Source organism: Actinosynnema sp. NPDC002837 (assembly GCF_040295345.1).
In the GTDB taxonomy this organism is placed as follows: domain Bacteria; phylum Actinomycetota; class Actinomycetes; order Mycobacteriales; family Pseudonocardiaceae; genus Actinosynnema.
This window is the reverse complement of record NZ_JBEOVG010000020.1, coordinates 1-111870: the sequence shown is the minus strand read 5'-3', so window position 1 is coordinate 111870 and position 111870 is coordinate 1. Positions and strand designations below refer to the sequence as shown.

Annotated in this window: 103 protein-coding genes and 1 pseudogene; 48 read left to right on the top strand and 56 right to left on the bottom strand. The window is 72.3% G+C overall.

Translation table 11 applies throughout. The features are described from left to right. Positions 1–104: 104 nt before the first annotated feature. From ABTZ99_RS17330 to ABTZ99_RS17305, 6 genes are all read right to left on the bottom strand, one after another. Positions 105–1094, bottom strand: a complete 990-nt coding sequence (locus ABTZ99_RS17330) for a zinc-dependent alcohol dehydrogenase family protein (protein WP_498777027.1) — start codon at positions 1092–1094, stop codon at positions 105–107. Beyond that, entirely contained in the window at positions 1091–1891 is an 801-nt protein-coding gene (locus tag ABTZ99_RS17325; RefSeq protein WP_498777025.1) for a carbohydrate ABC transporter permease, read from the bottom strand. The genes ABTZ99_RS17330 and ABTZ99_RS17325 overlap by 4 nt, the downstream gene beginning before the upstream one ends. Continuing rightward, positions 1888–2862, bottom strand: coding sequence for a carbohydrate ABC transporter permease (locus ABTZ99_RS17320; RefSeq protein ID WP_498777023.1), 975 nt, complete (start codon positions 2860–2862; stop codon positions 1888–1890). The genes ABTZ99_RS17325 and ABTZ99_RS17320 overlap by 4 nt, the downstream gene beginning before the upstream one ends. A gap of 31 nt (positions 2863–2893) precedes the next feature. Beyond that, on the bottom strand, positions 2894–4237 hold the full coding sequence (locus ABTZ99_RS17315; protein ID WP_499612210.1) for an ABC transporter substrate-binding protein: 1344 nt from the start codon (positions 4235–4237) through the stop codon (positions 2894–2896). A 73-nt stretch (positions 4238–4310) separates the two neighbouring features. Further along, the gene (locus ABTZ99_RS17310) at positions 4311–5072 is read right to left on the bottom strand and encodes a DeoR/GlpR family DNA-binding transcription regulator (RefSeq protein ID WP_498777019.1); all 762 of its coding nucleotides are present in this window, start codon (positions 5070–5072) and stop codon (positions 4311–4313) included. 269 nt (positions 5073–5341) lie between these two features. Further along, positions 5342–6415 (bottom strand): alkene reductase, encoded by a 1074-nt coding sequence (locus ABTZ99_RS17305; RefSeq protein ID WP_499612207.1) that lies wholly within the window; start codon positions 6413–6415, stop codon positions 5342–5344. A gap of 140 nt (positions 6416–6555) precedes the next feature. Between ABTZ99_RS17305 and ABTZ99_RS17300 the strand changes: the two genes are divergently transcribed. Further along, the gene (locus ABTZ99_RS17300; protein WP_499612206.1) at positions 6556–7020 is read left to right on the top strand and encodes a MarR family winged helix-turn-helix transcriptional regulator; all 465 of its coding nucleotides are present in this window, start codon (positions 6556–6558) and stop codon (positions 7018–7020) included. On the opposite strand, the gene ABTZ99_RS17295 is transcribed toward ABTZ99_RS17300, so the two are convergent. The 6 genes from ABTZ99_RS17295 to ABTZ99_RS17270 form a co-directional block, all read right to left on the bottom strand. Next, a complete protein-coding gene (locus tag ABTZ99_RS17295) occupies positions 7004–8524 on the bottom strand; it encodes a glycoside hydrolase family 13 protein (RefSeq protein ID WP_498777013.1) in 1521 nt (506 codons plus the stop codon). The genes ABTZ99_RS17300 and ABTZ99_RS17295 overlap by 17 nt on opposite strands. 25 nt (positions 8525–8549) lie before the next feature. Continuing rightward, positions 8550–9389: a carbohydrate ABC transporter permease gene (locus ABTZ99_RS17290; protein WP_498777011.1), complete on the bottom strand. Its 840-nt coding sequence runs from the start codon at positions 9387–9389 to the stop codon at positions 8550–8552. Then, positions 9386–10255, bottom strand: coding sequence for a carbohydrate ABC transporter permease (locus ABTZ99_RS17285; protein WP_498777009.1), 870 nt, complete (start codon positions 10253–10255; stop codon positions 9386–9388). Before ABTZ99_RS17285 ends, ABTZ99_RS17290 begins: the two co-directional genes overlap by 4 nt. After that, complete coding sequence (locus ABTZ99_RS17280; RefSeq protein WP_499612203.1) at positions 10255–11610, bottom strand: ABC transporter substrate-binding protein; 1356 nt, start codon at positions 11608–11610, stop codon at positions 10255–10257. Before ABTZ99_RS17280 ends, ABTZ99_RS17285 begins: the two co-directional genes overlap by 1 nt. 242 nt (positions 11611–11852) lie before the next feature. After that, a complete protein-coding gene (locus tag ABTZ99_RS17275) occupies positions 11853–12854 on the bottom strand; it encodes a LacI family DNA-binding transcriptional regulator (protein ID WP_230569298.1) in 1002 nt (333 codons plus the stop codon). Next, entirely contained in the window at positions 12851–13393 is a 543-nt protein-coding gene (locus ABTZ99_RS17270) for an enoyl-CoA hydratase/isomerase family protein (RefSeq protein WP_498777005.1), read from the bottom strand. The genes ABTZ99_RS17275 and ABTZ99_RS17270 overlap by 4 nt, the downstream gene beginning before the upstream one ends. A gap of 80 nt (positions 13394–13473) precedes the next feature. Between ABTZ99_RS17270 and ABTZ99_RS17265 the strand changes: the two genes are divergently transcribed. The 5 genes from ABTZ99_RS17265 (at position 13474) to ABTZ99_RS17245 (ending at position 21052) form a co-directional block, all read left to right on the top strand. After that, positions 13474–14022 carry a hypothetical protein gene (locus ABTZ99_RS17265; RefSeq protein WP_498777003.1) on the top strand — a complete coding sequence of 183 codons (549 nt, stop codon included), beginning with the start codon at positions 13474–13476 and terminating at the stop codon, positions 14020–14022. Positions 14023–14228: 206 nt separating this feature from the next. Then, complete coding sequence (locus tag ABTZ99_RS17260) at positions 14229–17066, top strand: type 2 lanthipeptide synthetase LanM family protein (RefSeq protein WP_499612200.1); 2838 nt, start codon at positions 14229–14231, stop codon at positions 17064–17066. Continuing rightward, entirely contained in the window at positions 17063–17275 is a 213-nt protein-coding gene (locus ABTZ99_RS17255; protein ID WP_498776999.1) for a hypothetical protein, read from the top strand. Before ABTZ99_RS17260 ends, ABTZ99_RS17255 begins: the two co-directional genes overlap by 4 nt. 90 nt (positions 17276–17365) lie before the next feature. Next, positions 17366–20305 carry a helix-turn-helix transcriptional regulator gene (locus ABTZ99_RS17250; protein ID WP_498776997.1) on the top strand — a complete coding sequence of 980 codons (2940 nt, stop codon included), beginning with the start codon at positions 17366–17368 and terminating at the stop codon, positions 20303–20305. A 63-nt stretch (positions 20306–20368) separates the two neighbouring features. Continuing rightward, complete coding sequence (locus ABTZ99_RS17245) at positions 20369–21052, top strand: peptidylprolyl isomerase (protein WP_499612217.1); 684 nt, start codon at positions 20369–20371, stop codon at positions 21050–21052. Positions 21053–21056: 4 nt separating this feature from the next. On the opposite strand, the gene ABTZ99_RS17240 is transcribed toward ABTZ99_RS17245, so the two are convergent. Beyond that, positions 21057–21782: an SCO4651 family lipoprotein gene (locus ABTZ99_RS17240; protein WP_499612198.1), complete on the bottom strand. Its 726-nt coding sequence runs from the start codon at positions 21780–21782 to the stop codon at positions 21057–21059. A gap of 95 nt (positions 21783–21877) precedes the next feature. Between ABTZ99_RS17240 and ABTZ99_RS17235 the strand changes: the two genes are divergently transcribed. After that, positions 21878–22531: an MOSC domain-containing protein gene (locus ABTZ99_RS17235; protein ID WP_498776993.1), complete on the top strand. Its 654-nt coding sequence runs from the start codon at positions 21878–21880 to the stop codon at positions 22529–22531. A gap of 7 nt (positions 22532–22538) precedes the next feature. Here the strand turns inward: ABTZ99_RS17235 and ABTZ99_RS17230 are convergent, their stop codons facing one another. Then, complete coding sequence (locus ABTZ99_RS17230) at positions 22539–23378, bottom strand: aldo/keto reductase (protein ID WP_498776991.1); 840 nt, start codon at positions 23376–23378, stop codon at positions 22539–22541. A gap of 122 nt (positions 23379–23500) precedes the next feature. After that, positions 23501–25525: a phenylacetic acid degradation bifunctional protein PaaZ gene (paaZ, locus tag ABTZ99_RS17225; protein ID WP_499612195.1), complete on the bottom strand. Its 2025-nt coding sequence runs from the start codon at positions 25523–25525 to the stop codon at positions 23501–23503. A 137-nt stretch (positions 25526–25662) separates the two neighbouring features. On the opposite strand from paaZ, the gene ABTZ99_RS17220 reads away from it, so the two are divergent. Together ABTZ99_RS17220 and ABTZ99_RS17215 are read left to right on the top strand one after the other, a co-directional pair. Next, positions 25663–26904, top strand: a complete 1242-nt coding sequence (locus tag ABTZ99_RS17220) for a family 16 glycosylhydrolase (RefSeq protein WP_499612193.1) — start codon at positions 25663–25665, stop codon at positions 26902–26904. Positions 26905–27206: 302 nt separating this feature from the next. After that, entirely contained in the window at positions 27207–28175 is a 969-nt protein-coding gene (locus ABTZ99_RS17215; protein ID WP_498776985.1) for an LLM class flavin-dependent oxidoreductase, read from the top strand. 42 nt (positions 28176–28217) lie between these two features. Here the strand turns inward: ABTZ99_RS17215 and ABTZ99_RS17210 are convergent, their stop codons facing one another. From ABTZ99_RS17210 to ABTZ99_RS17200, 3 genes are all read right to left on the bottom strand, one after another. Beyond that, the gene (locus ABTZ99_RS17210; protein ID WP_499612191.1) at positions 28218–28631 is read right to left on the bottom strand and encodes a chorismate mutase; all 414 of its coding nucleotides are present in this window, start codon (positions 28629–28631) and stop codon (positions 28218–28220) included. A gap of 1163 nt (positions 28632–29794) precedes the next feature. Further along, positions 29795–30694, bottom strand: a complete 900-nt coding sequence (locus tag ABTZ99_RS17205) for a proteasome assembly chaperone family protein (protein WP_498777200.1) — start codon at positions 30692–30694, stop codon at positions 29795–29797. A gap of 19 nt (positions 30695–30713) precedes the next feature. Continuing rightward, positions 30714–31646, bottom strand: coding sequence for a TetR/AcrR family transcriptional regulator C-terminal domain-containing protein (locus ABTZ99_RS17200; RefSeq protein WP_498776981.1), 933 nt, complete (start codon positions 31644–31646; stop codon positions 30714–30716). A gap of 93 nt (positions 31647–31739) precedes the next feature. On the opposite strand from ABTZ99_RS17200, the gene ABTZ99_RS17195 reads away from it, so the two are divergent. Beyond that, positions 31740–32945, top strand: a complete 1206-nt coding sequence (locus ABTZ99_RS17195) for an FAD-dependent monooxygenase (RefSeq protein WP_499612189.1) — start codon at positions 31740–31742, stop codon at positions 32943–32945. Positions 32946–32991: 46 nt separating this feature from the next. Continuing rightward, positions 32992–34842, top strand: coding sequence for an ABC transporter ATP-binding protein (locus tag ABTZ99_RS17190; RefSeq protein ID WP_499612215.1), 1851 nt, complete (start codon positions 32992–32994; stop codon positions 34840–34842). 8 nt (positions 34843–34850) lie between these two features. Here the strand turns inward: ABTZ99_RS17190 and ABTZ99_RS17185 are convergent, their stop codons facing one another. Beyond that, on the bottom strand, positions 34851–36473 hold the full coding sequence (locus ABTZ99_RS17185) for an AMP-binding protein (protein WP_498776977.1): 1623 nt from the start codon (positions 36471–36473) through the stop codon (positions 34851–34853). A gap of 90 nt (positions 36474–36563) precedes the next feature. Here ABTZ99_RS17185 and ABTZ99_RS17180 point away from each other — a divergent pair, with 90 nt between their 5' ends. Further along, positions 36564–37247, top strand: a complete 684-nt coding sequence (locus tag ABTZ99_RS17180; protein ID WP_499612187.1) for an aspartate/glutamate racemase family protein — start codon at positions 36564–36566, stop codon at positions 37245–37247. Here ABTZ99_RS17180 and ABTZ99_RS17175 read toward each other — a convergent pair. Continuing rightward, positions 37244–37912, bottom strand: coding sequence for a fibronectin type III domain-containing protein (locus ABTZ99_RS17175; RefSeq protein WP_499612185.1), 669 nt, complete (start codon positions 37910–37912; stop codon positions 37244–37246). The two genes, ABTZ99_RS17180 and ABTZ99_RS17175, sit on opposite strands and share 4 nt — an antisense overlap. After that, positions 37909–38508, bottom strand: coding sequence for a polysaccharide lyase family protein (locus ABTZ99_RS17170; RefSeq protein WP_499612183.1), 600 nt, complete (start codon positions 38506–38508; stop codon positions 37909–37911). Before ABTZ99_RS17170 ends, ABTZ99_RS17175 begins: the two co-directional genes overlap by 4 nt. Before the next feature lie 147 nt (positions 38509–38655). Between ABTZ99_RS17170 and ABTZ99_RS17165 the strand changes: the two genes are divergently transcribed. Further along, complete coding sequence (locus ABTZ99_RS17165; protein ID WP_498776969.1) at positions 38656–39198, top strand: hypothetical protein; 543 nt, start codon at positions 38656–38658, stop codon at positions 39196–39198. Between the two features lie 200 nt (positions 39199–39398). Continuing rightward, a complete protein-coding gene (locus ABTZ99_RS17160; protein ID WP_498776967.1) occupies positions 39399–40604 on the top strand; it encodes a DUF6801 domain-containing protein in 1206 nt (401 codons plus the stop codon). Between the two features lie 76 nt (positions 40605–40680). Here the strand turns inward: ABTZ99_RS17160 and ABTZ99_RS17155 are convergent, their stop codons facing one another. Next, positions 40681–41895, bottom strand: coding sequence for a lipase family protein (locus ABTZ99_RS17155; protein ID WP_499612181.1), 1215 nt, complete (start codon positions 41893–41895; stop codon positions 40681–40683). 215 nt (positions 41896–42110) lie between these two features. Between ABTZ99_RS17155 and ABTZ99_RS17150 the strand changes: the two genes are divergently transcribed. Beyond that, entirely contained in the window at positions 42111–43400 is a 1290-nt protein-coding gene (locus ABTZ99_RS17150) for a PucR family transcriptional regulator (protein ID WP_498776962.1), read from the top strand. Here the strand turns inward: ABTZ99_RS17150 and ABTZ99_RS17145 are convergent. Continuing rightward, entirely contained in the window at positions 43334–44524 is a 1191-nt protein-coding gene (locus ABTZ99_RS17145; RefSeq protein ID WP_498776960.1) for a lipase family protein, read from the bottom strand. The two genes, ABTZ99_RS17150 and ABTZ99_RS17145, sit on opposite strands and share 67 nt — an antisense overlap. Before the next feature lie 369 nt (positions 44525–44893). On the opposite strand from ABTZ99_RS17145, the gene ABTZ99_RS17140 reads away from it, so the two are divergent. After that, on the top strand, positions 44894–45214 hold the full coding sequence (locus ABTZ99_RS17140) for a YciI family protein (protein WP_498776958.1): 321 nt from the start codon (positions 44894–44896) through the stop codon (positions 45212–45214). Beyond that, complete coding sequence (locus ABTZ99_RS17135) at positions 45211–46431, top strand: RNA polymerase sigma factor (protein WP_499612178.1); 1221 nt, start codon at positions 45211–45213, stop codon at positions 46429–46431. Before ABTZ99_RS17140 ends, ABTZ99_RS17135 begins: the two co-directional genes overlap by 4 nt. Here the strand turns inward: ABTZ99_RS17135 and ABTZ99_RS17130 are convergent. The 3 genes from ABTZ99_RS17130 to ABTZ99_RS17120 form a co-directional block, all read right to left on the bottom strand. Continuing rightward, positions 46412–47308, bottom strand: a complete 897-nt coding sequence (locus tag ABTZ99_RS17130) for an RICIN domain-containing protein (RefSeq protein WP_499612176.1) — start codon at positions 47306–47308, stop codon at positions 46412–46414. The two genes, ABTZ99_RS17135 and ABTZ99_RS17130, sit on opposite strands and share 20 nt — an antisense overlap. Before the next feature lie 46 nt (positions 47309–47354). Next, positions 47355–48173, bottom strand: a complete 819-nt coding sequence (locus ABTZ99_RS17125; RefSeq protein ID WP_499612174.1) for a TIM barrel protein — start codon at positions 48171–48173, stop codon at positions 47355–47357. Between the two features lie 64 nt (positions 48174–48237). Continuing rightward, positions 48238–52692, bottom strand: coding sequence for a carbohydrate-binding protein (locus ABTZ99_RS17120; protein WP_499612213.1), 4455 nt, complete (start codon positions 52690–52692; stop codon positions 48238–48240). Between the two features lie 306 nt (positions 52693–52998). Between ABTZ99_RS17120 and ABTZ99_RS17115 the strand changes: the two genes are divergently transcribed. Together ABTZ99_RS17115 and ABTZ99_RS17110 are read left to right on the top strand one after the other, a co-directional pair. Further along, positions 52999–54249, top strand: a complete 1251-nt coding sequence (locus tag ABTZ99_RS17115; RefSeq protein WP_499612172.1) for a YncE family protein — start codon at positions 52999–53001, stop codon at positions 54247–54249. A 109-nt stretch (positions 54250–54358) separates the two neighbouring features. Beyond that, complete coding sequence (locus tag ABTZ99_RS17110; RefSeq protein WP_498776948.1) at positions 54359–54949, top strand: TetR/AcrR family transcriptional regulator; 591 nt, start codon at positions 54359–54361, stop codon at positions 54947–54949. On the opposite strand, the gene ABTZ99_RS17105 is transcribed toward ABTZ99_RS17110, so the two are convergent. Then, complete coding sequence (locus tag ABTZ99_RS17105; protein WP_499612169.1) at positions 54930–56039, bottom strand: Gfo/Idh/MocA family protein; 1110 nt, start codon at positions 56037–56039, stop codon at positions 54930–54932. The genes ABTZ99_RS17110 and ABTZ99_RS17105 overlap by 20 nt on opposite strands. After that, positions 56036–56770 carry a sugar phosphate isomerase/epimerase family protein gene (locus tag ABTZ99_RS17100; RefSeq protein WP_499612167.1) on the bottom strand — a complete coding sequence of 245 codons (735 nt, stop codon included), beginning with the start codon at positions 56768–56770 and terminating at the stop codon, positions 56036–56038. The genes ABTZ99_RS17105 and ABTZ99_RS17100 overlap by 4 nt, the downstream gene beginning before the upstream one ends. A gap of 150 nt (positions 56771–56920) precedes the next feature. Here ABTZ99_RS17100 and ABTZ99_RS17095 point away from each other — a divergent pair, with 150 nt between their 5' ends. Together ABTZ99_RS17095 and ABTZ99_RS17090 are read left to right on the top strand one after the other, a co-directional pair. Next, the gene (locus tag ABTZ99_RS17095) at positions 56921–57703 is read left to right on the top strand and encodes a MerR family transcriptional regulator (RefSeq protein ID WP_498776940.1); all 783 of its coding nucleotides are present in this window, start codon (positions 56921–56923) and stop codon (positions 57701–57703) included. A gap of 13 nt (positions 57704–57716) precedes the next feature. Continuing rightward, entirely contained in the window at positions 57717–58889 is a 1173-nt protein-coding gene (locus tag ABTZ99_RS17090; RefSeq protein ID WP_499612164.1) for an alpha/beta hydrolase, read from the top strand. 25 nt (positions 58890–58914) lie between these two features. On the opposite strand, the gene ABTZ99_RS17085 is transcribed toward ABTZ99_RS17090, so the two are convergent. Further along, the gene (locus tag ABTZ99_RS17085; protein WP_499612162.1) at positions 58915–59409 is read right to left on the bottom strand and encodes an HAD domain-containing protein; all 495 of its coding nucleotides are present in this window, start codon (positions 59407–59409) and stop codon (positions 58915–58917) included. A 556-nt stretch (positions 59410–59965) separates the two neighbouring features. Here ABTZ99_RS17085 and ABTZ99_RS17080 point away from each other — a divergent pair. Next, positions 59966–61726 (top strand): 1-deoxy-D-xylulose-5-phosphate synthase, encoded by a 1761-nt coding sequence (locus ABTZ99_RS17080; RefSeq protein WP_499612160.1) that lies wholly within the window; start codon positions 59966–59968, stop codon positions 61724–61726. Positions 61727–61764: 38 nt separating this feature from the next. Here the strand turns inward: ABTZ99_RS17080 and lipB are convergent, their stop codons facing one another. The 6 genes from lipB to ABTZ99_RS17050 are packed head-to-tail and all read right to left on the bottom strand — an operon-like array spanning position 61765 to position 65709. After that, positions 61765–62445 carry a lipoyl(octanoyl) transferase LipB gene (gene lipB, locus ABTZ99_RS17075; RefSeq protein ID WP_498776932.1) on the bottom strand — a complete coding sequence of 227 codons (681 nt, stop codon included), beginning with the start codon at positions 62443–62445 and terminating at the stop codon, positions 61765–61767. A gap of 11 nt (positions 62446–62456) precedes the next feature. Beyond that, positions 62457–62900 carry a 3-hydroxyacyl-ACP dehydratase FabZ family protein gene (locus tag ABTZ99_RS17070; protein ID WP_499612158.1) on the bottom strand — a complete coding sequence of 148 codons (444 nt, stop codon included), beginning with the start codon at positions 62898–62900 and terminating at the stop codon, positions 62457–62459. Further along, the gene (locus ABTZ99_RS17065; protein WP_499612156.1) at positions 62897–63241 is read right to left on the bottom strand and encodes a 3-hydroxyacyl-ACP dehydratase FabZ family protein; all 345 of its coding nucleotides are present in this window, start codon (positions 63239–63241) and stop codon (positions 62897–62899) included. Before ABTZ99_RS17065 ends, ABTZ99_RS17070 begins: the two co-directional genes overlap by 4 nt. Before the next feature lie 3 nt (positions 63242–63244). Beyond that, on the bottom strand, positions 63245–64216 hold the full coding sequence (locus tag ABTZ99_RS17060; RefSeq protein ID WP_499612154.1) for a beta-ketoacyl-ACP synthase III: 972 nt from the start codon (positions 64214–64216) through the stop codon (positions 63245–63247). Between the two features lie 13 nt (positions 64217–64229). Continuing rightward, positions 64230–65441, bottom strand: a complete 1212-nt coding sequence (locus tag ABTZ99_RS17055) for a beta-ketoacyl-[acyl-carrier-protein] synthase family protein (protein ID WP_499612152.1) — start codon at positions 65439–65441, stop codon at positions 64230–64232. Further along, positions 65428–65709: an acyl carrier protein gene (locus ABTZ99_RS17050; RefSeq protein WP_498776923.1), complete on the bottom strand. Its 282-nt coding sequence runs from the start codon at positions 65707–65709 to the stop codon at positions 65428–65430. Before ABTZ99_RS17050 ends, ABTZ99_RS17055 begins: the two co-directional genes overlap by 14 nt. A gap of 61 nt (positions 65710–65770) precedes the next feature. Here ABTZ99_RS17050 and ABTZ99_RS17045 point away from each other — a divergent pair, with 61 nt between their 5' ends. Both ABTZ99_RS17045 and ABTZ99_RS17040 read left to right on the top strand, forming a co-directional pair. Further along, complete coding sequence (locus ABTZ99_RS17045) at positions 65771–66451, top strand: SDR family NAD(P)-dependent oxidoreductase (protein WP_499612150.1); 681 nt, start codon at positions 65771–65773, stop codon at positions 66449–66451. Positions 66452–66473: 22 nt separating this feature from the next. Next, the gene (locus ABTZ99_RS17040) at positions 66474–67097 is read left to right on the top strand and encodes a DUF4230 domain-containing protein (RefSeq protein ID WP_498776919.1); all 624 of its coding nucleotides are present in this window, start codon (positions 66474–66476) and stop codon (positions 67095–67097) included. On the opposite strand, the gene ABTZ99_RS17035 is transcribed toward ABTZ99_RS17040, so the two are convergent. Further along, positions 67081–67749, bottom strand: coding sequence for a TetR/AcrR family transcriptional regulator (locus ABTZ99_RS17035; protein ID WP_498776918.1), 669 nt, complete (start codon positions 67747–67749; stop codon positions 67081–67083). The two genes, ABTZ99_RS17040 and ABTZ99_RS17035, sit on opposite strands and share 17 nt — an antisense overlap. Positions 67750–67838: 89 nt before the next feature. On the opposite strand from ABTZ99_RS17035, the gene ABTZ99_RS17030 reads away from it, so the two are divergent. Both ABTZ99_RS17030 and ABTZ99_RS17025 read left to right on the top strand, forming a co-directional pair. Next, a complete protein-coding gene (locus ABTZ99_RS17030; protein WP_499612148.1) occupies positions 67839–68435 on the top strand; it encodes a DUF4386 domain-containing protein in 597 nt (198 codons plus the stop codon). Between the two features lie 2 nt (positions 68436–68437). After that, entirely contained in the window at positions 68438–69340 is a 903-nt protein-coding gene (locus ABTZ99_RS17025) for an RluA family pseudouridine synthase (protein WP_499612146.1), read from the top strand. A gap of 60 nt (positions 69341–69400) precedes the next feature. Here ABTZ99_RS17025 and ABTZ99_RS17020 read toward each other — a convergent pair whose 3' ends face one another. Both ABTZ99_RS17020 and ABTZ99_RS17015 read right to left on the bottom strand, forming a co-directional pair. After that, positions 69401–69967, bottom strand: coding sequence for a DUF305 domain-containing protein (locus ABTZ99_RS17020; RefSeq protein ID WP_499612144.1), 567 nt, complete (start codon positions 69965–69967; stop codon positions 69401–69403). A gap of 87 nt (positions 69968–70054) precedes the next feature. After that, the gene (locus ABTZ99_RS17015) at positions 70055–70795 is read right to left on the bottom strand and encodes a lytic polysaccharide monooxygenase (protein ID WP_498776910.1); all 741 of its coding nucleotides are present in this window, start codon (positions 70793–70795) and stop codon (positions 70055–70057) included. Between the two features lie 193 nt (positions 70796–70988). Between ABTZ99_RS17015 and ABTZ99_RS17010 the strand changes: the two genes are divergently transcribed. Beyond that, complete coding sequence (locus tag ABTZ99_RS17010) at positions 70989–72005, top strand: C40 family peptidase (protein WP_498776908.1); 1017 nt, start codon at positions 70989–70991, stop codon at positions 72003–72005. Positions 72006–72016: 11 nt separating this feature from the next. Next, positions 72017–72847 (top strand): alpha/beta fold hydrolase, encoded by an 831-nt coding sequence (locus ABTZ99_RS17005; protein ID WP_499612142.1) that lies wholly within the window; start codon positions 72017–72019, stop codon positions 72845–72847. Positions 72848–72885: 38 nt separating this feature from the next. On the opposite strand, the gene ABTZ99_RS17000 is transcribed toward ABTZ99_RS17005, so the two are convergent. Further along, entirely contained in the window at positions 72886–73953 is a 1068-nt protein-coding gene (locus tag ABTZ99_RS17000) for a glycoside hydrolase family 19 protein (RefSeq protein WP_499612140.1), read from the bottom strand. 458 nt (positions 73954–74411) lie between these two features. Here ABTZ99_RS17000 and ABTZ99_RS16995 point away from each other — a divergent pair, with 458 nt between their 5' ends. Next, a complete protein-coding gene (locus ABTZ99_RS16995; protein ID WP_498776902.1) occupies positions 74412–74921 on the top strand; it encodes a carboxymuconolactone decarboxylase family protein in 510 nt (169 codons plus the stop codon). Between the two features lie 7 nt (positions 74922–74928). Here the strand turns inward: ABTZ99_RS16995 and ABTZ99_RS16990 are convergent, their stop codons facing one another. Next, positions 74929–75825: an alpha/beta fold hydrolase gene (locus tag ABTZ99_RS16990; protein WP_498776900.1), complete on the bottom strand. Its 897-nt coding sequence runs from the start codon at positions 75823–75825 to the stop codon at positions 74929–74931. Continuing rightward, entirely contained in the window at positions 75825–76691 is an 867-nt protein-coding gene (locus ABTZ99_RS16985; protein WP_499612138.1) for an LLM class flavin-dependent oxidoreductase, read from the bottom strand. The genes ABTZ99_RS16990 and ABTZ99_RS16985 overlap by 1 nt, the downstream gene beginning before the upstream one ends. 300 nt (positions 76692–76991) lie before the next feature. Here ABTZ99_RS16985 and ABTZ99_RS16980 point away from each other — a divergent pair, with 300 nt between their 5' ends. Further along, positions 76992–79817 (top strand): glycoside hydrolase family 9 protein, encoded by a 2826-nt coding sequence (locus ABTZ99_RS16980; protein WP_499612136.1) that lies wholly within the window; start codon positions 76992–76994, stop codon positions 79815–79817. 96 nt (positions 79818–79913) lie between these two features. On the opposite strand, the gene ABTZ99_RS16975 is transcribed toward ABTZ99_RS16980, so the two are convergent. Both ABTZ99_RS16975 and ABTZ99_RS16970 read right to left on the bottom strand, forming a co-directional pair. Beyond that, positions 79914–80645, bottom strand: coding sequence for a maleylpyruvate isomerase family mycothiol-dependent enzyme (locus tag ABTZ99_RS16975; RefSeq protein ID WP_498776894.1), 732 nt, complete (start codon positions 80643–80645; stop codon positions 79914–79916). Between the two features lie 33 nt (positions 80646–80678). Then, a complete protein-coding gene (locus ABTZ99_RS16970) occupies positions 80679–81323 on the bottom strand; it encodes an alpha/beta fold hydrolase (protein ID WP_499612134.1) in 645 nt (214 codons plus the stop codon). Between the two features lie 42 nt (positions 81324–81365). Between ABTZ99_RS16970 and ABTZ99_RS16965 the strand changes: the two genes are divergently transcribed. Next, positions 81366–82322, top strand: coding sequence for a helix-turn-helix transcriptional regulator (locus ABTZ99_RS16965; RefSeq protein WP_498776889.1), 957 nt, complete (start codon positions 81366–81368; stop codon positions 82320–82322). Here ABTZ99_RS16965 and ABTZ99_RS16960 read toward each other — a convergent pair. Beyond that, positions 82276–82983 carry an SDR family oxidoreductase gene (locus ABTZ99_RS16960; protein WP_498776887.1) on the bottom strand — a complete coding sequence of 236 codons (708 nt, stop codon included), beginning with the start codon at positions 82981–82983 and terminating at the stop codon, positions 82276–82278. The two genes, ABTZ99_RS16965 and ABTZ99_RS16960, sit on opposite strands and share 47 nt — an antisense overlap. Positions 82984–83082: 99 nt before the next feature. Between ABTZ99_RS16960 and ABTZ99_RS16955 the strand changes: the two genes are divergently transcribed. Both ABTZ99_RS16955 and ABTZ99_RS16950 read left to right on the top strand, forming a co-directional pair. Beyond that, the gene (locus ABTZ99_RS16955) at positions 83083–84123 is read left to right on the top strand and encodes a serine hydrolase (protein ID WP_499612131.1); all 1041 of its coding nucleotides are present in this window, start codon (positions 83083–83085) and stop codon (positions 84121–84123) included. A gap of 153 nt (positions 84124–84276) precedes the next feature. Continuing rightward, positions 84277–87432: an NACHT domain-containing protein gene (locus tag ABTZ99_RS16950; RefSeq protein WP_499612130.1), complete on the top strand. Its 3156-nt coding sequence runs from the start codon at positions 84277–84279 to the stop codon at positions 87430–87432. A 78-nt stretch (positions 87433–87510) separates the two neighbouring features. Here the strand turns inward: ABTZ99_RS16950 and ABTZ99_RS16945 are convergent. Then, a pseudogene (locus ABTZ99_RS16945) lies at positions 87511–87645 on the bottom strand (DUF397 domain-containing protein); the annotation flags it as partial. 266 nt (positions 87646–87911) lie between these two features. Then, positions 87912–88301, bottom strand: coding sequence for a tautomerase family protein (locus ABTZ99_RS16940; RefSeq protein ID WP_499612129.1), 390 nt, complete (start codon positions 88299–88301; stop codon positions 87912–87914). A gap of 222 nt (positions 88302–88523) precedes the next feature. Here ABTZ99_RS16940 and ABTZ99_RS16935 point away from each other — a divergent pair, with 222 nt between their 5' ends. Next, positions 88524–89132, top strand: coding sequence for a helix-turn-helix transcriptional regulator (locus ABTZ99_RS16935; RefSeq protein ID WP_499612127.1), 609 nt, complete (start codon positions 88524–88526; stop codon positions 89130–89132). Positions 89133–89141: 9 nt separating this feature from the next. Here the strand turns inward: ABTZ99_RS16935 and ABTZ99_RS16930 are convergent, their stop codons facing one another. Together ABTZ99_RS16930 and ABTZ99_RS16925 are read right to left on the bottom strand one after the other, a co-directional pair. Then, positions 89142–89315, bottom strand: coding sequence for a DUF397 domain-containing protein (locus tag ABTZ99_RS16930; protein WP_499612125.1), 174 nt, complete (start codon positions 89313–89315; stop codon positions 89142–89144). Continuing rightward, a complete protein-coding gene (locus ABTZ99_RS16925) occupies positions 89312–90187 on the bottom strand; it encodes a helix-turn-helix domain-containing protein (RefSeq protein WP_499612123.1) in 876 nt (291 codons plus the stop codon). The genes ABTZ99_RS16930 and ABTZ99_RS16925 overlap by 4 nt, the downstream gene beginning before the upstream one ends. A gap of 168 nt (positions 90188–90355) precedes the next feature. Here ABTZ99_RS16925 and ABTZ99_RS16920 point away from each other — a divergent pair, with 168 nt between their 5' ends. Beyond that, positions 90356–90622 (top strand): hypothetical protein, encoded by a 267-nt coding sequence (locus ABTZ99_RS16920; RefSeq protein WP_498776876.1) that lies wholly within the window; start codon positions 90356–90358, stop codon positions 90620–90622. Between the two features lie 35 nt (positions 90623–90657). Here ABTZ99_RS16920 and ABTZ99_RS16915 read toward each other — a convergent pair whose 3' ends face one another. Next, a complete protein-coding gene (locus tag ABTZ99_RS16915; RefSeq protein ID WP_499612121.1) occupies positions 90658–91497 on the bottom strand; it encodes a PP2C family protein-serine/threonine phosphatase in 840 nt (279 codons plus the stop codon). 124 nt (positions 91498–91621) lie between these two features. Here ABTZ99_RS16915 and ABTZ99_RS16910 point away from each other — a divergent pair, with 124 nt between their 5' ends. Further along, complete coding sequence (locus ABTZ99_RS16910; RefSeq protein ID WP_499612120.1) at positions 91622–92944, top strand: Dyp-type peroxidase; 1323 nt, start codon at positions 91622–91624, stop codon at positions 92942–92944. On the opposite strand, the gene ABTZ99_RS16905 is transcribed toward ABTZ99_RS16910, so the two are convergent. The 4 genes from ABTZ99_RS16905 to ABTZ99_RS16890 form a co-directional block, all read right to left on the bottom strand. Continuing rightward, entirely contained in the window at positions 92941–93774 is an 834-nt protein-coding gene (locus ABTZ99_RS16905; RefSeq protein ID WP_499612118.1) for a sugar phosphate isomerase/epimerase family protein, read from the bottom strand. The two genes, ABTZ99_RS16910 and ABTZ99_RS16905, sit on opposite strands and share 4 nt — an antisense overlap. After that, positions 93771–94889 (bottom strand): dihydrodipicolinate synthase family protein, encoded by a 1119-nt coding sequence (locus ABTZ99_RS16900; protein WP_499612116.1) that lies wholly within the window; start codon positions 94887–94889, stop codon positions 93771–93773. Before ABTZ99_RS16900 ends, ABTZ99_RS16905 begins: the two co-directional genes overlap by 4 nt. Further along, positions 94886–96025 (bottom strand): Gfo/Idh/MocA family protein, encoded by a 1140-nt coding sequence (locus ABTZ99_RS16895; protein WP_498776866.1) that lies wholly within the window; start codon positions 96023–96025, stop codon positions 94886–94888. The genes ABTZ99_RS16900 and ABTZ99_RS16895 overlap by 4 nt, the downstream gene beginning before the upstream one ends. A 126-nt stretch (positions 96026–96151) precedes the next feature. Further along, positions 96152–96916 (bottom strand): SDR family oxidoreductase, encoded by a 765-nt coding sequence (locus ABTZ99_RS16890; protein WP_499612114.1) that lies wholly within the window; start codon positions 96914–96916, stop codon positions 96152–96154. 65 nt (positions 96917–96981) lie between these two features. Between ABTZ99_RS16890 and ABTZ99_RS16885 the strand changes: the two genes are divergently transcribed. The 5 genes from ABTZ99_RS16885 (at position 96982) to ABTZ99_RS16865 (ending at position 101784) form a co-directional block, all read left to right on the top strand. Then, positions 96982–97590: a TetR/AcrR family transcriptional regulator gene (locus tag ABTZ99_RS16885; RefSeq protein WP_499612112.1), complete on the top strand. Its 609-nt coding sequence runs from the start codon at positions 96982–96984 to the stop codon at positions 97588–97590. 114 nt (positions 97591–97704) lie between these two features. After that, positions 97705–98745: a LacI family DNA-binding transcriptional regulator gene (locus ABTZ99_RS16880; protein WP_498776860.1), complete on the top strand. Its 1041-nt coding sequence runs from the start codon at positions 97705–97707 to the stop codon at positions 98743–98745. A gap of 151 nt (positions 98746–98896) precedes the next feature. Beyond that, positions 98897–100237 (top strand): hemolysin family protein, encoded by a 1341-nt coding sequence (locus ABTZ99_RS16875; protein WP_499612110.1) that lies wholly within the window; start codon positions 98897–98899, stop codon positions 100235–100237. Then, positions 100234–101268, top strand: a complete 1035-nt coding sequence (locus ABTZ99_RS16870) for a hemolysin family protein (protein WP_498776856.1) — start codon at positions 100234–100236, stop codon at positions 101266–101268. The genes ABTZ99_RS16875 and ABTZ99_RS16870 overlap by 4 nt, the downstream gene beginning before the upstream one ends. A gap of 63 nt (positions 101269–101331) precedes the next feature. Beyond that, the gene (locus ABTZ99_RS16865) at positions 101332–101784 is read left to right on the top strand and encodes a nuclear transport factor 2 family protein (RefSeq protein ID WP_499612108.1); all 453 of its coding nucleotides are present in this window, start codon (positions 101332–101334) and stop codon (positions 101782–101784) included. Here ABTZ99_RS16865 and ABTZ99_RS16860 read toward each other — a convergent pair. Beyond that, positions 101753–102415, bottom strand: a complete 663-nt coding sequence (locus ABTZ99_RS16860; RefSeq protein WP_498776852.1) for an LmbU family transcriptional regulator — start codon at positions 102413–102415, stop codon at positions 101753–101755. The two genes, ABTZ99_RS16865 and ABTZ99_RS16860, sit on opposite strands and share 32 nt — an antisense overlap. A gap of 158 nt (positions 102416–102573) precedes the next feature. On the opposite strand from ABTZ99_RS16860, the gene ABTZ99_RS16855 reads away from it, so the two are divergent. The 3 genes from ABTZ99_RS16855 to ABTZ99_RS16845 all read left to right on the top strand — a co-directional run bounded on the left by ABTZ99_RS16855 (position 102574) and on the right by ABTZ99_RS16845 (position 104399). After that, entirely contained in the window at positions 102574–103143 is a 570-nt protein-coding gene (locus ABTZ99_RS16855; RefSeq protein ID WP_499612106.1) for an RNA polymerase sigma factor, read from the top strand. Further along, complete coding sequence (locus ABTZ99_RS16850; RefSeq protein WP_498776848.1) at positions 103136–104068, top strand: CU044_5270 family protein; 933 nt, start codon at positions 103136–103138, stop codon at positions 104066–104068. The genes ABTZ99_RS16855 and ABTZ99_RS16850 overlap by 8 nt, the downstream gene beginning before the upstream one ends. A 61-nt stretch (positions 104069–104129) precedes the next feature. Then, positions 104130–104399, top strand: coding sequence for a hypothetical protein (locus ABTZ99_RS16845; RefSeq protein WP_498776846.1), 270 nt, complete (start codon positions 104130–104132; stop codon positions 104397–104399). A gap of 435 nt (positions 104400–104834) precedes the next feature. Here the strand turns inward: ABTZ99_RS16845 and ABTZ99_RS16840 are convergent, their stop codons facing one another. Further along, the gene (locus ABTZ99_RS16840) at positions 104835–106175 is read right to left on the bottom strand and encodes an MFS transporter (RefSeq protein ID WP_499612104.1); all 1341 of its coding nucleotides are present in this window, start codon (positions 106173–106175) and stop codon (positions 104835–104837) included. Positions 106176–106472: 297 nt separating this feature from the next. Between ABTZ99_RS16840 and ABTZ99_RS16835 the strand changes: the two genes are divergently transcribed. From ABTZ99_RS16835 to ABTZ99_RS16825, 3 genes are all read left to right on the top strand, one after another. Next, positions 106473–107297 (top strand): 3-methyladenine DNA glycosylase, encoded by an 825-nt coding sequence (locus ABTZ99_RS16835; RefSeq protein ID WP_498783927.1) that lies wholly within the window; start codon positions 106473–106475, stop codon positions 107295–107297. 98 nt (positions 107298–107395) lie between these two features. Further along, positions 107396–109177, top strand: a complete 1782-nt coding sequence (locus tag ABTZ99_RS16830; RefSeq protein WP_498783923.1) for a substrate-binding domain-containing protein — start codon at positions 107396–107398, stop codon at positions 109175–109177. Positions 109178–109599: 422 nt separating this feature from the next. Next, positions 109600–110133: a hypothetical protein gene (locus tag ABTZ99_RS16825; RefSeq protein WP_498783921.1), complete on the top strand. Its 534-nt coding sequence runs from the start codon at positions 109600–109602 to the stop codon at positions 110131–110133. A gap of 141 nt (positions 110134–110274) precedes the next feature. Here ABTZ99_RS16825 and ABTZ99_RS16820 read toward each other — a convergent pair whose 3' ends face one another. Further along, on the bottom strand, positions 110275–111234 hold the full coding sequence (locus ABTZ99_RS16820) for a helix-turn-helix transcriptional regulator (RefSeq protein ID WP_498783920.1): 960 nt from the start codon (positions 111232–111234) through the stop codon (positions 110275–110277). Between the two features lie 49 nt (positions 111235–111283). On the opposite strand from ABTZ99_RS16820, the gene ABTZ99_RS16815 reads away from it, so the two are divergent. Next, on the top strand, positions 111284–111688 hold the full coding sequence (locus ABTZ99_RS16815; protein ID WP_499612101.1) for a DUF3224 domain-containing protein: 405 nt from the start codon (positions 111284–111286) through the stop codon (positions 111686–111688). Positions 111689–111870: the final 182 nt, after the last annotated feature.

Here is a 111870-nt window from a genome sequence, read left to right as displayed (position 1 = left end):
GCGGGGGGGCGCCCCTGTTCATGGGCGCCCCCACCCGCGCGGCTAACAAGAGCCCCCCCCCGCCACGCCCCGGGCCCCGGGCGCGGCCCCGGGGCCGAGCCGCGTCACGGCAGCACTTGGATCTTGCGACCCCGCCCGGCCTGGAACCGCGCCAGCGCCGGGGCGTAGTCCGCCAGCGGCAGGCGGTCGCTGATGAACACCTCCGGGTCGAGCACCCCGGTGGCGAACAGGTCCGCCGCCCGTTCGAACGAGTGCAGCACCGCCATCGAGCCGGTGATCGTGATCTCCTGGTTGTAGATGCGGTACGGGTCGATGGTCACCCGCGCCGCGTAGTCGGAGACGCCGAACTGCAGGAACGTGCCGCCCTTCGCGACCCGGCCGAGCCCGTCCTGGATCGCCTTCTCGTTGCCGGTGGCGTCGATGACCACGTCCCACCCCTGTGGCCGGTCCAGCTCGTCGGGCGACGTCGCGGTGGCCGTGACGCCGAGCAGCTCGGCCGTGGCCAGGCGGTCCGGGTTGAGGTCCACCACCTCGATGGACGACGCGCCGGTGAGCTTGCCGAGCTGGAGCATCATCAGGCCCATCGTGCCCGAGCCGTAGATCAGCACCCGGCTGGCCAGCTGCGACCGCAGCACGTCGTAACCGCGCACGGCGCACGACAGCGGCTCGATCAGCGCGGCGTCCTCGGTGCGCACGTGGTCGGGCAGCTTCACGCAGTTCGCGACGGGCGCCAGCGCGTACTCGGCCGCGCCGCCGCCGGTCGTGACGCCGATCGCGGCCCACCGCTCGCACAGGTTGCTCCGCCCGGACCGGCACATCCGGCACTCGTGGCAGTACAGCGAGGGGTCCACCGCGACCCGGTCGCCGACCGCGAGCTCCGCCACCTCCGACCCGACCTCGACGACCACGCCCGCGAACTCGTGGCCCGGCACGACCGGCAGCGTCGGCGCGAACTCGCCCTGCAGGATGTGCAGGTCGGTGCCGCACAGCCCGCACGCCGCGACGTCCACGACGACCTGGCGCGGGCCGGGCCTCGGGTCCGGCACCTCGGCGACCTCCACCGCGCCGACCCCGGTGATCACGGCTGCTTTCACTTCACGGCTCCCAGAGAAAGGCCCTGGACCAGCTTGTCCTGGGCGGCGAACCCGGCGACGAGCACCGGCAGCGACACCACCACGGCGGCGGCGCACACCTTGGCCAGGAACAAGCCCTGGCTGGTGACGAACCCGGTGAGGTAGACCGGCGCGGTGCCCGCGACCACACCGGTCAGCACGCGGGCGAACAGCAGCTCGTTCCAGCTGAAGATGAAGCAGATCAACGAGGTCGCGGCGATACCGGGCATGGCGACCGGCGCGACGACCCGGCGCAGCGTGGTGACCAGGCCCGCGCCGTCCAGCGCGGCGGCCTCCAGGATCTCGCCCGGCACCTCGGCCAGGAACGACCGCATCAGCCACACCGCGATCGGCAGGTTCATCGAGGTGTAGAGCACGACCAGGAACGAGATGTTGTCGAGCATCCCGGTGTACTGGGCGACCAGGTAGATCGGCAGCAGCCCGGCCACGACCGGCAGCATCTTGGTGGACAGGAAGAAGAACAGCACGTCCGACCACTTGTCGACCTTCTTGATCGAGAGCGCGTACGCCGCCGGGACCGCCAGCAGCAGCACGAGCAGGGTCGAGCCGACCGACGCGCTCAGCGAGTTGATCAGCGGCGGCCACGGTTCCGAGTCGAAGAACTCGGCGTAGCCGTCGAACGTGAGGGGCGCGGTCAGCGACGGCGGGTTGGTCGCCGCGTCCTGCTCGCTGTGCAGGGAGGTGAGGACCATCCACGCCACCGGCGCGAAGAACAGCAGGCCCGCGGCCCACGCGGCCAAGCCGAGCAACCTGCTCATGCCCGTGCCTCCGTCCGGTTCGCGGCTCGGCCGCCGTCCTCGCGCAGCAACGACGACACCACCCGCAACGCGAACGTGGCGATGACGATCGAGCCGACGACCACGACCACGCCCGCGGCGGACGCCTGGCCGTAGTCGTGCGCCTGGTAGAAGGTCTGGTAGATCGTGTACGGCAGGTTGGCCGTGCCGAGGCCGCCGGAGGTGATGGTGAAGACGGCGTCGAAGTTCTGCACGATGTAGATCGAGCCGAGCAGCGCGCCCAGCTCCAGGTACTGCCGCAGGTGCGGCAGCGTGAGGTAGCGGAACACCTGCCACGCCGAGGCGCCGTCGATGCGCGCGGCCTCGACCGCGTCCTGCGGGCGGCTCTGCAGGCCCGCCAGCAGGATCAGCATCATGAACGGCGTCCACTGCCACACCAGCGCCGCCTCGACCGCGGTCAGCGGCATGCCGCTGATCCACTCCGGCTGCGGCGCGTCCGCGCCGGACAGCCACGTCAGCACGCCGTTGAGCAGGCCGTACTCGGGGTTGTAGAGCGCGTGCTTCCACAGCAGCGCGGCGGCGACCGGCACCACCAGGAACGGCGCGATGAGCATCGTGCGCACCAGGCCGCGCCCGGCGAACCTCCGGTCCAGCAGCAGGGCCAGCCCCAGCCCGAGGACCAGGCTGACCAGCACCACGGTCGCGGTCAGCAGGGCCGTGACGCCGATGGCGCTGCGCAGGTCGGGATCGGTGAACACGGCGGTGTAGTTGTCCAGGCCCGCGAACCCGCGGTTGGTGGGGTCGAGCGAGTTCCACCGCATCAGCGAGATCACCAGCGTGGCGACGAACGGCAGCTGCGTGACCACGATCGTGAAGATCAGGGCGGGCAGGAGCGGGGCGCGCCGTGCCCAGCGCGCCGCCGCGGCCAACTGCCCCGTCCGCGCCGGAGGCTTGGGCCCGGTGCGCGCGGGGGCTTCCCGGACGGCGGTCACCGGGTCCTCCCGATGGGGGTGGGGTTGCTCATCACTTCCCCCGGTACTTCTCGGCGACGACCTCGGCCAGCGCCTGGCTCTCCGCCAGCGCGGCGTCCACGGTGGTCGAGCCCGCGATGGCGGCGCTGATCTTCTGCGACACCTGCGTGCCCAGGTCGGTGAACTCGGGGATGCCGACGAACTGGATGCCGCTCGCGGGCCGCTCCTGCACGCCGGGGTCGGTGGGCCTGGCGCCCGCGATGGCCGCCTCCGCCTGCTTGGCGAACGTGCCGCCCGCGGCCAGGTACTCGGGCCGCTGGTAGGTCGACTTCCGCTTGCCGTCGGGCAGCTTGGACCAGCCCAGCGTCTTGCCGACCAGCTCCTCGTAGCCCTTGCCGGACGCCCAGGACACGAACTTCCACGCGTTGTCGGCCTTCTTGCTGGCCTTCTGGATGCCGAACGCCCACGTGTACAGCCACGCCGAGCTCTCGGTCTTGACCACGGGGGCCTGGGCGAAGCCGAGCTTGCCCTTCACCGGCGAGTCGTCGGCCTCCAGCAGCCCGGCGGCGACCGTGGCGTCGTACCACATGGCGACCTTGCCCTGGGTCATGTTGTTCAGGCACTCGGCGAACCCGGCCTGCGGCGCGCCCGCCTCGCCGTGCGCGCGGACCAGGTCGACGTAGAACCCGGTGGCCTCCTTGAACTCCGGCGAGTCCAGCCCGGCCTGCCAGTCCTTGGTGAACCACGTGCCGCCGAACGTGTTGACCACCGTCGTCAGCGGCGCCATCAGCTGGCCCCAGCCGGGCTGGCCGCGCAGGCAGATGCCCTTCATGCCGGGCTGCGCGCCGTCGACCTGGGCGGCGATCTCGGCGACCTGCTGCCACGTCGGCTCCTCCGGCATGGTCAGGCCCTTGGCGTCCAGCACGTCCTTGCGGTACATGAGGAACGACGACTCGCCGTAGAACGGCTGCGCGTACACCTTGCCGTCGGCGGCGGTGAGGGACTGGCGGATCGGTTCGAGGACGTCGTCCTGGTCGAAGCCGGTGTCCTTGGCGACGTAGTCGTCCAGCGGGGTGAGCCAGCCGTTCTTGGCGTAGATCGGCGTCTCGTAGTTGCTGATCGTGGCCACGTCGTACTGGCCGGCCTGGCTGGAGAAGTCCTGGCTGATCTTGTCGCGGACGTCGTTCTCGGGCAGCACGGTGAAGTTGACCGTGATGCCGGTGTCCTTGGTGAAGTTGTCCGCGGTGAGCTTCTGCAGGTCCTGCAGCTGCGGGTTGTTCACCATCAGGACGTTGATCGAGTTCTCGGCGCCGCCGCCCCCGCCGCCCGCGCCGGCGCACGCGGTCGTGGCCAGGAGCACCGCGGCCAGCAGGCCGCCATACCGCAATGACTTCATCGTCTTGCCTTCCTTAGGGCGAGCGGAACCAGACCCCTGGCGCTCCGGGGTCGTTCGGGTGTGGGGTCGGGGGTTAGGCCCGGACGACCTTCGGTCCGAGCAGGGCGTAGCGGTGCGCCTCGCCGGCGGGCAGCACGGAGTCGGTGACGACCGCCTCCAGGTCGGCGATGCCGCCGAACCGGTGGAAGCTCGACACGCCGAACTTCGTGTGCACGCCGACGAAGATCCGCCTGCGGGCCGAGGCCAAGGCCTGCGCCTTGACCGCGCCCACCGCAGGGTCCGGCGTGGTGAGGCCGTGCTCGCGGGAGATGCCGTTCGCCCCGATGTAGGCGAGGTCGATCACCATCTCCGAGAGCATGCGGGTGGCCCAGTGGTCGACCGTCGCCAGCGTCCGGCCGCGCACCCGTCCCCCGAGCAGCAGCACGGTCGTGGACGGCACCTCCGACAGCACGGCGGCGGTGGGCAGGGACGCGGTGATCACCGTCAACGGCCTGCCGGTGGGCAGGGCCTCGGCGACGAGCTGGGGTGTGTAGCCCTCGTCGACGAACACCGTCTCCGCGTCACCCAGCCGGTCCGCGGCGGCCCGGGCGATGCGCCGCTTCTCCGGCACCATCGACGCGGACCGGAACTTCAGCCCGGTCTCGTACCCGGCGCTCTCCACCGGGAACGCGCCGCCGTGCGTGCGGCGGACCAGGCCGTGCTCGTCGAGCAGGCGCAGGTCACGCCGCACGGTCTCCTGCGCGACCTCCAGCTCGGCCGCGATCTCGGCCACGTCGACCCGGCCGTCCGCCCGGGCACGGGCCAGGATGCGGCGCTTGCGCTCGTCCGCCCGCACGTCGCCTCCCTGCCCGCTCGGACCGTCGCTGCCCGTTCGGGCCGCGCCTAAGGTTTAACACCGTCGAAATGGTGTGGCCAGCACCACACCTGGGTGAACGATGCCCGAGTTCCGCCCGCTTCGCCTGACCGAACACACACGATCGGGCGAATTCTTGCCCGAACGGGCCCCACTTCCTGCCCGTTCACACCCACAGCCGACGCGACGAGGCCCCCGAGTTTGCGCAACTCGGGGGCCTCGCCTCGTGCCGAACGCCCAGGACGGGCCGATCAGGCGTTGACGGTGGTCAGGGCCGGGTAGTCGAGGTAGCCCTTCTCGGTGCCGCCGAAGAACGTGGCCGGGTCCGGCGTGTTGAACGGGCCGCCGTTCGCCAGGCGCGCGGGCAGGTCCGGGTTGGCCAGGAACAGCGCGCCGAAGCTCAACGCGTCCGCCGTGCCGTCGTCCAGCAGGGGCAGGTGGTCCGGGCCGGTGACGCCGTCCGGCGTGAACGGGTTGAGGATCAGGGCGCCGGAGAAGCGCTTGCGCAGCTCCAGCGTCAGCGCCCGCTCACCGGTCTCGCCGATGTGCAGGTACGCCAGGCCGAACGGGTCGATCGCGTCGACCAGCGCCGGGTACAGCTCCTCGGTCGACTCCTCGGCGATGTCGTTGTACGGGTTGGACGGGGAGATCCGCAGGCCGACGCGGTGCGCGCCGATCGCCTCGGACGTCGCGCGGACCACCTCGACCACGAACCGGATCCGGTTCTCCACCGGGCCGCCCCACTCGTCCGCGCGCCGGTTGGTGTTGTCGGCCAGGAACTGGTGCAGCAGGTACCCGTTGGCGCCGTGCAGCTCGATCCCGTCGAACCCCGCCTCGACCGCGTTGCGCGCGGCGGTGGCGAAGTCGGCGATGGTGGCCTCCACCTCCGCGCCGGTCAGCTCCCTGGGCGTGACGAACTCCGCCATCCCCGAACCGGTGAACAGCTGACCCGCCGGACGCACGGCGGACGCGCCCACCGGGTGCAGGTCGCCGGGCAGCACGCTCGGGTGGCTGATCCGGCCGGTGTGCATGAGCTGCGCGAAGATCCGCCCGCCCGCCGCGTGCACCGCGTCCGTCACGCCGCGCCAGCCCTCGACCTGCTCGTCGCTGTGCAGGCCGGGCGTGAACGGGTAGCCCTGGCCGATCGCGGACGGCTGGATCCCCTCGGTGATGATCAAGCCGGCACTGGCCCGCTGCGCGTAGTACTCGGCCATGGCGGACGTCGGCACGGTGTCGTGCGCGCGGCTGCGGGTCATCGGCGACATCACGATCCGGTTGGCCAGCTCGGTGCCGGCCAGATCCAGGGGCTCGAACGCGGTGCTCATGGCTTCCTCCAGGTTGCTGCCTTTACCTGCTCGAACAGTAATCCGAGCGCGGATGATTCCCGTGAGCCGTGGTGACCCCCATCACTCCATCGCGCGGCTAGAATCGAAGCATGGCCGCGACAGGACAAAATCCCACGTCAATGCCCATTCCAGAGGTCGCCGAGAGCGGTCGGATCAGCCATGCGATCTTCCGCGTGGCCCGCCTGCACCGCCTCCTGGCCGGTCAGCTGCTCAGGCAGGCAGGCCTGCACCCCGGCCAGGAGCTGGTGATGATGCGCCTGTGGGACTGCGGCCCGATGCGGCAGGCGGACCTGTGCGAGGAACTGGGCACGGACTCGCCGACCATGACCCGGACCGTGCAGCGCCTGGAACGCGCGGGCTTCGTGCGCCGCTCCCCCGACCCGACCGACGGCCGCGCCGCGCTGGTCGAGCCGACCGCCGCGAGCCAGGCGCTGCGGCACGAGGTCGAGCGCGTGTGGCGCGAGCTGGAGGAGGCCACGCTCGGCGACCTGGACGAAGACCAGCAGGCCGAGACCCTGAGGGTGCTCGGCCTGCTGGAGTGCAACCTGGCGACGCGGACCGGTCGGTTCAGCGAGCCGTCCTGAGCCAGGCCGCGGTGTCCGGCGGCACGGCGCCGTCCACGAGAGGTCCGCTGGTCAGCAGCACGGCGTCGTGCGCGGGCAGCGCGACCGGTTCGGCGGACAGGTTGAGCACGCACGCGAAGTCGTCACCGCGGCGGAACGCGACCACGCCCGGCCCGAGCTCGAGCCATTCCATCGGCCCGTCGCCCAACGCCCGCTCCGAGCGCCGCAACGCCAGCACGGTGCGGTAGTGCGCGAGCATCGAGTCGGGGTCGCCGGTCTGCGCGGCCACCGACAGCGACCGCCAGTGCGCCGGCCGGGGCAGCCACGACGGGCCGTCGTCACCCCACGGGATCGGCACCCGGCACCCGTCACGACCGCGGTCGGTGTGCCCGGAACGCACCCACACCGGGTCCTCGCGCAGCTCGTCGGGCAGGTCGTCCACCTCCTCCAGCCCCAGCTCCTCCCCCTGGTAGACGTAGACGCAGCCGGGCAGCGCGGTGGTCAGCATGATCGCCGCACGCGCCCGCTTCGCGCCCAGCTCCAGGTCCGTCGGCGTGAGGTGCTGCCGCCGGCCGAAGTCGAACGACGAGTCCGCCCGACCCATGCGCGACACGTGCCGCGTCACGTCGTGGTTGGACAGCACCCAGGTCGGCGGCGCGCCCACCGGCGCGTGCGCGGCCAGCGTGCCGTCGATGACCCGCCGCAGCTCGTCGGGCTCCCACGGGCAGCACAGGAAGTCGAAGTTGAACGCCGAGTGCAGCTCGTCGGCCCGCAGGTAGCGGGCGAACCGCTCCGGGTCGGGCAACCACATCTCGCCGACGAACACCCGCTCGTCCGGGTACTCGTCGAGCACCTCGCGCCACGACCGGTAGATGTCGTGCACGCCGTCCTGGTCGGAGTACGGCAGCTCGGCGTCCGGCCGGGAGAAGTCCTTGACCAGGCCGTCGGCGACGTCGATGCGGAACCCGTCCACGCCGCGGTCGAGCCAGAACCTCAGGATCGACTCGAACTCGGCCCGCACCTCCGGGTTGGTCCAGTTCAGGTCCGGCTGCTCCGGGCTGTACAGGTGCAGGTACCACGAGCCGTCCGGCGCCTGGCTCCACGCCGGCCCGCCGAACCGCGACCGCCAGTCGTTCGGCGGCTCGTCGCCCTCGTGGAACCAGAACCGGTCACGACCGGTGCCGCGCAACGCCTCCTGGAACCACGGGTGCTGGTCGGAGCAGTGGTTGGGCACGATGTCGATGATCACCCGCAGGCCGACCGCGTGCGCCTCGCCGATCAGCTTCTCCGCCTCGACGAGCGTGCCGAACACCGGCTCGATGTCGCGGTAGTCCGCCACGTCGTAGCCGCCGTCGGCCAGCGGCGAGGGGTACCAGGGGCTGAGCCAGATCGCGTCCACACCCAACTCGGCGAGGTACGGGAGCTTCTGGCGCAGACCCGCCAGATCCCCGATCCCGTCGCCGTTGCCGTCGGCGAAGCTGCGCGGGTACACCTGGTAGATGGCCGCACCGCGCCACCAGTTCATGTGGATTCCTCCCTCGGTGATGTGTTCAGCCCTTCACGCTGCCGGCGGTGAGACCCGCCAGCACGTGCCGCTGGAACACCAGGAACAGGCCGATCATCGGCACGCTGGACAGCACGAGGCCGGCCAGCAGCAGGTTGACCGGTGTGTCGGGGGCGAAGCGCTGCAACGCGACGCTGAGCGTCTGCCGCGCCGGGTCGGAGAACACCAGCAGCGGCCAGATGAAGTCCTTCCACGCGGCCACGACCGCGAAGATGGACACGACCGCCAGGATCGGCCTGGACAGCGGCAGCACGATCCGCCACAGCATGGTGAACTGGCCGGCGCCGTCGATCCGGGCCGCCTCCAGCACCTCCGCGGGCAGCTGGTCGAAGAACCGCTTGAGCAGGAACACCGTGAACGCGTTGGCCGCGCCCAGCAGCCACAGCGCCAACGGGTTGTTCAGCAGCCCGAGGTCGGCGATCGTCAGGTAGGTCGGCACCAGCAGCACCGCGGCGGGCATCATCAGGGTCAGCAGCATCATGCCGAGGATCCCCTTGCCCAGCACGGGTTTGAGCCGCGACAGCGCGTACGCCGCAGGCACGTCGACCGCGAGCTGCACCGCCCACACACCGACCGCGACGACGATCGTGTTGAGGAAGTACCGGCCCAGGTCCATCAGATCCCACGCCTCGGCGTAGGTGCCGGGCGTCCACGTCTCGGGCAGGACCGTCGGCGGCACGCGGGCCAGCTCCACGGCCGGTTTCATGGCCGAGAGCACGACCCACACCAGCGGCACCACGAAGATGGCGGTGAGGACGACGGTCGTGATCGCGAGCGCGACCTTGTAGCCGACGCCGGCGCGTCCCGGCGCGATCAACGTCCTCACGCGTCCGCCTTCCGCGTCACGCGCAGGTACAGCGCGGTGAACGCGCCGAGCACCAGCAGCAGCAACAGGCTCAGGGCACTCGCGGTGCCGAAGTCGTTGTAGTAGAAGGCGTACCGGTACAGCAGGAGCAGCACGGTGACCGTGGAGTCCTCCGGTCCGCCGCCGGTCATCACGTACGGCTCGGTGAACACCTGCATCGTCGCCACGACCTGCAACAGCAGCAGCACCAGCAGCACGAACCGGGTCTGCGGCACCGTGACGTGCCACAGCCTGCGCAGCACGTTCGCGCCGTCGAGCTCCGCCGCCTCGTACAGGTCGCCGGGGATGCTCTGCAACGCGGCCAGGTAGATCAGCGTGGCGGTGCCCAGGTTCGCCCAGGTCGCCACGATCACCAGCGACAGCATCGAGGTGTCGGCGCTGTCCAGCCACGCCACCCCCTCCAGCCCGAGCCCGCGCAACGCGGAGTTGAGCAGGCCCGGGCCGGGGTCGTACATCCACTTCCAGATCAGCGCGGCCACCACCGGCGGCAGCATCACGGGCAAGTACACGATGAGCCGGAAGTACGCCTTGAAGTGCCGCAGCTCGTTGAGCACGACCGCGAGCAGGAACGGCACCACGAAGCCGAACACCAGCGCCAGCGCGGTGAACAGCAGGGTGTTGCGCCACGCCGTGGCGAACAGGGGGTCGGCGAAGAGTCGTTCGAAGTTCTCCCAGCCGACCCACGTGGGCTCGGTGACGAAGTCGACCTGCTGGAAGCCGAGCACCGCCCCACGCGCGATGGGGTACCAGGAGAACACCGCGAAGCAGATCAGCGCGGCGGACAGGAACCCGTACGCGGTCAGGTTCTCCGCGACGCGGCGGCGCATCACTTGACCTGGGCCAGGACGGGGTTCACCTTGGCTTCCGCGTCGGCCAGGAGCTTGCTGACGTCCGCGTCGCGGTCGGTGAGCACGGCCTGCATGACGTTGTCGAGGATCGCGTACACCTGCTGCGCGTTCGGCGGCTCGATCTTCCCCTTCGGCGTGGCGTCCACGTAGGACTGGAAGTTCGCCACCGGCACCGTGGCCAGGCGCTCCTTGAGCTCGGCCTGCTTGGCGGCGATGTCACCGGTCCAGACGTCGGCGACCGGCGGCACGGGCAGGCCGATGGGCTGGCCCTGGTCCTTGTACCGCTGGAGGTTGCGCTCGAACCGGTCCGGGTTGAGGTACTTCCACTGGATCCACCTCAGGCCCGCCTTGATCTTCTCCGGCGACGCCTTCGGGTTGATCATGTAGCCCTCGCCGCCGATGAGCGTGCCCTCGCCGTCCGGGATGCCGGTCAGGCCGTAGTTCGCGTAGTCGCCCTTGAACTGGTTGACCAGGGTGGGCACGTTGTCCGGCGCGGCCAGGTACATGCCGAGCTGGCCGGCGCCCATCATCTGCTGGACGTCCTCGATGACGAGCAGCTGCTTCTCGCCCATCGTGTTGTCGGTCCAGCGCATGTCCTTGAGGTGCTGCAGGGCCGCGCGGCCCTTGTCGTTGTTGAAGTCCGCGACCCACTTGTCGCCGTCCTGGCGGGCGACCTGGCCGCCGACGGAGTACATCCACGCGGTGAAGTGCCAGCCGCCCTGGTTGTTCTTGCTGTACTCGGCGAAGCCGACCTTGCCGTCACCGAGCGCGGTGATCTTCTTGGCGGCCTCGCGGACCTCGTCCCACGTCTTCGGCGGCTGGTCGGGGTCTAGGCCCGCCTGGGTGAACAGGGCGCGGTTGTAGAGCAGGCCCATCGAGTAGTTGGCGGTGGGGACGCCGTAGACCTTGCCGTCCTTGCTGAAGACGTCGCGCAGCTCCGGCCGGATGGCGTCGTAGTGCGGGACGTCCTTGACGTAGGCGGTGATGTCCGCGGCCTGCTTGCGGGCGATGAGGTTCGCCGGGTCGGTGAAGTAGGCGTAGAAGACGTCCTCGAGCTGGCCGCCGGCGAGCTTCGCGGAGAACGTCTTGGGGTCCATGAACCCCTCGTGCGGCTCGATGTCGACGTCGGGGTTGGCGGCCTCGAACTCGGCCACGTCCTCGTCGAAGATCTTGCGCTCGAACGGCTGGGTCTGCGGCGGCTGGCCGTTGACCGAGATCGTGACCTTGCCGCCGGCGGCGCCGGTCTCGTCGGCTTGCGAGCACGCGACGGCGGTCAGGCTCAGGCTGCCTGCCAGCAGCAACCCCGCCGCTCTGCGGAGGCTGAGTGAGTTCATGGGGGCGGACCTTCCTCGGGTGTGGTGTGGCGGACACGGTAAGTCGCCCCACCACTTCGCCGCAAGATGTCTACGAAAACTCGCAACTTCACGACATCAACTCGTAAGCAACCCTCGCCCCGCACTCACGCACAAAAAATGCCGCCCACCCCTGACGGGGCAGACGGCAACGGACGTGGTCGAACCTCAGACCCCGCGCGTCGACCTCCAGGACGCGCGGGACACGGAGGTTCGGCTCGCGGTCAGCGGGGGGCCGGGGCGGTGGAGGAGCGGACCACCAGCTCCGGCTCGAAGAGCAGCTCCTCGTCGGGGACCGGGGTGCCGGCGATCTGGTTCGCGAGCAGTTCGACGGCGGCGCGGCCCATGGCCTCGATCGGCTGGCGGACCGTGGTCAACGGCGGCTCGGTGCAGGTCATGAGCGGCGAGTCGTCGTAGCCGACGACGGACACGTCGTGCGGCACCTTGAGCCCGTGCCGGCGCACGGCGCGCACGGCGCCCAACGCCAGCGGGTCCGAGGCGCACACGATCGCGGTGACGCCCCGGTGCAGCAGGCGGGTGGTGGCCGCCTGCCCGCCCTCCAGCGAGAACATCGCGTGCTCCTCGAACAGCTCCACCCCCGCGCCCGCCGCGCACGAGGTCAACGCGGTGAGCTTCCGCCTCGACGGCATGTGGTCCGACGGGCCCAGCACCGCCCCGATCCGCGTGTGCCCCAACGCCACCAGGTGCCCGAACGCCTGCTCGACCGCCACCGCGTCGTCGCACGACACCCGCGGGAACCCGAGGTCGTCTATCGCCGCGTTCACCAGCACCGCGGGCAGCTTGCGCCGCGTCATCTGCCGGTAGTGCTCGTGCGACGCGTCCGCCTGCGCGTACTGCCCGCCGGCGAACACCACCCCGGACACGTGCTGCTCGAACAGCAGCTCCAGGTAGTCCGCCTCCGTCACGCCGCCGGCCGTCCGGGTGCACAGCACCGGCGTGAAGCCGCGCTGCGCCAAGGCGTTGCCGACCACGTCGGCGAACGCGGGGAAGATCGGGTTCTGCAGCTCCGGCAGCACCAGGCCGACCAGGCGGGCACGTTCCCCGCGCAGCTGCGTCGGCCGTTCGTACCCGAGCACGTCCAGCGCCGTGAGCACGGCCGACCGCGTCGCGTCGGACACGCCCGGCTTGCCGTTGAGCACCCGGCTGACCGTCGCCTCGCTCACGCCGACCTTCGCGGCCACTTCCGCCAACCGCCGTTGCGTCATGGAGCAACTATACGGCAGGACTTACGTTCCGCTTGCGTTGACTTGCACTCGTTTGCGAGTTCCACCGCCGCCCGCAGCACCGAGCACCGCGGCACGACCCGGTCCACCAACCCGGTGCGCAACGCCTCGTCGGCGGTCACCCGCCGTGCCACCAACACCTGATCGCCGGTCACCCGACCGTCCGTCACCCACCCGAGACCACCGTCGGCGGCCAGCACCCGCAGGTCGCACGCCATGGCCAGCTCCGCCGCCTCGCCGGACGGGCTGCCGCCGATCGCCGCGACCACCGGCACGGGCAGGTTCGCCACCTCCTCGCGCACGCCGCGCAACGACGCCGCCACCGCCTCCCGCTCCGCCACCGACCCCCGGACCAGCCGCTCGGTGTCGGCGGCGCACAGACCCGGGTCGACGATGAGCACGACGGCGCGGGCGCCGGCCACCACGGGCAGCAGCGCGCGCACGTCGGTCAGCAGGGTGTCCGACGGCTCGTCGATCCGGATGACCGCGATCCCGCCGGAGACATCGAGTGAGACGGTCATGAGCCGCCATCGTGGTCGACGGTTCCCCCGGTTGTCATGTTCCACCCCACTATCGGGTGACGGCGGGGTACAAATCCCCTGTGAAGCGGTGGGTGGTGGCGGTGGCGTTGGTCGGCCTGACCGGGTGCGCGGTGCCCGTGACGGGTCAGCCCGCGCCCGGCCCGACGTCGTCGGCCTCCGGGGCCGAGCCCGAGGTCGTGCGCTGGATGAACAACTTCTGCGGCGTGGCGAAGTACATGATCGCCTCGGGCGGGGTGCAGTTCGACCAGACGCAGACCGACCCGGTCCAGGCGAAGAAGTCCGTCAGCGACTCGCTCGGCCGCGTGGTCGACGTGCTGGACGTCGTCCTGCACGACCTCGACGAGCTGACCCCGGCGCCGACGCCCGCCGCCGACACCGCGGTCGAGGTCATCAGCGAGCCGCTGACCAGGGCGCGGGACAAGTTCGTCTCGGCCAAGTCGGCCGTGGACGCCGCGCCCGAGATGACCCTCGACATCTACAGCGCCGTCATCCAGGACATGACCGAGGCGGTCACGGTGATGAACGAGGGCGTGGAGAAGATGGGCGTGGTGTCGCTGCCGGACGAGTTCCGCGACGCCGCCGGCCAAGCCGAGAACTGCGCGGCCTGACGCCGGGCACGCCGTCCGTTCACCTGCCCGCGGTGCGCTGGTGACCTGCGACGGGAGCGTTCTCCGCACATCTGCGGCTTCGGACCCGCGCACCCGCAAATCTGGGGGCACGGCCCCCATGTGCGCCACCGCACGCCCGTGACACGTTGTGCGGCGTGTTCCCCTCCGCCGTAGATCGGCCGCCCCCCGCGTGGTGGCTGAGCGGTGTGCGCGGGAACCACCAAGAGCTGGTCGTCCCCCGTGGACGGCCCTCATGGGCCGCGTTCGTGGAACGCGCCACCACGACCGCGGCCCGTGCAGACTTCACCGGCGGCAGCTGGGACGAGGGGTTCGCGTCCGCGCTGAGACCCCTGGTGAGCGCGGCCGTGGCCCTCGACCCCCGGCTGGACGACGACTTCGCCCACGCGCTGGGCAGGCGGCTGGTCCGGATCGCCGCGCGCACGCTCGTGCTGGAGCTGAACCTCGACCGGGTCGGCGAGCGGCTGGTCGGCGACACTCCGCAGGAGCGGTTCGCCGCGTTCGTCCGGCGCGTCGACCTGCCCGCGCTGTTCGCCCGGTACCCGGTGCTGGCCAGGCTGCTCGGCCAGACCTGCCTGCACGCGGTCGACGCGCACCGCGAGCTGCTCGACCGGTTCGCCGCCGACCGGCCGGAGATCGTGCGCACCCTGCTCGACGGCCGCGACCCCGGCCCGCTCGCGCACGTGGAGACCGGTCGGGGCGACCCGCACGCGCAGGGGCGTTCGGTCGCCGTGCTGACCTTCTCCGACGGCCGCCGGGTGGTCTACAAGCCCCGGCCGGTGGCGCTGCACCGGGCGTTCGCGGACCTGGTGACGTGGTTCGACGGGCACACCGGCCTCGGCCTGCGGCTACCGCGCGCCCTCGCCGGCGCGGGGCACGGGTGGCTGGAGTTCGTCGAGCACCGCCCGTGCGCGGACGTCACCGAGGTCGGCCGGTTCTACCAGCGGCTCGGCGCGCTGATCGCGCTGCTGTACGCGGTGGACGGCACCGACATGCACTACGAGAACCTCATCGCGGCGGCCGACCAGCCCGTGCTGGTGGACGTGGAGACGGTGTTCCACCCCACGGTCGGCGCGCCGGCGGACCCGGCGGTCCGGGCGCTGGCCCGGTCCGTGCACCGCACCGCCGTGCTGCCGCGCGTGCTGCTGGGCGAGCACGGCGCGCTGGACGTCGGCGGCATCGGCGGCGACCACGGCGACGGGCTGCCGACCGAGGGCGTGGCCTGGCTGCACCCCGGCACCGACCGGATGCGCCTGGTGCGCAGGCCCGCGCCCATGCCCACCGCGCACAACCGGCCCGTGCTGGACGGGCGCGAGGCCGAGCCCGCGGACTACCAGGGCGCGCTGCTGGCCGGGTTCCGGATCGGGTACGACGCCCTCTACGACCACCGCGCCGAGCTGCTCGGCCCGAACGGGCTGCTGCACCGCTTCGCCGACCTGCCGGTGCGGTTCGTGCCGCGGATGACCCAGCTGTACGCGACGTTGCTGGACGAGTCGACGCACCCGGACGCGCTGCGCGGCGCCTCGGACCGCCAGGACATCCTCGACCTGCTGTGGGACGGCACGGCGGACGACGAGGTGGCGCACGCCCTCGTGCCGCACGAGATGCGCGACCTGTGGGCGGGCGACGTGCCGCTGTTCACCACCCGGCCGGGCAGCCGCGACGTGTGGACCTCGACCGGGCAGCGGCTGCCGGACCTGCTGCCGTCCTCCTCGCTGGACGCCGTCACGGCCAAGGTCACCGCGCTGGACGAGGTGGACAAGCACGACCAGCAGTGGCTGATCAGCGCCGGGCTGGCGAGCAGGCCGCGACCGGTCGAGCACCGCACCGGCCGCGGGGTCGCCGCGCCGGTGGAGGCGGGCGTCCCCGACCGGCAACGGCTGCTGGTCGCCGCGTGCGGCATCGCCGACGAGGTGCTGGCGCACGCGGCGACCGCCGACGGCCGGGTCAACTGGGTGGGCCTCGAACTGGTCGACGACCGGCACTGGGCGGTCGCCCCGATGGGCGCGGGCCTGTCCAACGGCTACACCGGCGTCGCGTTGTTCCTCGCGCAGCTCGGCAAGCTCACCGGCGCCGCCCGCTACACCGAGTACGCGCGGGACGCGCTGCGGCCGATCCCCGGCCTGCTGGCCGCGTTCGCCGAGGACACCGACCTGGCGGCGGCCGTCGGCAGCGGCGCGTTCCACGGGCTGGGCGGCATCTCCTACGCCTTGGCGCGGTTGGCGAACCTGCTCGACGACGACGAGGTCGGCGGCTGGCTGCGTGCCGCCGTGGAGGTCGCGACCGAGGTCGAGGCCGTCGGCGAGGACCCGGCCAACGTGGTCGAGGGGTGGGCGGGCGGCCTGGCCGCGATGCTGGCGGTGCGGGCGGAGAGCGGTTCGCCCGCCGCCGCGGCGCTGGCCCGGTCCTACGCCGACCGGCTCGCCGCGGCCACCCCCGGCGGCGACGGTTTCGCCCGCGGCCGGGCGGGCGTCGGCTGGGCGTTGCTGCGCTACGCGCGCGCCGCGGGCGACCAGCGCTACGGTGTGGTCGGCCGCGCGAACCTGCGCGCCGACCACGCCCTGCGGCAACGCCTGCTCGACGTGGCCGAAGCGGACCACAGCTGGTGCTCCGGGCTCTCCGGCGCGGTGCTCGCGCACTGCGCCCACCCGGACCAACCGGTCGACGCGCACACCCTGCACCTCGACCGGTGCCTGAACGCCTTGGCGGTGCACGAACCCTTGCGGGACCTGAGCCTGTGCCACGGTGAGCTGGGCGTGATCGAGGCCCTGACCGTCCTCGCGGAACGCGGGCACGGCCTGGCCGCGGCCATGCAGACCCGGCGCGCGGGGCTGGTCCTCGGCGCGCTGGACCAGTACGGGGCGCGCTGCGGCACGCCCGGTGGCGTGCCGTCGGCCGGCCTGCTCACCGGGCTGTCCGGCATCGGGTACGGCCTGCTCCGCCTCGGTTTCCCCGAGCAGGTGCCTTCGGTGCTCCTGCTCGGGTCCACGCACGACATCCACCCCCTCGAGGAGAACACCCGATGAACGACGCCAACCGCGACGAGGTCACCACCTGGAGCGAAGACCAGGACGGCGACCACCCCGCCGGGGAGATGGCGCTGTCCCGCAAGGCCAAGGCGGGCGCACGGGCACGCGCGCTGGCCGGCCTCACCATGGCCGTGGGCGCGTACGCCGCGGTCGCGGTGAGCGAAGGCACCATGACCACGGTGAGCGCGCCGGGACTGCCCCTGTAGCCGGGCTCGGCCCTACCGCCGGACTGCCCGCCCACACTGGGGGTGCGGGCAGTTTGGCATGCCGCCGTTCGGCTTGACTAAGGTCGGCGCATGCACACCCGCGCGCCGGTCGTGGTCGGCCGCGACGAAGAACTCCACGTGCTCGACCGCATGCTGGCCGACGCGGGCGCCCACCGGGGCCGCGCCGTGTTCCTCGTCGGCGAGCCGGGCATCGGGAAGACCCGGTTGGCGCGCTTCGCCGCCGGCGCCGCCTTCGACCGCGGCATGCGGGTGCTGCGCGGTCGCGGCAGCACGATCGGGCCGATCGTGCCGTTCCGGCCGCTGGCCGAGGCCCTGATGTCGCTGCTGCGCGCCGGGGACGGCCTCAACCTGCGCGAACTGGGCCCGTACCAGCCGGCGCTCGGCCGGTTGGCGCCCGAGTGGAGCCCGGAGGCGGCCGGCGCCGAGGAGCAACGGCCCGCGCACTCCGTGCTGGTGCTCGCCGAGGCCGTGCTGCGGCTGCTGGCCGTGGTCGGCCGCACGCAGCCGTGCCTGCTGGTGCTGGAGGACCTGCACGACGCGGACGCCGAGACGCTGGCCGTCGTCGACTACCTGGTGGACAACCTCGACCAGGCGCCCGCCGCGCTCCTGGTGACCACCCGCGCCGACCCCGGCCCCACCCTGGACGTGGTCCGGCTGGCCGCGCAACGGCAGGTGGGCGTGCTGATGGAGCTGCGCCGCCTGGACGAGCGGCAGGTGCGCCGGATGGTGGGGCTGTGCCTGGAGGCGGAGGACCACGAGGTGCCCGCCGAGGTCGTGCAGCGGCTGTGGGCCGACAGCGCGGGCAACCCGTTCGTGGTCGAGGAGATGTTGCACGGCCTGGTGAACGGCGGCCTGCTGGTGCGCGGGCCCGGCGGCTGGCAGGTGCTCGGCGAACTGCGCATCGACGTGCCGTCGGCGCTGGTCCGCTCGATCGCGCACCGCACCGACCGGCTGGGGCCGCAGGGCCGCGAGGTGCTGTCGGTGGCCGCCGTGCTCGGCCACCGGTTCCCGCTGTCGGTGCTGCGGCGGGTGACCGGCATGGACGACCGCGCCCTGCTCTCGCACCTGCACGCGGGCGTGGCCGCGCAGCTGGTCACGCCGGACGAGCCGGTGCCCGACTGGTACGCGTTCCGGCACCCGCTGACCGCCGAGGCGCTGCTGGCGCAGCTGCCGCCGCCGCACCGGGCCGAGCTGGCCCGGCGGACCGCCGACGCCGTGCGCGAGCTGCACCCCGACCTGTCCGGCGAGTGGTGCGCGCTGGTGGCGTCGCTGCGGCTGGACGCCGGGCAGACCGCCGAGGCGGGCGCGTTGCTGGCCGAGGCGGGACGGCGGGCGCTGGCCGACGGCGCGGCCGGGTCGGCGGTGCGGCTGCTCGACCACGCGCACCGGCTGCTGGCCACCGAGGTCGACGTGGCCATCCGCGCCGACGTGCTGGACTCGCTGCTGCCCGCGCTCGCCGAGGCGGGCCAGTTCGAGCGGGCGTTCGCGCTGGTCGACGCGGTGACCGAGCTGAGCGCCGCCGGGTTGGGCCGGGTGCGGCGGGCCGAGCTGCACACCAAGCTCGCGCAGGTGGCCAACACCGCGGGCCGGTGGACCGAGGGCATGGCGCACGTGGAGACGGCGCGCGCGCTGCTCGGCGCGGACGCGACCGACGAGCACACCGCCCGCCTCGACGCCGTGGCCGCGTTCCTGACGTTGAACCTGGAGGTGCCGGACCGGATCTCCTCGGCCGAGTTCCTGGCCAGGCGGGCGGCCGACGCGGCGAAGCGGGTGCCGCTGCCGGAGGTGGGCTGCGAGACGTGGCAGCTGCTCGGCGTGCTGGCGCGCGACCGCGACCTGGACGAGGCGACCGAGTGCTTCAGCCGGGCCCGTGCGCTGGCAGAGGAGCACGGGCTGCCGATCCAGCGGGTGTACGCGGTGATCCGGCAGGCCGGGCTGGGCTGGCTGGCCGAGGGCGAGGCGGCGGAGCTGGCCGAGGCGCGCGAGGAGGCGTTGCGGATCGGCGCGATCAGCGTGGCCTACAACGTCGACGCGATCCTCGGGCTGGACACCGTGCTGCGCGGGCAGTACGACGCCGCGGCGGAGCAGTTGACCCGGATCATCGCGGACACGCGGCGGCTGCAGCTGCGCAACCTCACCCTGTACGGGTTGATGGCGCGCGCGACCGCGGCGGCGCACCAGGGCAAGCGGGCCGAGATGGACGCGGCGATCGAGGCGTTCGACCAGCTCGGCGGGGTCGGCTCGCAGGAACGGCCGCTGTGCTTCGGGTTGGCGCGGGCGTTCTGCGCGTTGCTGGAGGAGGACCGCGTGACCGCCGGGCACGACCTGGCGCGCGCCATCGCGTACGAGGCCGAGGCGCCGACCGTGTACCACCTGTCCGGCAGGCACGGGCTGCGCCTGCTGCTGGACGCGTTGTCGGGCGCGTTGGACCTGGCGGGCTACCGCGCGGTGACGCGGGCGGCGGCGGCGCGGATGCGCTGGAACCGGGGTTTCGCGCAGTTCGCGCTGGCCGTGCTGCTGGGCAGGCTCGGTCGGGAGGCGGAGGCGGCGCAGGCCGTGCGCGCGGGCCGCGAGGCGGCGGCGATCCACCCGCTGGCCCGCCACCTGGGGCTGCGGCTGGTGGCCGAGGCGGCGGTGGCCGACGGGTGGGGCGAGCCGGTCGGCTGGCTGCGCGGCGCCGAGGAGTACTTCCACCAGGCCGGTCAGCCGGCGGTGGCCAGCGCGTGCCGCGGGCTGCTGCGGCAGGTGGGCGCGTCGGTGCCGCAGCGGCGGACCGGGTCCGACCAGGTGCCGCGCGAGCTGCGGGCGCTGGGCGTGACCGTGCGCGAGTTCGAGGTGTTCCGGCTGCTGGCGGGTCGCCTGGGCAACAAGGCGATCGCCACCCGGCTGCACATCTCGCCGCGGACGGTGGAGAAGCACGTGGCGAGCCTGATCACGAAGACCGCGAAGCCGGACCGGGAGTCGCTCAGCGCGTTCGCCGCGTCCCTCGGACCCGCCGACCGGCCCTAGCAAGGCGGGTGCCGGTCCGTTAGACCTGGTGCGGTGAGAATCCTGGTGGCAGTGGCGCTGACGATGGCTCTCGGCGGCGGGGTGGCGCAGGCCTCCCCCGCGACACCGGACGCGGGAGCACCGGACACGACTCGCGGGCCGTGCGCGTACGCGGTGACGCCGGACGAGCCGGCCGCCCGGCCCGTGCCGCTGCCGCCCGACCCGCGGCACACGCCCGACCGCGGTCACCCCGAGGTCCTCCTGCAGACCAACCAGGGCCCCGTGCCGCTGGTGCTGGACCGCGCGAAGGCGCCGTGCACCGTCCAGAGCTTCCTGCACCTGGTGCGGAAGAAGTTCTACGACGACACGACGTGCCACCGGCTCACGGCGTACCCGACGTTGAAGGTGCTGCAGTGCGGCGACCCGTCCAACACCGGTGAAGGCGGTCCGGGCTACAAGTACGCCGACGAGCTGCCGACCGACCTCGCGCCCGCGCCGAACGACCCCACGGGCCTGCGCCGCATCTACCCGCGCGGCACGCTGGCCATGGCCAACGCGGGCCCGGACACCAACGGCAGCCAGTTCTTCCTGGTCACGTCGGACTCCGTGCTGCGGCCCAACTACACCGTCTTCGGCCGCGTCACGCCCGCCGGGCTCGCCACCTTGGACAAGGTCGCCGCCGGCGGCATCGCGCCGAACCCGGACAGCGAGGTCGACGGCCGCCCGGCCCTGACCACGAACATCCAGCGGGCCAAGCGCACCTGCTAGGGCGCTAGGAGACGGGCGCGCTCACCCGGATGTCGGCGTTCCAGTCGGTGAAGCGGTGCAGGGTGCGCTGGAAGACGTTGCCCTCCAACGTCTTCAGCACCTGCTCCACCCGCACCGGCAGGTCGCCCGGACCGACCCACACGGTCGCGGACGCGGTGAAGCCCGACTCGTAGGCCGCCATCAGCTGGGCGCGCCGCGAGCTGTCGGGCGCGCGCTCGGCCTGCAGCCGCAGGTCGACCAGGAGCGTGTAGCGGCGCGTCGACACGCCGTCGAGCTGCTCGTCGCCCTTCTCCACCAGCAGGCTGCCGGTCAGCGACCGCACCACCGAGGCCGGGTCGACCTCGTCGGCCAGGCCGGCGACCGTGGTGTCCACCCGCACGGGCGCGCGGTCGGCCAGGTCGAGCCTGGTCCACGTGCCGCCGTCGGTGCGGGAGTAGCCGGCGTCGGCCAGCACGACGACGTCGGTGGACGAGTCCTGCCGCAACGACACCAGCCGGCCCTCGCCGGCGCGCAGCAGGCCGCCGTCGAGCGCGACGCTCAGCCCGGTCATGGTGGTCTCGGCGGCGAACCGGACGGAGTGCTGCTCGTCGGCGCGGGCGACCAGGTTCGCGATCAGCGTGGCGCTGTCGTCCACCACCGGGCCGAGGGTCGGCGTCGGCAGGGCTGTCCGCTCCGCGCAGCCCGCCAGCGCCACCCCGGCCAGCACCAACGCGACGACGGACCTGCGCATGTCTCCCCCCACGGACGGTGAACGATGCCATCCTCCCCCACCGGCGACCGATAAGGAGTGCGAACCCCGAAAGTGTCTCGGCTACCGTCGTGGGCATGCCCCACGTGCTCTCCGTCAACGTCGGCTCCCGCGTCGAGTTCGACCAGGCCAACGTCGGCCACACCGGTATCGGCAAGCTCCCCGTGCCCGGCCCCGTGGACGTCCGCGCGCCCGGCCCGGTCGGCAGCGGCGTCATCGGCGACCACATCTCCGACTCGCGCAACCACGGTGGCGACGACCAGGCCGTTTACGCCTACGCGCGGGAAGACCTGGACGCGTGGGCGGTGGAGTTGGGTCGGGCCGACCTGCGGCCCGGGCTGTTCGGCGAGAACCTGACCACGGTGGGTCTCGACGTGTGCGGCGCGCGGATCGGCGAGCGGTGGCGGATCGGCGGGCTGCTGCTCCAGGCGACCAGCCCGCGGGTGCCGTGCCGGACGTTCGCCGGGGTGATGGAGGAGCACGGGTGGGTGAAGACGTTCACTCGGCGCGGGCTTCCCGGCACGTACTTCCGCGTCCTGGAGCCCGGCACGATCACGGCGGGTGACGAGATCACGATCGAGCACCGGCCCGACCACGACGTCACGATCGCGCTCGCGTTCCGCGCCCTGACCCTGGAGCCCGCGTTGCTGCCGGGCCTGCTGGCGGCCGGCGACGACCTGCCCGAGGACCTGCGACGCCGGGTCGAGCGGCGGGCGTTCGACCCGGCGTAGCGGTGGCTCAGGCGAGCGCGGACAGCTTCTCGAACTCCTCGTCGGTCAGCTCGATCCGCGCCGCCGCCACGTTCTCCTCCAAGTGCGCGATCGAGGACGTGCCGGGGATGGGCAGCACCACGGGCGACCTGCGCAGCAGCCACGCCAGCGCGAGCTGCGCGGGCGTGGCGCCGTGCTCCTTGGCGGCCGAGTCGAGCACGCCGCCGGGACGGGCCAGCTCGCCGGTCGCCACCGGGAACCACGGGATGAACGCGATGCCGAGCTCGGTCGCGCGCTCCAGCACGGCCTCGTGCCCGCGGTTGGCCAGGTTGTACAGGTTCTGCACGCTCGCGATCGGCGCGACCGCCCGGGCGGCCTCGAGCTGGGCGACGTCCACCTCGGACAGTCCGATGTGCCGGATCTTGCCCTCCTCCTGGAGCTTGCGCAGCTCGCCGACCTGGTCCTCCAGCGGGTAGTCCGGGTCGACGCGGTGCAGCTGGTAGAGGTCGATGCGCTCGACGCCGAGCCGCCGCAGGCTGGTCTCGACGGCCTGCCGCAGGTAGGCGGGCTTGCCGAGGATCGGCCACTCGTTCGGGCCGGTGCGCAGCAGGCCGCCCTTGGTCGCGATGACCAGGTCGTCCGCGTACGGGTGCAGGGCCTGCCGGATCAGCTCCTCGTTGACGTGCGGGCCGTAGGCGTCCGCGGTGTCGATGAAGGTGACGCCCAGCTCGACCACCCGGCGCAGCACGGCGATCGCGTTGTCGCGGTCGGCCGGGTAGCCCCAGATGCCCTCACCGGTGAGCCGCATCGCGCCGTAGCCGAGGCGGTTGACGGTCAGGTCCCCACCCAGCGAAAAGGTCTCAGACACCTCTGGTGCTCCTCGTGGTTCGGGTGTTGCTCGGTTCTCCACTCGCGCCAACCGGTCGGACCGCGTCGGTTGTTCCCGTCCTGGGCGATCGGGCCGACGCGCGTCCACGTGGTGGAACCCGGCTACTGCTTGGCGACCAGCGTGAGCACGTCGTACTTGGCCACCGACTCACCCTTCTGGTTGACCAGGTCGGCGTCCCAGCGGACCTCGCCGTACTCCTGGTCCTCGCGCGGCGTGATCTGCTTCGCGGTCAACGTCACGGTCAGCTCGTCGCCGGGGAACGTGGGCGTGAGGAACCGCAGGTTCTCCAGCCCGTAGTTGGCCAGCACCGGCCCCGGCTCGGGCGAGACGAACAGGCCCGCCGCGAACGACACCACCAGGTACCCGTGCGCGACCCGACCGCCGAAGAACGGGTTCGCCGTCGCGGCTTCCTCGTCCATGTGCGCGTAGAACGTGTCGCCGGTGAACTCCGCGAAGTGCTCGATGTCGGCCAACGTCACGGTGCGCGGCCCGGCCACGACCGTGTCGCCGATCCTCAGCTCCCGCAACGACTTGCGGAACGGGTGCACGTCCGACTCGGTGCGCGGCGCGCCCGGCACCCACCGCCCGGTGACCGCGCTCAGCACCCTGGGGCCGGCCTGCACCGCGGTGCGCTGCATGTGGTGCAGCACGCCACGGATGCCGCCCATCTCCTCACCGCCGCCCGCGCGGCCCGGACCGCCGTGCACCAGCATCGGCAGCGGCGAACCGTGTCCGGTGGACTCCTTGGCGTCGTCGCGGTCCAGCACCAGGACGCGGCCGTGCCACGGGGCCACGCCCAGCACCACGTCGCGCGCGAAGTCGGCGTCGTGCGTGACGACGGAGCCGACCAGGCTGCCCGCGCCGCGCGCGGCCAGCTCGACCGCGTGCTCGGCGTCGCGGTAGGCCATCAGCGTCGACACCGGCCCGAACGCCTCCACCTCGTGCGGCTGGGCGTGGTCGGGGTCGGCCTTGAGCAGCACCGGCGACAGGAACGCGCCGCGCTCGGCGTCGGCGTCCACCACGTCCACGCGGTCCGGGGAGCCGTAGACGACGTCACCGACCTCCAGCAGCGCCTTCAGCGACCGCCGGACCTCCTCGCGCTGCTCCAGCCCGGCCAGCGCGCCCATCCGCACGCTCTCGTTCGCGGGGTTGCCGATGACGACCTTCGCCAGGCGCGCGGTGGCGGCGTCGGCGACGGCGTCCAGGAGGGAGGCGGGTACCAGGGCGCGCCGGATCGCGGTGCACTTCTGGCCTGCCTTGACCGTCATCTCGCTGACGAGCTGCTTGACGAACAGGTCGAACTCGGGCGTGCCCTCGACCGCGTCCGGGCCGAGGATCGAGCAGTTCAGCGAGTCCGCCTCGGCGTTGAAGCGCACGCTGTTGCGCACGACCGCCGGGTGGGTGCGCAGCACCTGGGCGGTGGACGCGGAGCCGGTGAAGCCGACCAGGTCCTGGGCCGTGAGGTGGTCGAGCAGGTCGCCCGCGCTGCCGGTGACCAGCTGCAGCGAGCCTTCCGGCAGCAGGCCCGAGGCCAGCATCAGCTCGACCAGCTTCTCGGTGATGTACGCCGTCTGGGAGGCGGGCTTGATCAGCGACGGCACACCGGCGATGAACGCGGGCGCGAACTTCTCCAGCGGGCCCCACATCGGGAAGTTGAAGGCGTTGATCTGCACGGCCACGCCCCGCAGCGGGGTCGCGACGTGCTGGCCGACGAACGTGCCGCCCTTGCTCAGCGGCTCCACGTTGCCGTCGACGTAAACCTTGTCGTTGGGCAGCTCGCGCTTGGCCTTGCTCGCGTAGCCGAACAGCACGCCGATGCCGCCGTCCACGTCGATCAGGGAGTCCGTCCTGGTGGCGCCCGATCGGGCGCACAGGGCGTACAGCTCGTCGCGGTGTTCCCGCAGGTACGAGGCGAGGGCCTTGAGCAGGGCCGCGCGCTGGTGGAACGTCAGCTCCCGCAGCGCCGGTCCGCCGACGCGCCTGCCGTGGTCGAGCGCCGCCGCCATGTCGACGCCCTGCGACGAGATGCGGGCGATCTCCTCGCCGGTCACCGCGTCGTGCAGCGGCGTTCCTTCGACGGACGGGGCGTGCCAGCGACCTGACACGTAGCTGCGCAGCATGGCCATCGGGTGTCGACCTCCTCGTCGGGCCGGTGGGTGTCCCGGCATGACCCGACAGTAAAGCCTCCGCACTTTCATCGTGACTTGATTCAAGGTCATGCAGTAACTTTTGGACGGCCGCCGCCAGAATGAGAGGAGTGTCGATGAGGACACGAGTGGTGGTGAGCGCGGTCGTGCTCGCCTTCAGCGGGCTGGCCGTGCCGGCCGCCCAAGCCGCACCCGCGCCCGCGCCGGACGCCGCCGACGTCGGCGCCATGGCGGTGACCTTCGCCGAGGAGTTCAACGGCCCGGCGGGCACGCGGGTCGACGCCTCCAAGTGGAACACGGAGGTCGGCGACAACAACGGCAACAACCGCGAGCACCAGTACTACACGACCTCGGCGAGCAACGCCGCCATGGACGGCGCGGGCAACCTGGTCATCACCGCCCGCAAGGAGAACCCCGGCAACTACAACTGCTGGTACGGCCGGTGCCAGTACACGTCGGCCCGGATCAACACCGCGGGCAAGTTCACCACGACCTACGGCAAGGTCGAGGCGCGGATGAAGATGCCGCGCGGCAAGGGCATCTGGCCCGCGTTCTGGATGCTCGGGCAGGACATCAACTCCGGCAACCCGTGGCCGGGCAGCGGCGAGATCGACATCATGGAGTTCCTGGGCCACGACCTGGACACGGTGTACGGCACCATCCACGGTCCCGGCTACTCCGGCGCGGGCGGCATCGGCATGCCGTTCAACGGGCCGAACTTCGCCGACGGCTTCCACACCTTCGCCATCGAGTGGTCGCCCACCGGCATCGCGTGGTCCGTGGACGGCAACGTCTACCAGCGCCGCACGCCCGCCGACGTCGGCGGCAACCAGTGGGTGTTCAACAAGCCGTTCTTCATCATCCTGAACCTGGCGGTCGGCGGCGAGTGGCCGGGCTACCCGGACGCCACCACCACGTTCCCGCAGCAGTTCGTGATCGACTACGTGCGGGTGTCGACGTCGGACGGCAACCCGCCCGCGGGTGGCCGGATCACCGGCATCGGCGGCAAGTGCGTGGACGTGGCCGGCGCGAACTCGGCCAACGGCACGCCCGTGCAGCTGTGGGACTGCAACGGCACGGCGGCCCAGCAGTGGTCCCGGCCGGGCGACGGCACGATCCGGGCGCTGGGCAAGTGCCTGGACGCGGCGTCGGGCGGCACGGCGGACGGCACGCTGGTCCAGCTGTGGGACTGCAACGGGACCGGTGCGCAGAAGTGGGCGGTGAGCGGTGCCAACGACATCGTGAACATCCAGGCGAACAAGTGCCTGGACGCGCAGAACAACAGCTCCGCCAACGGCACGCGGCTGCAGCTGTGGACCTGCTTCGGCACCGCGAACCAGAAGTGGACCGTCGCGTGAGCCACGTGACGTGATCGGGGCCTGTAGCTCCTGATTCGGGCCCCTCAAGCCCGCCCGCGACCGTGACCGCCGACTCTCCCCGGCGGTCACGGTCGGTCACGGTCGGTCACGACAGTCGCGGCTGTCGCAGCGGCGCCGGTCGAGGCGGGCGTGACGCGGATGCTCACGCCCGCCTCCCTACCGTCGCACTTCCCCAGCTGCACCATCCCCTCCCCGAACTCCCCCTCCCCCCTCGCCACCCCCGCACATCCGGAACGCGGTTCGACCGGAATGCGGTGGTGATCGACACCGTTGACCTTGTCGTGAAGCTTTCCGTGCTGGACCGGTCGCGGGTGAGGGTCGGGAGTGGTCACCCAGAGGCGCTGCGCGACACGATCGCGTTCGCCCGTCAGGCTGAACAGCTCGGCTATCACCGCTTCTGGGTGTCCGAGCACCACGGCGTGCCGGGCGTGGCCGGTTCCGCGCCGACGGTGCTGGCGGCAGCCGTCGCCGGGGCGACGTCCCGGATCAGGGTCGGCACCGGCGGCGTGATGCTGCCCAACCACCAGCCACTGGTCGTGGCCGAGCAGTTCGGTGTGCTGGAGTCGCTGTTCCCGGGCCGGATCGACATGGGCCTCGGCCGGTCGGTCGGCTTCATCGAGGCGGTCCGCAAGGCGTTGGGGCACGACAAGGAGGACGCCGCCGACTTCGGCCCGAGGCTCACCGAGCTGCTGGGGTACTTCACGGGCGACCAGGCGGTGCGCGGCTACCCGGCCGACGGCCTCCGCGTGTCGCCGTTCGTCCTCGCCACCGGCGCCGGCGCGCGCGTTGCCGCAGCACACGGCGTCCCACTGGTCATCGGCTCGTTCCGGGGCGAAGACGCCATGATCGACGCCATCACCACCTACCGCGCCGAGTTCCGCCCGTCGGCGTGGTCGGACGAGCCGTACGTGGTGATCTCCTCGACGGTCGCCGTCGCCGACACCACCGAGGACGCCTGGCGACTCCTCGTGCCGGAGGCGTGGGCGATGGCGCACTCACGCACCCGAGGCGAGTTCCCACCCCTGAGCGCGCCGAACGACATCCTCGCCCAGGCCATGACGAGCCGCGAGCGCCGACTGTTCGAGCAGTCCCTCCAAGGCCACGTCCACGGCACACCATCCGAAGTCGCCAAGGCCCTGGACAACCTCCTCCACCGCACCGCCGCCGACGAGGTCCTGGTCACCACCAGCACGTACGACCGCGCCGCCATGCTCGACTCGTACCGCCGACTGGCCGACCTCTACCTCTGACCCGCCCGACCGCCGCCTGCGGTCAGACTCCGACGGACCGCGTCACCCCTGCGGGTTCGTCGCGCGCCGAGTCGCCGCGTGCCGGGTTGCCGTGTGTTCTACGAGCTCAACCTCGATGAACGCACCGATCATCGCCCGCCACACCGCCTCCGCCACCACCGGCTCCAACCCTGCCACCGACGCCCGCTCCCGCACCGACGCGATCACCTCGGCAACCCGGTCCGGCGCCCGAACCGCCTGGTCATCCGACTTGAACGCCGCAGCCGCCCGCACCAGACCTTGCCGTTGCGCCAGCAGGCGCACCAGCTCCGAGTCGATCACATCGATGCGCGCACGAACCTCGTCCAGTGACGTCGGGGGCAGCGACGGCTGCGACGACGAATCGGACGACGGGGACGGCGACAGCGACGGCGACGGGACCGACGTGGAGGTGGAGTCAGACACGTCCATCATCATCCACGACTCATACCAACCGACTACTCCCCACCTCGCAACCCCACGGCACCCAAACGCCCCACCACCCGAACACCGCTACCAGCGCATGCCACTCCGCAGCACGGCAAAGCACCAATCCTCGGCGCGGCGGGGGCGGGGGTCCACGACACGACGGCACAGCGCTGAAGGCACCACGGCGCAAGCGCTCGGGTGCCGTGGTGCGGGTGTTCGGGTGCCCTGGTGCGGGCGCTCGGGTTCGGGTACGCGGCGTGGTGGTGGTAGTGGCGCGGCAGGTCCGCACGCCCCCCGGTGGGGAGCCTGCGGGGGTCGGCTGGTGGCGGCGCTGCTGAGCGGGGGTCGGCAGCGCTGGGGCATGGCTGCCGGTCAGCCAATGGCAGCACCAGGTGGCAACGCTGCGGTGGAGCAGTGCCGCCGGTCAGCCGGTGGCAGCACTGGGGTGGCACGGCTGCAGGTCGGCCGGTCGGCTGCGGGCGGCCTACCGGAAACGCCGTACGGCCGCGCTGTGGCAAGGCGCCGGGCGGCCGGCCGCGATGGCAGCGCTGCGGCGTCGCTGCCGGTCAGCTGACCGCAGCACCGGGCGGCAGCACTGCGGTAGGACAGGGCTACCGGTCAGGCTGTCGCGGCACGGTGCGGCCGGGCTGCGGTGGGACAGGGCCACTGGTCAGCCGGTGGCAGCGCCGGGTGGCAGCGCTGCGGTGCGGCAAGGCTGCCGGGCGGGCTAGCGCGGCAAGGTGCGGCCGGGCTGCGGTGCGGCCCGGCCGCCGAGCGGCCGGTGGCAGCACCGGGTGGCGAGGCTGCGGGTCGGCCGGCCGGCCGGCCGGCCGGTGGCGACATAGCGGAACGCGGTGCGCCAGCGCTGCGGCAAGGCTGTCAGGCCGCCGCGATGGCAGTACCGGGTGGCACGGCTGCCGGTCAGCCGATGGCAGCACCGGGTGGCGAGGCTACGGTGCGGCTGGTCGGCAGTAGGTCGGCTGAGGGCAGCACTGGGTTGCAGCGCTGCGGTGGGGCAGGCTGCCGGGCGGCTGGTGCGGGCACAGCGGAGCGCCGGGTGGCAGGGCTGCGGTGCGGCGCGCGGGTGGGTGGTGGCGCGGCGTGGCAGGGCTGCCGGTTGGGCTGCTGTGCGGCTGCGGTGTGGCTTTGGTGGGGCCGGTTGGTGCGGGTGGTTAGTGGTCGCGTTGTTGTTCGGCTAGGAAGCGTTCGAACTCGGCGCCCAGTTCGTCGGCGCTGGGCAGTGGTTCGTCGTCGTTGATCAGCAGGTTGTCCGAGGCCTCGGTGAAGGCGTCGTACTGCCGTTCCAGTGCCTCGACCACCTGGGCGACCTCGGCCGATTCCGACACCTGGCGGGTGATCTCGGCGTCCGTCCGCTTGGCCGCCTCGTTCAGCGCCGCCGCCTGGATGACCAGGCCCGTCGACTTCGTCAACGCCTGCAGCAGGCTCAACGCGGCGGCGGGGTAGGTGCCCTGCGCCAGGTAGTGCGGCACGTAGGCGGCGAAGCCCATGGCGTCGTGGCCGGTTTGCCCGAGCCGCAGCTCCAGCAGCGCCGACAGGTTGCCCGGCACCTGCACCCGGCTGAACGGCGAGCCCTCCGTCACCAGTTCCGGCCTGGTCGCGTGCGAGATCACCGACAGCTTCCGCGTGTGCGGCACGCCCATCGGGATGCCGTTGAAGCTGACCGCGAGGCGCAGGCCCCACCGCTCGATCAGCGACCGCACGGCCGCGACCACCGCCTCCCACCGACGATCCGGCTCGGGGCCGGTCATCAGCAGGAACGGCGTGCCCACCGCGTCGTGCATCAGGTGCACGACCAGCTCGGGCGCGTCGAAGGACTCCCAGCGGTCGGTGGCGTAGATCATCGTCGGCCGCCGGGCGCGGTAGTCGATCAGGTCGTCGATGTCGAACCGGGCGATCACCCGGTGTTCGTGCACCTCCAGCAGGTGGGCGACCACCGTCGCGCCCGCCGCACCGGCGTCCATGAAGCCGTCGAAGTGGTGCAACAACACCGCTCCGGTCAGGTCCGGGACGTCGGAGTCGACCTCGAACAGATCCTCCGGGTCCAGCGCCACCTCGTGCCTCCCCAAGTGCTCACATGCCAGTCCTCCCCTCCGTCAACGTCGACCGACCGCTGATCCATTCCCCGATTCCGTCGAGCATTCGAGCGAGACCGAATTCGAAGAGCGTGTCCAGCCCCAGGTCCAGGTCAGAGCCCACGACGCGGCTGAACATCGGGAACTCCCCGCCGGAGACGATGTCCAGCAGGGCCGGCGCCTGCTGGGTCATCCACTCGTCCCCGGTCATCCCGGTGTCCCGCCGCTGCTCGACCTCCGGCTCGATGTTCACCGCGACGCCCCGGACGAAGCCGAACATCGTCACGGCGGCGTGCATCATCTCCTCCAGGTTCAGCCCCTTCCCGTCGAGCGCGCGCAGGACCCACTCGGTGTGCGCGAGCGCACTGGGAAGCAGTTGCGGCCGGGTCATGGACATGGCCGGCGCCAGCCACGCATGTTCCTGGAACAACTTCCACTGCACCCTCGCGCTCACCTCCAGCCGCTCCCGCCAGGTCTCGGGCCCCGGCTCGGGCAACTCCTCCTTCCGCAACACGTGGTCGATCATCCGAAGGACCAGTTCGTCCTTGCTCTCGACGTGCCGGTACAGCGACATGGTCGCCACGCCCAGCCGTGCCGCCACCCGCCGCATCGACAACCCGTCGAGCCCTTCCTGGTCCGCCAGGCGGACCGCCGCGAGGACCAGCCGCTCGCCGGTCAGGTCGGTCTCCTGCGCGCGCGGCCGCACAGGTTCCCCACCTTCCGGCGACACGACCGTGCCCACGCCGGCCACGGGACGCACGAAGCCCTCGGAACGCAAGGTGACCAGCACCTTGGTCGCCGTGGCCATCGCGACGTTCCAGCGCACGGTGATCTCGCGCGTCGACGGCACCCGATCACCCGGTCGCAGCTGGCCCGACTCGATCGAATCGCGGATCTCGCGCGCAATCCGCTGGTAGATCGCGTCAGTCATCGCCCGCCTCCTCAAAGGTAGTGCACCGGATGCTACAGCACTAGTGCACGATAGAGTGATTGACCAAGCAGAACACCCATGTACGGTGTACGCATGGACACCGTACTGATCTCCGGCGCGAGCATCGCCGGCCCCGCGCTCGCCTACTGGCTGCGCCACCACGGCTTCACCCCGACCGTCGTCGAGCGGGCACCCGCCCCGCGCCCCGGCGGCCAGGCCGTCGACCTGCGCGGAACGGCCCGCGAGGTCGCCGAGCGAATGGGCGTGCTCGATCAGGTGCGCGCCGCGCACACGGGCGCGCGAGGCATGGCGTTCGTGAACGCCGAGGGCAAGCGCACCGCCACCATGGCGTCCGACGCGATGGGCGACTCGGGCGGCGTGATCGCCGAGCTGGAGATCCTGCGGGGCGACCTGGTCCGCATCCTCCACGAGGCGACCGCGACCGGCGTCGAGCACGTCTTCGACGACGGCATCACCTCGCTCACCCAGACCGGAGCCGGGGTGGCGGTGACCTTCGAGCGCGGCGAGCCGCGCACGTTCGACCTGGTCATCGGCGCGGACGGGCTGCACTCCAAGGTGCGGTCGCTGGCGTTCGGCCCCGAGTCGCGGTTCGCGCACGACCTCGGCGCCTACATCTCCATCTTCGGCACGACCCAGCGAGAAGACCTGGACGGCGTGCAGCTGATGCACACCGTGCCCGGCCGCACCGCGGGCATCTACCCCACGCCGGACGGCGGGGCCAAGGCGATGTTCGTGTTCGCCTCGCCCCCGCTGGAGCACGACCGGCGCGACACGGCGTGGCAGCGCGAGCTGATCGCCACCACGTTCGCCGACGACGGCTGGGAGGTGCCCCGGCTGCTCGAGGACATGCGCGAGGCGCCGGACTTCTACTTCGACCGGCTCTGCCAGATCCGGATGGACACCTGGTCGGACGGTCGCGTCGCGCTGCTCGGCGACGCGGCGTTCTGCGCGTCGCCCATGGCGGGCAACGGCACGAGCATGGCGTTGGTCGGCGCGTACGTCCTCGCGGGCGAGCTGGCCACCGCCCCGGATCACGCCACGGCGTTCAGACGGTACGAGGAGGTGATGCGCGAGTACGTGACGCGGTGCCAGAAGTTCGCGCTGGGCGGGGTCGACAGCCTAATGTCGAAGTCGCGGATGTCCATCCGCATGCGCGACTTCGCGATCCGCGTAGTCCCGCACATCCCCGGCGGCGCGAGACTGTTCGGCGACCTGCAGAAGCTGGCGAACACCGTGTCGTTGGCGGACTACCGGCCCCGGAGCTTGACCTCCACCTGACTCCAGGTCCTACGTTCCGGGCATGGACATGGAGACCACCGCCTGGATGTCGCTGTACCACGTGACGAACGCGCAGGACGACAAGCGGCCGTTCTCCGTCGCCACGTTCCGCCGGATCTGGGCGTTCGCCCGTCCGCACCGGGTGAGGCTGACCCAGTACCTCACCCTGAGCGTGGTCGTGGCGGTGCTGGCGGTGGCGACACCGGTGCTCGCGGGCCGGATCGTGGACGCGATCGTCAACGGCGCGGCGTACCGGGTGGTGCTCGTCCTCGCGGTCGTGATCGCGGTCATCGCGATCGTCGAGGCGGGGTTGGGGCTGCTGACGCGGTGGCTGTCGGCGAGCATCGGCGAAGACCTGATCCTCGACCTGAGGACCACGGTCTTCGACCACGTGCAACGGATGCCGATCGCGTTCTTCACCCGCACCCGCACCGGGGCGCTGGTGAGCCGGCTCAACAACGACGTGATCGGGGCGCAGCGGGCGTTCAGCGACACCTTGTCCAGCGTGGCGGGCAACCTGGTCACGTTGGCGCTGACGCTGGCGGTGATGATCAGCCTGTCGTGGCAGATCACGCTGCTGGCGCTGGTGTTGCTGCCGGTGTTCGTGGTGCCGGCGCGGCGGATGGGGACGCGGCTGGCGCGGCTGGAACGTGAGGCGGCCAACCACAACGCCACCATGGGCACCCGGATGACCGAGCGGTTCTCGGCGCCGGGGGCGACGCTGGTGAAGCTGTTCGGCAGGCCGGCGCACGAGTCGGAGGAGTTCGCGACGCGGGCGCGGCGGGTGCGGGACATCGGGGTGCGCACGGCCATGGTGCAGACCGTGTTCCTGACGGCGTTGACGCTGGTCTCGGCGCTGGCGTTGGCCGTGGTGTACGGGTTGGGCGGGTTCTACGCGCTGCGCGGCGAGTTGGACCCGGGGTCGGTGGTGGCGCTGGCGTTGCTGCTGACCAGGCTGTACGCGCCGCTCACGGCGCTGGCCGGCGCGCGGGTCGAGGTGATGAGCGCGTTGGTGAGCTTCGAGCGGGTCTTCGAGGTGCTCGACCTGAAGCCGTTGATCACCGAGAAGCCCGATGCGCGGTCGGTGCCGGACGGTCCGGTGTCGGTGGAGTTCGAGAACGTCCGGTTCGCCTACCCGTCGGCGGACAAGGTGTCCCTGGCGTCGTTGGAGGAGGTCGCGGTGCTCGACAGCCGCGGCGGAGAGGAGGTGCTGCACGACGTGTCGTTCCGGGCCGAGCCCGGCCAGGTGGTGGCGTTGGTCGGCTCGTCGGGCGCCGGGAAGTCCACGATCGCCTCGCTGCTGCCCCGGCTCTACGACGTGGACTCGGGCGTGGTGCGCCTGTCCGGTGTGGACGTGCGCGACCTGACCGCCGACTCGGTCCGCGGCGCGCTGGGCATGGTGACGCAGGACGGTCACCTGTTCCACGAGTCGATCCGGTCGAACCTGCTGCTCGCCCGCCCGCAGGCCACCGAGGCCGACCTGTGGGAGGTGCTGGGCCGGGCGCGGCTGGCCGAGTTGGTGGCGTCGCTGCCGGACGGGCTGGACACCGTGGTCGGCGAGCGCGGCTACCGGTTGTCCGGCGGCGAGCGGCAGCGGTTGACGATCGCCCGGCTGCTGCTGGCGAAGCCGCGCGTGGTGATCCTGGACGAGGCCACCGCGCACCTGGACTCCACCTCGGAGGCCGCGGTGCAGGCCGCGTTGGGCGAGGCGCTGCACGGGCGCACGGCGGTGGTGATCGCACACCGGCTGTCGACGATCCGGGCGGCCGACCTGATCCTCGTGGTCGAGGGCGGTCGGGTGGTGGAACGCGGCACCCACACCGAACTGCTCGCCGCGGGCGGGCGCTACGAAGAGCTGTACCGGACCCAGTTCGCGGAGGAGGTGCGAACGTCGTAAGCCGGCACCTACGCGTGCCGCACCGCGTCGGCGTCGGCAAGACCGAGGAGCTGCACGGCCTGCTTGCGCATCTCGACCTTGCGCACCTTGCCGGTGACGGTCATCGGGAACTCGTCGACCACGTGGACGTACCGGGGGATCTTCTGGTGCGCGAGCTTGCCGGCGCAGAACGACCGCAGCGACTCGGCGGTCAGCGGTTCCGCGCCGGGGCGCAGGCGCACCCAGGCCATCAGCTCCTCGCCGTACTTCACGTCGGGGACGCCGACGACCTGCGCGTCGAGCACGTCGGGGTGGGTGTAGAGGAACTCCTCGATCTCGCGCGGGTACAGGTTCTCGCCGCCGCGGATCACCATGTCCTTGATCCGGCCGGTGATGTTCACATACCCGTCGGCGTCCATCACCGCGAGGTCGCCGGTGTGCATCCACCGGGCGGCGTCGATCGCCTCGGCGGTCTTGTCCGGCTGCTCCCAGTAGCCGAGCATCACCGAGTACCCGCGCGTGCACAGCTCGCCGGGCGTGCCGCGCGGCACGGTGCGGCCGGTGTCCGGGTCGACGACCTTCACCTCCAGGTGCGGCCCGACCCGGCCGACGGTGGACACCCGCCGGTCCAGCGAGTCGTCACGGCGGGTCTGCGTGGACACCGGCGAGGTCTCGGTCATGCCGTAGCAGATGGACACCTCGCGCATGCCCATCCGCTCCACCACCTGCTTCATCACCTCGACCGGGCACGGCGAGCCGGCCATGATCCCGGTGCGCAGCGACGACAGGTCGTAGGAGTCGAAGCCGGGGTCGGCGAGCTCGGCGATGAACATCGTCGGCACGCCGTACAGCGACGTGCACCGCTCCTCCGCCACGGCCCGCAACGTGGCGGCGGGCTCGAACGCGGGCGCGGGGATCACCACGCACGCGCCGTGCGAGGTGGCCGCGAGGTTGCCCATGACCATGCCGAAGCAGTGGTAGAACGGGACCGGCACGCAGATCCGGTCGTCCTCGGTGTACCCGAGCAGCTCACCGACGAAGAAGCCGTTGTTGAGGATGTTGTGGTGCGACAGGGTCGCGCCCTTCGGGAACCCCGTGGTGCCCGAGGTGTACTGGATGTTGATCGGGTCGTCCGCCGACAGCTCCGGCCACCGCGGCAACGCGTCCGCGTGCAGGTCCGTCCACTCGGGACTGTCGAACAGCACGACCTGGCGCAGCGCCGCGCAGCGGGGCCGGACCTCGGCGATCATCCCGGCGTAGTCGGAGGTCTTGAACGACGCGGCCGCGAAGAGCGTGCGCACGCCGGCCTGGTTGAGCACGTACTCCAGCTCGTGCACCCGGTACGACGGGTTGATGTTGACCAGGATCGCGCCGATGCGCGCGGTCGCGTACTGGACCACCACCCACTCGGCCCGGTTGGGCGACCAGATCCCGACCCGGTCGCCGACGCCGACCCCGGCCGCCATCAGCCCGGCCGCGACGGAGTCGACCTCGGCGGCCAGCTCGCGGTAGGTCCACCGGCGGCCGGTGGGGAGGTCGACCAGGGCTTCCCGGTCGGCGTGCGTGGCCACCGCGCGGTCGAAGTTCACGCCGATGGTGTCGCCCAGCAGCGGCACGTCGGAGGTGCCCGAGGAGTAACTCAGGTGCGCCATCACGGCAACGTACCGCAGGCCGCAACCTCGTGACCAGCGACAACGGTATTCATGCCGCTCGGCAGACGGCGTGCCGACACAATCGTCGCCATGCGAACCATCGGGTTGATCGGCGGGATGAGCTGGGAATCGTCCGCCGAGTACTACCGGCTGCTCAACGAGGAGACGCGGCGCCGGCTCGGCGGCCACCACTGCGCGCCCAGCCTGCTGCTGACCGTCGACTTCGCCGAGGTCGAGCAGTTGCAGCGCACGGGGCAGTGGGAGCGGTCGGGCGAGTTGCTGGCCGAGGCCGCCCGCAAGCTCGAAGGCGCGGGCGCCGAGCTGGTCCTCTTGTGCACCAACACCATGCACAAGGTCGCCGACGCGATCACGGACGCCGTCCAGGTGCCGTTCGTGCACATCGTGGACGCCACGGCGCGGCGGCTGACCGCCTACCGCAAGGTCGGCCTGCTCGGCACCCGGTTCACCATGGAGCAGGACTTCTACCGCGACCGGATGCGCGCGCACGGCATCGAGCTGGTCGTCCCGGACGAACCGGACCGCACGCTCGTGCACGACGTGATCTACCAGGAGCTGACCAAGAACCGGGTCGAGCCCGCGTCCCGCGCCGCCTACCGGGACGTGATGGCACGCCTGGTCGAGCGCGGCGCGGAGGCGGTGATCCTGGGCTGCACGGAGATCACGTTGCTGGTCGACCAGTCCGACAGCACCGTGCCGCTGGTCGACTCGACCCGCATCCACGTCGAGTCGGGCGTCGACCTCGCGCTGGCCTAGGCCTCGCCTCCGGTCGTCAGGTGCACTACGTCGGACGCCGCGCCGTAGTAGTAGGCACGTACGCGGTAAGTGGCGGTCTTCTCCGTCGGCAGCGTGATCAACCCGAACGACCGCACGTCCGGGTCGAGCCGCGCGGCCACCGAGAACTCCGCCGCCCCGGCCGGCCTGACCTCCAGCAGGTACCCCTCCTCCCCCGCCGCGCGGTCGGTCCACGTGAACAGGATCCCGTTGGCGTGCTTCACCTCGGCCCGGAAGTCACCCGCACCGGCGTCGGCCGAACGCACCGGGCGCACGCCGCTCGGACCGCTCACCGGCGCAGCCCACTCGTGACCGTCGGCCGGCGGCACCTCGTCGCCGGGCGGCAACGCCACGTCCACCGACGCCGACGCCGGGCCGTGGAACGACCGCACCCGGTAGTGGAACGACGTCCGGGGGATCAGGTCCGGGTGCGCGAACGTCGTGCGGGACGGCGGCACGAACTCCAGCACCGTGTACGCGTCGCCGGCCGCGTGGGCGTACTCGACGACCTGCCCCGCCGCGCCCGGTTCGGCCTCCCACGCCAGCGAGACGTCCGTCGGCGACGTCAACGTGGCGGTGAGCGTCGAGGGCCGCTCCCGGCCGCACGCGACCAGGAGCAGCACCGACACCACGACGAGACGCCTCACTTGCGCCAGAACCGGATGCCGCTCCACACGACCGTCGCCGGGCCTTGGCCGCTGTTGGTGCGGTAGGCGCCGAACTTGTCGTAGAAGCTGCCACCGGGGCCGTCGTACGCGTGCTTCAGCGATCCGTTGATGTACGTGCGGTGCTGGCCGCCCACCACGTGCACCGTGTTCACCCGCACGGACGTGCCGACGGTCGCCCCCGTGGCGATCGTCGCGCCGCCGTGCACCGCGTACAGCCGGCCGCCCCGTTCCACCGCCAGCATGAAGAACGGGCCGGCCGCGGACTCGTGGAACGTCTGCTTCAGGCTGACGCGGGTGCCGCCGAGGCTGGTGATGCGGAACGACCCCTCGAACTGGCGGGTGCCCCCGGAGTAGGTGGCGTACCGGCGCTCGGCGCGCTGGTCGCCGCTCGCGGTGGCGCAGGTGAGGCGGAAGGTCAGGTCCGCGACGTCGCCGCAACCCCGCTCCTGCACGGTGAAGGTGGGCGAGTACGAGGTCCACGGTCCGGGTTCGACCTGGGCGTGCGCGGCCGGTGGGGCCACCACCAGGCCGCCGACGAACACCGCCGCGACCAGGGCTCGGAGTGTTCCGGACATGCGCGCCTCCTTCGACTCCCCTGGTGACGGGGAGGGTCGAGGCGGTGGCGCAGGTCACTGTAATTGGTCTGGACGACTCGGACAAGGATCGCCCGGTCAGGGATCTCCCTGAGGCCGGGCACGTCCGCGTGCGGCACAGTGGACGGCATGGAGCTCACCCCGCGCGCCCTGTTCGGCCTGGCCCGGACGACCGTCGAGACCGCCGTGTCGGTGCCGGGCCGCGTGCTCGACCTGCTCGGCGCGGCGGAGGCCGTCGTGCGCCGCGCCGACGAGATGGTCACCCGCACCGAACGGGTGCTGGCCGAGACCGAGGCGCTGGTCGGGCGGGCGAAGGCGGTGACCGCGACGGCCGAGGACGTGACGACCGACGTCGGCCGCACCGCCCGGACGTCGCGCGAGCTGCTTGACAGCTACGCGCCCATCGCGCGGAAGGCCCAGCCGCTCGCGCAGCGGTTCGTGGACGACCTGTCGCCCCACGAGGTGGACGCCGCCGTGCAGCTGGTGGACCAGCTGCCGGTGCTGACCAAGCACCTGATCGAGGACGTGCTGCCGATCCTGGCCACGCTCGACCGCGTCGGGCCGGACATCCACCAGCTGCTGGAGGTCACCAACGACGTCCGGCAGGCGATCCTCGGCATCCCCGGGTTCACCTTCATGCGCCGCCGCGGCGAGGCCAAGGCGGACGACTAGCGATTGTTCGCACGATCACGAGTGCGCGGCGCCGCGTTCTTGTCACCACGTGAGTGCCGCGACCGGCGCCGCCACAATGTCTGCCGCATTATTTAGCGGATATCGAAGGTTTTCCGGGCAACTCTTGCCGGTGGTCCGCGCACCTCATTAACTTCCGTCGAGTCGGCACATTTCCGGCAGATTTCGAGGAAGGATCACCCGTGAGGTTGAAGACAATACTGGGCGCGGGCGTGACGTCCGGGCTCGTCGTGGCCGGTCTGCTCGCCGGCGTCGGCAGCGGCTCGGCGGCGCCCGTCCAGGTCGACAAGACGCTGACGTTCACCTGCCCGTTCCCGCTGATCGGCAACCAGGTGCTGTCGACCCGGATCCGGGCCACCATCGACGCGCCGACCTCGGTCGGCGGCGAGTTGAAGACCACGGACTTCTCCGCGACGGTCACCGTGCCGCCGACCGCGACGCAGGGCCTGACGCTGGTCGGCGCGGCGACGGTGGAGGGCTCCGCCGAGGCGGGCGTGACGCTGGACAACGCCGGCAGCAAGCTCGACATCAAGATCCCCGGCCTGACCGTGCCGAAGACCCCGGTGCCGACCGAGGGCGCGTTCGACGTGGTCGCGAGCGGTCCGGTGCCGACCGCGGTGATCCCCAAGGCGGGCACGACGACCGTGACGGTCGGCAACTACAGCACGACGTTGACGCCGAAGAAGGCCGACGGCACCGACACCGGCCTCGGCACGTTCACGTCCAACTGCGTGCTGGACCCGGGCCAGGACCCGACGCTGATCCGGTTCGACGTGTCGGGCGGCGGCGGCCCGACCACGACGACCACCACGACCACGACCACCACCACGACGACCACCACCGTGCCCACGACCACGACGACCCGGCCCCCCGGCGGCATCAAGTACGCCTACTCCCTGAACGGCACGTCGACGATCAAGAAGCTGGGCGGCGCGGTCGCGCTCGGCCCGGGCAGCCTGAACGCCGACCTGGACCTGGCCACCGGCGCCTTCACCGGTGACCTGGTGCTGCCGCCGACCTCGGGCAAGTTCAGCCTGTTCGGGTTCGTGCCGGTGGAGTCGAAGATCGAGTTCGTGCCGGAGGGCAAGACGACCGGCACGCTCGCCGCCGGCGCGGTGAAGTCGAGCTCGAAGGTCACCATCAAGCTGCCGTCGGTCACCGCGTTCGGCATCCCGATCAGCAACGACCCGAACTGCCGCACCACCACGCCCGCGGACATCGGCCTGGCGTCGGCGGCGGGCTTCGACCCGCTCAAGGGCGGCAAGCTGGCGGGCACGTACACGATCCCGGCGCTGACGGGCTGCGGTCCGCTCAACGACCTGGTCAGCGGTTTCGCCGCGGGCCCGGACAACACGATCGACCTGACGCTCACCGCGAAGACCGCGTAACCGCCCGGAACCCACCCCGACCGCACTGGGAGACCGCCGCGTCCGACCGCGGCGGTCTCCTGCTGTTCCGGGCCGGTCAGCAGTTCGACGTCGCCGGGCGGCCCGCGATCCGGTCCGCGGTGAACGCCTGCGCCGCCGCGCTGCCCGTGTGCACGGCGGTGATGTGGTCGGTGGCGTAGGTCCGCCAGTCCACCTGCACGCCGAGCCGGCAGTACGCGTCGCGCAACGCCTTGGCCTGCGTGAAGTCGACCAGGTCGTCCCCGGTGGCGTGGTAGGCGTGCACCGGCACGCGGATCGCCGTGCCGCCGAGCTTGTTCTCCGCCACCCTCGCCAGCCACGGCGGCGTGAGCACCGGGCTGGACGTCGTGTAGTCGGACAGCCTGCGGCTCTGGTAGTCGACCAGCAGCTCCAACGTGCACGCTTCGCGTTCCATGCGGGCGAACTCCGCGCGGCCCGCGTCGTTGAGGTAGGCCTCCAGGTCGAGCTCCGGGTACGCGTGGTCCAACCCGATCAACGAGTTCGCGAGCAGGCCGAAGCCCTTCCGGCCGTCCAGCGGCAGGGCGACCTGGACGAGGTCCGCGGGCACGCCGCCGCCGACCACGCCGACCAGGTTCAGCTCCGGCGCGTACGCCGGCTGCAGCTGACCCGCCCACATCGCCGCGCCACCGCCCTGCGAGTAGCCCCGGAACACGACCTTCGCGGCCGGGGACAGCCGGGCGTCCGGCAGCCGTTGCGCGGCCCGGACCACGTCGATCACCGCGTGACCCTCGGACCGGCCGGTGACGTAGGTGGTCCTCGGGTCGGGCCGGTAGCCCTCGTAGTCGGTGATGGCGACCGCGTAGCCCGCGCGCAGCAGGTCGTTGACGGCGGGCTGCTCGTAGAGCGCGCCGATGCGCACCATCTCCGACGGCGCGCACCTGAACGCCGGGCCGTGCGTGCCCACGGCGAACGCCACCACCGGCGCCGTCGCCGGGTCGGCGGACCGCGGCACGAGCACGGTGCCGGTCACCGCGTTCGGCTGCCCCAGCGCGTCGGTGGACCGGTACATGACCTGCCACGCGTTCACCGTCGAGCCGAGAGCGCCCGCCGACGACGCGCGGAACCGGATGACGTCGCCCGGCGCGCCCGCGGGCAGCGGGCTGGGCGGCACGTAGAACGAGTCGTCGGCCGCCGCCGAGGGCGCGAGGCCCGTGACGGCGGCGGCCACCACGACCGCGACCGCCGATAATGAGAATATCTTTCGCAAACCGACACCTCCCAGGAAATGTGACAGAGACAATGCACAGTGCATTAATCCGGACCGGCCAGTCCAGGCCGACCGCCCGACTTGTCATCCGGGTGCGTGTTTCCAAAACCGGATTTGTAATGCTCGTACAACAAGCCCCATCACTCGAAAGAGTGAACGCGGAGCAGTGCCGGAAAGAATATTTGACACACCGTCGCGGATGATTTTATGGTCAGCCGGGCGAAGTCCCAGGGCGGTGCTTCGCGCACAGCGGAGGCGGCATGGCGATCTCACTGAACGGCGGGTTGGTGCGACAGCGGACCTACAGCGCGGCGCGGCAGCTGTGGTCGAGCATCCCGGGCGAGCTGGCGGAGAAGATGGCGCCGCTGTCGGGCGTCCTGGTGCGGGACGTGGTGCGGGAGATCCGCCGGACCGTGCCCGCGTACGCGCAGCCGCTGGAGGGCAAGTTCCGCGAGGTGCTGGTCGGCGCGGTCGAGATGGCGATCGTGAAGTGCTTCGACAACATCGCCAACCCGGACGCGGCGCAGACCGACTGGCAGGCCGTGCTGCGCTACAGCGGGCGGATGGAGTACCTCGAAGGCCGCACGATGGACTCGTTGCAGACCGCGGTGCGGGTCGGCGCGCGGGTCGTGTGGCGGCACCTGAGCGAGCACGGCCGCGCGGTGGGCGTGTCCACCGACACCCTGTTCGTGGTGGCCGACGCGATCTTCGCGTGGGTGGACGAGCTGTGCCGGGTGGCCATCGAGGGCTACTCGGAGGCGCAGGCCAACGCCAGCGGCGCGTTGGAGCGCAGGCGTCGCCAGCTGCTCAAGCTGGTGCTGGCCGAGCAGCCGCCGTCGCCGAGGTCGCTCGCGGACCTGGCGGGCACGACGGACTGGCCGTTGCCGGAACGGGTCGCGGTGGTGGCGCTGGAGTACCGGGAGGACCAGCACCAGCTCCCGTCGGTGACGCTGGGCCGTGACGTGCTGGTGGACCTGGAGAGCTCCACGCCGTGCCTGGTGGTGGCCAACCCCGAGGGGCGCTCGCAGCTGGAGCTGCGCGGGCGGCGGGCCGCGGTGGGTCCGACGGTGCCGTTGGCCGAGGCGCGGCAGTCGCTGGCGTGCGCGCGGCGGGCGCTGGGGTTCGTGCGGCGCGGCCTGCTGCCCGCCGTGCCGGTGACGTGGTGCGACGACCACCTGGCCACGTTGGCGCTGCTGTCGGACGAGTTCCTGGTGGGCCAGCTCAGCCGGCGCGCGCTGGCGGCGTTCAACGGCCTGACGGTCAAGCAGCGGGAACGGCTGGAGACGACGTTGCTGGCGTGGTTGGAGACGCGCGGCGGCATCGGCGAGATCGCCAACCGGCTCGACGTGCACCCGCAGACCGTCCGGTACCGGATGCACCAGTTGGAGGAGCTGCTGGGCGACCGGCTGGCCGACCCCGACGAGCGCTTGACGCTGGAGATCGCGTTGCGCGCCCGCCGGTTGCTCCGCCGGGCGCGCGACGCTCAGCAGGTGCCGCGCGCGGGCCAGCCTGCGAAGCGGGCCTCCAGCCAGGCGAAGGCCTCCGGGTAGGCCGCGACCATGCCGGCCGCGTGCGTCGGCACGAGCGAGGTGCTGAACTTGACGTTCGCGCCCAGGGCGCACCACCGCCGCACCATCTCCGCGCCCTGCGCGTACGGCACGATGTCGTCCAACGCGCTGTGGATCACGAGCACCGGCGCGCCCGGCTTGCGCACGCCGATCCGCTGCTGCTCCACCCGCGACTTGTACGGCTCCTCGTCCAGGTACGCGGCCAGCGGCCGGCCGTCCGCGGTGAGGTCGACCGACTTGCGGAACGCGTGCGCGAGGAGCGCCTCGGCGGTGCACTGGCGCGCCACCTGCGCCAGCAGCGTCCGGCCGGCGTCGTTGAGCACGCCGGGGATGTCCAGCTCGGGGTACGCGGCGTCTAGGCTCAGCAGCGAGTAGCCCAGGAACCCGGCGGCGTAGTGGCCGTCCAGGTTGCGCGCGACCGCGCCGAGGTCGGCGGGCGGCGCGCCCGCGTACGCGCCCTTCAGCTCCAGTTCCGGGGCGTACCCGGCGTACAGCTCGACGGCAGCCGCCGCCGCGCCGCCGCCCTGCGAGTACCCGGCGACCGCCACCGGCCCGTCGTCGGGCAGGTTCGCCTCCGGCAGCCGTTGCGCGGCGCGGATCGCGTCCAGCACCGCGTGCCCCTCGGCCGCGCGGTTGACGTAGGTGTGCATGCCGGGCGTGCCCAGGCCCTCGTAGTCGGTGACGACGACGCCGTAGCCGCGGGTGAGCAGACCGGCCAGGAACGGGCCCTCGTACTCGCTGCCCATCGCCAGCTGCCGGGACGGCGCGCAGTCGTCGCCGACGCCTTGCGTGCCCGGCGCGTACCCCACGACCGGGCGCGGACCGGGGCCGGACCACGGCGTGTGCGGCGTGAGCACGGTGCCGCTGACGTCGATCGGGCGGTCGTGCGTGTCCGTGCTGCGGTACAGGATCCGGTGCACGGTCGCGGGCGCGCGCAGCAGCTTGACCGGGTCGAGGAAGAAGTCGGCGGGCTCGGACCGCAGCACGTCGCCGTTGGCCGGCGCGGAGCCCGTGCCGGTGTAGGAGATCTGGGCGACGGCGTCGGTCGTGCCGGCCGCCGTCAGGACCGCGGTGAGCGCGACGGCCCACCCCCGGTGCAATCGCATTGGCTGCTCCTCGTCGAGCTCGGGCGAATACCGCCGAACCATTGCGTGACGGGTTCCCGCAGGTCAAGCGCCCTGTGGATTCTTGTCACCGGCACGCAAACCCGAGCTCGGGAATTGCGCGCGCGTGCTATCCCGGGCCGACCGGGCCATTTCACCGGGCGGCTTTGAGGAAGATCCCGCGCACCGAGCCGAAGCCGTACCGGTCGACGGGAGCAGCGTCAACGCGGACCGGACGGCGTCGAGCAGCGCGACGTCCTCCTCGATCGCGACCAGGTCCCTCGTCATGACGCGGATCGCAGGCGGGGGTGTCCTCCTCGGCGGTCCCCGTTCGTCGTAGTGGTGGAATGCACCGGACGACGGGAGTGACCGATGAAGTACATGCTGCTGATCTGCGTCGACGACACCATCGAGCCGACCGAGGGCGACCCGACCATCGAGCAGTGGCTGGCCGAGCTCGGGGACCGGCGGCTGGACGGCTCGCAGCTGCGGTCGGTCGAGGACGCCACGACCGTGCGGGCGCGCGGTGGCGAGGTGCTGCTGAGCGACGGGCCGTTCGCCGAGACGAAGGAGCAGATCGTGGGCTACGACGTCGTCGACTGCGCCGACCTGGACGAGGCGATCCGGATCGCGTCACGGCACCCGTGCGCGCGGTTCGGGTCGGTCGAGGTGCGGCCGTTCTTCACCGGATGACGGTCGAGGCGGAGGTCTCGGAGCTGTTCCGGGCCGAACGGGGGCGGATCGTGGCGACGCTGATCCGCCTCACCGGCGACTGGGAACTGGCCGAGGAGTGCGTGCAGGACGCCTTCGCGCGGGCACTGGAGTGCTGGCCGCGCGAAGGCGTCCCCCGCCGTCCCGGCGCGTGGCTCACCACGACCGCCCGCAACCGCGCGCTGGACCGGTTGCGGCGCTCCAGCGTGGAGGCGGCGAAGCTGCGGGAGGTGGTGGCGGTGCTGGACGCGCCACCGGACGAAGTCGACGACGACGAGCTCGGCGACGACCTGCTGCGGCTGATCTTCACGTGCTGCCACCCGGCGTTGACGCTGGAGGCGCGGGTCGCGCTGACCCTGCGCACCGTCGCCGGCCTGACCACGGCGGAGATCGCGCGGGCGTTCCTGGTGCCGGAGGCGACGATGGCCAAGCGGCTGGTGCGGGCGCGGCAGAAGATCCGCAACGCCCGCATCCCGTACCGCGTGCCGCCCGCCCACCTGCTGCCCGAACGCACTGGTGGCGTGCTGGGCGTGCTGTACCTGCTGTTCAACGAGGGGTACGCGGCCAGCGGTGGCGCCGACCTGTTGCGGCGCAACCTGTGCGCGGAGGCGATCCGGCTGGCGCGCACGCTGGTCGCGGCGATGCCCGACGAGCCGGAGGCGGTCGGCCTGCTCGCGCTGATGTTGTTGCAGGACTCCCGCCGGGACGCGCGGTTCGACCACGCGGGCGACCTCGTGCCGCTCGACGAGCAGGACCGGTCGCGGTGGGACGGCGGGCAGGTGGAGGAGGGCGTGGCGCTGCTGGACTCGGCACTGCGGCGCGGCCGGCCGGGGCCGTACCAGGTGCAGGCCGCCATCGCCGCCTGCCACGCCACCGCCGCGCGGGCGGAGGACACGGACTGGCCCCAGATCGCCCTGCTCTACGGCGAGCTGGCCATGCTCGTCCCGTCACCGGTCGTGCGGCTGAACCGGGCGGTGGCCGTGGCGATGGCGGACGGCCCCGCGGCCGGTCTGGCGCTGGTGGACGACCTCGCCGACGAGGTGACCGGCCACCTGCTCCCGGCCACCCGGGCGGACCTCCTGCGACGCCTCGGCCGGACCACCGAGGCGCTCGCCGCCTACGAGCGGGCCCTGGCCCTGGCCCCGACCGACGCGGAGCGCCGCCACCTCACCCGGTTGATCAGCGCTCTGCGCGGGTGAGGTCGACGGTGAACTCCTGATCCGGTTCGTCGGCGCACGGTTCGTGGACCGCCTCCGCGCCTTCCCGGACCTCGCCGCCGCGCAGGCCGACGCACGCCACGCCGTCCGCCGAGCGGAAGCGGTACCGGCCGGGTCCGGTCTGCTCCAGGCGGAACAGCTGGTCGAGGTTGTCGTCGGAGCACCGGTCCCACGGTTCGAGCAGGCTCATCGCCGGTTCGGAGCGCCGCACGGTCAGGCAACCGACGCCCTGCGACGGGTTGTCCCACTTGATGGTGGTGAACTCGGCGCCCACCGCGTGCAGCGACACCCGCGGCCCGGGATCGCCGCACGGCCGCAGCGCCGCGACCGCGTGCGGGTACTCCTTGGTGCTGTCACGGCCCTCGGTCAGGCACAGGTCGGGCGCGCCCACCGGGTGGATGCCCGGCGCCGACGGCCCCGGTCCGGCCTGCGGCGAGGTGGTCGGGCCGATCGCCGCCGTGTCCGGCGCGCCATCCCACAGCAGCACGGCCGTGGCCACGAGCGCCGGCACCACGACGGCGGCCGCCACCGCCCACGGGCGGCGCCACCGGGGGCGAGCCGGTGCTTCGGGCACGACGGTCGCGCCGCCCGCGGCCAGCCGCTCACGGGCGCGCAACCACGCCTCCGGCTGCTCGACCCCGCACGCCTTCACGTACGCGGTCAGCAGTTCCGCCCGGGGCAGGCTGTCGCGGCGCAGCATGTCCGCGGCCGTGCTGCGGGCCAGCACCTCGCCCTGCGCGGCCGCGCTCTCCTCCAGGCCGCGCAGGGTCAACCCCGACTTCTCCTTGAGCTCCCGCAACATCGCCACGAACTCGGCCACGTCACGTACCGAATCCGGCTGGGCACCGTGCGACGTCACGCGCGCAATCTTGGCGGTTGCCCGTCGTCACGGGCAAGCGGCCCCCTCAGAACCGGAGGTTCACCAGGTAGTCGTAACCGACCTTCGCGGTGACGAGGGCGTCGCGCGGCTGGTCGTTCTCCACGATGTACTCGGTCACGTTCGCGGCCCGGAAGATGGCCGCGAAGTCGATCGTCCCCTTGCCGAGGTCGGCGAAGGACCCGTCGGCCGCCCGGTCCTTCACGTGGAACTGCCGCACGCGCGGGAAGTTCGCCCGGTGCACCGCGATCGGGTCGACCCCGCCGGCCACCGCCCAGTACAGGTCCAGCTCCAGGTGCACGTTGCGCCGCGTCGTGCCCGCCGTGATCACGTCGAACGGCCGCACCCCCTCCACCGGGGCGAACTCGTGCGCGTGGTTGTGGTAGCCGAGGCTCAACCCCGCGCGCCGCACCTTGTCCCCCGCCGCCTCCAACCGGGTGGCGAACGACCGCCACTGCGCCAGGGTCGGGTAGTCCACCCACGGCACCACGACGTACTTGTGCCCGAGGGTGCGCGCGTCGGCGATCACCTGGTCGAGGTCGCCGTCGATGCCGACGTGGCTGGAGGTCGCCCGCAGCCCGCACCGCCGCAGCACCGCGGCGAACTCCGCGGCGCTGCGACCGTACGTGCCGGCCAGCTCGACCTTGCGGTAGCCGATGTCGGCCAACGCCGACAGCACGGGCTCCGGGTCGTCGCCCATGATGCCCCGCAAGGTGTAGAGCTGGATGCTGATCGACTCCTTCGGCACCCGGCGGCACGGGTGGTCGGCGGCGGACGCGGCGGAGGGCAGGGCGACGACCGCGCCGGTGGCGAGGGCGGTGCTGAGGAACGTGCGGCGGGACGGCATGGTTACTCCTCGATCGGCTGGGAACGGTCGGCGGGGTTCGGTGGTTGCGGGCTCCGGGCTCCGGTCATCGGGGCAGTTCCTTGACGCGGACGTCGCGGAACCACACGTCGTCGCCGTCGCCGTGGTTCTGCAGGCCGATGTGCCCGGTGGTCAGGTCACGTGCCGGGTCCGTGCTGGTGAAGTCGTTCACCAGCACCCCGTTGAGGAAGACGCGGATGCGCTGCCCCCGCACGACGATCTCGTAGGCGTTCCACTCCCCCGGCGGCTTCAGCGCGGCGTCCCGGGCGGCGAGGTCGGCCGACTGGAACGAGTAGATCGCGCCCGTGGTGCGGTCCGGCGCGTCGGTCGCGTCGATCTGCACCTCGTAGCCCTGGTTCACCGCCACCCACGGGTCCGTGCCGGGGTCGGGGAAGCCGACGAACACGCCGGAGTTGTCGTCGCCCGCGACCTTCCAGTCGAACTTGAGGCTGTAGGCCGAGAACTCCTCCTCGAACCACAGCAGCCCGAGCCCGCCTTCGGTGCGCAGCGCGCAGTCCTCCTCCACGAACCGGCCGGGACCGGCCTGCCGCCACCCGGTCACGCCCGTGCCGTCGTAGAGGCTGCGGTAACCGGCTTCCGGCTTGGTGGGCGTGCACGCGCCGGCCCGCTGGTAGCGCAGGTGCCGGATGGTGTCGACGTCGAACAGCGCGCCCGGACCGCCCTTGAACACCAGGTACAGGTCGCGCACGCCGGTCAGCAGGACCTCCTGCGGCGCGAGGTCGAGGTAGAAGTCCCAGCTGCCCGTCACCGGCACGGTCACCGGCGCGTGCACCAGCGGCCCGGTCGGCGAGTCGGCGCGCGCCTCCAGCGTGCCGCCGACACCGCCGGAGGACACCCGGTAGCCGAGGCCCGCGACCTTCGACAGGTCGACGTCGTCGTACGACACCCAGTCGCCGTCGTTGATCTCGCCGACCCGCTTGCCGCCCTGCGCGGTCTCGCGGTCGTACACCGCGACGCCCTGCTGCCCGCTCAACGCCTCCGCCGGCACGTCGACCGCCGTGACCGTCCCCGGCCCGCGGAACGTGATCGTGTCCAGGTCCAGCAACGCGCCACGACCGCCGCGGAACACGAAGTACAGCCGGTGGGTGCCGCCGGGATCGGTGATCGCCGCGGGTGGCAGCTCGGCGTACACGCGCCAGTCGCCCGTGCTCCCGACCCGCGTGCTCGACACCAGCGGACCCGTCGGCGAGTCGACACGCGCCTCGATCGTGCCGCCCGCCGTGGCCGAGGAGACCCGGTAGCCGATGCCCGTGACGCCGGCCAGCGACACGCCGTCGAACGCGATCCAGTCGCGGTCGTGGACGTTGCCGACCTGCCGGCCGTCCTGCGCCTCCTCGGCCTGGATCACCGAGGTGCCCCGCTGCGCGGAGTACGACTCGGCGGGCGTGCGCCGGACCGGTTCCCACGACGGCGGCGCGGCGCCGGCGGTGAACCGGATCGCGTCCACGTCGAACAGGCTGCCGGAACCCTTGAACACCAGGAACAACCGGTGCGAGCCGGGGTCGGTGATCGCCGAGGGCGCGAGCTCGACGTAGTTGTCCCAGCCGCCGGTCGACGGCACGGGCTGCCGCTGCACGAGCGGGCCGGTCGGCGAGTCGACGCGCACCTCGATCGTGCCGCCGCTGCCGCCGGAGGACACGCGGTAGCCGATCGCCTCGACGCCGCCCAGGTTCACCGGGTCGAACGCGATCCAGTCGCCGTCGTCGACGTAGCCGACGCGCTTGTCGCCCTCGGCCGTGCCGGTCTCCACCACCTGCACGCCCTGCATGGCGGTGAAGTACTCGGCCTGCTTGGCCCTCGGTTGCAGGATCGCCTCGGCCTCGCCGGTCAACGCGGGCGCGCCGGGCGCGCCGTTGTCGGTGTAGGAGGCGTTGACGACGCCGAAGATGTTGGCGTCCAGGCCGTGCCCGCCGTCGGACGGTGTCGGGAGCACGCCCTCGCAGCCGGTCGCGCGGGTGAGCGGGTGGCCGTGGCTGTCGTGGCCGAGGATGTACTCCACGGTCACCTTCGCGCAGTCGACCTGCCCGTCCTCGGGATCGGTGACCGTGACGGAGAACGGCACCTCGTCGCCGAAGCTGAACACCCGGCCGTCGGCGGGCGCGGTCAGCACCACCACGGGCGCGGTGTTGCCGACGTTGACCACGGCGCTGGCCGAGCCGACCAGGCCGGTCGGGTCGGTGACGGACAGCTTGGCGGTGAACTGGCCGACCGCGGTGTAGGTGTGGGTGACCGGTCCGGCCGTGGTGTCGTCGGTGGTGCCGTCGCCGTCGAAGTCCCACGCGTAGGTCAGCGGGTCGTCGTCCTCGTCGGCCGTGCCGCCGGGGTCGAACCGCACGGTCAGCGGCGCCGGGCCGGAGGTCCGGTCGGCGCTCAGCTTCGCGACCGGCGTGTGGCGGCCCCTGGCGTAGTCGATGCGGTAGACCGCCGAGTCCTCCGCGCCGCCGAAGTAGCCGCTGCCGTAGTCCAGCACGTACAGCGAGCCGTCCGGGCCGAACTCCAGGTTCATCGGCCGGGTCAGCGTCATCGAGTCGAAGAACGGGCTGATCGCGCCGCGTTCGCCGGTCGCGCCGACCTCGATCGTCTTGATCCAGCCGCGGTCCCACTCGTAGGCGAAGGTCTTGCCGTCGAAGAACTCCGGGAACTTGGTCGGGCTGTCCAGCTCCGGGTCGAAGTGGTAGGTGGGGCCGCCCATCGGCGACTCGCCGCCGTTGCCGAACTCGGGCACGGAACCGCCGTCGTAGCCGATCCACGCGCGCTGCGCGGGCGGCAGGTCGACCAGGCCGGTGTTGCGCGGGCTGGTGTTCTTCGGCGCGGCGCAGTCGAACGCGCCGCCGGACGTGCCGGTGGCGAAGTCGTGGTCGACGTACGGGACGTTGTCGCCGACGCAGTAGGGCCAGCCGTAGTTGCCGGGCGCCTTGACCAGGTTGAACTCGACGCTGCCGCCGGGGCCGCGGGCCGGGTTCGCCGCGCCCGCGTCCGGGCCGTAGTCGCCGAGGTGGATCCAGCCGGTGGCCTTGTCGACGGCGAACCGGAACGGGTTGCGGAAGCCCATCGCGTAGATCTCGGCGCGGGTCTTGTCCGTGCCGGGCGCGAAGAGGTTGCCCTCCGGGACGGTGTACGTGCCGTCGTCCTGGACCTTGATCCGCAGCACCTTGCCGCGCAGGTCGTTGGTGTTGGCCGACGAACGCTGCGCGTCGAACGCGGGGTTGCGGTCGGCGCGCTCGTCGATCGGCGTGTAGCCGTCGGAGGCGAACGGGTTGGTGTCGTCGCCGGTGGACAGGTACAGGTTGCCCTGCGCGTCGAAGTCGATCTCGCCGCCCGCGTGGCAGCACAGGCCGCGGTCGGCGGGCACCTGCAGGATGCGCTGCTCGCTGGCCAGGTCCAGCACGCCGTCGGTGGTCAGCTTGAAGCGGGACAGCTGGTTGTGGCCCTTGAACCGCTCGAAGTCCGCGGCGGTCCCGTTCTCCGGCGCGTCACCGGCCGGGGTGTCCAGCGGTGGCGCGTAGTACAGGTAGAGCCAGCGGTTGTTCGCGAAGTCGGGGTCGGCCGCGACGCCTTGCAGCCCGTCCTCGTCGTGGTTGTAGACGGGGACGCGGCCGGCGAGCGTGGTCGTGGCTTCCGGGCTGGTGAGCCAGACGCGACCGTCGCGGGAGGTGTGCACGACCTCGCGGTCCGGCAGCACGGCCAGCGCGATCGGCTCGCCGGTCTTCTCCTCGCCGAGCGCGAGCGTGACCTGGTCGAAGTCCCGGTCGGTCGGCGGCGCGTCCTCGGGCTCGCAGTCGGCGGGCGCGACGCCGAGCGCGTACCGCAGGCCGCCCAGCAGGTGTCGGCGGAACGCCGGGTCGGCGTAGGACTCCTTGGTGTGGCCCAAGCCCGTGTACCAGGAGCGGCCTTGACCGGGTGTGTGGCACCAGGAGATCGGGTGGTCGCCGGACGGGTCGGTCGGCGTGTAGCTGGCCTCGTCCAACGCGGCCAGCACCTTCACCCGGGACCGGGGGTTGGACTGGTAGCTGTACCACTCGTCGGTGCGGGTCCAGGTGTCCGGCAGGTGCGCGGTCGACGGGTGGTCGTGGTCCTCGACCGCGACGTCGGCCTCCTGGATCGGCGGGTGCGACTTGAAGTACGAGCCGACCAGCGCGCCGTACCAGGGCCAGGAGTACTCGGTGTCGGCGGCGGCGTGCACGCCCGCGTAGCCGCCGCCGTTCTCCACGAACCGCTGGAACGCCTGCTGCTGCGGCTCGTCGAGCACGTCGCCGGTGGTGGACAGCCAGACCACGGCGTCGAACCTGGCGAGGTTGTCGTCGGTGAACGCGGCGGCGTCCTCGGTCGCCTCGACGGTGAAGCCGTTCGCCGAGCCGAGCTCGGTGATCGCGGCGATGCCGTCGGGGATCGAGTCGTGCCGGAAGCCCGCCGTCTTGGAGAAGACGAGGAGGTGTTCGCCGTCGGGGTGCGCCGTCGCGGGTGTCGCGACCAGGGTCATCGCGCCCAGGGCGGCGGTGAGGGCGAGGGCGGTGGCTGATCTGCGGGTGGTTCGGGGGCGGGTTCCGAGCGTGCTTCGCACCGCTGTCTCCTCGTTCGCACGACGCTGGGCTTCGCGGACGGTGACTCTGTGGTCCAGCTCACAGCTGGAACGCGAGCGCAATTCTGTTCAGAACCAACCGAAGGTGGCAATACTTTTGCTGGTTTTAGACAAAAGTCATGCCCGAATGGCCGAAGGCCCCCGCGTCCATGTGCACGGTCCGTCAACGCCGACGAGTGGTCGCACCGGTGGTCCACAATGGGCCGGGTGGACGTGCTGCCGTGCGGGCATGCCGCGCACGCCTCCGGGACCAGGGGCTGCGCGCACCTCGTCGCCGAACGACCCCCTGACCACTACGGGCGGTTCACCGGGGTCGGCGTGGCGTACGACCGGCTGTGCGAGGCGTGCGCGAAGCGGGACGACCCGTCGTTGATCGTGCTGTGCGTCGGGTGCGCGGAGCGGATCGAGGACTACAGCGACCTGGTCGACTGGATCGGACGGCCGGAGGTGCGCCACCGCGACGGCGATCCCGGCGGCACGTGGACGACGGCGGACTGCCCGGTCGAGCCGGTGAACGCGTGGTGCGCGGCGGCGGTGCCCGGCGGTTGGCTCGTGCTCGCCGAGACCGGCCTGGTGCGGGTCGACCCGACCGGGACGTCGTTCGTCGCGCCGGTGCCGCTGCCCGCCGAGCCCTCGGATCCCCGGCCCGCCGACCCGCCGCGCCCGGCGGTGCACGCCTCGCCGGACGGGCGGCACGCGGCCGTGGTGACCGACTTCGGCCGGTACGGCGTGGTGCTCGACCTCGTCACCGGCACGCCGGTGCTGACCCTGGACCGCGGCGACTACCGCTACCGCGACACGCCCTTCCCGCTGGCGTTCGTCGGCTCGGACCGCGACGCGGTCGTCGTCGCCGCGACCGACTGGAACCGGCTCGACGCGGTCGACCTCGCCTCCGGCCGGCTGCTCACCGAGCGGGTGACGACGTGGTCGGGCGACGACCTGAAACCCGAGCACTACCTGGACTACTTCCACGGCGCGCTGCTGGTCGACCCGTCGGGGCGGTGGCTGCTGGACGACGGCTGGGTGTGGAGCCCGGACGCGGTCACGGTCGTGCACGACCTGGCGGCGTGGCTGGGCGGCGACGTGCACGCCACCGAGCACGGCAGGCAGCCGGCCGTCCGCCGGGCCTGGGACGTGCCGATGGCGTGGCTGGACGAGCGCACCGCGGTGCTGCAGCCGATCGACCGGTACGACCGGCCGGCGGTGGAGGGGGTCGAGGTGCACGACGTCGTGGACGCGCGGCGGGTGACGGCGTTCGCCGGCCCGGTCGGCCGGATGTGGGGGCACGGCGGCCTGCTCTACGTCGGCACGCCGGCGGGACTGGAGGTCTGGGACCCCGCGGCCGGCGCGCGGACGGGCGTGGTCGAGGGCTTCACGCCGATCGCGCACAACCCGCGCACCGGCCGGTTCGCCGAACTGGCGGCCGGACGGCTGCGGACGTGGACCCCGCGACCGTGAGCCGGGTACCGGGAACCTGATCGCCGCGGTCTGATCCGATCACCCGGCGACGCGCCGCGGGCGGGGCCGTGCGGCATGATGTCCGCGTGCGCGAGACGACGGCGAGCCGGTGACCGGCGGTTACCTGAAGGGCCGGATCCGCCGCGAGGACATCATCACCGCGGCGGTCGCGGTGTACGGGGAGGCCGGTTACCACGGGTCGTCGCTGCGCGAGATCGCCAAGCGCGCCGGGATCACGCACGCCGGGCTGCTGTACTACTTCCCCACCAAGGAAGCGCTGCTCGCCGCCGTGCTGGAACGCCGTGACGCGGAGGACGCCGAGCGGGAGCGGTTGCAGGCCACTCCCGGCGTCGACGTCCTGCGCCACTTCCTCGCCCTGGCCGAGCACAACGTGCGCCACCCCGGCATCGTCGACCTCTACTCGCGCCTGGCCGCCGAGGCCGTCGCCGCGGACCACCCGGCGCACGACTACTTCGTCCGCCACTACCGGGCGGCGCGCGAGGGCGTGGTCGGCTCGTTCCAGGCCCTCGCGGACCGGGGCGAGCTGCGCCCGGGCGTCGACCCGGCGGCGGCGGCGCTGGCGTTCATCGCGTTGATGGACGGCTTGCAGGTCCAGTGGCTGACCACGCCGGACGAGGTCGACCTGGTCGGCTCGCTGCGGTTCTACCTGGGCGCCCTCCTCACCGTTCCGCTCGACTGAGGGTCGGCGCGTTCGGGTCCCAGTCGACCGGCAGCGCGGGCGGCGGCTCGACCGTGCTGCCGACGTCCACCGCGCGCCCGAGCGCGATGGACTCCTCCATGGCCAGCATCGCGTCCAGCACGTGGTAGGCGAGTTCGCCGGACGCGCGTTCCGGCTCGCCGGCCCGGATCGCGCGCGCCAGCTCCAGCACGCCGGTGCCCCGTGACGCGGAGTGCCCTTGCGGCGCAAGCGTTTGCACACCGTCGAACAGGTGCAGCTCGGTCGGGCCGGCGAAGCCGTTCGGGTCGGGCAGCACGGCCGTGCCCAGCGTGCCGGCGACTTCCACGAAACCCGTGCGCGACAACGCCGAGTCGAAGCTGAACACCGCCTGCGCCGTCCCGCCGCGCTCGAACTCGACCAGCGCGGTCACCGTGGTCGGCACGGTCACCTCGAACTCGGTGCCCGCCCGCGGCCCGGACCCGATCACCCGCGTGTCGCGCGCCCGGCCGCCCGCGGCGGTGACCCGGCGGATCGGGCCGAGCAGGTGCACCAGCCCGGTCAGGTAGTACGGGCCCATGTCGAGCAACGGCCCGCCGCCCGCCTGGAACAGGAACTCCGGCGCGGGGTGCCAGCTCTCCGGACCCGGCGTCTGGAACAGGGCGAGCGCCGTGCGCGGCTCGCCGATCCGACCGCCGTCGACGGCCCGCCGCGCGGTCTGCCACCCGGCGCCGAGCAGGGTGTCGGGCGCGCAGGCGACCCGCAGACCCCGTTGCGCGGCCCGGTCGAGCAGGTCGCGCGCGCTGCGCAGGTCGAGCCCGAGCGGTTTCTCCACCCACACGTGCTTCCCGGCCTCGACCGCGGCCAGGCTGACCGCGACGTGCGCGGCCGGCACGGTCAGGTTGACCACGATCGAGACGTCCGGGTCGGCCAGCAGCTCGTCCACAGTGGACGATCGCGGCACGCCGTGCCGCCGCGCCTGGGCCGCCGCCCGTTCCGGGTCGAGGTCGGCCACGGTCAGCACCCGCACGTCCGGGAACGCGGTCAGGTTGCGCAGGTACTCCTCGCTGATGACGCCCGTGCCGACGACCCCGACGCCGACCGGGGCGCTCACGCCGCGACCTCGGCGAGGAACGCGTGGCTCTCGGCGAGACCGGCGAACACGTCGCCGTCGTAGGCGTCGAACTCGACCACGCGCAACGCCTGCGGCGCGGCGGCCAGCACGTCCACCACCGGCACGCACCCCTGGCCGGCCGGGACCTGGCCCGACGCGTCCTGCGCGAGACCGCCGTCCTTGACGTGGATCGCGTGCACGCGACCGCCGAGGCGGCGCAGCAGCGCGGGCGCGTCCTCGCCGCCGACCGTCGCCCAGTAGGTGTCGACCTCCAGCACCACCTCGGGGTCGAGCCCGTCGGCCAGCACCTCGAACGCGCTGCGGCCGTCGATCCGGGACGCCAGCTCCCACCAGTGGTTGTGGTAGCCGACGCGGACGCCGTGACCGGCGGCGACCCGGGCGGCGGCGTTGAGCGCGGACGCGGTGGCGGCGATGTCCGCCGGGTCCTGCCACCGCTCGGCGTCCACGTACGGGTCGATCACGACCTCGATGCCGCACTCGGCCGCGGCGGCGAAGACGGCGTGCTGGTCGGCGCCGAGGAGCTGGGCGTGCGCGGTCGGCGCGGTGAGGCCGTGCTCGGGCAGCGCGGTGCGCAGCACGTCGACGTTCTCCAGGACGCCGTAGGGCTCGACGTGGGTGAAGCCGATCGCGGCCAGTCGCCGCAGGGTGTCGCCGGGATCGGCCGCGAACGCGTCGCGGACGGAGTACAGCTGCACGGACGTTCTGCTCATCACGGGCTCCTGACGTCGGCGTCGGGCGTGGATGGAAGCGCTCCCACAGATTTCTACCAGTTGGTAGAAATTCACGCCATAGTATGACGTCCCGCCCCGTCCGGGAAACAGACTTGAACCTGACGCGACGTGAGGTTCTAGGGTCGTGCCATGGGCGTTGAGGGGGGCCTCGACCAGCCGCGGTGGAGCGTCGGCGCGCTGGCCAAGGTGGCCGGGATGACGGTGCGGACGCTGCACCACTACGACGAGCTTGGCCTGCTGCGGCCCAGCGAGCGCACGCCCGCCGGCCACCGGCGCTACACCGAGGGCGACCTGCACCGGCTCTACCAGATCCGGCTGCTGCGGCAGCTCGGCATGTCGCTGGAGGAGATCGGCGGTGTGCTGGCCGGCGCGTCCGACCCCGGGCCGCTGGTCCGGGTGCTCGCCGGCCACCTGGAACAGCTGGACGAGCAGGTCTGGCGGCTCAACGCGCTGCGCCGCCAGACGAGGGGGCTGCTCGCCCAGCTGAGCGGGCCGACCCGGCCGGACCCGGACCGGCTGCTCGCCTTGCTGGGCAGCACCACGATCTTCGACGGCCGCCTCACCCGGGAACAGCGCGACTTCCTGGACCGGCACGCCTTCGAGATCGGTCCGGACGCCCGCAAGAGGCTCGACGAGGAGTGGCCCGAGGTGCTCGCGAAGGTGGTCGCGCACTACCGCGCGGGCGACCCGGTGGACGACCCGGAGGTCCGCCGGACCGCCCGGCGCCTGGTCGACGTCGGCGAGACCTTCGCCGCCGGCGACCGGGAGATCCTGAGCTCGATGGGCGCGTTCTTCCGCGAGAACGGGCGCGGCGTGCTGCGGGACGTGCTGCCGGGTCAGTCGGTGGACGACCTCGGCGACGGCCTGTGGGACTACCTGGGCCGCATGTACGCGGCATTGTCAGCCGAATGAAACAGGGGGAAACGTGTTCCACAAGACGAGCGTGTCCATAGCGGCCTTGGCCGTCCTCGCCTCGACGCTGACCGGCGTCGCCGAGGCGGACCCGGGCCCGACCTTGACCCTGCCCGCGCCGACCGGACCGCACCGCGTCGGCGTCACCGCGCTGCACCTGGTCGACGTCGACCGGCCGGACCCGTGGTCCGCCGACGGCCGGTCGCGCGACGTGATGACCTCGGTGCACTACCCGGCGCTCGACGTGCGGGACCGCCCGGTGGCCCCGCAGCTGACTCCCGGCGCCGCGGCGGCGCTCCCGTCGTACACGCCGTGGGGGCTCCCACACCTGCCGGCCAGCGGCGTGGACTGGGCCGCCATCGCCACCCACTCGCACGTGGACGCGCCCGTGCTCCCCGGCCGCCGACCGGTCGTGCTCTACGACCCCGGGCTGGTCGAGACGCGCGCGTTCGGCGTCACCACCGCAGAGGAGCTGGCGAGCCGCGGCTACGTCGTGGTGACGATCGACCACCCCGGCGAGACCTTCGCGGTCGACCTGCCGAACGGGACGCGGCACGTCGCCCTGACCGACAACCCCAGCGTGAACCCGGGGCTGTACCGCGCCATCATCGCCACCCGGCTCGCGGACGTGCGGCTCGTGCTCGACCGGCTGGAGCTCCTGGCGTCGGGCGGGAACCCGGACGCCGACGGCCGTGCGCTCCCGGCGAACCTCGGCCGTGCGCTGGACCTGCGCCGGGTCGGCATGTACGGCCAGGGCCTCGGCGGCACGATCGCGGCCGAGGCGATGCACGAGGACCGGCGCCGCCGGATCGACGCGGCGATCAACATGGAGGGCTTCCTGGACTACCACCCGGAGCAGCCCGGCCAGGCCGGCGAGCTGCTCCCCGTCGCCCGGCACGGGGTGGACCGGCCGTTGCTGCTGCTCGGCACGGAGGGCTTCCAGAACGACCGCTACCGGCGCGCGTGGTCGGCGATGCTCGCGCACGGCGGCGTCCAGCAGCACGTGATCGCCGACGCGAACCACTGGACGTTGACCGACTTCGCCGCCTTGACGCCGCAACTGCACGACGCGGGCCTGATGGACGACGCCGGGCGCACCGCGATGGTCGGCACGCTCGACCCGGCCGTCGCGGTGCCGACCGTGCGCCGGCACGTGGTGTCCTTCTTCGACCGCACCCTGCGCTAGCGGGCGTGACCGTCGGGACGCGGCACTAGGAGTCCAGGGCCGCCGCCGCGGCCGCCAGGTGATCGGCCGTGATGCCGGTGGCCGGGTCGACCGCGATCAGGGCGGTCGGGTCGCGGCGGCGGTCCAGGAACGCCCGGCGCGCGGTCGGGAACAGGTCGAAGTCGTCGTCCAGCCAGACCAGCGGCCGGTCCCTGGCGAACCGGCCGACCGCGCCGAACTTCCAGTCCGCCTTGCCCTCGTAGGCGCGCACCCCGACCACCGGCAGCGGTGGCAGGCCGAGCGCCGGGCCGACCGTCGTGTTGGCCCGGTGCTCCCACGTCGTGGCCCACGCCAGCTCCGCGCCGGTCCGCCGGGCCAACTCCAGCAACGCCGGCCCGTGCGACGGGTTCAACCAAGCCCGCTGCACCGCCCGCCCCCACCGCGACAGCCGCCACCGGTGCTCCACGTACCCGTCCGGCGGGGTGCGGGCGGCGAACGGGTGCAGCGGCCCGTCGACGTCCAGCAGCACCAGCGGCCTCACCCGACCGACGCTACTCGCCCGATCACCTCGACCCACGTGCCGCTCGGCGGGCGTGACGCCCACCGGCCCGGCGTTTCGGGCACGGAACTCACCGGGACGGAACTCACGGGGCACGCCCCGCCGCAGCCTTGACCCCACTGCGCCCACGCCCGGCCCCACCGCTCCACGGGACCCCCGGCCCCGCCGCCCACCGGGCAGGTCCCCACCGGGCAGATCCCCCACCGCCCACCACGCCCAGCCCGGCCCTCACCGCGCCCAGCCCTCGGCTCCCGGCTCCTGCCCCGGCTCCCAGCTGCCGGCTCCCAGCCCCAGCCCTCCAGCCCCGGCTCCCGGCTGCCGGCTCCCCGCCCCGGCTCCCCCGTCTCCCAGCCCCGGCATTCACCGCCCTCGCGGGTCGTGCCCCGGATTCCCGGCACGGCACGCACACGTCCGTGTGGCACCCGCGATCTCGTTCGCGTGAAACGCGGCGGCCCGCTTTGTCCCGGCCGGCCGGGTGCGGCACGTTCGCCTCACCCCACGTTGCCGCAAGGGCTTTCGCACCGCATGGAGTGGCCTGATGACCGACACCCTGCCCAGTGCCGTCCGCGCGCCGGCGCGCCGGTGCACCGGTCCGGCCGACCTGCCCGGCCTGCCGCGCGACGCGCTCGACGAGCTGGCGCGCGAGCTCAGGGCACGCCTGGTCGAGGCGGTGGGCCGCACGGGTGGTCACCTCGGGTCGAACCTCGGGGTGGTCGAGCTGACGTTGGCGCTGCACCGGGTGTTCCGGTCGCCGCACGACCGGATCGTGTTCGACGGCGGGCACCAGTCCTACGTGCACAAGATGCTCACCGGCCGGGCGGACGCGTTCGTCGACCTGCGCCGCGAGGGCGGCCTGTCCGGCTACCCCAGCCGGGAGGAGTCGCCGCACGACCTGGTGGAGAACTCCCACGCGTCCACCGCACTGTCCTATGCGGACGGTCTGGCGCGGGCGGCGCGGCTGCGCGGCGAGCACGACCGGCACGTGGTGGCGGTCGTCGGCGACGGCGCGCTCACCGGCGGCCTGGCGTGGGAGGCGTTGCACAACCTCGGCGGCGTCGACCACCCGGTCGTGGTGGTGCTCAACGACAACGGCCGCTCCCGCGCGCCGACGGCGGGCGCGGTGGGCAGGCACCTCGCCGCCCTGCGCGCGGGCGCGGGCGGCGACGTGTTCGCCGCCTTCGGCGTGCGCTACCTCGGCCCGGTCGACGGGCACGACGTCGTCGGGGTGGAGGAGGCGTTGACGGCTGCGAAAGCGTTGCGGCGCCCGGTCGTCGTGCACTGCGTGACCGAGAAGGGCAGGGGCCACCCGCCGGCGGAGGACGATCCGGTGGACCGCCTGCACGCCGTGCCCGCGCCGTCGGCCGCCGGGGGTCCGGGCTGGACGTCGGTGTTCGGGCGGCACCTGCTGGTGCTCGCCGACCGCCACCCCGACCTGGTGTGCCTGACCGCGGCCATGCCGCACGCGACCGGGCTGACCGCGTTCGCCGAGGCGTTCCCCGACCGGGTGCTCGACACCGGGATCGCCGAGCAGCACGCCGTCACGTGCGCGGCGGGCCTGGCGATGGGCGGGCTGCGGCCGTTGGTGGCGGTGTGCTCGACGTTCCTGACCCGGGCGGCGGACCAGGTGCTGATGGACGTCGCGCTGCACCGCCTGCCGGTGACGTTCGTGCTCGGCCGGGCCGGGGTGACCGGCGAGGACGGTCCGAGCGACCACGGCGCCTGGGACCTGGCGCTGCTGCGCGTCGTGCCCGGGATGCGGGTGGCCGCGCCCCGCGACGGCGCCCGGCTGCGCCAGCTGCTGGACGAGGCGGTCGCCGACGACGGGCCGACCGCGGTCCGCTTCCCCGCGGGCGCGGTCGGCGCGGACGTCCCCGCGGTGGACCGGCTCGGCCGGGTGGACGTGCTGCACCGGTCGTCCCGGCGGGACGTGCTGCTGGTGACCGTCGGCGGGCTCGCGTCCGACGGGGTGGCCGCCGCCGTGGCGCTCGCCGGCGAGGGCGTCGGCGTGACCGTGTGCGACCCGCGCTGGGTGACGCCGGTCGACCCGGCGGTCGTGGCGTTGGCCGCCGAGCACCGGGTGGTGGTGTGCGTGGAGGACGGCGTGCGCGGCGGCGGGGTCGGCGAGGCCGTCGCCGGCGCGCTGCGGGAGGCGGGCCTGAGCCGCCGGATCAGGATCCTCGGCCTGCCCCACGACTTCCTGCCACACGGCTCGCGGGCCGACATCCTGCGCATGCACGACCTGGACGCCGCCGGCATCGCCCGCACGGCGGCCCGCTTCCTGCCGGGCTGGACGTCCTGACCGGTGTCGGGCCCCACCCCGGCGGACGACGGCCCGTCTCACCGGCGATCGGTCGCGAACACCCTCGTCAGGTGGCGTTCGACCACCGGCACCACGTCGGCGGGCGTGACCCGGCGGCCGAGTTCGGCGGACAACGAGGTCACGCCGGCGTCCTCGATGCCGCACGGCACGATCCGGTCGAACGGGGTCAGGTCGGGGTCGCAGTTGAGGCCGAACCCGTGCAGGCTGGTGCACCGCTCGATGCGCACGCCGATCGCGGCGATCTTGCGGTGCTGACCGTGCGCGCGGGCAGCCGACGGCGGCACGTCCGGCGCGGGCGGCCGGTCGCCGAGCACCCACACGCCGCTGCGCCCGGCCAGCCGCGCCGTCACCACGCCGAACTCGGCGCACGTGCCGATCAGCGCGTCCTCGATCCGGCGGACGTGGCCGACGGAGTCCAGCGGCACCGGCAGCTTCACCACCGGGTAGCCGACGAGCTGACCGGGACCGTGCCAGGTGATCTCGCCGCCGCGGTCCACGGTCAGCACCGGGACGTCGTCGGGCGGGAACGCGGTGGTCTTGGTGCGCTTGCCCGCCGTGTAGACGGGGAGGTGCTCCTGGAGCACGCAGACGTCGGTGATCTCGTCCGCGACGCGCGCCGCGTGCAGCCGCCGCTGCTCGGCGTACGCCTGCTCGTACGCCACCGCGTCCGGCCCGAACCCGCCGTGCACGAATCGCATCGCACCCATGGTCACAGGTTCCCAGGCCGCAGGTCGGCGGCGGCACGCGTGGTCGTCACGACCCGGCCGACCGTCATCACGACGTGCCCGTCGGCCTCCGCCTCCCCGGTGAACGCCACCGTGTCGCCGCGGACGTGCAGGATCCGCACCGAGTGCCGCACCACGCAGCCCGGCACGACCGGCCGGTGGAACTCCACGTCCGCGAGCGCGCCGAACAGGACCACCCGACCGGTGTCCGGCTCGCCCCACGACGACAGCAGCACGGCCGCCTGGCACCACGACTCCAGCAGCAACGTCGACGGGAAGTCACCGTCACCGGCGTGCCAGGGCTCGTTGGCGCTGACCGCCTTGAGCGCGGTCAACGACTCGCCCGGCGCCACGTCCACCACCCGGTCCACCAGCAGCAGCGGGTACCGGTGCGGCAGGAGGCGGAGGATCTCGGAGGAGGTCGTCACGGCTCGTACCGCAGCTTGATCCGGGCGACCACACCTTCGTCGTCGGTTACCACCGCCGCACACCGCCGCCCGTCGTCGTCCCAGGTCAGGCGCACGGTCAAGGTCGTGCCGGGGAACGTGGGCCGCACGAACCGGGTCGACTCGACCGCGGCGAGCCGCACCGCGCCCGTCGCGGTCGCCGCGCGGTGCGCGAACTCCACGACCGCCACGCCGGGGAAGATCGGGAAGCGCGGGAAGTGGCCCGCGAACAGCGGGTCGTCCGGCGCGACCGCCATGCGGGCGACGACGGTCGTCCCGGACCGCTCCAGCACTTCCACGGGCGACGCGAGGTAGCCGGTCACCGGTCAGCCCTCCCCCAGCACGCCGAAGTCCGCGGTCACGTCCGGCCATACCAGCGTGGCCGCGCCCCACGTCAGGCCGCCGCCGAAGGCCACGGTGAGCACCCGGTCGCCTGCCTTGAGCCGACCGGCCGCGGCGGCGTCGGCCAGCAGCACGGGGATCGACGCGGCGGCCGTGTTGCCGACCGCCTCGAGGTCCGCCAGCACCTTCGCCTCGTCGAGCCCGAGTCGGCGGGCGACGGCGTCGCAGATGCGCCGGTTCGCCTGGTGCGGCGCGAGGTGGTCGACGTCCTCCGGGCCGAGGCCGGTGCGGGCCAACGCCTCCAGCGCGACGTCCGACATCCGCTCGACCGCCTGCCGGAACACCTCCTTGCCGCTCATCCGGAAGTGCCGCTCACCCGCCGGCACCTGGATGAGGTCGGCCCCGGTGCCGTCGCTGCCGAGCACGCACGGGCCGATCATGCCCTCCCCCTCGCCCACGACGACCGCGCCCGCGCCGTCACCGAAGATCACCGCCGTGCCGCGGTCGTCCGGGTCGAGGATGGTGGAGAACGTCTCGGCGGCGATCAGCAGCACGGTCCGCGCCGCGCCGCTCGCGATGAGGCCGACCGCGTTCGCCAGGCCGTACAGGAAGCCGGTGCACACGGCGGCCACGTCGTGCGCGGGCACGCCGATCAGGCCCAGCCGGGCCGCGACGTCCGGCGCGATCGCCGGGCACGACCGGTCCGGCGTGGTCGTCGCGACGATCACCGCGTCCACAGTGGACGTCCCGGCGGAGCGCAGGGCCCGCGCGCCCGCGTCGACGGCCAGGTCCGACGTCGACGTGCCCGGCTCCACCCACCTCCGCGCGCCGATGCCGGTGCGCGACCTGATCCACTCGTCCGAGGTGTCCAGGCGGGCGGCCAGGTCGTCGTTGGTGACGACCCGTCCCGGCAGGCTCGCGCCGACCCCGAGGAGCACCGCACCGCGGTAGGTCATCGTCCTCCCCCGCTCACGCCTTCGCGATGGCGAGCACCGCGTTCTGCCCGCCGAACCCGAACGAGTTGCTCAACGCCAGGTCGATCTCCCTCGGCACCGCGGAGGTCGCCACGTCGAGGTCCAGCCGGGGGTCGAGGGTCGCGAGGTTCGCGGTCGGCGGCACGAGGCCCTGCTCGACCGCGAGCACGGTGAACACCGCCTCCGCCGCGCCGGCCGCGCCGAGCATGTGCCCGGTCACGCCCTTGGTCGACGTCACCAGTGGCCCGGACGGCAGCAGTTCCGCCAGCACGCGCCCCTCCACCAGGTCGTTGAGCTGCGTCGACGTGCCGTGCGCGTTGACGTGGTCGACGTCCGGAGCCGACGCGCCCGCGTCCGCCAGCGCCGCCTTCGTCGCCGCGATCACGCCCCGCCCCTCGGGGTCCGGGTTGGTGATGTGGTGCGCGTCGGCGGTCGCGCCGTACCCGACGACCCGCGCCCGGACCCGCCGCCGGTCGGCCCGCGCGTCCTCCGCGCGCCGCAGCACGAGCACCGCCGCGCCCTCGCCCGCCACGAACCCGTCCCGGTCCACGTCGAACGGCCGCGACGCCGTCGCCGGGTCGTCCCGCCGCGACAGCGCGCCCATCCGGGCGAAACCCGCCATGGTCACCGGGGTGAGCAGCGCGTCGACGCCGCCGGCCAGCACCACGTCGCACCGCCGCGCGGCGAGCAGGTCGCACGCGACGCCGATCGCGGTGGCGCCGGACGCGCACGCCGTCGACACCACCAGGTTCGGCCCGCGGAAGCCGAACTCGATCGCGAGCTGACCCGCGACCATGTTCGGCAGGTGCATGGGCAGCACCAGCGGCGACACCCCGGTCGGCCCGTCGGCGAGCAGCACGCCGTGCTGCCGCTCGAAGGTCTCGACGCCGCCCGCCGACGTGCCGATCACCACGCCGACCCGCGCCGCGTCCCAGCCGGCGAGGTCTTCCCCGGCAACCGCCTCCCGTGCCGCGACCAGCGCCAACCTGGTGAACCGGTCGAGCCGGACGGCCCGCCGCGCGCCGAGCAGCGCGTCGGCGTCGAAGTCGGGGACGCGGCACGAGATCGTCACCTCGTGACCGGCGAGCACCGGGTCGTGCGCGGCGGTCGAACGGCCCGCGCGCACCGCCGCCCAGCCCGCCTCCACGCCGACACCGCCCGGCGTGACGAGGCCGAGCCCGGTCACCGCGATGTCAAGACCGGTCACCGGCGCGCTCCTCCATCAGCGCCACGATGTCGCCGACGGTCTCCATGTCGAACAGCTCGTCGTCGCTGATGTGCAGCCCGTGCTCCTTGCCGAGCACCATCGACAGCTCCACGAACGCGAGCGAGTCCAGGTCGAGGTCGTCCTTGGTCGCCTCCGGGGTGATCTGCTCCGGCTCGACCTTCAACGTGTCGACGAGGATCTTCTTCAGCGTCTCGTACACCGCGGTCTCCCCTCGTTCGCGCGACTCCTCCCCACCATCGAACCTCATCGGCCGGACCGCCGGTCAACCAGGGAGAATGTCCGGGCGGCAGGACTCGGGGAGGACGGGCATGGCGGACGCGCCGGTGGCGGTCGTGACGGGCGGGAACCGGGGCATCGGGCTGGAGGTGTGCCGTCGGCTGGCCGCGCTCGGCCACGTCGTGGTGCTGACCGCGCGTGACGCGGGGAAGGCCAGGTCGGCGGCCGAACGGCTGGGCGTCGACCACTGCCGGCTGGACGTGACCGACGACGCGTCGGCGGCCGAACTGGCCGCGCACCTGACCACGCGGCACGGGCGGTTGGACGTGCTGGTGAACAACGCGGCCATCCACTACGACACCTGGCAGCGCGCGTCGTCGGCCGATCTGGGGGTCGTCCGGGAGGCCATGGAGACCAACTTCTACGGGCCGTGGCGGACCGTCCTGGCCCTGCTGCCGCTGCTGCGGGCGGCCCGGCGGGCACGGGTGGTGAACGTGTCGAGCGAGGCCGCGTCGTTGGCGTCGATGGGCGGCGGCACGCCGGCCTACGGCACGTCGAAGGCGGCGTTGAACGCGTTGACCTTGATGTTGGCCGCCGAACTGCCGGCGATGAAGGTCAACGCGGTGTGCCCGGGGTGGGTCGCGACAGACATGGGCGGCGCCGGCGGGCGGCCGGTCGAGCAGGGCGCGGCGAGCGTGGTGTGGGCGGCGACGTTGCCCGACGACGGGCCGACCGGCGGGTTCTTCCGCGACGGGAGGCGGATTCCCTGGTAGCGCGCCGGGGTATCCCGCCGCCATGAGATGGCGCATCGGTGTGGCGGCGGCGGCGCTGGTGGCGGTCGGGGTCCTGGTGGCGGCGGTGTTGGTGGTGCCCCGGTTGCTGACGGGCACGGACACGATCGACCGCAGCCAACCCGCGTTGCTGCAGTCGTTGCGGGACTTGAGCCAGTACCACGCCTCGGCGGGCGAGTTCCAGGTGGTGCTCGACCTCGAGCGCGACGTCCGGTACGTGCCGTCGGCGTTGGCCGGGCAGCGGACGCTGTTCGTGGCGGCCGGCACGGTGAACGCCTACGTCGACTTCGGCGGGTTGGCCGAGGACGCGCTGCGGGTGCCGCCGACGACCGCGTCCGGCGAGGCGCGCAAGGTCCAGCTGGCGTTGCCGAAGGCGGTGCTGGACAAGCCGAACCTGGACCAGCAGCGGTGCTACGTGTTCGCGCAGGAGCGCGGGCTGTTCGACCGGCTGGCCTCGCTCGTGGAGACGCAGGACCAGCAGCCGTTCTACGTGGCGGCCGAGCAGAAGATCTCCGACGCGGCGCGGGAGTCCGGGTTGGTGCAGCGGGCCGACGACAACACCCGCAAGATGCTGACCGGCATGTTCGGCGCGTTGGGGTACCAGGTCGAGTTCACGAGCCTGGACTGATCCCCCCGGGCAGCCAGGCCGCCATGGCGTCGAGGATCACGTCGAGCCCGAACGCGAACTCGTCGGCGAAGTCGTGGCCCGGTCGCAGGACGTGCTCGGTGGCCATCTCCACGAGGTACGGGTAGTCCTCCCGCGCGAGGTGCGCCAGGATGTCCTCGGTCACCTCGGTGGCGGAGTCGGGGCCGCTGAACGGGAGCGCGGCCTCCTGGACCGCGAACCCGTACACGTAGCTGTCCAGCAGGGCGTAGGCGTGGGCGGTCGTCGCGACCGGGAAGCCGGCGCGGCGCAGGGTGCCGATGGTCGCGTCGTGGTGCCGCAGCGTCGCCGGGCCGGGCGCCTTCCTCGACTCCAGCAGGCCGATCGCCCACGGGTGCCGCCGGAGCACGTCGCGCGCGGAGTTCGCCCGCTTGACCATCTCGTGCCGCCAGTCGCCGCCGGGCGTCGGCAGCTCCATCCGGCCGAAGACCACGTCCACGATGCCGTCGAGGATCTCGTCCTTGTTCGCCACGTGGTGGTACAGCGACATCGGCTTGACCCCGAGCGCGTCGGCGAGGGACCGCATGGTCAACCCCGCGATCCCGCCCGCGTCGGCGATGGCGACGGCGGCGCGCAGGACGCGTTCCCGGCTCAGTGGTGCGCCTTGCTTCGACAACCCGACCTCCGGCGGTGACAGCTCCGTACTTAGTACGGTACCGTCCGCCTTACTAAGTAAGGCTGAGCCCGCCGTCGAAGGGGAACCCCATGTCATCGAGAGCCATCGGCCGGACCGTGGGGACGCTGTTCCTCGTGGCGTTCGTCGCGTACGGCGGGGGCACCGCCCTGGTCGGCTCGGGTTCGAGCGCGCAGGTGGGCGCCGGGGCCCTGCTCATGCTGGCGAACTCCGCCGTCGTGGTCGGCATCGGCGTGCTGGCGTTCCCGGTGCTGCGCCCGCACAGCGAGCTCACCGCGCACGCGTACCTGGTCGGCCGGGCGGTCGAGGCGGCGCTGCTGGCCGTCGGCGTCGTGTTCGTGCTGCTGCCGGCGTCGGCCGGGGTGGGCGCGGCGGGCAACCACTACAGCTACCAGGTCGCGATGATGGCCGTGGGAGCGGTGGGCGTGCTGTTCTGCCGGGTCCTGCTCCGCGCCCGCCTGGTCCCCCGCGCCATCGCGGTGTGGGGCGTGGTCGGCTACGCCGTCTTCCTTCTGGGCGCGGTGCTCGAAGTCCTCGGCTACGGCGTCGGCGTGGCGCTCTCCGTGCCGGGCGGGCTGTTCGAGATCGCGCTGGGCGTGCTGCTGGTCGTCAAGGGGTTCGCCACTCCGGTGGCCTCGGACGAGAAGGCCCCGGCGTACGCTGCGTGACGATGAGGCGCAAGCTCCGGCCGCCGCTCGACCAGCGCCACGGCCTCGACCCGGCACGCCTGCGGTTCCCCGACGAGGGGCCGTGGGCGACCGTTCGCGATCACCTGGTCGAGCGGTTGCCCCGGGTCGCGCCGGAGCGGATCGACCTGATGCTCGCCGAAGGCCGCGTCTACGACCTCGCCGGGCCCATCGCGCCGGACGCCGCGTTCACGCCCGGCGGCGCGGTGTGGTTCCACCGCGACCTGCCCGACGAGGTGGCGGTGCCGTTCGAGGTCCGGGTCGTGCACCGCGACGACGCCATCCTCGTGGTCGACAAGCCGCACTTCCTGGCCACCATCCCGCGCGGCAAGCACGTGGTCGAGACCGCGCTCGTGCGGCTGCGCCGCGACCTCGGGCTGCCGCACCTGAGCCCGGCGCACCGGCTGGACCGCGTGACCGCCGGGCTGGTCATGTTCGTGGTCGAACCGACCTTGCGCGGCAAGTACCAGACCCTGTTCGCCGACCGCGCGGTGCGCAAGGAGTACGAGGCCATCGCGCCGCACGACCCGGCGTTGACGCTGCCGAGGACCGTCAGCAGCCGGATCGTGAAGGTCAAGGGCGTCATCACCGCGCAGGAGGTGCCCGGTCCGCCGAACGCCGAGACGCGGGTCGAGCTGGTCGAGCACCGCGACGGCTGGGGCCGGTACCGGCTCGTGCCCCGCACCGGCCGCACGCACCAGCTCCGCCTGCACATGGCGTCGCTCGGCGTGCCCATCCGCCACGACGACTTCTACCCCGTCCTGCGCGAGAAGCCCTTGGACGACTTCACCGACCCGTTGCAGTTGCTGGCGAAGGTGCTCGAGTTCACCGATCCGGTGACGGGCGAGCACCGTCGCTTCACCAGCGGCCTGCGGCTCGACCTCTAGTGCCGCGACCGGCGGCCTCCGTCGGGCGGTCCGCCGCGGCGAAGGGCGCCGGTCACGGCCCTAGCCGAGGTAGCCGAGCATCTGCGCGATCTGCGCGGTGCGGGAGTGGAAGATCCGCTCCGCCAGCTCCTTCGCCTGCGGGTTGACGCCGCCCTCCTTCTCCAGCTTCGCCATCGCCACCGCGTTGTGCTGGTGGCCGATGAGCAGGTTCAGGAACGCCTTCTCGAAGTCGGCGGAACCGGTCGCGGCCACTTCCGCGATGGCCTCCGGGCTGGTCGAGTGGTCACCGCCGTACCCGGCGTGCAGCTGCGGGTCCTGGCCCGCCGTCTCGGGCTGCTTCCAGTCCGCCAGCCACTGGGTCATCGAGTCCACTTCGGACAGCTGGGTGACCTCGATGGCCGCGGCCAGGGTCTTCACCTCCGCGCGCACGGGGCCGTCCTCGGCCAGCCGCACGATCTCCAGCCCGGCCTTGTGGTGCGGCACGGACATCTGCAGGAACATCACGTCGGTCTCGTTGAACTCGTTGCTCTCCACCACTGTCGGAGCGGGGGCCGGGGCCGCCGCGGGGGTGGAGCCGCAACCGGCCAGCACGAGCACACCGGCCACCAGGGCTGCGAGGCGTCGCAAGGTCGTCTCCTTCGCCGGACGGCCCGCCCGCGCCGTCACAGGGTCGGCGCGGACGGGCTGCGGTCACATCGGCTCCGCGTCAGGGGTTCAGAGCCGCTGCCACAGGGACGCGGTGTTCGGCGGCTCCCAGCCCACGAGGGACGTGTGGGCCTGGATGCAGCGGTAGCCCACCCCGCCGTACGTCACCTGCGAACCGACCGAGTAGGCGGTGTTGGCCGCCCACGTGCCGCCCGCGGGAGGTTGCGTCGTGGTCGTCGTCGGTCGTGTGGTCGTGGTCGGCGTGGTCGTGGTGGTCGGCGTGCCGCCACCGGAGCCGACCTGGAGGTCGACGCACGAGTAGAACGCCATGGGCGTGTCGGCGATGTTCCAGATGGCCAGCAGCTTGATCCGGCCGGTGCGACCGCCGAGGCTCACGTTGTGCGTCACGGTGGCCGCGGGCTGCCTGCCGCCGTCGTTGAACTCGGCGATCCGGGTGCCGCCGACGTAGTACTCCCACGTGCTGGTGGCGTGCCGGGCGGTGAGCGTCCAGTTGAACGTCACGCTGTTGCCCACCTGGGTGGTGGGCCAGGGCCGGCTGTCGTCGTTGAGCTGGGCGAACTGGCTCAACCCGGCGTGGCAGTTGCGCTGGCCCTTCGGACCTTCCACGCTCTGCGGTTCGTAGACGATGGGGCCGCAGTTGGAGATCCGGCCCTGCGCGCACATCGCTTGCCTGCTGGGCGGCGACGAGATGTAGCCGTGCGCGCTCGCCGTTCCCGCCGACATCACGACGAAGAACGGGGTGATGCCCACGGCGGCCAGTGCCACCGCGAGCTTGCGTTTCAGGCTCATGTGTCCAGCTCCTTCGGAGGAGACCCGGAGGGGGTCTCCAAGGCAGGGTCCATTTCCGCGGCGGCCGGAACACGCGACGGTGACGAACCGGGAACGGTGCGTCACACCCCGCGATGTGGTCTAGACCATAATCGTGAACGTCATCCGGGTCAAGGATCTGAACCGACTGGTCCAGCCACCCGTAGCCCTGACTGTGAACGCACATCCGGGTAGGCGCGCCACCGCGTTGGCCGCGGCCGTCGTCGCGGCGCTGACCGTGCCGGCGCCCGCCCTCGCGCAGCCGAACGCGTCGGACGCGCTGGCGACGTACGAGGAGCTGTCGCGCGAGGCCGAACGGCTGCACGAGGAGCACCTGAAGGCCCAGGACGACCTCAAGGCCAAGCAGGGCGAGCTGGACCGCGCCAACGCCGACCTCGCCGACTCCACGCGGCTCGGCGACCGGGCGAGAGCCGACCAGGAGGCCGTGCGCGGGCAGGTCGACCTGCTCACCGAGGCGTCGTTCGAGGGCGCGCGGTTCACCGGGCTGTCCGCGCTGCTGATCAGCGACTCGCAGCAGGACTTCCTGAACCGGATGAGCGCGCTCGGCGTGCTCGCCGCGGACAACGAGGAGGCGCTGGGCCGGCTGTCGGCCGCCGTCGACGACGCCGAACGGGCCACGGCCGGCGCGCAGGACGCGCAGCGACGCGCGGCCACCGCGGCCGGCGAGGCGGAACGACTGGTCGCCGACCTCGCGGGCCGCAAGACGGCGGTGGACCGGCAGGTCGCGGACGCGCGGGCGCAGTACCGGTCGCTCAGCGCGGCCGACAAGGCGGTGCTCGCGGCTCCCGGCGACACCTCGGACGTCGCCGTCCCGCCGGGAGCCGCCGGCGTGGCGCTGGACTTCGCCCTCGCCCAGCGCGGCGAGCGGTACGTGTTCGGCGCCAACGGACCCGACGCGTGGGACTGCTCCAGCCTCACGCAGGCCGCCTACCGCGAGGCGGGCGTGACGATCGGGCGCACCACCTACGTGCAGGCCACGGCGGGCAGGGCGGTGACGAGGGCGCAGGTCCGGGCGGGTGACCTGATCATCTACTACGCCGGTCAGTCGCACGTGGCGATGGCCGTGGACGGCGTGCGCGCGGTGCACGCGTCGACCGAGGGCGTGCCGGTGAAGATCGCCGACATCGACTCAATTGGTCCGATCAGTGTGATCCGACGCCTGGTTGGCTGACACTGGGCTGCATGGAGGAGCACAAGGTCATCGCGGACGACGGCCGCGTGTTGTGGGCTGTCGACTCGGGGCGTGCAGACTCGGGGCGAGGCGACTGGGGGCGAGGCGAGCCGCTCGTGCTGTGCCACGGCGGCCCCGGGCTGTGGGACGTGCTCGACGGGCTCGCCGCCCTGCTGGCCGACCGGGTGCGGGTGATCCGCTGGGACCAGCGCGGCGGTGGCCGGTCCGAGCGCGAGGGGCCGTACTCGACAGCCCGGACGCTCGCCGACCTCGACGCCGTCCGAGTCCACTTCGGACTGTCGAAGATGGCCCTGCTCGGCCACTCCTGGGGCGCGGACGTGGCGCTGCACTACGCGCTGGCCCACCCCGACCGGGTCTCGTCGCTGGTCTACGTCTCCGGCACCGGGTTGGGCCGGCGGTGGCGCGAGGAGTACCGGCGCAACCTCGCCGAACGGCTCGGGCCGGACGTCCCGGGCCAGGTCGGGCGTGACGCGGCGGTCCGCCGGTGGACGGCGGACTTCGCCGACCCGGCCACGGCGCGGCAGCGGGCCGAGGAGTTGACCACGCCGTGGTTCGGCGTGAACGAGGAGGCCAACGCCGCGTTGAACGCGGAAGCCCGCGAGCGGGACGAGGAGGAGATGATCGCCCGCTGCCGCGACCTGCCCGTGCCGACGCTGATCGTGGACGGCGCGGCGGACGTGCGGCCCCGGTGGGCGGTGGACTCGCTGGCCGCCGCGCTGCCGGACGTGGCGCGGGTCGTGCTGCCCGGCGCGGGCCACCTGCCGTGGGTCGAGTCGCCGGGGTCGTTCGGGTGGGCCGTGCTCGCGCACCTGGACCGGTGATGCGGGACGGGGGCCGCCGCGCGACCCCCGTCACCACCTCAGCAGTACAGGTTGGCGCCCGCCGGCACGCCGAGGATGCCGACGAACCGCTGGTAGGCGTCGACCCGGCTCTGGACCTGCGCCGGGTTGCGCCCGCCGCACTCCAGCGACCCGTTGATGCTGCGGATCGTCTCGCCGAAGCCGTAGCCGTTGACCATCGCGTTGTGCGGGGTCATCGTGCCCGGACCGGACTGCGTGTTCCAGTACCAGAGGGCGGTCTTCCAGGCCACCGAGGCGTCGTTCTGCACCAGCCACGGGTTGGTCAGCAGCGGCAGGCCGAGCGCGTCGCCCGCCGCCTTGTAGTTGAAGTTCCAGCTGAGCTGGATGGGACCGCGACCGTAGTAGGCCGCCTGGCCGGCCGGGCAGCCGTAGGGCTGGCCCGCGTCGCAGTAGTGCGGGTAGTTCGCCTGGTTCTGCTCGACGATGTGCACCAGCCCGCCGGTCTCGTGGTTGGCGTTGGCCAGGAACGCCGCCGCCTCCTGCTTGCGGACGGTGTCCGAGCCGGTCTTGGCGAAACCGGGGTACGCGCCGAGCGCGGCCGTGAGCCCGGCGTAGGTGTAGAAGGGGTTCCGGTTCGGGAACATCTGCCGGAACTGCGCCTCGCTCACCACGAAGCCGCCCGGCGCGGGCGTGGTGGTCGTGGTGGTCGGGGTCGAGCCGCAGTTGTGGGGGTTCCAGTACCAGGTGCTGATGACCGGGTCGTAGCCCGGGTTGTCGTGCTCGGCGATGTAGTACTTGCCGTCGGTGTAGCGCACGATGCTGCCGGCGGTGTACCACTGGCCCTGCACCCACGCCGGGTAGTCGCAGGCGGGCGGCGGCGTCGTGCCACCGCCGCAGGCGCCCTGGTCGGCCCAGACCGCGGCCGAGCCCGGGGTCTCGTTCTGGGTCCACCACTTGGCCTGCCAGTTGTGCCCGGCGTGCGACGCCGTCATGCCGTCGGTGTAGACGGCCGACGGGGTCCAAGCGGACGCACAGGCGGCCGCGGCGGCGGTGTTGGCCACCACGACGGTCAGCGCCGCCCCGACCACGAAAGCGGCGATCGCCGCCACTACGCGGAATCTCGACACAAGATCACTCTTTTCCGTTCGAGCGCCCTCGGACGTGTGACGGGGGCCACTCAACCGGAAATGGTCTACACCAGTCAAGGGTGAACGCGAACTACTCGCACATTCTTGCCCCGCGTCGTGGGAGCGCTCACACGAACGGCGGCACCACCGCCCGGGCAGCGGGTCACGCCTATCCCGTTCATCCACAAAGGACAGGACTCGGTCGAGCACTCCGCTTGCGACCCGGCCCACACCGTGTCGCCACAGCGATCTCCACCACGCCGGTGCGCGCCGAGCGGAACGCCCCGGCCTACCAGGTCGACCGCGACGCCTGCGCCTGACACGCACTCGGACGCGGCACGCACCGCCCGTTCAGGTGAACCGGGGCGGCGAGTCGGGCGAACACGTAACATAACTGTGTTTTGTTTTCGCCCGATCGCCGCTCGACCGGGGTGCCCAGCGCTCGGAACACTGATCACATGCCGCACATCGAGCTGCACAACGACCTGCCCGGGATGGCCGGGCTGATGAACTACCGCCCCGAGACGGGCCGACCGCTCACCGAGCTCACCGAGGTGATGCTGCGCGGCCCGAGCGACCTGTCCCGCGGCGAGCGCGAGCTGATCGCCGCGCACGTCTCCGAGTTGAACAAGTGCAAGTTCTGCGCGGGTTCCCACGGCGCCTTCGCCGCCGCCCAACTGCCCGAGGACTACGAGCACACGCCGAAGATGCTGGCGTTGCTGGACATCGCCACGGCGGTGACCGAGAGCGGGCGCGCGGTGACGGCCGAGTTGATCGCCAAGGCGAAGGAGCAGGGCGCCACGGACATCGAGGTGCACGACACCGTGCTGATCGCCGCGATGTTCTGCGCGGCCAACCGCTACGTCGACGGGTTGGCCACGTGGGCGCCCGACGACCCGGAGGCGTACCGGCAGATGGCCGAGCGCATCGTGCCCCACGGCTACGCCGCGATCATCGACCGCGGCTGAGCGGGAGTCAGCCGAGCCGCAGGCTCCGCGCCGCCACCTCCTCGGGTGACGGCCCGGCCAGGTCGGTGTGCTCCACGATCGCCGGCACGACCACGTCCCAGACACCCGGCGGCAACTCGTGGCCGCAGTCCTCCAGCAGCAGCAACCGCGCGCCGGGCACCTCCCGCGCCATCGCCTCGCCGTGCCCCGGCGGGGTCAGCGGGTCCACGTCGCCGTGCACCACCAGCGTCGGCGCCGAGATCGTGCCCAACCGGGCGCGCCACGACTCACCGCCGCCGGCCTGGAAGTGGTTGGCGCTCGACGCGATGTCCCGCGCCCGGTCGAACACGCGCCCCGCCGTCGCGCGCGCCGCGTCCAGGTCCACCGGACGCGGTCCGGCGTAGGGCCGGTCCGCCGTCGCCAGGTGCTCGACCACGGCGGCGCGGTCGGTCCACTCGGGCGCGGGTGGGGCGCCGGCGGCGAAGTGCGCCTGCAACGCGGGCGACATGGGCGGCAGGCCCGGCGCGTTCGGGCCCGCCGGGCTGGTGGCGATCAGCGTCAGCGACGCCACCCGGTCGGCGAAGTCGAGCGCGAGGAGCTGCGCGAGCCCACCGCCCATCGAGATGCCGACGACGTTCGCCCGCGCCACCGCCAGGGCATCCAGCACGCCGACCGCGTCCGCCGCCAGGTCCGCGAACCCGTAGCCCGGCTCGCCCGGCGGGTAGGTCAGCGACCGACCGGTGTCGCGGTGGTCGTACCGGATGACGTAGCGCCCGCCGTCCGCCAGCCGCGCGCAGAACCCGTCGGCCCACGACAGCATCGACCCCGTCGCGCCGGCGATGAGCAGCACCGCCGGGTCCGCCGGCGCGCCGAAGGTCTCCACGCACAGGTCGACGCCGTTGGCCCGCAAGATCCTCTCGGTCATCACGCCACCGTAGCCCGTGCGACGAGCTCGGCCTGCCGGAACCGGTCTTCGGTGAACGGCATCGCGACCACCCGGTCCGCGCCCGCCTCCGCCAGCCGCCCGAAGTGGTCGCGGGCCCGTTCGACCGACCCGGTCACGAGCACCTCCCGCGCCTGCCCCTCGGTCAGCCCGTAGTCGGTCATCGACCGGATCCGGTGCTCCACCACGGACGCGGGCACGTCGCCCAGCGCCACGCTCACCCCGACCGTCACCCCGCACACCGGCCGCCCGTGCTCCCCGGCCAGCTCCCGCAACCGCGCCGTGCCCGACGACACCACGCGGAACGGCACGAACGCCGGGTACCAGTGGTCGCCGAACCGCGCCGCCCGCCGCAGCGCGGCGGTGCCGCCACCGCCGACGAGCACCGGCGGCATCGCCGCGCCCGGCGACAGCACGACGTCCGCGCCGTGCACCGACGCCGCCTCGCCCCGCACCAGGCCCGGCAGCACGGCCAGCGCCGCGTCCGCCCGCCGGCCGCGTTCCGCGAACGGCACGTCGACCGCGCGCCACGCCGCCTCGCCGTGCGCGTCGCCGCCGGTGCCGACGCCGAGCAGCACCCGTTCCCCGGACAGGTGCTGCAGGGTGGCGACCTGCTTGGCCGCCCAGGCGACCGGCCGAAGCGGCAGGACCATCACGCCGAACCCCAGCTTGATCCGATTGGTGGTGGCGGCGACCGTCGCGAGCACCAACGTCGAGTCCAGGAACGGGTTCACCGGGATCAGGTGGTCGCCGTGCCACACCGACTCCAGCCCCAGCCCCTCGGCGTGCTGCGCGTGCTCCACCGCATCGGTCCCGAAGCCCGGCAACGTGATCCCGACGTGCGTCATCGTGCCACCGCGACGGCAGCGCTCATCCCGTCGAACCCCGTCGAACGCATTACGCGCACCTCATCCCCGAAAAGCGACCGAAGTTGGCGCTCACACTGTGTGACCTCCAGCTAACTAGAGGTCAAATCGAGGGTTGTGAATGTAAGCCGAGTCACTCTAGAGTCCCTGGGAGCGCTCCCAGGGAGCGCTCCCAGAAGCGTCGTCAACCGTCAGAGCAGACGGAGGAGACCCAAGTCCATGAGATCGCTTCCTTCTCCCCGGTGGCGCCGCCAGGCCACCGCGGCCCTCGCACTAGTGGCGGTGAGCGGCGCGCTAGCGTCCGGAACGGCCTACGCGGCGGACTACGAACGGCTGGTCAACGGCACGTTCAGCAGCGGCTCGGCCGACCCGTGGTGGGCCAGCGCGGGCGTGTCGAACCGCGTCACGAACGGCGAGCTGTGCGCCACGGTCACCGGCGGCACGGTCAACCCGTGGGACTCGCTGATCGGCCAGAACGGCGTGCCGTTCGAGGCGGGCCAGTCCTACACGATGTCCTTCGACGCCTACGCCTCGGTCGCCCGGCCGGCGGCTGCGGCGGCCGGTGAGGGCGTGAGCCCCTACCGGACGATCGCGAAGCAGGACATCGCGCTGACCACCACGAAGCAGCGCTTCACCTTCACGTTCACCTCCACGCTGGACTTCCCCGACGCGGGCAATGGCCAGGTGACGTTCCACCTGGGCGCCGTGGCGGCCGACACGACGGTCTGCGTGGACAACGTCTCCCTCATCGGCGGCGTGAAGCCGCCGGGCGGCGACCCGGCCAACCCGGCGAAGAAGATCAACGTCAACCAGGTCGCCTACGTGCCGGGCCTGCCCAAGCACGCGACCCTGACCTCGGACGCGACCACCGCGCAGCCGTGGGCGTTGAAGAACTCCGCGGGCACGACGGTGGCCTCGGGCCAGACGACGCCGAAGGGCCTGGACGCCGAGTCCGGCGACTCCACGCACCTGATCGACTTCTCGTCGTTCGACACGGCGGGCACCGGCTACACGCTGACCGTCGGCACCGAGACCAGCTTCCCGTTCGACATCGCGACGGACGAGATCAAGAAGCTGCGGTACGACGCGCTGGCGTACTTCTACCACAACCGCAGCGGCATCCCGATCGAGGCGCAGTACGTGGGCGAGCAGTACGCGCGCCCCGCCGGCCACCTCAACGTCGCGCCGAACCAGGGTGACGACAACGTCCCCTGCCTCGCGACCATCACGTGCGGCTACACGCTCGACGTGCGCGGCGGCTGGTACGACGCGGGCGACCACGGCAAGTACGTCGTCAACGGCGGCATCTCCGCGTGGCAGGTGCTCAACACCTACGAGCGCGCGAAGCTGATCGGCGACGCGGCCACGCTCGGCGACGGCAAGCTGAACATCCCGGAGAAGGCCAACGGGGTGCCGGACATCCTGGACGAGGCGCGCTGGGAGGTCGAGTTCCTGCTGAAGATGCAGGCGCCCGACGGCATGGTGCACCACAAGATCCACGACCAGAACTGGACCGGCCTGCCGCTGCTCCCCCACCAGGACCCGCAGGCCCGTCGCCTCTCCGCGACCAGCACGGCGGCGACGCTGAACACGGCCGCGGTGGCGGCGCAGGCGGCCCGCATCTGGAAGACGATCGACCCGGCGTTCTCGGCGAAGGCGCTCGCGGCGGCCACCAAGGCGTACGCGGCGGCGAAGGCGAACCCGAACAAGATCGCCGACCCGAACGACGGCACCGGCGGCGGCTCCTACAGCGACGCCACGCTGACCGACGAGTTCTACTGGGCCGCGGCGGAGATGTTCACCACCACCGGTGAGTCCTCCTACCGCAGCGACCTCACGTCGTCGACGCACTTCAAGGGCAAGAGCCTGACGGCGCGCGGCTTCGACTGGGGCTCCACCGGCCCGCTGGGCGACATCACGCTGGCGCTCGTGCCCAACGGTCTGCCCGCCTCGGACATCACCGCGATCAAGTCGGCGTTCACCACGGTCGCGGACGCCCACCTGTCGCAGATGTCGACCCAGGGCTACCCCGCGCCGTACCGCCCGACCGAGGGCTACGACTGGGGTTCCAACGGCCTCGTCGCGAACAACATCTCGGTGCTCGCGCTGGCGCACGACTTCACCGGCGCGGCCAAGTACCGCGCGGGCGTGTTCCAGGGCCTGAACTACCTGCTGGGCCGCAACCCGATGTCGTACTCGTACGTCTCGGGCTACGGCGAGCAGCCGGTGAAGAACGTGCACCACCGGCACTGGGCGAACCAGCTGGAGCCGACCCTGCCGACCGCGCCGCCCGGCGCGCTCTCGGGTGGTCCGAACAGCGCGTTGCAGGACCCGATCGCGGCGCGCCTGCTCACGGGCTGCAAGGCGCAGAAGTGCTTCGTGGACCACATCGAGGCGTACTCGGTGAACGAGGTCACGGTCAACTGGAACTCCGCGTTCGCGTGGATCGCCAGCTGGGCCGCGGAGAAGGTCACGACCGCCCCGCCGGTCGACACCACCGCGCCGTCGACCCCAGGCACCCCGGTGGCCTCCGACACCACCACGACGGGCACGAAGCTGACGTGGACGGCGTCCACCGACCCGGAGAGCGGCGTCAAGGAGTACGACGTCATCTCCGTCGAGGGTGACGCGCTGCGCGTCGTCGCCACGGTCACCTCGCCGACGGCGACGCTGACGGGCCTGCGGCCGGACACGGCCTACCAGTTCGCCGTCATCGCGAAGAACGGCGCGAACCTGCGCTCGGGCATGTCGCCGCAGGTGAGCGTGCGGACCAAGCCGGACGTGTCGGCCAACTACTGCAAGGTGGTCTGGCGCGCCTCGACCTGGTCCACGGGCATGTCGGTGAACATCACCGTGACGAACACCAGCCCGTCGGCGTGGACGTCGTGGAAGCTGGAGTTCACCATGCCGGGCAACCAGAAGATCACGCAGGGCTGGTCGGCCACGTGGGCCCAGTCGGGTCAGGCGGCGTCCGCGACGAACGTCGGGTGGAACGCCAACGTGCCGGTCGGCGGTTCGGTCAACGTCGGCTTCAACTCCTCGGGGTCGGGCACGACGACCCCGCCGACCGACTTCCGCGTGAACGGTAACCCCTGCACCGTGGGGTGATCCGACCAGAACGGGCGGTCCGGCACCACGGACCGACCGCATGACCGGTGGCGGGGTCCCCACGGACCCCGCCACCGGTTCGCTTTTCCCTGGGTGTCAGGAACCGCCGACGGCGTCGCGGGAACGGCGGTCCGCGGGCGGCGGGTCGACCACGACGTTGAGCACGGTCTTCAGCCGCTCCAGCGGTCCGCGCGGCGGCGGCGCGGCGACGCGTTCCCGCAGCAGCGGCACGCCGTCGCCCTCCAGCGCGTCGAGCCCCACCGCGCGGCCGCTCATCGCCAGCACCAGCGACTCGGCGTCCCCGCGCACCACCGCACCGCTGCCGGACGCCCAGCCGGTGTCCACGGCCTCCAGCCGCAGGCCCGCCAGCCGGGAGCCCATCGCGTACCCCGGCGACGGCTTGGCCGCCAGGTGCTGGAACGCCACCCACAGCCGGTCCTCCGGCATGTCGCGCTCGATGCCCAGCGGCAGGCGGACGTCGTAGTCGTGCAGCAGGATGTCGGCCAGCACGGGGTCGTAGCCCGACCGCGGGATGGTCGTCTTCGACGTCGACCACCGGCGCAGCCGCGCGGTGATCTCCGAGGTGGGCATCCGGGCCGCCTTGGCGGTGAGCTCCCGGTTGAGCCGGTCGAAGTCGGCCGCCATGGAGACGATGCCCCAGTACAGCTTGAGCTGGCCGAACTTCAGGTACGTGATCAGGTGGGCGCCGATGTCGTGCACGGTCCACCCCGCCGAGAGGCTGGGCGTGGCCAGTTGGCCCGCGTCCAGCCCGTCGAGGAGGTCCGCCATCCGACGCCGCTCTTCAACGAGCATGTCGTGGACCTTCATCCGTCCACGCTAGAGCGTCTATGGATCACACTGTTATTGTTTTCTTGCGGACTTCAGCGCCTCCAGGAACCGCTCCGGCGCGTCGCGCAGCACGTTGTGCCCGGCGGGCCACGCCTCGACGTGCCAGCCCGGGTCGTCGCGCAACCGTTCGTAGGTGCCGGCCAGCGGGCTGTCCGGGAAGTCGGCCATGAACAGGTACCGCCGGTCGGTCACCCGGTCGACGGCGCCGGTGATCGACGCCCGTTGCAGCAGGGTGGCCAGCGGGTGGGCCGTGGCGCGCTCGTCGAAGATCGGCAGCGGCGCCATGGAGAACCCGTCCCCCGCCGCGCCCTCGACGTACCACTTGCGCCAGTCCCCGTGCACGATGTCGTACGCGGACTCGCCGTCACGCGGCACGAACGCGTCCACGTACACCAGGGTCGCGATCCGGTCGGGCACGCGGTCGGCGACGGTGGTGGTCACCATGCCGCCGTAGCTGTGCCCGACGAGCACGACGTCACGCAGGTCGTGCCGCTCGACCAGGTCCAGCACCTCGGCCACGTGGTCGTCCAGGTTGACCCGACCGGTGCTCAACGTGACCGCGTGCACCTGGTGGCCCTCGGCCCGCAGCCGTTCGGAGATCGGGTCGTAGTACCACCCGCCGTGGCAGGCGCCGGGGATGAGCACGTAAGTCGTCATGGCCACCACGCTAGGAGCCCTTTAGGACATAGGGTGTCCGTGATGACGATGCCGGGGAGGATGCTGCGCCTGCTGTCCCTGATGCAGGGCAGGCGTGACTGGACGGGGTCGGAGCTGGCCGAGCGGCTCGGCGTCACGGACCGGACCGTGCGCCGCGACGTCGAGCGGCTGCGCGAGCTGGGCTACCCGGTCGACGGCACGACCGGCGCCGCCGGCGGCTACCGGCTCGCGTCGGGCCGCAACCTGCCGCCGTTGCTGCTGGACGACGACGAGGCGGTGGCGGTGGCCGTCGGCCTGCGCACGGCGGCGGGCGTGCAGGGCATCGAGGAGTCGTCGACCAGGGCGTTGGCGAAGCTGGAGCAGGTGCTGCCGTCCAGGCTGCGGCAGCGGATCGCGGCGGTGCGGGACGCCATCGCGGTCATGGCGGTGGCCGGCCCGGTGTCCGACCCGGCGGCGCTGGGCGTGCTGGCGACGGCGTGCCGGGACCACGAGGTGGTCGCGTTCACGCACCGCGGGCAGGAGCGGCGGGTGGAGCCGCGCAGCCTGGTGACCGCCTACCGGCGCTGGTACCTGCTGGCCTACGACCCGGCGCGGGAGGACTGGCGGACGTTCCGGGTGGACCGGATGGGCGCGCCGCGGGCCACCGGCCGCCGCTTCACGCCGCGTGAGCCGCCCGAGGACCCGGCCACGTACGTGGCGCGCTCGCTGACCGCCGCCCCGTACCGCTACACGTGCACGGCGGTGGTCGACGCGCCGGCGGACGTCGTGCGGTCACGGCTGGTGGTGGCGCTGCCGGGCCGGGTCGAGCCGATCGACGACCGGACGTGCCGGGTGCGGTTGGGCGCCGACGAGATCGAGCACGTGGCCGCGGACCTGCTGCTGCTCGGCGCGGACTACGCGCTCGACGCGACGCCCGAGGTGCTGGCCGCGTTGCGCGCGGCCGGGTCCGGGCTCACCGGTAGGCGTCCTGGCCGACCGGGCGCACCAGGATCTCGTTGACGTCCACCGACGGAGGTTGGCCCACCGCGTACAGCACGGCGCGGGCCACGTCCTCCGGCGCGAGCTTCGGGTCGGCGGCGCGCGACGGCGGGATGCCGCCGGTGTCGGTCAGGCCGGGCTGCACGAGCGTGACGCGGACGCCCGTGCCGACGCACTCGGCGCGGATCGCCTGCGCCAGCCCCGTCACCGCCCACTTGGTGGCCGAGTAGAGGTTCCCCGGCCGCACGCCGCGACCGGCCGCCGACCCGGTGAGCACCAGGTGGCCGGCGTGGCGCATCAACGCGGGCATCGCCGCCCGCGCGGTGAACGCGGGGCCGCACACGTTGGTCAGCACCATGTCGCTCCACTCGGCGGGCGGCGCGCCGTCGGTCGAGGTGAACGAGGTCGTCACGCTCGCGCCCGCGTTGGCGAACACGACGTCGACGCTCCCCCACTCCTCCTCGACCCGGCCCATCAGCGCCGCGACCTCGTCGTACACCCGCACGTCGCACGAGGCCACCCACACCCGGTCGGACCCGCCGATCCGGGCCGCGAGCTCGGCCAGCCGGGACGCGTCCCGGGCCGTGAGGACCAGCCGGTACCCCGCTTCGGCGGCCAGGCGGGCGGTCGCCGCGCCGATGCCCCGACTGGCCCCGGTCACCACGAACACCCCTTGCGCCATGGCCGCAGATTACCGCTGGTTAGATCGGGTTCACCGGTTCGGAGCAACATTTGGGCCAGTTGGGGCGTCTCAAGGGGCGTATCCACTGATTGGGGGCACATGAACATCAACCGCAGGTTCGCGCTCGGGCTGGGCTCGGTCGCGGCGGCCGGCGCCGTGCTCGGCACGACCGCCGGTGCGGCGCAGGCGCAGACGACCGAGGCGGAGTGGGACGCGTTGATCCCGACCACGGCTGACCAGGCACGCCGCAAGATCGCGTGGAAGTACTCCGCGCTGGTCTCGCGCGCGCGTGGCACGTGGTCGTCCTACATCGGCGTGGCCGACCCGGACGGCACGGTGAAGCCCGCCGTCGAGGTCGAGGCCGACCGGGTGGTCGAGGCGTACAGCGTGAACAAGATCGCGGTCGCGGTGGCCGTGCTGGACAAGGTCGACCGCGGCCTGATCACGCTGGACCAGCGGGTCGACGTCACGCAGGCGATCGTCATCCAGGACACCGACGGGATCTTCGGGCTCGACGGGGCCTACCCGAGCTCGGTGACGGTCGGGCACGCGCTGGCGGCGTTGCTGACGGTCTCGGACAACACGGCGGTGCGGCTGTGCGGCCTGGTCGTGCCCGCGTTGGAGCTGAACGAGATCCTGCGCTCCAAGGGTTTCGTGCACACGCAGGTCGTGCCGGTGGCGAACCCGAACCGGTTCTTCCTGGGCACCACCACGCCCCGGGAGACGTTCACGCTGCTCCAGAAGCTGGCCGCGGGTCAGCTGCTGTCGGCGGCGTCCACCGAGCACCTGCTGAAGGTGCTGCGGTCGCTGACGTCGTTCACGGACGGGATCCGGCTCAACCTGTCGTCGGCGGAGCGGTTGAACGTGGCGACCAAGGCCGGTTGGTTCAACGACGGCCGCAACGAGGCCGGCATCGTGTTCGACGCGGCGGGCAAGCCGATCATCACCTACGCGCTGTTCGCGTCCGGCCAGTTCGCCGGTGACCAGGCGGCCAACGCCGACAACTACAGCACCACCCACCCCGCCCTGCGCGCACGCGCCGCCCTGGGCCGCACGCTGTACGACTCGGTCCTCCGCATCACCGCGAACACCCCGCGCACCTACCGCACCCAGCCGTACCGCCCGGGCAACGGCGGCTGATCATGGTAACCGTGCCCGTGGCCTCCCCCGCGCAGGGAGGACACGGGCACGGATTCGTTCCGCGCCATGCGTGTTACGGTCCTGGCCCACTCGGCCACCTCACCTGCGGACGTGGTCGGAGAAGCACGGACCTGTCCGGTTTGGGGGAGTTCGATGGACGCGGGGGACCTCTTACGACCGGTCGGACCGGTCATCGGGCACCTGGCCAAGGCAATGCAACGGCTCACCGGGGCCGACACCGTCTCCGAGCCGGTCCGGATGGACCCGCTAGTGCGGTTGCCCGGCAAGCCCCCGCTGTCGCACATCGACCGAGAGCGCGTCGAGGAGTTCGCCACCAAGGTCGTCGACCAGCTAGCGGAGTTCCGGGAGAAGGAGTTCGCCAGGCTGGCGGTGGGCGAGTGGAACGCCGCCGTGGAGGCGGTCCAGGAGACGCTGCGCCGCAGCGCGCCGCTCGACGTCGGCATCGCCCTGGAAGCCGACCTCGACGCCGAGCGCTTGGCGAGGAAGCTCATCGACAACGACCCTGACCGCGTGCGGACCGAGGAGCTGGTCGATGACGCCCTCGACGCGTACCACGTGGTGCTGCTGGCCTGCTCGATGCATCTGGTCGAGTTCTTCAGCTCCCGCCCCTCGTTCTCCGCACGGGTGGACGTGGAGCTGATCCGCCGCACCGGCGACATCGGCAGGGCGCTCGCGGACCGCGTCGTACCCTCGGAGTTCGAGGCCCGCTACCGCGAGGCGGTCGTGGGCAAGCTGCGCAAGCTCCGCCTCTTCGGCGTGCGCCTGGGCCGCATCCAGTCCCAGTACCCGCTGAGCACCGCGTACATCAGCCTCAGCGGCACGCCGGAGATCAGCAGGTCCGTCGACCTGACCGAGCCTCGGGCTGAACGCACGGCCGAAGTTCAGCCCGACGTCAAGGTGCGTCTCTCCCGGGTCCTCGCCACCCATCCCCGTCTGCTGGTCCGGGGTGAGGCGGGCTCGGGCAAGACCACGCTGCTCCAGTGGATCGCCACGATGGTCGCAAGCGGTTCGGCTGAGGTGCCCGAACTCACCGGCAAGGTACCCTTCTTCATCCGCCTGCGGAATTTCGCGGGCCGACCGCTGCCCGTTGTCGACCAGTTCGTCGAGCAGATCAGCTCGGACCTCGCGCTGGACGCGCCCGTCGGGTGGGTGCGGTCGGTGCTGCGGGACAGGCGAGCGCTCGTGCTCGTGGACGGTGTGGACGAGCTGCCGGAGGACCAGCGCCCAGCAGTTCAGGAGTGGCTGGACGACCTCACCACCCAGTTCACCGGAAACCACTGCGTCGTCACGTCCCGCCCTCCTGCCGCCTCGGCGAACTGGCTAGTGGACGCCGAGTTCAGAAGCTTCCGCATCCTGCCAATGGACATGTCCGACATCGACGATTTCATCGCGCACTGGCACGGGACGATGCGGGACCTCGCAGAGTCGGCCGATGACGCGGACGAGGTCACCCGACTACAGAGCGATCTCCAGCGTACCTTGGGGAAGCGGCGCGACCTGCGCAAGCTCGCCACTAACCCACTGCTCTGTGCGCTCATCTGCGCACTGCACCTCGATCGGCTGCGCGAGCTGCCGCGCGACCGCATGGAACTGTACCGGGCGGCTCTGGAGATGCTGCTCTCCGAGCGGGATCGGCAGCGCCACGTACCGACGTTCATCGACGAGATCGCGCGGCGTGATCAGGAGATGCTGCTGGCCCACCTCGCCTACTGGATGATCAGGAACAATCGCCTCGACGTTACCCGTGAGGAGGTTGAGAAGCGGATCGACCACGAACGGCGCGGGATGCACCAGCTCAAGGCCACCTCGGCAGAGCTGGCCGAGTACCTGGTGCTGCGGTCCGGTGTGCTCCAAATGGTGTCGACGCAGCGGGCCGACTTTCTGCACCGCACGTTCCAGGAGTACCTGGCCGCGCAGGCCGTGCTGGACCTCGACGACATCGACTTTCTGCTCGAACACGCCGAGAAGGATCAGTGGCGCGAGGTCGTGCCCATGGTTGTGGGCCACGCGAACCGGCGTGAACGTGAGCGGATCATCAACGGTCTAATCGAGCGGGGCGACCGGGACCGTAAGCTGAAATACCGCCTGCACCTGTTGGCCGCCACGTGCTTGGACAACGCCTCTTACCTGAGCCAGGACACCGCAGCGCTGGTTCGGCAGAGAACAGAGCTTATGATCCCGCCTACCAGTAGCCAGCGGGCGAAGGCGCTGATCAGAGCGGGCGATCTGGTGCTCGATCTCGTGCCGAGCCTCGAATCACTTGGACCGGTGGTGCTTCGCCGGATGCTGCTGGTCGTACAGGGAATCGGTGGCGTCGAGGCACTGCCGGTCTTGTCGCGCTTCGCCGCCCTGCCAGACCTCGACATCCGAAAGCGACTCGCTCGCGCCTGGCCGGATTGCGACGCTGGTGATTACGCGCGCACAGTCCTGCACAGTATGGATCTGACCGACGTCATGGTCTGGACAGGAACGAACGAGCAGGTCAAGTCGCTCAAACACGTCGACTCACTCACTAGCCTCTGCATCTCCAGTGATCGCCCAAGCGACCCCGTGCTCCTGAACAACCTCGGACACCACCCGCGGCTCCACACTCTCAAACTGGTCGATGTGGTCTGCGCGAACGGGCTGCACGATTTGGCCAGGATTCCGCTGCGCCAACTGGACCTCCACGGGATGCCCTTGACGGACACCGAATCTCTCTTGATGCTGCCGAGCGTCGAAAAGCTGACGATCGGGCCGCTTGTGATCGACGAGGAAGCTGATCCCACCAATCTTGGTCCGACTGTCCGCCACCTCCGACTGGTCGGTGCAGGAAACCCTATGGACGCCTACGAGTCGGCAGCGGTTCGCTCGGTACCCGCCACCTGGCAGCGGCCAACGTTGACCGCGCTCCGAGGAGGCGAAGGTATCAGACACCTCAGCCTCGTCGGCTGGCCGAGCCAAGCCGAACTCGACGTAATTAGGACAATGCCCGCACTGGAAAGCTTGCACATACTGATCGCCGACGATCTCCTACGGGAACGACTCTTGAAGGGCGACCCAAGTCTGTACCGCCACCCGTCCCTTCTTGTCGGCCTAGCTCAGATCGCCGGGCAGGTGCCTAGCGGGGTGGAATTGCACCTCGGCGTCTTCAGCCCGTCACCATCACTGCCAGCCATCCACTGCGAGATGCGGTGGCACGACCACGCGTACGCCGAAGCGACCAGATCCGTGCTGACGGACCTCGGGCATCGGGGAACGGTGTTCGTCAATGGTGTCGCGATCAACCACCGAGCCCGCCCCGCATAGTGCTGGGACGCGCTTCGCGTCTCCGGCCGTTGTCGAGTCCGGCGAGGACCTTCCGCCACTGCCCAGCTTGAACGACAGCGTCGGTCCGGCCGAATTATTGGAGTCGCGCGCGGCGATCCCCTCGCCCACCGGCACCACCTCGACACAGGACTCGCCGCTGCCGTTGAAGCTGCTCTTGCGCCAAGCCGCATTCGCCAGATCCCCGTGCTTCATCTGCGCCCGAACCTTCCCTTTGGTACTGGCGATCCCGGCGATCAACGCGACCGAGTCGTCAGAGCTCTTGGCAACCCAGGCTGTCACCGTAGGTCGAATCGATGTCGTACGACTCGGTCCTCCGCATCACCGCGAACACCCCGCGCACCTACCGCGCCCAGCGGTACCAGCCGAGCAACGGCGGCTGATCGCGCACCGGAGCCCGCCCCCGGCTCGCTGTCCGGGGGCGGGCTCCGTCGTGCGTGGCGGCTGCCCTCACCCTCCGCTCAGGACGCGCCTTCCCCGACCCGCTGCCGGTCGTCGAAGAGCAGGTCGCCGTCGAGCGCCACGAGGTCGAGCGGGTGCTCGTGGACGAAGGTCATGAAGTCCGGCAGGTCGTAGGCGTCGCCGACCGCCGCGGCGACCTTCCGCAGCATCGTCCGCTTGGCGTCGACTTCCGCGCTCGGAGGGACGTGCACCATGAACACCGGCCTCGCCGGTTCCGAGCCGAGGAGCCCGTTCTGGCTCACGTCGTCGAGCGCCCACTCCCGCACGAAGATCCGCGTGTCGTCGGGAAAGGGGTAGGCCTCGTGCACGGCTTCGTAGATCGCTCGCACCATGGCCCTCTTCCGGTCCGCGCCGACTCCGGTGGGCACGTCGAGGTATCCGACAGGCATGTCGTTCTCCGTTCGATCGGGTGAGCACGACGATGGGCGGTCGGTGAGACACCCCTGTGTCAGCGTTTCCGGCGGAACCCTCCGCGCGGACCGGTGTCGGTGGGCCCGGCTAGCGTCCGGGAGCATGAACCGCACGGATCGGCTCTACGCCATCGTGGAGGACCTGCGAGCGGTCGCGCCGCGCAGGCGCAGCGCCCCCGTGAGCTGGCCGCCCGCTACGAGGTGAGCACGCGCACCATCGCCCGCGACATCGACGCGCTGACGCAGGCGGGCGTGCCGATCTACGCCGACACCGGGCGGCGCGGCGGGTACGCGGTGGACAAGGCCATGACCCTGCCGCCGCTGAACTTCACGCCCGCCGAGGCGACCGCCGTCGCGGTGGCACTCGACCGCGCCGAGGGCACCCCGTTCGCCCAGGCGGCGCGCAGTGCGATCCACAAGATCGTCACCGCGATGTCGTCGCGTGACGCCGCCGGCGCACGCGACCTGGCCGACCGGGTCCAACTGCTCGATCGACCGGCGGACGAGCCGCCGCCGGTCCCCTCGGTGATCCAGGACGCCGTCGTCGAACGCCGGGTGCTGCGGCTCACCTACCTCGACCGCGACGGTGGCCGCACCGAGCGCGAGGTCGAGCCGGTGCGGTTCGCCACGGTGCGCGGGCGGTACTGGTACCTCGTCGGCTGGTGCCGGCTGCGACAGGCCGAGCGGGCGTTCCGCGTCGACCGGATCGTCGACGCCAGAACGACCGGCGAGCCCTCACCCGCGCACCGCCACGAGGACTTCGCGCTCCGGACGTGCGACCTCGTCGACCGCACCCCGGCACTCCCGTGAGTCGGGCGATCAGCCGTTCTCGAGCCCGGCGAGGAACCTCCGCCACGGTCCGAGCTCGAACGACAGCGTCGGCCCGGCCGGGTTCTTGGAGTCGCGCGTGGATACCCCGCCACCCAGCGGCGCGACCTCGACGCAGGATTCGCCTTCCGCGCTGTAGCTGCTCTTGCGCCAGGCCAAAGTCACCCGTACCTCCTCCGTCCCTGACAGTCGGCGATCTCAGCGATCAGCCCGACCGAGTCCTCAGGGCTCATGGCCACCGCGACCAGGTGTTCGAAGCTGTCCCGAAAGCGCTCGATGTCGGTGTCAGACTCCAAAAATATCTCACCTGCCTGGCTGTCGATGTAGACCAAGTCGGTGTCCAGTGGATCATCGAAGTCCAGGATGAGGAACTGACCCGGCATCCCGAGGTGAGCGCCCGCGCTGAACGGCACGACCTGGATCGTCGTGTTCGGAGCTGTGGCCGCTTCTCCCAAGCGGTCGAGCTGGGCCAGCATGACGTCCCGGCCTCCGACCTCGTGATGCAGCGCGGCCTCGTCGATGATCGCCCAGAGCTTGATCGGCCGCTCCTGCGTCAGGACCGCCTGTCGTTCCATCCGGGTGCGCACCCGGTCCTCGACTTTGTCCGGGGATGCCGAGTAGGAGATTCCGCGAACCACCGCACGGGTGTAGTCCTCGGTCTGAAGCAAGCCGGGGACGAACATCGCCGAGTAGTGGCGGATGCCGTGAGCCTCACGCTCGAAGCTGATGTAGGTCGTGTACTCCTCACGCAGGCTTTCGTGCCAGGGCTGGATCCACCCCTCACCGGCCGACTGCTTGTAGAGCGCCTTCAGCCGGATCTGTTCGTCCGTCGGCACTCCGTACAGCTTGAGCAGCATGTCGAAGGTCCGGTACTGGGGGCGGGACCGGGCCGTCTCGATGCGGTAGAGGGTGGTGGAGTGGAGCCCGGTCCGGTCTTCCACGTCCTCCCGGCGCAGGCCGGTGCTCTCGCGAAGTCGTCTGAGCTGTCCGGCCAACCGGCGCAACCTGATGGTCGGCGTGCTCTTCTTCGCGGCCACGACGTCCGGTCCTCCCTCGATGCTGCACGAGTGCTGCACGGCGAATGCAAGGCACCTCTTTGCGTTTTTTGCGTTCCACGCCGGAGGTCGGCAGCCTTGCGGGCAGTCACGGTATCGACGACGCAGCGTAACCACCACCGCCTGGACCGGTGGGGCGAGAGGAGCACCATGACCGAGCAGGAATTCACCGCGCTGGTGCACGAAGTGGCACAGGAGGAAGCGCCGAGGCTGTTCGCCATCGTGGAGGAGCACGGCGAGCGGGAGAGCGTCCGGGTGGCGGGCTACGGCGTCGCCTTCGAGGACCGGGCCGAGGTCAGCGCGGTGGAAGGCGGCTTCCGCCTCAGCTCCCGGAGCGCGGAGAACGCGCGCGTCCTGTTCGAGATCAGCTCGCGGTCGGCGGGCACCCGGCGCGCCCACCTGGTGTGGCTCGGCTAGGGGGCCGGGTGGCGCGGCCGCGCCACCCGGCTCCGTCAGGCGACTACTTCGACGGCACCTTCGGGAACTCCTGCGTCGGGCTCTCGTCCGGCGGCGGGTCCTGGGGGTTCTTCTGCTCGGCGTTCGCCATGGTCGTTCCTCTCGTCGGTGACACGGGTGGTCGCAGGGCGGTCGGGGTGGGGGATGACCAGGACCGTGACGTCGTCACGGCTGCCGCGCGCGCGGGTCGCGGCGACCAGCTCCTCGGCGCACCGCTGCGGGTCGTCGCCGTGCTCGAGGAGCAGGTCCCGGAACTCGTCGAGGGGCAGCTTGAGGCCGTCGGAGGCGAGGACCAGCAGCCGGGCCACCGCCTCGAAGCCCTCGACGCCGTAGATCGGGACGCGACCCAGGTTGTGGCGCAGCTTGTGGTCGTGGGCGGCGGCTTCGGCCTCGGGGACGCCTTGTTGCCGCATCTCCTCGCCGAGGGTGTGCGGGGTCGTGAAGCGGCGCAGGGTGCCGTCGTCCTTGAGGCCGTAGGCGGAGCTGTCGCCGGCGTAGGCGACGCGCCAGTACCCGCCCGCTCGCACCGAGGCCACGACGATCGCCCCGTTGGGCTCGGCGCTGTCGTCGTCATCCCCCTCGGCATAAGGGATCGCGGCCGTGACGATGCCGAGCACCGGGGTCTCCCGGGCGGCGACGCGGGCGGCGACGGAGGCGGCGACGCGGGCGAAGTGGGCGACCTCCGGTGTCGAGCCCGTCCCGTCCACCACCGCCGCCGCGAACGTGCCGCGGTGCCGGTGCAGGGCGTGGGCGTCGGCGTTGAGCGGGCGGTTCGGGCCCTGGGAGGTCGCCACTCCCGGTTGGACGTGCGCGCCGAGGTCGGCCGGGTCGGTCATGGTCGGATCTTCGCGCAGTCGTCGTCACCTGTGGGGGTAGACGCGCTACACGGTCGGGGGATTCCAACTCAGCGCGACGTATCCAGCGCGCACCGTGACGCTCCTGTACGGCAGGGGGTGAACGATGACCGACCTGCTGCACCGGCACGCACGACGGCGGGAGGTGCGTCCGCCATTGCGCCGGTCCCGCGACATCCAGGGCAACGTCCTGGCCGCGTTCAACAAAGACCACCAGTTGTTCCGGTTCGTCCGCTTCACCGACGACCGGCTCGGGCGCACGTGGCTCGCCGCCATGCTCGGGCACGTCAGCGCCACCGCCGACGTGGAGGCCTTCAACGAGGTCTTCTCCCTCGGCCGCACGATGTTCGGCGGCGACCCCGAAGGGCTGACCGCCACCTGGGCGACGGTGTCGCTCACGCCCGAGGGCCTGGTCGAGCTGAGCATCAACCCCGACGCGACGCGGGAAGACCTGCGGGAGCACTTCCCGCACACCGCCGAACAAGCGGCGCGGGCCAACGGCGACACCGGCGACTCGGCCCCGGACCACTGGCTGTTCGGCCGCGCGGACCAGCGGGTCCACGCCGTGGTCACGGTCGCGTCCGACGACCCGGACCGCCTGGCGGAGACCGAGCGCAACCTGGACGTGCTCGACACCCTGCTCGGCGTCGTGACGGTCCACGAGCAGCGCGCCGCCACGCTCCCCGGTGACCGGCGCGGGCGCGAGCACTTCGGTTACCGGCACGGCATCTCGCAGCCCGGCGTGCGCGGCTTCCACCACGAGGACCCCGAACGGCCGGGTCACCGCGCCGGCCGGCCGGGAACGCTCCTGGTGGACGCGGGCGAGTTCGTCTTCGGCCACCCGGCCGAGTCGGCCCGACCGCACGCCGCCGCCTGGCTGACCGACGGCTCGATCCAGGTGGTCCGCCGCCTCACCCAGGACGTGGCCGGCTGGCAGGACGCCGTCGAGCGGCACGGCCGGGGACCGGAGCTGATCGGCAGGCACCCGGACGGCCGCCCGCTCGCCACCAGCCTGGGCCACAACGACTTCGACTACTCCGACGACCCGGCGGGCACGGCGACGCCGTGCCCGGCCCACATCCGCAAGACGAACCCGAGGTCGTTCACGCACCGCACGCCCCGGGAGCACCGGATCCTGCGCCGGGGCATCCCGTTCGGCACCGGCCCCGCCGAACCCGGTGCGGCCGACGACGGCGAGCGCGGCCTGGTGTTCGTGGCCCACTGCACGTCGTTGGCGGAGCAGTTCGAGTACATCCAGCGGACGTGGGCGCGCAACCCGGACTTCGCGCCGGGCGAGCGCGGCGCGCCCACCGGGGTCGACGCCGTGATCGGCGGCGACTTCGTGCGGACCACCGGGGCCCTGTACGCGCTGACGCCGTCGGTCAGCACCCTCAGACTGCTCGCCGCGGGTCGCGAGCTGCCCCGTTAAGGGGTGACGGGCAGTCGGTCGTGGCCGCCGTCCACGACCGGCTCCCACCCCGTCGCGTGCCGCCGCACGAGGTCCGCCGCGACCGAGTCGAACGGCCGCGCCCACACCTCCTCGTTGAACACCTCGACCTCGACGTACCCGTCGTAGCCGGTCCCGGCGACGAGCGAGGTCAGCCCGACCAGGTCGATGTGCCCGTCACCGGGCAGGCCGCGGCCCAGCAGCACGTCGGCAGGCAGCGGCGTCACCCAGTCACACACCTGGTAGGAGTGGATGCGCGGGCCGGCCCGCCGCACGTCGGCCGCCAACGCCGGGTCCCACCACACGTGCAGGGCGTCCACGACGACGCCGACCACCGACGCGGGGTAGGGCGCGGCCAGCTCCAGCGCCTGGCCCAACGTCGACACGACGCCGCGGTCGGCGCAGAACACCGGGTGCATCGGCTCCACCGCCAACCGGACACCGGCCGCCTCCGCGTACGGCGCCAGCACTTCCAGCGCCGACGCGACGCGCCCCCGTGCCGCGACGAGGTCGCGGTCCGGCACGCCGCCGGGCACCAGCACCAGGCACCCCGCGCCCAGCGCGGCGGTCTCGTCGATCGCCCGCCGGTTGTCGTCCAGCCGCTGGTCGAACCCGGTGAAGAACCCGCCGCGGCACAGCGACGAGACCTCCAGCCCCGCCGACGCGACCAGCGCGGCCGTCCGCTCCAGCCCGTGCTCGGCCACCGGGTCGCGCCACAGCCCGACCGCGCCGATCCCGTGGCGCACGCACAGGTCGACCACCTCGGGCACGGACGCCCGCTTCACCGTGGCCTGGTTCAACGAGAGCCTCACGTCAGCACGTCCAGGAGTCGTCCCCACCGCCGGGCGGCGAGGTCCGGGTCGGGCAGCAGGCCGGCGAGGTCCGCCAGCCGCAACGCCTCGCCGAGGTGCACCACGTCCCGGGCCGACTGGAGGCCGCCGACCATGCCGAACGCGTCCTGGAACCCGCCGAGCCAGGCCAGGAACACCACACCGGTCTTGTAGTAGTACGTCGGCGCGCCGAAGACGTGCCGCGACAGCGCGACCGTCGGCTCCAGCACCTCGTCGTACCGGGCGCGGTCACCGGCGTCCAACGCCCGCAACGCGGTGGACGCGGCCGGCGCGATGGCGTCGAAGATCCCCAGCAGCGCGTCGCTGTGCCCGTGCCCGTCGCCCGCGATCAGCTCCGGGTAGTGGAAGTCGTCGCCGGTGTAGCAGCGCACGCCGGCCGGCAGCGCCCGCCGCAACCCGACCTCGTGCGAGGCGTCCAGCAGCGACACCTTCACGCCGTCGACCTTGTCCGGGTAGGCCTTGATCAGGTCCAGGAAGTGCCCGGTCGCCGTCGGCACGTCCGACGAGCCCCAGTAGCCCTCCAGCGCCGGGTCGAACGCCGTGCCGAGCCAGTGCAGGACCACCGGCTGGTCGACCTCCTCCAGCAGCGCGCCGTAGACCTTCTGGTAGTCCTCGGGCCCGCGCGCCTGCGCCGCCAGCTTGCGGCTGCACATCAGGATCGGCTGCGCGCCCGCCTCGACGACGGCCGCCAACTGCTCCCGGTACGCCGTCAACGGGTCCGCGGTGTCGTGGTCGGTGCCCACGCCTGCCGCCAGCCTCCCGGAGGCGATCGAGGCGCTGCGCCGGATCAGCTCCAGCGCCGTGTCCCAGTCCAGGCCCATGCCGCGCTGCGCGGTGTCCATGGCCTCGGCGACGCCGAAACCGTGCTCCCACAACCGCACGCGGTAGGCCAGGGTGGCGTCCCAGTCCAGCACGGCGGGCGCGCCGGGGCCGTTGCCGCCGAACGGGTCCGCGACCACGTGCGCCGCCGCGAACGCCACCCGCGAGGTGAACGCGCCGGTGTCCCACGCCCTCGGCGGGGACAGCTCGTGCTCGCGGAACGCGCCGTCCCGGCCGGGCAGCCGCACGGAGGTCATGCCGGCACCTCGATCCGGCGGCCGGTGCGGGAGGACTCCAGGCCCAGCGCGGCCAGCCGCACCGTGCGCACGCCGGAGTGGAAGTCGTGCGCGAACGGCGCGTCGACGGCGACGTGCCTGAGGAACTCGCCCCACTGCACCATGAACCCGTTGTCGAACACCTCGTTGTCCGGGACCTCCTGCCACAGCGACCGGAAGTCGATCGACGAGGGCACGTCCGGGTCCCACACCGGCTTGGGCGTGATCTCCCGCGACTGCACCTTGCAGTTGCGCAGCCCGGCCACCGCGCTGCCGTGCGTGCCGTCCACTTGGAACTCGACCAGCTCGTCGCGGTTGACCCGGGTCGCCCAGGACGAGTTCACCTGCGCCACCACGCCGCCGGTCATCTCGAAGATCGCGTACGCCGCGTCGTCGGCCGTCGCCGCGTACGGCGCGCCGTTCTCGTCCCACCTCGTCGGCACGTGCGTGACGGCCCGCGCGGTCACCGCCTCCACCGGGCCGAGCAGCCCTTCCAGCAGGTAGCTCCAGTGGCAGAACATGTCCACCACGATCCCGCCGCCGTCCTCGGCGCGGTAGTTCCACGACGGCCGCTGCGCCGCCTGCCAGTCGCCCTCGAACACCCAGTAGCCGAACTCGCCGCGCACGGACAGCACGCGGCCGAAGAAGCCGCCGTCCAGCAGGCGCTTGAGCTTGCGGATGCCGGGCAGGTAGAGCTTGTCGGCCACCACCCCGTGCTTCACGCCCGCCGCGTCGGCGTGCCGGGCCAGCTCCAGCACCTCCTCGGGCGTGGCCGCGACCGGCTTCTCGCTGTAGACGTGCTTGCCCGCGTCGATCGCCGCGGTGAGCGAGGCGGCATGCGCGGACGTGACCTGGCCCTCGAAGTAGACCGACACGTCCGGGTCGCCGAGCGCCGCGTCGAGGTCGGTGGTCCAGCGCGGGAGGTCGTGCCGCTCGGCGATCTCCTTCAGCTTCGCGGAGTTGCGGCCGACCAGCAGCGGCTCGGGGACCAGCACGTCGTCACCGACCCGGATCCCGCCGCGCTCGCGGAGGGCCAGGATCGACCGGACGAGGTGCTGCCGGTACCCCATCCGCCCCGTGACCCCGTTCAACGCGACGCCGATCGTGCGCACCGCCATGCGTACACCCCGCTCAAGTTCGTGGAAAGCGCTTTCCAACACGCTACGGTCGGCTCCTCGCGGACGTCAACCTCCCGGTGGGATCGGCGACGGTCCGCGAGGGGCGTCCCGCGTGCTCCCCCGACCTCAGCCCCGGAGGCCGAGGTGGAGGCCGCCACTGGCGTCGAGGACCTGGCCGGTGATCCACCGCGCGTCGTCGGAGGCGAGGAAGGCGACGACGTCGGCCACGTCCTCCGCCCGACCGAGGCGGTCGAGCGCGGTCTGGCCGGTGATGAACTCCGTGAGCCCAGGGGCGTCGAAGACGGCCCCGTTCACGTCGGTCCGAGTGGCGCCGGGAGCGACCGCGTTGACCGTGATCCCGCGGGTGCCGAGGGCGCCGGCCAGGGTGAGGGTCATCGTCTCCAGGGCGCCCTTGCCCATGGCGAAGGACGTCTGGCCGGGGTTGGCCACCCTGGTGGCGACCGAGGTCAGGGTGATGATCCGGCCGCCGTCGCGCAGCAGCGGCAGCGCCCGCTGGACGAGGAAGTACGGCGCCTTGACGTTGACCGCGAAGAGGTGGTCGAACCGCTCGGGGGTGTCCGTCGCGATCGGACCGGCCGGCGGCGCGGCGGCGTTGTTGACCAGGATGTCCAGCCCCCGCCCGGCCAGCCCGCTTTCCAGGCCGGCCATCAGGGTGTCGACATCGCCTTCCACGCCCAGCTCCGCCCGGACCGCGAAGGCGCGCCCACCGGCCGCCTCGATCGCGGCGACCGTCTCCTCCGCCGCCGACTCGCCGCTGCCGTAGTGCACGGCGACGTCCGCGCCGTCGGCGGCGAGGCGTCGGGCGATGGCCCGCCCGATGCCACGCGACGCCCCGGTCACCAGCGCGGTCCTGCCTGCCAGCCTGCCCATGCCCACTCCTGAATGTTAGTTACTCCCTAGTTGGTAGTTACTACCATAACGGTATCGTCTCCCGCATGAACGGGCCGAACCTGCGCGAACGCCGGCGGGCGGAGACCCGACGCCTGATCCAGTCGCGGGCCATGCGGCTGTTCGTCGAGCACGGCTACGACGCGACCACCGTCACCGACGTCGCGCGGGCGTCCGGCGTCTCGCCGATGACCGTCTACCGGCACTTCCCGACCAAGGAAGACCTGGTGCTCCACGACCGGTACGACGACCTCCTCGCGGAGCGGGTCGCGGCCCGGCCGGCCGACGAGCCCGTCGTGCTCCGGATCGGGCGGACCCTGGTGGACGCGACCCGCTCCCTCGTCGGACCCGCCGAGGGCGCCCCGTCGGCGGAACGCGACCTGCTCCTCGCCCGCCTCCGGCTGATGGTCGACACGCCCGCCCTGCGCGCCCGCCACCTGGACAGCCAGTACGCCACGCAGAAGGCCGTCGTCGACGCGGTGCTCGGCGACACGCCGGACCCGGAGGCGGAGTTCCGCGCGCAGGCCGCGGCGGGCGCCTGCCTGGCCGCCCTGCACGTCGCCCTGGTGCGGTGGGCCCGGGAGGACGGCCGCCCGGACCTGCCCGGCCTGATCGCCGCCGCGCTCGCCGCCGCGTTCGACGACGACTTCGGCTGACCGCCCACCGGTCGGCCCCGAGCGCCCACCGGGGGCCCGACCTGGCGAACTCCCGCCCGCCCCGCCCGGCGAAACGGCTAGTCTCGCCCGACCAGGAACGCGAAGGAGGCGGCGTTGACGTCGCGGCAGGTCACGCTGGCGGAAGTGGCGAAGCACGCGGGCGTGTCGCTCGCCACCGCGTCACGCGTGCTCAACGGCAGCACCCGGCAGGTCAGCGAAGAGCTGCGCGAACGCGTGCTCGGCACCGCGCGCAGGCTCGGCTACCTGCCCAACGCCTCGGCGCAGGCGCTGGCCCGCAACTCCAGCGTGCTGGTGGGCCTGGTCGTGCACGACATCGCCGACCCCTACTTCTCCAGCATCGCCGCCGGTGTGACGAGGATCGCCGAGGACGCCGGGCTGGTCGTCGTGCTCGGCACGACCGGCCGCGACCCGCGCCGCGAGGTGGAGCTGGTCAACACGCTGCGCGCGCACCGGGCCCGTGCCCTGGTGATCGCGGGCAGCCGCACCACCGACCGGTCGGCGTCACGGCTGCTGGCCGAGGAGATCACCGCGTTCACCGCGCAGGGCGGCCGGGTGGCGTGCGTCTCCCAGGCCAAGCTCGGCACGGACACGGTGGTGCCCGCGAACCGCTCCGGCGCCCGTGCGCTGGCGCGCAAGCTGGCCGCGCTCGGCCACCGCCGGTTCGCCGTGCTGGCCGGGCCGCCGGACCTGCTGGTGGCGCGCGACCGGCTGGCCGGGTTCAAGGCGGGACTGGCCGACGAAGGGCTGGAGCTGCCCGACGCCAACGTGATCGCGAGCGGTTTCACCCGGGACGGCGGGCACGCGGCCGTGGCCGACCTGATCGCCGCGCGCACCGGCGCGACCTGCGTGTTCGCCGTGAACGACGTGATGGCGCTCGGCGCGATGGCGGGCTTGCGCGAACACGGCCTGCGGGTGCCGGAGGACGTCTCGGTCGCCGGGTTCGACGACATCCCCACCCTGCGCGACCTGGTGCCGGCGCTGAGCACCGTGCGCCTGCCGCTGGAGGAGATGGGCGAACGGGCGGCACGGCTGGTGCTCGACGACGTGGTGGCCTCCCCGCGCACGGTCCGGGTCGCCGGCGAGGTCGTGCTCCGGGCGTCGACTTCGCAACCCAGCGGTATCGGACTGCGCTGACCGGTGATTACGCTCTATTCTGGACTCCGTTCGACCACCCCTCACGAGGAGTGATCCCTTCCGTGCGCGACGCGCAGTCACCGGGCTGCAGTACCGAGCCGGGTCCGATACCCGGCTGCCAGCCCCGCCCCGCCCACCACCGGTGGGTCCGATGACCATCCTGTTCAGCCTGCTCGGCCTCGGCGCCGTCGTGCTCCTCACCGTCGGCACGTTCATCGCGGTCGCCGCCGAGTTCTCCCTGACCGCCCTGGAGCGCAGCACGGTCGAGGCGCACGTCGCCCAAGTGGGTGACGCCAAGGCGCGGACCGTGGAGAAGGCGCACCGGTCGCTGTCCTTCCAGCTCTCCGGCTCGCAGCTGGCGATCACCATCACCACGCTGATCACCGGCTACATCGCCGAACCCGCCATCGCGCAGCTCATCTCCCCCGCGCTGACCGGCGCCGGCGTGCCCGCGTCGGTGGCCGGGCCGATCGCGTTGACGCTGGCGCTGGCGCTGGCCACGTCGCTGTCGATGGTGTTCGGCGAGCTGGTGCCGAAGAACCTCGCCATCGCCAAGCCGCTGGCGACCGCACGTGCCGTCGCGGGCGTGCAGGCCGGGTTCTCCGCGGTGTTCAAGTGGCTGATCACCCTGCTGAACGGCACCGCGAACTGGCTGGTGCGCAGGCTCGGCGTCGAGCCCGCGGAGGAGCTGGCCTCGGCCCGCTCGCCGCAGGAGCTGGGCGCGCTGATCCGCTCCAGCGCCGAGCAGGGCACCATCGACCCGAGCACCGCGACCCTGCTGGACCGCTCGCTGCGGTTCGGCGACCGCACGGCGGAGGAGCTGATGACGCCGCGCGTGCGGGTCGAGTCGCTGCGCTCGGACGCGACCGTGCTCGACCTGGTCGCCAAGGCGCGGGAGACGGGGTTCTCCCGGTTCCCGGTCTACACCGGCGACCTGGACGAGGTGCGCGGGATCGTGCACGTCAAGCAGGCGTTCGGCGTGCCCCGCTCGCAGCGGGCGACCACGCCGGTGTCGGCGCTGACCAGGCCGGTGCAGACGGTGCCCGCCACCTTGGAGGGCGACGCGCTGCTGGACCGGCTGCGCGCCTCCGGGCTGCAGACGGCGCTGGTCGTCGACGAGTACGGCGGCACGGCGGGCCTGGTCACCCTGGAGGACCTGGTCGAGGAGATCGTCGGCGACGTGCGGGACGAGCACGACCGGCGGGAGACCTCGCCGGTGCGGCGGCTCGGCGGCGAGGCGTGGCTGGTGTCCGGGCTGCTGCGCGACGACGAGATCGCCGAGGCGACCGGGTTCCGGATGCCCGAGGGCGACTACGAGACCGTCGCGGGCCTGGTGCTGGCCACCCTGGGCCGGATCCCCGACGCGGGTGACGAGATCCGGGTGGACGACTGGCGGATCACCGTGGTGCAGATGGACCGGCACCGGATCGCCGAGCTGAGGGTGGCCCGGGTCGACCCGGCGACCTCCGACCACTCGGGGGTGTCGCGATGATCGTGCTGGTGATCATGCTGCTGCTGGCGGGCAACGCGTTCTTCGTCGGCGCCGAGTTCGCCATCATCACCGCCCGGCGGGACCGGCTGGAGGCGTTGGCCGACACGGGCAGCAGCCGGGCGCGCACGGTGATCAAGGCCGGCCGCGAGCTGCCGCTGCTGATCGCGGGCGCGCAGCTGGGCATCACGCTGTGCTCGCTCGGCCTGGGCGCGCTGGGCGAGCCGGCGGTGGCGGCGCTGCTGGAGGCGCCGTTCCACGGCGTCGGCATCCCGGACGCGGTGCGGCACGGCGTGGCGTTCGCGCTGGCGCTGATCATCGTGGTGGCGCTGCACACCGTGCTGGGCGAGATGGTGCCGAAGAACCTGGCCATCGCGGGTCCCGAGCGCACCGCGCTGCTGCTGGTGCCCGCGCACTACTGGTTCTGCCGGCTGGTCGCGCCGCTGCTGCGCGGGTTCACCGTGGTGTCGACGGCGGTGCTGAAGCTGGTCGGCGTGACGCCGAGGGACGAGCTGGAGTCGGCCTACACGCGCGACGAGCTGGCCCTGCTGATCGGGCAGTCGCGGCAGGAGGGCCTGCTGGAGGACTCCGAGCACCGGCGGCTGACGCAGACGCTGTCGTCGGCCGAGCGGACCGTGGCCGACGTGCTGGTGCCGCTGGACCGGATCACGTCGGTGCCGTCGCGGCCGACCATGGAGGAGGTGGAGGCCGCCGTGTCGGCCACCGGCTTCTCGCGGTTCCCGGTGCGCGAGGACGACCGGCTGATCGGCTACCTGCACGTGAAGGACGTGCTGGACCTGGCGCACGCCGACCCGTCGACGCGGGTGCCGCCGGGCCGGGTCCGCGGCCTGCCGCGGGTGCCGGTGGACGCGAGCCTGGACGACGCGGTGGCGGCGCTGCGGCGCTCGCAGAGCCACCTGGCGCAGGCCGTGTCGGCCGACGGCGTCGTGCGCGGCCTGGTGGCGTTGGAGGACCTGGTCGAGGAGTACGTCGGCACCGTCCGCGACGGCACGCACGTCCGCCGCGAGCTGTGACGGGGTGGCGCGGGTGCCGTGATTCCGGCCCCGCGCCACGCCCGTCCGCCTAAGGTTCTCGCCGTGATCAACGACCGCTTCGAGATCGTCGACGCGACCACCCGCATGGCGTGGTTCGCCGACCGCCGCGACTGGGACGCCCTGCTCACCGTGTTCGCCGACGAGGTGGACCTCGACTACACCAGCCTCACCGGCGGCGAGCCCGCCCGGCTCGCGGCCGCCGACGTCGTCGCCGGGTGGCGCGCCGGGCTCGGCGGCCTCGACGCGACGCAGCACCTGGTGTCCAACCACCTGGTCGACGTCGACGGCGACCGGGCCGTGGTGACCGCCCAGTTCCAGGCCGTGCACGTGCTGGCGAACCCGCACGGCGACCCGACCTGGACCCTGGGCGGCCACTACCGCTTCGGCCTCGTGCGCGCCGACGGCGGCTGGCGCATCGACGCGATCACCATGACCACGACGTGGGCCACGGGCAATCAGCACATCATGACGCTGGCCTCACAGCGGGCAAGCTGACGTACTCGCGCTCCTCCGGCAGTTCCGCCAACGGCGGCACGCTGACCAACTCGAGGTCCTGGTCGGCGGCGCGGTCGAGGGCCGTCACGATCCACGCCTCGAAGTCGGCGTTGGCGGCCATCGCGGCCCGCCGCCACCGGTCCACCGCGTCGCTGCCCGGGTTGACCCGCGGCATCACCACCCGCTCGGACCTCGCGCCCGGGTCGCGGCTCTCCCGCAACGCCCGCCGCAGCGCCGTGCGCGACCAGCCTTCCCGCTGGGCTCGGTCGAGCCACTCGTCCTGCTCGGCCGGCGGCAGCGCGGCCACCTCGGCGTGGTGCTGGAACGGCAGGCCCTGACGACGCCGTGACGGCTCGAACTTCCGCGCGATCCACGCGTAGTTGCGCAGCGTCTGGTAGTCCAGCCCCACGGCCTCGACCGCCCGGCGGTACCTGTCCGTGTACTTGTCCTGCCCGAAGACCAGCCAGTCACCCAGGTACCAGGCCGACGAGCTGGCGATGCGGGAGATCCGCTGACCCGCCTGCTCCCACGTCTCGAACGTGACGTCCCGAGGGAACGCCAGCCCCACCGGCGTGGTGAGGATCCGGCCTTCGACCGCGCCGCCGGGACGACGGCGCTGCACTGCGTTCACCTTGTCCACTTGCTCCCCCTGATCAGCTTATGGGTGTTCTTGTTACTCCAGGGGGCCTCACACACCGGTCAACTTCCGCTCACACCGTGAACCCGATCGGGCCGGGCGGCGGATAACGGGTGACCGCCCTTCACCGGGAACCAGCCGGAAAGGCCACCATGACACCCACCGACGCCGAGATCATCGACCGGTCGCGGCACGAGCCGGACGCCTTCGCGGCGATCTTCGACCGGCACGCGCCGCACATCCGGCGGTACCTCGAGCGCAGGCTCGGCGCGCAGGTCGCGGACGACCTCGTGGCCGAGACGTTCCTGACCGCGTTCGACAAGCGGCAGCGCTACGACCCGGCCAGACCGGACGCCCGGCCGTGGCTGTACGGCATCGCGACCAACCTCGTCGGACAGCACCGCAGGCACGAGGCGCGCCGTTACCGGGAGCGTTCGGCGGACCTCGCCGAGCACGACCACTCGGACCGCGTCGCCGCCGAGGTGACCGCGTGGGCCGTGCGGTCGCGGCTGGCGGGCGCGCTGGACGGGCTGTCCGCCGAGGACCGCGACGTGCTGCTGCTCGTGGCGTGGGAACAGCTGGGCTACGAGGAGGTCGCGGCGGCGCTGACGATCCCCGTCGGCACGGTGCGGTCCCGCTTGCACCGGGCCCGGCGCAAGGTCAGGGAGGCGTTGGGCGGGCGGAACCCCACCGAGGTCGAGGAGTTGCTGAACAATGGATGACCTGCAGCTTTTGCGCGAACTGGGCGACGAGACGCCGTTGCCGGACGAGGCGGCGCTGGCGCCCGCGCGGGCGGCGTTGCTGGCCGGCATCGCCGAACGGGGCACGGTGCGGCTGCGCAAGCGCCGGTCCAGGTACTCGCTGGTCGGCGCGTCGGCGATCGGCCTGGCGGCGGCCGTGGCGGCGACGATCACGCTGCTGCCCTCCGGTCAGCCCGCGCCGGGTGGCCAGGCGTTGACCACGTCCACGACGTCCCCGGTGGCCGAGCCGGTGACCGACCCCGTGCGGCTGCTGGCGTTCGCCGCCAGGGCGGCCCGCGCCGATCCGTCCGCGCCGCCCCGCCCGGACCAGTTCGTGTACACGCGCAGCGAGGCGGGCCCGGAGCCGGCCCGGGAGATCTGGCTGTCGGTCGACGGCACCCACGACGGCCTGCTCAAGCACCCCGACGGCACGACGTCCCGGTTCCCGGGGTGCGTGAACGGGCAGCAGGAGGTCTTCAAGGATCCTGCCGTGGTGCTCGGCACGGAGCCGTGCGAGCCGCGCCCGGCGTACCGGTCCGACCTGCCGACCGACGTGGACGGGATGCTGGCCTACCTCGACGCGAACGCCAGCGGCGAGCCGGGCAGCGTCAACGCGCGCGGCAAGGACGTCCTCGGCCTGATCAACGAGTCGCTCCTGCCGCCGTTGAGCAGGGCGGCGCTGTACGAGGCGGCGGCTCGCGTGCCGGGGCTGACGGTGGTGGCGGACGCTCGTGACGCGGCGGGTCGGCCGGGGGTCGGCATCACGTGGCCCGTGCCGCCGGGTTCGTCGCCGAAGGCCAAGCCGGTGGTGATCGTGTTCGACGCGAAGACCTACGAGCTGCTCGGCACGAACTTCCACGCCATCACCGCGCGGGCAGTGGTGGACCAGGTGGGGCAGCTGCCGTGACCCCGCGGGTGGGACCGGTCCGCCGGGGCGCGCCCGGTCCCACCCGACTACGGTTGGTCACGTGGATCCGCGTGAGGATGACGACGAGGACGACTTCGACCCCGATGAGGACGAGGACGGGTTCGACGACGATGACGTCGAGGACGAGGACGACCTGTTCGGCGTGACCTCGGAACCCCGCACCATCTGCCACCTGTGCGGCGGGGCGGGGTTCATCGCCAACCCGACCTCCGCCGTGATCGGGGGCACCCCGCGAACCGTCGACAACGGCCGCGAGTGCCCACACTGCGTGGGCGCCCGCAAATTCCCAGGCCTGATCCCCCCGCTCTAACCGACCGCCTCAAATTGTCAGACCTCGCCGGCAAAATAAAAACAGGGGTCCCCTTGCCGGGGACGCCTGCGCAGCCCACCCAACACCAGCCCCAGGCACCGTCCACTGACACGCCCTTCCCCAAAAGGAAGGGCTTCGTGTCATCCCGCCGACCTGGCTCCGCCCTACCGCGCGTGTCAAGGGGGGCGCTGTTCACCGATGCCCGCACTGTCCACTGATGTCGCCCCCCTTGATACGTGTGGTAGCCCGTAGGGAGGTCGGTGGGATGACACGAAACCCGACCCACAACGGACCCGCCGCCGAACTACCCACCGGCCCGTCATCCTGCTGATCTGCCCGTCCGGCGAGGACTCTTTCCCTTTCCGATTCCCTTTCCGACCACGCAACGTGCCGCTCCCGCACTGAGCGGAGTCATCTCGCCGTCCGGAACACGACCTAGGCGTGACCGACTTCCTGCCCCTTCCCCTTCCCCTTCCCCTTCCCCTGCCCCTGATCTTCACCGCTCTTCACCTCACCCGCCGCCACCAACTCCGCCTCCCTGAACGCCCTCGGCGAGAGGCCGCGCCACGCGGTGATCAGGGCGCCGACCTGGATCACCGCGGCCATCACCCACACCGCGCGCAACCCGAACCCCGCGGCGACGAAACCGCCCGCCAGCGCGCCCAGCGGCGTCAGTCCCCACGCCAGCGCACGATGGCTGGTGAGCACCCGCCCGAGCAGCGCGGACGGCGTGAAGAGCTGCCGGCTGGACTGCGAGCAGACGTTCCACACCATCACGATCGCCGACTGCACGAACATCACCGCCCCGATCGCCCACGCCCACGGCGGCAGCACGACGAACAGCGCGACGGTCACCACCATCCCGACCTGGGCGAGCCGCATCGACCACGCGTACCCGAGCCGGTGCACCACCCGGGCGACCACGAACGACGACGCCACCCACCCGGCCGCCATCGCCGCCTGCATCACGCCGTAGCCGACCGCGCCGAGCCCCAGCAACTCCTTGGCGTACAGCACGAACATCGACATCGTGGCGCTCGCCGCGAACGACCCGAGCGCCACCGCCACCGTGATCGACAACAGCAGCCGCGTGCGGACCAGGAACCTCAACCCCTCACCGATGTCACGCAACGGGTGCTTCTTCGCCGACGCTTCCCCCGCCCCCGCCCCCGCCCCCGCCCCCGACACCGTCCCCGCCCCGGACACCGCCCCCGACACCCGAGCCGAACGCAGCCCCCGGACCAGCAACAACGCCACCACAGCGGCCACGACGGCGACCCAAGCGGGCGTGCCGAGGCCGAACGCCACCAGGAAACCCGCCACCGGCGGCACGGCGAACTGCACCACGCCCCGGTCGATCACGATCAGCCGCGTGTTCGCCGCCGCCAACCGCCCCTGCTCCACCACCTCGGGCACCAACGCGCCCGTCGTGCCGTCACCGAGCACCTGCGCCGACGTCACCACGAACGCCACGACCACCAGCAGCGGCAGGCTCAACGCGTCCGTCACGCCCGCCACCGCGATCGACAGCGCCGCGCACCCCTGCACCGCGTACGCCCACGTCAGCATGGCGCTGCGCCGCACCCGGTCGATCAGCACGCCCGCCACCAGCGAGAACAACAGCCACGGCGACTGGCCGACCACGTTGACCAGCGACAGCTGCCGCGGGTCGGACGTGATCGTCGCCGCGATCCACGGCAACACCGACAACATCAGGCCTTCGGCCACCGAACCGGACACCACGACGGCCTGCAGCCGCACCCACCCCCTGGACATGGTCCACACCCTGCCAACATGTGCCGACAACGCCAGTCCTTTTAGCGTGTAGTGCACCCATGCAAAAAACGCCACCGAATCGCGCGGACCAAACACCGCCTGCTCAACTTCACCTGAGACCAGTCCCGCCCAGCAGCCCACCGCCAGGTCCCACCGACCCGCACCGAACGTGAGTCGATCTCGTCACGCACCGGGCTCGGACCGACCCCCGCCCGACCCGAAGTACCCTGTCATCTCGTGGGGGTCGTTTTGTCGCAATCGGAGTGGACCGCGCGCCGTGACGCGCACGCGGCCCGGATGAGGCGCTGGACCGGGCCGCACCACGAGCGCAAGGCCGCCGGCCGCAAGCACCCGGTGCTGGACTTCCTGTTCTCCTACTACTCGCACCGCCCGTCACGGCTGGAGCGCTGGCACCCCGGCCCCGGCGTGGTCCTCGAAGGCGACGCCGCCCTCGCCTACCTGAAGTGGCCCGTCTACCGGCGCACCACCGACGGCGTGACGCTGGACGTCGAGGCGTTCGCACGGGAACGGGCCAACACGATCGAGTTCGCCGGCCGCCTGCTCACCGCGACCGCCGGCCGCGCGCCCCGGCTCGGCTGCTTCGGGCTGCACGAGTGGGCGATGGTCTACCGGCAGCGGCCGGAGCAGGTGCGGCACGACGCGTGGCCGTTGCGGCTGGGCAGCGAGGGCACCGACCGGGTGGTCGAGTCGCACCGGGTGCAGTGCGGGCACTTCGACGCGTTCCGCTTCTTCACCCCGGACGCACGGCCGCGCAACGCGGTGCAGCCGACCCGCGAGACGCAGGTCGAACTGGAGCAGCCGGGCTGCCTGCACGCGAACATGGACCTGTTCAAGTGGGCCTACAAGCTCGACCCGGCCACGCCGTCGGAGCTGGTCGCGGACTGCTTCGAGCTGGCCGTGCGGATCCGCGAGCTGGACATGCGGGCCAGCCCGTACGACCTGGCCGACCTCGGCTACGAGCCGGTGCCGATCGAGACCGCCGAGGGCCGCGCCGAGTACGTCCGGCGGCAGAGCGCGTTCGCCGAGGCCGCCGCGCCGCTGAGGGCCAGGCTGATCGAGCTGAGCCGCGTGCTCGCGACGGCGGCCGTCGCCGCTCGATGACCTGGAGTAACTTCACCCGATCCGCAGACGTCACCTGTTAGCGTGACGCCGGTCGGGATTCGCCAGCCGTATCCGGTCGGACGCTGAGAGGGAAGACGATGTCTCGACACCGCGCGCTGCGGACGAAGGTGCGGCGCGGCATCGCGACGTGGCCCGTGGCCATCGTCGGCTTGGTGGTCCTCATCGTGCTCGGGTGGCTCGGCTGGAACTGGGTCGGCGGGCTGGTGGAACGCCGTGCCGCGGCCCAGGCGGGCGACTGCCACGAGGGCCAGGCGCTGCTCCGGGTCTCCTCGACGCCCAGCGTCGCCGAGGCGGTCAAGCAGGTCGCCGAGGCGTGGAGCAGGCAGCGGCCCGTCGTCTACGACCACTGCATCGAGATCGAGGTGCAGTCGATCGACTCCGAGGTCGTGCTGCACGGCCTCACCCAGGGCTGGGACACCGCCAAGATCGGCGAACGGCCGCACGCGTGGGTCACCGACTCGATGCTGTGGGCCAACCGCCTCGCCGCGCAGAACGCCGCCCTGCTCGGCGCGGTTCCCGAGTCGATCGCGGCCAGCCCCGTGCTGCTCGCCCTGCCCCAGGACGCGGCGCAGGCGGTGCAGTCCGGCTCCGGGTTCCGCTGGACCGACCTGCCCGACCTCGCGGGCGCGGCGGACGGCTGGGGCCGGTTCGGCCACCCCGAGTGGGGCCGGTTCACCGTCGCCATGCCCGACCCGACCGCGAGCACGGCGACCGCGATGGCCGTGCAGGCGGCGCTGGCGGGCGCGAGCCCCGAGGGCAAGGGCCCCGTCACCACCGAGATGCTGGCGCTGGAACCGGTGAAGAGCACGATGAGCCGGCTGTCGGCGTCCAAGCCCGAGCACACGCCCGCGAGCACGTGGGAGGCGTTGAAGGCGCTGTCCGACGGCGACGCGGTGAACGCGGCCGGGTACAGCGCGGTGCCGGTGTTCGAGGTGGACCTGTACCGGCACAACACCGGCAAGGACAGCGGCACGGCGCCGTCGCAGCCCCTGTACGGGGTGGCGGCGGGCGGGCCGACGCCGATCGCGGACTTCCCGTTCGTGCCGCTGGCCGGCGACTGGGTCGGCGAGGCCCAGGTGCGCGCGGCCCAGGCGTTCCGGGAGTTCCTGCGCGAGCCGGACCAGCAGAAGATCCTGGCGGGCGCGGGCCTGCGGGTCGAGGCGACCACCGAGCGGCCCAAGCCGTCGCCCGGCATCCGCTGGGCCGCCGTCACCGACACGCTCACCTCCGCCGACGCCAACACGACGCAGCAGATCTCGGCCGCGTGGGCGACCGCCGACAACGGCCAGGTCGTCACCGTGCTGGTGGACACGTCGAAGTCGATGGAGGAGCCGGGCGGCGAGGGCCGCAGCCGGATGGACTGGGTGAAGCAGGCGCTGTCCGGGCAGGTCAACCGGTCGGTGTCCGGGTCGCTCGGGCTGTGGGAGTTCTCCCGGCAGCTCGACGGCGACAAGCCGTACCGGCAGCTCGTCGCCACCGGACCGGTCGCCACCCAGCGGCAGGCGCTGCTGGACGGCGTCGCCGAGCTGGAGCCCCGCAGCGCCACGCAGCTCTACACCAGCGTGCTCGCGCTGTACGAGCGGGTGCTGGCCGACTACCAGGACGGCAAGCGCAACCGGATCGTGGTGCTCACCGACGGCGTGAACGACGGCGGGCTGACGTTCGAGGAGCTGACGTCGCGGCTCGCGTCGCTCAAGCAGCCGGGCAAGGACATCGCGATCAGCGTCATCGCGCTCGGTCCCGACCCGGAACGCGCGCCGCTGTCGGAGCTGGCCCGGTCCACCGGCGGCACGCTGTCGGTGGTCGAGGACGGCCGCGGCGTGGACGCCGCCCTCGGCCAGCTCCTCTCGGCCGACTGATCTCCGCCGACTGATCTCCGCCGACTGATCGCGGCCGACTGATCGCGGCCGAAGCGGCTGGGCCGGCCTCGACGGCTGCTCACGGCGACCGGGACCACGCGCCTCGGCACTCGAACGGCCGCAGCCGTCGCCGCGGTGACCCCATTTCCGCGAACGACGGCTGCGGCGCGTGGCGACATCGCGTCGAATTGCGCCGATCGACGGACCTGACCGCGCCATTCGACCTGTTAAATTCACACCAGACGCATTTCCGATCTTTCCCGGAATCGGATCACCCCTGGCCGGTGGCCGTAATCTGATCGTTTCCGCGCTGATCAATCGCGGTCCGACCCGGTTGATCGGCGCCCAATGGTCTCGTAACTTCGAGTGCTTCGACGTCCCTGCACAACGTCGAGATCCCTGCACACGAAAGGACGAACAAGGTGAGGAAACTCTTCTTGGCGCCTGCCCTGCTGGCGCTGGTGCTCGCCGTTCTCGTGGCGCCGAGCTCGCAAAGCGCGTTCACCGTGGAAGGGCACGGCACCAGTGCCGTGGAATTGGCGGCGGCGCCTGCCGAGGTGCTGTCCGAAGGTCCCACGGCGGCGGCGTGGCCCGTGCCGAACCCCCGGACGTACCGCATCCTCAGCTCCTGCTCGCCGTACGCGTCGGCGATCCGCACCGGCGCGCGGGCGTGGAGCGGGCTGACCGAGAGCTCCAGCGGCACCCCGGTCGAGTGCCGCAACGGCTACATCACCGACTGCGGCGGCGGCAGTCGGGTGGTCGGCTGCAACTGGGGCGCGGGCCAGCGGATCGCGCTCTACATGGGCGGCGTGAACGACGACGCCCTCCTGGCCGCCCACGAGTTCGGCCACAACTGGTACGGCCACTCGTCCTACCAGTGCGCCGGCTGGGGCAGCGCCGCGCAGGTGATGGCGCCGGCCATCTGCAACTACAGCAACGCCACGACGATCGATTGACCCGGAAGGCGCGTCCCCGCCGGGGCGCGCCTCCCTCCCGGTCAGCACCCGCCAGCGCCCTCCAACGCCCGTCAACGCCCGCCAGCGCCCGCCAGCGCCCGTCAACGCCGATCAGCAACCACCAGCGCCGGCCGGCGACCGTCAGCGCTGGTAGACGGCGGCCATCGCCGCGATCCGGGCGATGACGCGTTCGCGCAGCTCCGGCGGCTCCACCACGTCCACCTCGGGCCCGAGGCGCAGCAGGTCCACCAGCGCGTGGTCCAGCGACTCGACCGGCACCCGGACGGTCGTCCACTCCCCCTCCGGTTCCACGCCCTCCAACTCCCGGGCGGCGACGAGGCCGAGCAGGACCCGGGCGCCGCGCAGCCCGTCCGGCGTCATCCGGACCGTGACCCGCATCGGGTACATCCGCTCCTCGAACCGCTCCGACCAGCCGGCCCAGTACTCGACCAGGTCGAACCCCTCGGGCCGGTCGAACGGCTCGTCCAGCGCGGTCAGCTCCAGCACCCGCGAGACCCGGTACGTGCGCAGGCCGTCCGTCCGGGCGACGAGGTACCAGGTGCCGGCCTTGAGCACGAGCCCGAGCGGCTCGACCGTCCGCTCCACCTCGACCCCCGCCCACCGCACGTACCGGATCCGCAGCCGCCGCTGCTGCCACACCGCCTCCGCGATCTCGGCCACGTGCGGCGTCCCCTCGTTGCCGCGGAACCAGCCGGGCGCGTCCAGGTGGAACCTCTCCCGGACCCGCGACGCCCGCGACCGCAGCTCCGGCGGGAGCGCGGCGAGCACCTTGAGCTGCGCCGCCGCCACCACCGCGCCCAACCCGAGTTCCGCCGCCGGGCCGGGCATACCCGCCAGGAACAGCGAGTCGGCCTCCTCGGTGGTCAACCCCGTCAGCCGGGTGCGGTACCCGTCGACCAGCCGGTAGCCACCCGCCGGCCCGCGGTCGGCGTACACGGGCACGCCGGACGCGCCGAGCGCCTCCACGTCGCGGTACACGGTGCGGACCGAGACCTCCAGCTCGTCCGCCAGCTCCTGCGCCGTCATCCGGCCGCGCGACTGGAGCAGGAGGAGCAGGGACAGCAACCGACTGGCGCGCATCGGACCATCCTGACAGGAACTGTCAGGTACGTCCGGCAGGCTCCACCCCATGACCACACACGCCACCGCACGCGCGGAGATGAAGAGCTGGGACGAGCACACGTGGGACGGCAAGCGCTACGACGAGGTCACCGGCCCGAAGCAGACGGTCGGCGGCATGACGGCCACCTACACCGGTGACCTGGAAGCCGTGGGCGACCTGCGCTTCGTCATGTCGTACCCGGACGACGACTCCTGCGCCTCGACCGGCTACGAGGTCGTCACCGGGGCCCTGAACGGCCGCACCGGCAGCTTCGTCCTGCACCACGTCGGCGGCTTCCACGACGGCGTGGCGGACGCCACCGTCACCATCACCTCCGCCACCGGCGAGCTGGCGGGCCTCACCGGCACGGGCCGGATCACGTGGGCCCAAGGCGAGCCGGGACGGTTCGAACTGGACTACGAGCTCGCCTGATCGTCGACGTCCGGAAACCCGATCGGGTGACAGTGCGTAATCACTCGACTGGTCCGCGCGACCTCGTGGGTGAGGGGTTCGTCGTGGCGCCCTGCGACAGCCCGCTGCGCGTGCGACCGGCTGAGCCACGACGGTGCCGCACGGGGGCAGACGTTAGAGGCACCCACCGACAGAATCGGGGC

Excerpts from the sequence above, each read along its gene's own strand:
- ABTZ99_RS16870 (WP_498776856.1), top strand. The coding sequence starts at position 100,234 with ATGATCGTGCTGGTGATCATGCTGCTGCTGGCGGGCAACGCGTTCTTC.
- ABTZ99_RS16835 (WP_498783927.1), top strand. The coding sequence starts at position 106,473 with ATGAGGCGCTGGACCGGGCCGCACCACGAGCGCAAGGCCGCCGGCCGC.
- ABTZ99_RS17045 (WP_499612150.1), top strand. The coding sequence starts at position 65,771 with ATGGCGGACGCGCCGGTGGCGGTCGTGACGGGCGGGAACCGGGGCATC.
- ABTZ99_RS17220 (WP_499612193.1), top strand. The coding sequence starts at position 25,663 with ATGAGGACACGAGTGGTGGTGAGCGCGGTCGTGCTCGCCTTCAGCGGG.
- ABTZ99_RS17295 (WP_498777013.1), bottom strand. The coding sequence starts at position 8,524 with ATGAACTGGTGGCGCGGTGCGGCCATCTACCAGGTGTACCCGCGCAGC.
- ABTZ99_RS17300 (WP_499612206.1), top strand. The coding sequence starts at position 6,556 with ATGCCCATTCCAGAGGTCGCCGAGAGCGGTCGGATCAGCCATGCGATC.
- ABTZ99_RS17305 (WP_499612207.1), bottom strand. The coding sequence starts at position 6,415 with ATGAGCACCGCGTTCGAGCCCCTGGATCTGGCCGGCACCGAGCTGGCC.
- ABTZ99_RS17135 (WP_499612178.1), top strand. The coding sequence starts at position 45,211 with ATGACGGTCGAGGCGGAGGTCTCGGAGCTGTTCCGGGCCGAACGGGGG.
- ABTZ99_RS17315 (WP_499612210.1), bottom strand. The coding sequence starts at position 4,237 with ATGAAGTCATTGCGGTATGGCGGCCTGCTGGCCGCGGTGCTCCTGGCC.
- ABTZ99_RS17325 (WP_498777025.1), bottom strand. The coding sequence starts at position 1,891 with ATGAGCAGGTTGCTCGGCTTGGCCGCGTGGGCCGCGGGCCTGCTGTTC.
- ABTZ99_RS16950 (WP_499612130.1), top strand. The coding sequence starts at position 84,277 with ATGGACGCGGGGGACCTCTTACGACCGGTCGGACCGGTCATCGGGCAC.
- ABTZ99_RS17015 (WP_498776910.1), bottom strand. The coding sequence starts at position 70,795 with ATGAGCCTGAAACGCAAGCTCGCGGTGGCACTGGCCGCCGTGGGCATC.
- lipB (WP_498776932.1), bottom strand. The coding sequence starts at position 62,445 with ATGCGATTCGTGCACGGCGGGTTCGGGCCGGACGCGGTGGCGTACGAG.
- ABTZ99_RS17195 (WP_499612189.1), top strand. The coding sequence starts at position 31,740 with ATGGACACCGTACTGATCTCCGGCGCGAGCATCGCCGGCCCCGCGCTC.
- ABTZ99_RS17150 (WP_498776962.1), top strand. The coding sequence starts at position 42,111 with ATGGCGATCTCACTGAACGGCGGGTTGGTGCGACAGCGGACCTACAGC.
- ABTZ99_RS17125 (WP_499612174.1), bottom strand. The coding sequence starts at position 48,173 with ATGCCGTCCCGCCGCACGTTCCTCAGCACCGCCCTCGCCACCGGCGCG.
- ABTZ99_RS17255 (WP_498776999.1), top strand. The coding sequence starts at position 17,063 with ATGAACGACGCCAACCGCGACGAGGTCACCACCTGGAGCGAAGACCAG.
- ABTZ99_RS16890 (WP_499612114.1), bottom strand. The coding sequence starts at position 96,916 with ATGGGCAGGCTGGCAGGCAGGACCGCGCTGGTGACCGGGGCGTCGCGT.
- ABTZ99_RS17280 (WP_499612203.1), bottom strand. The coding sequence starts at position 11,610 with ATGAACTCACTCAGCCTCCGCAGAGCGGCGGGGTTGCTGCTGGCAGGC.
- ABTZ99_RS16895 (WP_498776866.1), bottom strand. The coding sequence starts at position 96,025 with ATGGCGGTGCGCACGATCGGCGTCGCGTTGAACGGGGTCACGGGGCGG.
- ABTZ99_RS17145 (WP_498776960.1), bottom strand. The coding sequence starts at position 44,524 with ATGCGATTGCACCGGGGGTGGGCCGTCGCGCTCACCGCGGTCCTGACG.
- ABTZ99_RS17190 (WP_499612215.1), top strand. The coding sequence starts at position 32,992 with ATGTCGCTGTACCACGTGACGAACGCGCAGGACGACAAGCGGCCGTTC.
- ABTZ99_RS17170 (WP_499612183.1), bottom strand. The coding sequence starts at position 38,508 with ATGTCCGGAACACTCCGAGCCCTGGTCGCGGCGGTGTTCGTCGGCGGC.
- ABTZ99_RS16995 (WP_498776902.1), top strand. The coding sequence starts at position 74,412 with ATGCCGCACATCGAGCTGCACAACGACCTGCCCGGGATGGCCGGGCTG.
- ABTZ99_RS17100 (WP_499612167.1), bottom strand. The coding sequence starts at position 56,770 with ATGAGCAGAACGTCCGTGCAGCTGTACTCCGTCCGCGACGCGTTCGCG.
- ABTZ99_RS17095 (WP_498776940.1), top strand. The coding sequence starts at position 56,921 with ATGGGCGTTGAGGGGGGCCTCGACCAGCCGCGGTGGAGCGTCGGCGCG.
- ABTZ99_RS16990 (WP_498776900.1), bottom strand. The coding sequence starts at position 75,825 with ATGACCGAGAGGATCTTGCGGGCCAACGGCGTCGACCTGTGCGTGGAG.
- ABTZ99_RS16965 (WP_498776889.1), top strand. The coding sequence starts at position 81,366 with ATGACGATGCCGGGGAGGATGCTGCGCCTGCTGTCCCTGATGCAGGGC.
- ABTZ99_RS17155 (WP_499612181.1), bottom strand. The coding sequence starts at position 41,895 with ATGCACTGTGCATTGTCTCTGTCACATTTCCTGGGAGGTGTCGGTTTG.
- ABTZ99_RS16855 (WP_499612106.1), top strand. The coding sequence starts at position 102,574 with ATGACACCCACCGACGCCGAGATCATCGACCGGTCGCGGCACGAGCCG.
- ABTZ99_RS16850 (WP_498776848.1), top strand. The coding sequence starts at position 103,136 with ATGGATGACCTGCAGCTTTTGCGCGAACTGGGCGACGAGACGCCGTTG.
- ABTZ99_RS17050 (WP_498776923.1), bottom strand. The coding sequence starts at position 65,709 with ATGAGGTTCGATGGTGGGGAGGAGTCGCGCGAACGAGGGGAGACCGCG.
- ABTZ99_RS17165 (WP_498776969.1), top strand. The coding sequence starts at position 38,656 with ATGGAGCTCACCCCGCGCGCCCTGTTCGGCCTGGCCCGGACGACCGTC.
- ABTZ99_RS17200 (WP_498776981.1), bottom strand. The coding sequence starts at position 31,646 with ATGACTGACGCGATCTACCAGCGGATTGCGCGCGAGATCCGCGATTCG.
- ABTZ99_RS17210 (WP_499612191.1), bottom strand. The coding sequence starts at position 28,631 with ATGATGATGGACGTGTCTGACTCCACCTCCACGTCGGTCCCGTCGCCG.
- ABTZ99_RS17040 (WP_498776919.1), top strand. The coding sequence starts at position 66,474 with ATGAGATGGCGCATCGGTGTGGCGGCGGCGGCGCTGGTGGCGGTCGGG.
- ABTZ99_RS17250 (WP_498776997.1), top strand. The coding sequence starts at position 17,366 with ATGCACACCCGCGCGCCGGTCGTGGTCGGCCGCGACGAAGAACTCCAC.
- ABTZ99_RS16985 (WP_499612138.1), bottom strand. The coding sequence starts at position 76,691 with ATGACGCACGTCGGGATCACGTTGCCGGGCTTCGGGACCGATGCGGTG.
- ABTZ99_RS16885 (WP_499612112.1), top strand. The coding sequence starts at position 96,982 with ATGAACGGGCCGAACCTGCGCGAACGCCGGCGGGCGGAGACCCGACGC.
- ABTZ99_RS17240 (WP_499612198.1), bottom strand. The coding sequence starts at position 21,782 with ATGCGCAGGTCCGTCGTCGCGTTGGTGCTGGCCGGGGTGGCGCTGGCG.
- ABTZ99_RS17120 (WP_499612213.1), bottom strand. The coding sequence starts at position 52,692 with ATGACCCTGGTCGCGACACCCGCGACGGCGCACCCCGACGGCGAACAC.
- ABTZ99_RS17235 (WP_498776993.1), top strand. The coding sequence starts at position 21,878 with ATGCCCCACGTGCTCTCCGTCAACGTCGGCTCCCGCGTCGAGTTCGAC.
- ABTZ99_RS17275 (WP_230569298.1), bottom strand. The coding sequence starts at position 12,854 with ATGACGCAACGGCGGTTGGCGGAAGTGGCCGCGAAGGTCGGCGTGAGC.
- paaZ (WP_499612195.1), bottom strand. The coding sequence starts at position 25,525 with ATGGCCATGCTGCGCAGCTACGTGTCAGGTCGCTGGCACGCCCCGTCC.
- ABTZ99_RS17285 (WP_498777009.1), bottom strand. The coding sequence starts at position 10,255 with ATGCGCCGCCGCGTCGCGGAGAACCTGACCGCGTACGGGTTCCTGTCC.
- ABTZ99_RS16840 (WP_499612104.1), bottom strand. The coding sequence starts at position 106,175 with ATGTCCAGGGGGTGGGTGCGGCTGCAGGCCGTCGTGGTGTCCGGTTCG.
- ABTZ99_RS16900 (WP_499612116.1), bottom strand. The coding sequence starts at position 94,889 with ATGACCTCCGTGCGGCTGCCCGGCCGGGACGGCGCGTTCCGCGAGCAC.
- ABTZ99_RS17245 (WP_499612217.1), top strand. The coding sequence starts at position 20,369 with ATGGCTCTCGGCGGCGGGGTGGCGCAGGCCTCCCCCGCGACACCGGAC.
- ABTZ99_RS16830 (WP_498783923.1), top strand. The coding sequence starts at position 107,396 with ATGTCTCGACACCGCGCGCTGCGGACGAAGGTGCGGCGCGGCATCGCG.
- ABTZ99_RS16975 (WP_498776894.1), bottom strand. The coding sequence starts at position 80,645 with ATGAAGGTCCACGACATGCTCGTTGAAGAGCGGCGTCGGATGGCGGAC.
- ABTZ99_RS17140 (WP_498776958.1), top strand. The coding sequence starts at position 44,894 with ATGAAGTACATGCTGCTGATCTGCGTCGACGACACCATCGAGCCGACC.
- ABTZ99_RS16820 (WP_498783920.1), bottom strand. The coding sequence starts at position 111,234 with ATGCGCGCCAGTCGGTTGCTGTCCCTGCTCCTCCTGCTCCAGTCGCGC.
- ABTZ99_RS17080 (WP_499612160.1), top strand. The coding sequence starts at position 59,966 with ATGACCGACACCCTGCCCAGTGCCGTCCGCGCGCCGGCGCGCCGGTGC.
- ABTZ99_RS17185 (WP_498776977.1), bottom strand. The coding sequence starts at position 36,473 with ATGGCGCACCTGAGTTACTCCTCGGGCACCTCCGACGTGCCGCTGCTG.
- ABTZ99_RS16955 (WP_499612131.1), top strand. The coding sequence starts at position 83,083 with ATGAACATCAACCGCAGGTTCGCGCTCGGGCTGGGCTCGGTCGCGGCG.
- ABTZ99_RS17060 (WP_499612154.1), bottom strand. The coding sequence starts at position 64,216 with ATGACCTACCGCGGTGCGGTGCTCCTCGGGGTCGGCGCGAGCCTGCCG.
- ABTZ99_RS16920 (WP_498776876.1), top strand. The coding sequence starts at position 90,356 with ATGACCGAGCAGGAATTCACCGCGCTGGTGCACGAAGTGGCACAGGAG.
- ABTZ99_RS16915 (WP_499612121.1), bottom strand. The coding sequence starts at position 91,497 with ATGACCGACCCGGCCGACCTCGGCGCGCACGTCCAACCGGGAGTGGCG.
- ABTZ99_RS17030 (WP_499612148.1), top strand. The coding sequence starts at position 67,839 with ATGTCATCGAGAGCCATCGGCCGGACCGTGGGGACGCTGTTCCTCGTG.
- ABTZ99_RS16970 (WP_499612134.1), bottom strand. The coding sequence starts at position 81,323 with ATGACGACTTACGTGCTCATCCCCGGCGCCTGCCACGGCGGGTGGTAC.
- ABTZ99_RS16940 (WP_499612129.1), bottom strand. The coding sequence starts at position 88,301 with ATGCCTGTCGGATACCTCGACGTGCCCACCGGAGTCGGCGCGGACCGG.
- ABTZ99_RS17180 (WP_499612187.1), top strand. The coding sequence starts at position 36,564 with ATGCGAACCATCGGGTTGATCGGCGGGATGAGCTGGGAATCGTCCGCC.
- ABTZ99_RS16815 (WP_499612101.1), top strand. The coding sequence starts at position 111,284 with ATGACCACACACGCCACCGCACGCGCGGAGATGAAGAGCTGGGACGAG.
- ABTZ99_RS16960 (WP_498776887.1), bottom strand. The coding sequence starts at position 82,983 with ATGGCGCAAGGGGTGTTCGTGGTGACCGGGGCCAGTCGGGGCATCGGC.
- ABTZ99_RS17005 (WP_499612142.1), top strand. The coding sequence starts at position 72,017 with ATGGAGGAGCACAAGGTCATCGCGGACGACGGCCGCGTGTTGTGGGCT.
- ABTZ99_RS17025 (WP_499612146.1), top strand. The coding sequence starts at position 68,438 with ATGAGGCGCAAGCTCCGGCCGCCGCTCGACCAGCGCCACGGCCTCGAC.
- ABTZ99_RS16875 (WP_499612110.1), top strand. The coding sequence starts at position 98,897 with ATGACCATCCTGTTCAGCCTGCTCGGCCTCGGCGCCGTCGTGCTCCTC.
- ABTZ99_RS17270 (WP_498777005.1), bottom strand. The coding sequence starts at position 13,393 with ATGACCGTCTCACTCGATGTCTCCGGCGGGATCGCGGTCATCCGGATC.
- ABTZ99_RS16910 (WP_499612120.1), top strand. The coding sequence starts at position 91,622 with ATGACCGACCTGCTGCACCGGCACGCACGACGGCGGGAGGTGCGTCCG.